At 52.1% G+C, this 115343-nt stretch carries 106 protein-coding genes, 4 tRNA genes and 3 pseudogenes (1 of these 113 running past the window's edge); 63 read left to right on the top strand and 50 right to left on the bottom strand.

All coding sequences use genetic code 11. The features are described from left to right. The 4 genes in view from HF685_RS02175 to HF685_RS02160 are tightly spaced (at most 11 nt apart) and all read right to left on the bottom strand, a layout consistent with a single transcriptional unit that may run on beyond the window. Positions 1-429 carry the start of an FAD-dependent oxidoreductase gene (locus HF685_RS02175; protein ID WP_168818099.1) on the bottom strand. 834 nt of this gene lie to the left of the window's left edge, so 429 of the gene's 1263 nt are visible here — the first part of the coding sequence; its start codon is at positions 427-429; its stop codon lies off the left edge, out of view. Positions 430-440: 11 nt separating this feature from the next. Next, a complete protein-coding gene (locus HF685_RS02170) occupies positions 441-767 on the bottom strand; it encodes a hypothetical protein (protein ID WP_168818098.1) in 327 nt (108 codons plus the stop codon). Next, positions 734-2377 carry a serine hydrolase domain-containing protein gene (locus HF685_RS02165; protein ID WP_168818097.1) on the bottom strand — a complete coding sequence of 548 codons (1644 nt, stop codon included), beginning with the start codon at positions 2375-2377 and terminating at the stop codon, positions 734-736. Before HF685_RS02165 ends, HF685_RS02170 begins: the two co-directional genes overlap by 34 nt. Beyond that, the gene (locus tag HF685_RS02160) at positions 2265-3842 is read right to left on the bottom strand and encodes a M81 family metallopeptidase (RefSeq protein ID WP_211051304.1); all 1578 of its coding nucleotides are present in this window, start codon (positions 3840-3842) and stop codon (positions 2265-2267) included. The genes HF685_RS02165 and HF685_RS02160 overlap by 113 nt, the downstream gene beginning before the upstream one ends. A gap of 105 nt (positions 3843-3947) precedes the next feature. On the opposite strand from HF685_RS02160, the gene HF685_RS02155 reads away from it, so the two are divergent. Genes HF685_RS02155 through HF685_RS02145 form a run of 3 tightly spaced genes read left to right on the top strand, consistent with a single transcriptional unit; the run spans position 3948 to position 6295 of the window. After that, positions 3948-5264, top strand: a complete 1317-nt coding sequence (locus HF685_RS02155; RefSeq protein WP_168818096.1) for a spinster family MFS transporter — start codon at positions 3948-3950, stop codon at positions 5262-5264. Then, positions 5261-5602 (top strand): hypothetical protein, encoded by a 342-nt coding sequence (locus HF685_RS02150; protein ID WP_168818095.1) that lies wholly within the window; start codon positions 5261-5263, stop codon positions 5600-5602. Before HF685_RS02155 ends, HF685_RS02150 begins: the two co-directional genes overlap by 4 nt. 21 nt (positions 5603-5623) lie before the next feature. Then, positions 5624-6295: a TetR/AcrR family transcriptional regulator gene (locus HF685_RS02145; protein WP_211051302.1), complete on the top strand. Its 672-nt coding sequence runs from the start codon at positions 5624-5626 to the stop codon at positions 6293-6295. A gap of 51 nt (positions 6296-6346) precedes the next feature. Here the strand turns inward: HF685_RS02145 and HF685_RS02140 are convergent, their stop codons facing one another. Beyond that, positions 6347-8509 (bottom strand): TonB-dependent receptor, encoded by a 2163-nt coding sequence (locus tag HF685_RS02140; RefSeq protein WP_168818093.1) that lies wholly within the window; start codon positions 8507-8509, stop codon positions 6347-6349. 134 nt (positions 8510-8643) lie between these two features. Here HF685_RS02140 and HF685_RS02135 point away from each other — a divergent pair, with 134 nt between their 5' ends. Next, positions 8644-8901, top strand: a complete 258-nt coding sequence (locus HF685_RS02135) for a hypothetical protein (protein WP_168818092.1) — start codon at positions 8644-8646, stop codon at positions 8899-8901. Positions 8902-9228: 327 nt separating this feature from the next. Here the strand turns inward: HF685_RS02135 and HF685_RS02130 are convergent, their stop codons facing one another. The 5 genes from HF685_RS02130 to HF685_RS02110 form a co-directional block, all read right to left on the bottom strand. Next, the gene (locus HF685_RS02130) at positions 9229-10602 is read right to left on the bottom strand and encodes an APC family permease (RefSeq protein WP_168818091.1); all 1374 of its coding nucleotides are present in this window, start codon (positions 10600-10602) and stop codon (positions 9229-9231) included. Between the two features lie 126 nt (positions 10603-10728). Continuing rightward, on the bottom strand, positions 10729-11424 hold the full coding sequence (locus tag HF685_RS02125) for an aspartate/glutamate racemase family protein (RefSeq protein ID WP_211051298.1): 696 nt from the start codon (positions 11422-11424) through the stop codon (positions 10729-10731). Further along, positions 11424-11894, bottom strand: a complete 471-nt coding sequence (locus tag HF685_RS02120; protein WP_168818090.1) for a RidA family protein — start codon at positions 11892-11894, stop codon at positions 11424-11426. Before HF685_RS02120 ends, HF685_RS02125 begins: the two co-directional genes overlap by 1 nt. 120 nt (positions 11895-12014) lie before the next feature. Then, positions 12015-13100 (bottom strand): M14 family metallopeptidase, encoded by a 1086-nt coding sequence (locus tag HF685_RS02115; RefSeq protein WP_168818089.1) that lies wholly within the window; start codon positions 13098-13100, stop codon positions 12015-12017. Positions 13101-13196: 96 nt separating this feature from the next. Beyond that, positions 13197-14546 carry a CapA family protein gene (locus tag HF685_RS02110; protein WP_168818088.1) on the bottom strand — a complete coding sequence of 450 codons (1350 nt, stop codon included), beginning with the start codon at positions 14544-14546 and terminating at the stop codon, positions 13197-13199. 91 nt (positions 14547-14637) lie between these two features. On the opposite strand from HF685_RS02110, the gene HF685_RS02105 reads away from it, so the two are divergent. From HF685_RS02105 to mobF, 6 genes and pseudogenes are all read left to right on the top strand, one after another. Next, positions 14638-14820, top strand: coding sequence for a hypothetical protein (locus HF685_RS02105; protein ID WP_168818087.1), 183 nt, complete (start codon positions 14638-14640; stop codon positions 14818-14820). Between the two features lie 325 nt (positions 14821-15145). Further along, positions 15146-16846: an AMP-binding protein gene (locus HF685_RS02100; RefSeq protein ID WP_168818086.1), complete on the top strand. Its 1701-nt coding sequence runs from the start codon at positions 15146-15148 to the stop codon at positions 16844-16846. A 342-nt stretch (positions 16847-17188) separates the two neighbouring features. Further along, a pseudogene (locus tag HF685_RS02095) lies at positions 17189-17470 on the top strand (single-stranded DNA-binding protein); the annotation flags it as partial. Positions 17471-17967: 497 nt separating this feature from the next. Then, entirely contained in the window at positions 17968-18258 is a 291-nt protein-coding gene (locus HF685_RS02090) for a hypothetical protein (RefSeq protein ID WP_168818084.1), read from the top strand. Beyond that, on the top strand, positions 18248-18940 hold the full coding sequence (locus HF685_RS02085) for a hypothetical protein (protein WP_168818083.1): 693 nt from the start codon (positions 18248-18250) through the stop codon (positions 18938-18940). Before HF685_RS02090 ends, HF685_RS02085 begins: the two co-directional genes overlap by 11 nt. Beyond that, positions 18940-21819, top strand: coding sequence for a MobF family relaxase (gene mobF / locus HF685_RS02080; protein WP_168818082.1), 2880 nt, complete (start codon positions 18940-18942; stop codon positions 21817-21819). Before HF685_RS02085 ends, mobF begins: the two co-directional genes overlap by 1 nt. Before the next feature lie 41 nt (positions 21820-21860). Here mobF and HF685_RS02075 read toward each other — a convergent pair whose 3' ends face one another. Continuing rightward, on the bottom strand, positions 21861-23012 hold the full coding sequence (locus HF685_RS02075; RefSeq protein ID WP_168818081.1) for a tyrosine-type recombinase/integrase: 1152 nt from the start codon (positions 23010-23012) through the stop codon (positions 21861-21863). A gap of 153 nt (positions 23013-23165) precedes the next feature. After that, positions 23166-23255, bottom strand: a tRNA-Ser gene (locus HF685_RS02070). A gap of 219 nt (positions 23256-23474) precedes the next feature. On the opposite strand from HF685_RS02070, the gene HF685_RS02065 reads away from it, so the two are divergent. From HF685_RS02065 to HF685_RS02025, 9 genes are read left to right on the top strand one after another with little or no spacing between them, the layout of a single operon-like run. Beyond that, on the top strand, positions 23475-24506 hold the full coding sequence (locus tag HF685_RS02065) for a lytic murein transglycosylase (protein ID WP_168821123.1): 1032 nt from the start codon (positions 23475-23477) through the stop codon (positions 24504-24506). Further along, complete coding sequence (locus HF685_RS02060; protein ID WP_168818080.1) at positions 24490-25476, top strand: septal ring lytic transglycosylase RlpA family protein; 987 nt, start codon at positions 24490-24492, stop codon at positions 25474-25476. Before HF685_RS02065 ends, HF685_RS02060 begins: the two co-directional genes overlap by 17 nt. 37 nt (positions 25477-25513) lie before the next feature. Next, a complete protein-coding gene (locus HF685_RS02055; protein WP_168818079.1) occupies positions 25514-26656 on the top strand; it encodes a D-alanyl-D-alanine carboxypeptidase family protein in 1143 nt (380 codons plus the stop codon). Further along, entirely contained in the window at positions 26653-27282 is a 630-nt protein-coding gene (gene tmk / locus HF685_RS02050; protein WP_168818078.1) for a dTMP kinase, read from the top strand. Before HF685_RS02055 ends, tmk begins: the two co-directional genes overlap by 4 nt. A 4-nt stretch (positions 27283-27286) precedes the next feature. Beyond that, positions 27287-28303, top strand: coding sequence for an AAA family ATPase (locus tag HF685_RS02045; protein WP_168818077.1), 1017 nt, complete (start codon positions 27287-27289; stop codon positions 28301-28303). A gap of 49 nt (positions 28304-28352) precedes the next feature. Beyond that, complete coding sequence (gene metG, locus HF685_RS02040) at positions 28353-29927, top strand: methionine--tRNA ligase (RefSeq protein ID WP_168818076.1); 1575 nt, start codon at positions 28353-28355, stop codon at positions 29925-29927. Positions 29928-29930: 3 nt separating this feature from the next. Next, positions 29931-30707 carry a TatD family hydrolase gene (locus tag HF685_RS02035; protein ID WP_168818075.1) on the top strand — a complete coding sequence of 259 codons (777 nt, stop codon included), beginning with the start codon at positions 29931-29933 and terminating at the stop codon, positions 30705-30707. Then, complete coding sequence (locus HF685_RS02030) at positions 30704-31468, top strand: MBL fold metallo-hydrolase (protein WP_168818074.1); 765 nt, start codon at positions 30704-30706, stop codon at positions 31466-31468. The genes HF685_RS02035 and HF685_RS02030 overlap by 4 nt, the downstream gene beginning before the upstream one ends. Before the next feature lie 4 nt (positions 31469-31472). Then, positions 31473-32084, top strand: coding sequence for a retropepsin-like aspartic protease family protein (locus HF685_RS02025; RefSeq protein WP_168818073.1), 612 nt, complete (start codon positions 31473-31475; stop codon positions 32082-32084). A gap of 99 nt (positions 32085-32183) precedes the next feature. Here the strand turns inward: HF685_RS02025 and HF685_RS02020 are convergent, their stop codons facing one another. Beyond that, positions 32184-33032, bottom strand: a complete 849-nt coding sequence (locus HF685_RS02020; protein WP_246218706.1) for an XdhC family protein — start codon at positions 33030-33032, stop codon at positions 32184-32186. Positions 33033-33269: 237 nt separating this feature from the next. On the opposite strand from HF685_RS02020, the gene mazG reads away from it, so the two are divergent. Beyond that, positions 33270-34004, top strand: a complete 735-nt coding sequence (gene mazG, locus HF685_RS02015) for a nucleoside triphosphate pyrophosphohydrolase (RefSeq protein WP_246218705.1) — start codon at positions 33270-33272, stop codon at positions 34002-34004. Between the two features lie 27 nt (positions 34005-34031). Here the strand turns inward: mazG and hflX are convergent, their stop codons facing one another. The 7 genes from hflX to dusB form a co-directional block, all read right to left on the bottom strand. Beyond that, positions 34032-35333 (bottom strand): GTPase HflX, encoded by a 1302-nt coding sequence (hflX, locus tag HF685_RS02010; protein ID WP_168818070.1) that lies wholly within the window; start codon positions 35331-35333, stop codon positions 34032-34034. Further along, positions 35330-35821 (bottom strand): RNA chaperone Hfq, encoded by a 492-nt coding sequence (gene hfq, locus HF685_RS02005; RefSeq protein ID WP_246218704.1) that lies wholly within the window; start codon positions 35819-35821, stop codon positions 35330-35332. The genes hflX and hfq overlap by 4 nt, the downstream gene beginning before the upstream one ends. 133 nt (positions 35822-35954) lie before the next feature. Further along, positions 35955-37337 carry a nitrogen assimilation response regulator NtrX gene (gene ntrX / locus HF685_RS02000; RefSeq protein WP_168818068.1) on the bottom strand — a complete coding sequence of 461 codons (1383 nt, stop codon included), beginning with the start codon at positions 37335-37337 and terminating at the stop codon, positions 35955-35957. 12 nt (positions 37338-37349) lie between these two features. Beyond that, positions 37350-39650: a sensor histidine kinase gene (locus tag HF685_RS01995; protein ID WP_425500168.1), complete on the bottom strand. Its 2301-nt coding sequence runs from the start codon at positions 39648-39650 to the stop codon at positions 37350-37352. Positions 39651-39761: 111 nt separating this feature from the next. Beyond that, positions 39762-41174: a sigma-54-dependent transcriptional regulator gene (locus HF685_RS01990; protein WP_168818066.1), complete on the bottom strand. Its 1413-nt coding sequence runs from the start codon at positions 41172-41174 to the stop codon at positions 39762-39764. Position 41175: 1 nt separating this feature from the next. Further along, entirely contained in the window at positions 41176-42252 is a 1077-nt protein-coding gene (locus HF685_RS01985) for a two-component system sensor histidine kinase NtrB (protein ID WP_168818065.1), read from the bottom strand. Then, complete coding sequence (gene dusB, locus HF685_RS01980) at positions 42252-43247, bottom strand: tRNA dihydrouridine synthase DusB (RefSeq protein WP_168818064.1); 996 nt, start codon at positions 43245-43247, stop codon at positions 42252-42254. Before dusB ends, HF685_RS01985 begins: the two co-directional genes overlap by 1 nt. Before the next feature lie 91 nt (positions 43248-43338). Between dusB and HF685_RS01975 the strand changes: the two genes are divergently transcribed. The 3 genes from HF685_RS01975 to HF685_RS01965 are packed head-to-tail and all read left to right on the top strand — an operon-like array spanning position 43339 to position 45562. Further along, the gene (locus HF685_RS01975; RefSeq protein WP_168821121.1) at positions 43339-44508 is read left to right on the top strand and encodes a bifunctional 2-C-methyl-D-erythritol 4-phosphate cytidylyltransferase/2-C-methyl-D-erythritol 2,4-cyclodiphosphate synthase; all 1170 of its coding nucleotides are present in this window, start codon (positions 43339-43341) and stop codon (positions 44506-44508) included. Then, positions 44505-45029 (top strand): hypothetical protein, encoded by a 525-nt coding sequence (locus tag HF685_RS01970; protein ID WP_168818063.1) that lies wholly within the window; start codon positions 44505-44507, stop codon positions 45027-45029. Before HF685_RS01975 ends, HF685_RS01970 begins: the two co-directional genes overlap by 4 nt. Before the next feature lie 17 nt (positions 45030-45046). After that, positions 45047-45562 (top strand): CinA family protein, encoded by a 516-nt coding sequence (locus HF685_RS01965; protein ID WP_168818062.1) that lies wholly within the window; start codon positions 45047-45049, stop codon positions 45560-45562. Here HF685_RS01965 and HF685_RS01960 read toward each other — a convergent pair. Next, the gene (locus HF685_RS01960; RefSeq protein ID WP_168818061.1) at positions 45511-45996 is read right to left on the bottom strand and encodes a type II toxin-antitoxin system RatA family toxin; all 486 of its coding nucleotides are present in this window, start codon (positions 45994-45996) and stop codon (positions 45511-45513) included. The two genes, HF685_RS01965 and HF685_RS01960, sit on opposite strands and share 52 nt — an antisense overlap. Further along, positions 45983-46933, bottom strand: a complete 951-nt coding sequence (gene lipA, locus HF685_RS01955) for a lipoyl synthase (protein WP_246218703.1) — start codon at positions 46931-46933, stop codon at positions 45983-45985. The genes HF685_RS01960 and lipA overlap by 14 nt, the downstream gene beginning before the upstream one ends. 88 nt (positions 46934-47021) lie before the next feature. On the opposite strand from lipA, the gene HF685_RS01950 reads away from it, so the two are divergent. The 7 genes from HF685_RS01950 to putP all read left to right on the top strand — a co-directional run bounded on the left by HF685_RS01950 (position 47022) and on the right by putP (position 52086). Then, positions 47022-48011 (top strand): sodium-dependent bicarbonate transport family permease, encoded by a 990-nt coding sequence (locus HF685_RS01950; RefSeq protein ID WP_168818059.1) that lies wholly within the window; start codon positions 47022-47024, stop codon positions 48009-48011. Between the two features lie 77 nt (positions 48012-48088). After that, positions 48089-48325 (top strand): hypothetical protein, encoded by a 237-nt coding sequence (locus tag HF685_RS01945; protein WP_168818058.1) that lies wholly within the window; start codon positions 48089-48091, stop codon positions 48323-48325. Continuing rightward, a complete protein-coding gene (locus tag HF685_RS16685) occupies positions 48325-48594 on the top strand; it encodes a carbonic anhydrase (RefSeq protein ID WP_425500167.1) in 270 nt (89 codons plus the stop codon). The genes HF685_RS01945 and HF685_RS16685 overlap by 1 nt, the downstream gene beginning before the upstream one ends. After that, the gene (locus tag HF685_RS16680; protein ID WP_425500199.1) at positions 48579-48947 is read left to right on the top strand and encodes a carbonic anhydrase; all 369 of its coding nucleotides are present in this window, start codon (positions 48579-48581) and stop codon (positions 48945-48947) included. The genes HF685_RS16685 and HF685_RS16680 overlap by 16 nt, the downstream gene beginning before the upstream one ends. Further along, complete coding sequence (locus HF685_RS01935; protein WP_168818057.1) at positions 48944-49570, top strand: pyridoxamine 5'-phosphate oxidase family protein; 627 nt, start codon at positions 48944-48946, stop codon at positions 49568-49570. Before HF685_RS16680 ends, HF685_RS01935 begins: the two co-directional genes overlap by 4 nt. Before the next feature lie 75 nt (positions 49571-49645). Beyond that, on the top strand, positions 49646-50404 hold the full coding sequence (locus HF685_RS01930; RefSeq protein WP_168818056.1) for an NYN domain-containing protein: 759 nt from the start codon (positions 49646-49648) through the stop codon (positions 50402-50404). A gap of 203 nt (positions 50405-50607) precedes the next feature. Next, on the top strand, positions 50608-52086 hold the full coding sequence (gene putP / locus HF685_RS01925; protein WP_168818055.1) for a sodium/proline symporter PutP: 1479 nt from the start codon (positions 50608-50610) through the stop codon (positions 52084-52086). 36 nt (positions 52087-52122) lie between these two features. On the opposite strand, the gene HF685_RS01920 is transcribed toward putP, so the two are convergent. Genes HF685_RS01920 through ettA form a run of 3 tightly spaced genes read right to left on the bottom strand, consistent with a single transcriptional unit; the run spans position 52123 to position 55366 of the window. After that, positions 52123-52590, bottom strand: coding sequence for a hypothetical protein (locus HF685_RS01920; protein ID WP_168818054.1), 468 nt, complete (start codon positions 52588-52590; stop codon positions 52123-52125). After that, entirely contained in the window at positions 52587-53645 is a 1059-nt protein-coding gene (locus HF685_RS01915; protein WP_168818053.1) for a DUF262 domain-containing protein, read from the bottom strand. The genes HF685_RS01920 and HF685_RS01915 overlap by 4 nt, the downstream gene beginning before the upstream one ends. A gap of 41 nt (positions 53646-53686) precedes the next feature. Beyond that, complete coding sequence (ettA, locus tag HF685_RS01910) at positions 53687-55366, bottom strand: energy-dependent translational throttle protein EttA (protein WP_168818052.1); 1680 nt, start codon at positions 55364-55366, stop codon at positions 53687-53689. Positions 55367-55479: 113 nt separating this feature from the next. Between ettA and HF685_RS01905 the strand changes: the two genes are divergently transcribed. From HF685_RS01905 to HF685_RS01890, 4 genes are all read left to right on the top strand, one after another. Next, complete coding sequence (locus HF685_RS01905; protein ID WP_168818051.1) at positions 55480-56865, top strand: M28 family peptidase; 1386 nt, start codon at positions 55480-55482, stop codon at positions 56863-56865. Position 56866: 1 nt separating this feature from the next. After that, a complete protein-coding gene (locus HF685_RS01900) occupies positions 56867-57130 on the top strand; it encodes a hypothetical protein (protein ID WP_168818050.1) in 264 nt (87 codons plus the stop codon). Beyond that, complete coding sequence (locus tag HF685_RS01895; RefSeq protein ID WP_246218702.1) at positions 57127-58035, top strand: oxidoreductase; 909 nt, start codon at positions 57127-57129, stop codon at positions 58033-58035. Before HF685_RS01900 ends, HF685_RS01895 begins: the two co-directional genes overlap by 4 nt. Before the next feature lie 124 nt (positions 58036-58159). Continuing rightward, positions 58160-58459, top strand: coding sequence for a hypothetical protein (locus HF685_RS01890; RefSeq protein WP_168818049.1), 300 nt, complete (start codon positions 58160-58162; stop codon positions 58457-58459). An 86-nt stretch (positions 58460-58545) separates the two neighbouring features. Here HF685_RS01890 and HF685_RS01885 read toward each other — a convergent pair. From HF685_RS01885 to HF685_RS01870, 4 genes are all read right to left on the bottom strand, one after another. Continuing rightward, positions 58546-58622: transfer RNA gene (locus HF685_RS01885), tRNA-Pro, on the bottom strand. 139 nt (positions 58623-58761) lie between these two features. Then, positions 58762-58838, bottom strand: a tRNA-Ile gene (locus HF685_RS01880). Positions 58839-58961: 123 nt separating this feature from the next. Next, positions 58962-59960, bottom strand: a complete 999-nt coding sequence (locus tag HF685_RS01875; RefSeq protein WP_168818048.1) for a polysaccharide deacetylase family protein — start codon at positions 59958-59960, stop codon at positions 58962-58964. A gap of 58 nt (positions 59961-60018) precedes the next feature. Further along, positions 60019-61746, bottom strand: coding sequence for a sensor histidine kinase (locus HF685_RS01870; protein WP_168818047.1), 1728 nt, complete (start codon positions 61744-61746; stop codon positions 60019-60021). A gap of 208 nt (positions 61747-61954) precedes the next feature. On the opposite strand from HF685_RS01870, the gene HF685_RS01865 reads away from it, so the two are divergent. Further along, on the top strand, positions 61955-62431 hold the full coding sequence (locus HF685_RS01865) for an Lrp/AsnC family transcriptional regulator (protein WP_168821116.1): 477 nt from the start codon (positions 61955-61957) through the stop codon (positions 62429-62431). Positions 62432-62485: 54 nt separating this feature from the next. Here the strand turns inward: HF685_RS01865 and HF685_RS01860 are convergent, their stop codons facing one another. After that, positions 62486-63787, bottom strand: a complete 1302-nt coding sequence (locus tag HF685_RS01860) for a hypothetical protein (RefSeq protein WP_168818046.1) — start codon at positions 63785-63787, stop codon at positions 62486-62488. Positions 63788-63981: 194 nt separating this feature from the next. Between HF685_RS01860 and yaaA the strand changes: the two genes are divergently transcribed. The 4 genes from yaaA (at position 63982) to HF685_RS01840 (ending at position 69156) form a co-directional block, all read left to right on the top strand. Next, complete coding sequence (yaaA, locus tag HF685_RS01855) at positions 63982-64740, top strand: peroxide stress protein YaaA (RefSeq protein WP_168818045.1); 759 nt, start codon at positions 63982-63984, stop codon at positions 64738-64740. Continuing rightward, positions 64737-65477 (top strand): SDR family NAD(P)-dependent oxidoreductase, encoded by a 741-nt coding sequence (locus tag HF685_RS01850; protein ID WP_168818044.1) that lies wholly within the window; start codon positions 64737-64739, stop codon positions 65475-65477. Before yaaA ends, HF685_RS01850 begins: the two co-directional genes overlap by 4 nt. A 144-nt stretch (positions 65478-65621) precedes the next feature. Then, positions 65622-68324: a DNA gyrase subunit A gene (gene gyrA / locus HF685_RS01845; RefSeq protein WP_425500198.1), complete on the top strand. Its 2703-nt coding sequence runs from the start codon at positions 65622-65624 to the stop codon at positions 68322-68324. Continuing rightward, positions 68311-69156 (top strand): TauD/TfdA dioxygenase family protein, encoded by an 846-nt coding sequence (locus HF685_RS01840; protein WP_168818042.1) that lies wholly within the window; start codon positions 68311-68313, stop codon positions 69154-69156. Before gyrA ends, HF685_RS01840 begins: the two co-directional genes overlap by 14 nt. Positions 69157-69160: 4 nt before the next feature. Here the strand turns inward: HF685_RS01840 and HF685_RS01835 are convergent, their stop codons facing one another. After that, entirely contained in the window at positions 69161-69841 is a 681-nt protein-coding gene (locus tag HF685_RS01835; RefSeq protein WP_168818041.1) for a lysoplasmalogenase family protein, read from the bottom strand. Between the two features lie 73 nt (positions 69842-69914). Here HF685_RS01835 and trmFO point away from each other — a divergent pair, with 73 nt between their 5' ends. After that, positions 69915-71267: a methylenetetrahydrofolate--tRNA-(uracil(54)-C(5))-methyltransferase (FADH(2)-oxidizing) TrmFO gene (trmFO, locus tag HF685_RS01830; protein WP_168818040.1), complete on the top strand. Its 1353-nt coding sequence runs from the start codon at positions 69915-69917 to the stop codon at positions 71265-71267. On the opposite strand, the gene HF685_RS01825 is transcribed toward trmFO, so the two are convergent. Then, positions 71264-71731 carry an EF-hand domain-containing protein gene (locus HF685_RS01825; RefSeq protein ID WP_168818039.1) on the bottom strand — a complete coding sequence of 156 codons (468 nt, stop codon included), beginning with the start codon at positions 71729-71731 and terminating at the stop codon, positions 71264-71266. The genes trmFO and HF685_RS01825 overlap by 4 nt on opposite strands. A gap of 32 nt (positions 71732-71763) precedes the next feature. Beyond that, a complete protein-coding gene (locus HF685_RS01820; RefSeq protein WP_168818038.1) occupies positions 71764-72435 on the bottom strand; it encodes a hypothetical protein in 672 nt (223 codons plus the stop codon). 156 nt (positions 72436-72591) lie between these two features. Here HF685_RS01820 and HF685_RS01815 point away from each other — a divergent pair, with 156 nt between their 5' ends. Genes HF685_RS01815 through HF685_RS01805 form a run of 3 tightly spaced genes read left to right on the top strand, consistent with a single transcriptional unit; the run spans position 72592 to position 75874 of the window. Next, positions 72592-74547 (top strand): pilus assembly protein, encoded by a 1956-nt coding sequence (locus tag HF685_RS01815; RefSeq protein WP_168818037.1) that lies wholly within the window; start codon positions 72592-72594, stop codon positions 74545-74547. Beyond that, positions 74544-75149, top strand: coding sequence for a TadE/TadG family type IV pilus assembly protein (locus HF685_RS01810; RefSeq protein ID WP_168818036.1), 606 nt, complete (start codon positions 74544-74546; stop codon positions 75147-75149). The genes HF685_RS01815 and HF685_RS01810 overlap by 4 nt, the downstream gene beginning before the upstream one ends. 2 nt (positions 75150-75151) lie before the next feature. After that, entirely contained in the window at positions 75152-75874 is a 723-nt protein-coding gene (locus HF685_RS01805; RefSeq protein WP_246218701.1) for a TadE/TadG family type IV pilus assembly protein, read from the top strand. A 40-nt stretch (positions 75875-75914) separates the two neighbouring features. Here the strand turns inward: HF685_RS01805 and HF685_RS01800 are convergent, their stop codons facing one another. The 4 genes and pseudogenes from HF685_RS01800 to eno form a co-directional block, all read right to left on the bottom strand. Further along, a complete protein-coding gene (locus HF685_RS01800) occupies positions 75915-77312 on the bottom strand; it encodes a pyruvate dehydrogenase complex E1 component subunit beta (RefSeq protein WP_168818035.1) in 1398 nt (465 codons plus the stop codon). After that, positions 77312-78448 carry a pyruvate dehydrogenase (acetyl-transferring) E1 component subunit alpha gene (gene pdhA, locus HF685_RS01795; RefSeq protein ID WP_425500197.1) on the bottom strand — a complete coding sequence of 379 codons (1137 nt, stop codon included), beginning with the start codon at positions 78446-78448 and terminating at the stop codon, positions 77312-77314. The genes HF685_RS01800 and pdhA overlap by 1 nt, the downstream gene beginning before the upstream one ends. Before the next feature lie 160 nt (positions 78449-78608). Continuing rightward, the gene (locus HF685_RS01790) at positions 78609-78920 is read right to left on the bottom strand and encodes an FtsB family cell division protein (protein ID WP_168818034.1); all 312 of its coding nucleotides are present in this window, start codon (positions 78918-78920) and stop codon (positions 78609-78611) included. A gap of 91 nt (positions 78921-79011) precedes the next feature. Beyond that, positions 79012-80285, bottom strand: a pseudogene (gene eno / locus HF685_RS01785) (phosphopyruvate hydratase). A 195-nt stretch (positions 80286-80480) separates the two neighbouring features. Here eno and HF685_RS01780 point away from each other — a divergent pair. From HF685_RS01780 to HF685_RS01760, 5 genes are read left to right on the top strand one after another with little or no spacing between them, the layout of a single operon-like run. Further along, positions 80481-81008, top strand: coding sequence for a hypothetical protein (locus HF685_RS01780; RefSeq protein WP_168818033.1), 528 nt, complete (start codon positions 80481-80483; stop codon positions 81006-81008). Positions 81009-81046: 38 nt separating this feature from the next. Next, complete coding sequence (locus HF685_RS01775) at positions 81047-81496, top strand: phage holin family protein (protein ID WP_168818032.1); 450 nt, start codon at positions 81047-81049, stop codon at positions 81494-81496. 26 nt (positions 81497-81522) lie between these two features. Then, positions 81523-81846 carry a hypothetical protein gene (locus HF685_RS01770; RefSeq protein WP_168818031.1) on the top strand — a complete coding sequence of 108 codons (324 nt, stop codon included), beginning with the start codon at positions 81523-81525 and terminating at the stop codon, positions 81844-81846. Between the two features lie 22 nt (positions 81847-81868). Further along, positions 81869-82459: a hypothetical protein gene (locus HF685_RS01765; protein WP_168818030.1), complete on the top strand. Its 591-nt coding sequence runs from the start codon at positions 81869-81871 to the stop codon at positions 82457-82459. A gap of 12 nt (positions 82460-82471) precedes the next feature. Next, positions 82472-82708 carry a DUF4170 domain-containing protein gene (locus HF685_RS01760; protein WP_168818029.1) on the top strand — a complete coding sequence of 79 codons (237 nt, stop codon included), beginning with the start codon at positions 82472-82474 and terminating at the stop codon, positions 82706-82708. Between the two features lie 26 nt (positions 82709-82734). Here the strand turns inward: HF685_RS01760 and HF685_RS01755 are convergent, their stop codons facing one another. The 3 genes and pseudogenes from HF685_RS01755 to carB all read right to left on the bottom strand — a co-directional run bounded on the left by HF685_RS01755 (position 82735) and on the right by carB (position 87312). Beyond that, a complete protein-coding gene (locus tag HF685_RS01755) occupies positions 82735-83376 on the bottom strand; it encodes a rhomboid family intramembrane serine protease (RefSeq protein WP_168818028.1) in 642 nt (213 codons plus the stop codon). 5 nt (positions 83377-83381) lie between these two features. Beyond that, a complete protein-coding gene (greA, locus tag HF685_RS01750; protein WP_168818027.1) occupies positions 83382-83855 on the bottom strand; it encodes a transcription elongation factor GreA in 474 nt (157 codons plus the stop codon). Between the two features lie 123 nt (positions 83856-83978). Beyond that, positions 83979-87312, bottom strand: a pseudogene (carB, locus tag HF685_RS01745) (carbamoyl-phosphate synthase large subunit). A 34-nt stretch (positions 87313-87346) separates the two neighbouring features. Between carB and HF685_RS01740 the strand changes: the two are divergent. Beyond that, complete coding sequence (locus tag HF685_RS01740) at positions 87347-87784, top strand: hypothetical protein (RefSeq protein ID WP_168818026.1); 438 nt, start codon at positions 87347-87349, stop codon at positions 87782-87784. Here HF685_RS01740 and HF685_RS01735 read toward each other — a convergent pair whose 3' ends face one another. Further along, a complete protein-coding gene (locus tag HF685_RS01735) occupies positions 87785-88159 on the bottom strand; it encodes a ribonuclease E inhibitor RraB (RefSeq protein ID WP_168818025.1) in 375 nt (124 codons plus the stop codon). After that, on the bottom strand, positions 88156-89355 hold the full coding sequence (carA, locus tag HF685_RS01730) for a glutamine-hydrolyzing carbamoyl-phosphate synthase small subunit (RefSeq protein WP_168821110.1): 1200 nt from the start codon (positions 89353-89355) through the stop codon (positions 88156-88158). Before carA ends, HF685_RS01735 begins: the two co-directional genes overlap by 4 nt. A 133-nt stretch (positions 89356-89488) precedes the next feature. On the opposite strand from carA, the gene HF685_RS01725 reads away from it, so the two are divergent. From HF685_RS01725 to HF685_RS01700, 6 genes are all read left to right on the top strand, one after another. Then, a complete protein-coding gene (locus HF685_RS01725) occupies positions 89489-89941 on the top strand; it encodes a GatB/YqeY domain-containing protein (protein WP_168818024.1) in 453 nt (150 codons plus the stop codon). A gap of 10 nt (positions 89942-89951) precedes the next feature. Continuing rightward, positions 89952-91832, top strand: a complete 1881-nt coding sequence (dnaG, locus tag HF685_RS01720; RefSeq protein ID WP_168818023.1) for a DNA primase — start codon at positions 89952-89954, stop codon at positions 91830-91832. A gap of 31 nt (positions 91833-91863) precedes the next feature. After that, the gene (rpoD, locus tag HF685_RS01715; protein WP_168818022.1) at positions 91864-93885 is read left to right on the top strand and encodes an RNA polymerase sigma factor RpoD; all 2022 of its coding nucleotides are present in this window, start codon (positions 91864-91866) and stop codon (positions 93883-93885) included. 231 nt (positions 93886-94116) lie between these two features. Further along, positions 94117-94740 carry a DUF6975 family protein gene (locus tag HF685_RS01710; protein WP_168818021.1) on the top strand — a complete coding sequence of 208 codons (624 nt, stop codon included), beginning with the start codon at positions 94117-94119 and terminating at the stop codon, positions 94738-94740. Between the two features lie 104 nt (positions 94741-94844). Next, entirely contained in the window at positions 94845-95690 is an 846-nt protein-coding gene (locus HF685_RS01705; RefSeq protein WP_168818020.1) for an AAA family ATPase, read from the top strand. Positions 95691-95702: 12 nt separating this feature from the next. Beyond that, positions 95703-96884, top strand: a complete 1182-nt coding sequence (locus HF685_RS01700) for a vWA domain-containing protein (RefSeq protein WP_168818019.1) — start codon at positions 95703-95705, stop codon at positions 96882-96884. Positions 96885-96891: 7 nt separating this feature from the next. Here the strand turns inward: HF685_RS01700 and HF685_RS01695 are convergent, their stop codons facing one another. The 3 genes from HF685_RS01695 to HF685_RS01685 all read right to left on the bottom strand — a co-directional run bounded on the left by HF685_RS01695 (position 96892) and on the right by HF685_RS01685 (position 99049). After that, positions 96892-97194, bottom strand: coding sequence for a hypothetical protein (locus HF685_RS01695; RefSeq protein WP_168818018.1), 303 nt, complete (start codon positions 97192-97194; stop codon positions 96892-96894). An 80-nt stretch (positions 97195-97274) separates the two neighbouring features. After that, entirely contained in the window at positions 97275-98471 is a 1197-nt protein-coding gene (locus HF685_RS01690) for an exo-beta-N-acetylmuramidase NamZ family protein (protein ID WP_168818017.1), read from the bottom strand. Beyond that, positions 98468-99049, bottom strand: coding sequence for a DOMON-like domain-containing protein (locus HF685_RS01685; protein ID WP_168818016.1), 582 nt, complete (start codon positions 99047-99049; stop codon positions 98468-98470). The genes HF685_RS01690 and HF685_RS01685 overlap by 4 nt, the downstream gene beginning before the upstream one ends. A gap of 132 nt (positions 99050-99181) precedes the next feature. Between HF685_RS01685 and tyrS the strand changes: the two genes are divergently transcribed. Both tyrS and HF685_RS01675 read left to right on the top strand, forming a co-directional pair. Next, on the top strand, positions 99182-100414 hold the full coding sequence (tyrS, locus tag HF685_RS01680) for a tyrosine--tRNA ligase (protein WP_168818015.1): 1233 nt from the start codon (positions 99182-99184) through the stop codon (positions 100412-100414). An 89-nt stretch (positions 100415-100503) separates the two neighbouring features. Next, complete coding sequence (locus HF685_RS01675) at positions 100504-100824, top strand: PilZ domain-containing protein (RefSeq protein ID WP_168818014.1); 321 nt, start codon at positions 100504-100506, stop codon at positions 100822-100824. 8 nt (positions 100825-100832) lie between these two features. Here the strand turns inward: HF685_RS01675 and recG are convergent, their stop codons facing one another. Then, positions 100833-102887, bottom strand: coding sequence for an ATP-dependent DNA helicase RecG (gene recG, locus HF685_RS01670; protein WP_168818013.1), 2055 nt, complete (start codon positions 102885-102887; stop codon positions 100833-100835). Between the two features lie 78 nt (positions 102888-102965). Between recG and HF685_RS01665 the strand changes: the two genes are divergently transcribed. After that, positions 102966-103232, top strand: a complete 267-nt coding sequence (locus tag HF685_RS01665) for an FAD assembly factor SdhE (RefSeq protein ID WP_168818012.1) — start codon at positions 102966-102968, stop codon at positions 103230-103232. A gap of 32 nt (positions 103233-103264) precedes the next feature. Beyond that, on the top strand, positions 103265-106735 hold the full coding sequence (gene mfd / locus HF685_RS01660) for a transcription-repair coupling factor (RefSeq protein ID WP_168818011.1): 3471 nt from the start codon (positions 103265-103267) through the stop codon (positions 106733-106735). A 9-nt stretch (positions 106736-106744) separates the two neighbouring features. Here mfd and HF685_RS01655 read toward each other — a convergent pair whose 3' ends face one another. Continuing rightward, positions 106745-108730 (bottom strand): putative bifunctional diguanylate cyclase/phosphodiesterase, encoded by a 1986-nt coding sequence (locus HF685_RS01655; RefSeq protein WP_168818010.1) that lies wholly within the window; start codon positions 108728-108730, stop codon positions 106745-106747. Positions 108731-108911: 181 nt separating this feature from the next. On the opposite strand from HF685_RS01655, the gene HF685_RS16595 reads away from it, so the two are divergent. The 4 genes from HF685_RS16595 (at position 108912) to HF685_RS01640 (ending at position 110816) form a co-directional block, all read left to right on the top strand. Further along, positions 108912-109133, top strand: coding sequence for a radical SAM protein (locus tag HF685_RS16595; RefSeq protein WP_343040101.1), 222 nt, complete (start codon positions 108912-108914; stop codon positions 109131-109133). Next, positions 109130-109897 (top strand): GTP 3',8-cyclase MoaA, encoded by a 768-nt coding sequence (locus HF685_RS01650; protein WP_343040070.1) that lies wholly within the window; start codon positions 109130-109132, stop codon positions 109895-109897. The genes HF685_RS16595 and HF685_RS01650 overlap by 4 nt, the downstream gene beginning before the upstream one ends. Continuing rightward, positions 109894-110667 (top strand): NAD kinase, encoded by a 774-nt coding sequence (locus HF685_RS01645; RefSeq protein WP_168818009.1) that lies wholly within the window; start codon positions 109894-109896, stop codon positions 110665-110667. The genes HF685_RS01650 and HF685_RS01645 overlap by 4 nt, the downstream gene beginning before the upstream one ends. Positions 110668-110741: 74 nt before the next feature. Then, positions 110742-110816: transfer RNA gene (locus tag HF685_RS01640), tRNA-Asn, on the top strand. A gap of 56 nt (positions 110817-110872) precedes the next feature. Here HF685_RS01640 and HF685_RS01635 read toward each other — a convergent pair. The 3 genes from HF685_RS01635 to HF685_RS01625 form a co-directional block, all read right to left on the bottom strand. Next, the gene (locus HF685_RS01635) at positions 110873-111745 is read right to left on the bottom strand and encodes a cupin-like domain-containing protein (RefSeq protein ID WP_168818008.1); all 873 of its coding nucleotides are present in this window, start codon (positions 111743-111745) and stop codon (positions 110873-110875) included. Then, the gene (locus tag HF685_RS01630; protein WP_168818007.1) at positions 111738-112838 is read right to left on the bottom strand and encodes a GNAT family N-acetyltransferase; all 1101 of its coding nucleotides are present in this window, start codon (positions 112836-112838) and stop codon (positions 111738-111740) included. Before HF685_RS01630 ends, HF685_RS01635 begins: the two co-directional genes overlap by 8 nt. Before the next feature lie 215 nt (positions 112839-113053). Then, a complete protein-coding gene (locus HF685_RS01625) occupies positions 113054-115171 on the bottom strand; it encodes a sodium-translocating pyrophosphatase (protein ID WP_168818006.1) in 2118 nt (705 codons plus the stop codon). Positions 115172-115343: the final 172 nt, after the last annotated feature.

Genomic DNA, 115343 nt, shown 5'->3' with positions numbered 1-115343 from the left:
TATCTTTAGCGTGCCAGCGTCGGATTGGTCATATTGTAGACCCAATCGCGCGGTCAGCTCGCGGGTTCGTTCAACTGACGCGGCGCACAGCCGGTAATTGGCCAGTGTCGTTGCTTGGTGCTGGGCGCGTCCTGAGGCGGCAAGGAAGCGCAGCCCCCAGCCAGCCAGCGCTGGCACTTGCGAGAGATGCAGCTTCATCGAGGATTTCGGATCGAACAGCGATGCCATCAAATGGCCTGCCACCCCCGGCCCGTTCCACGGATCGGGCATCGAAGGCGTCAACATCCCGCCATTAGCAAAGCTGGCCCCGCGGCCAAGCTCTTCCTCGGCCTCGAACAGGGTAGCTTCGTGGCCGCGCGAAACCAGCTCGTACAGAGTGGAAATCCCGACCAAACCGCCGCCGATGATATTGAAATGGCGCTTTGTCATGCCGGCACAGCTCACAACGAGAGCGTGATTAGGTTCCATTGCCACAGCTGCGCAATGAGCAAGACGTCAGCCACGAGAACCAAGATCAGCCAGATCATCGCGCCCTTGGGCAGCGATCGGGCAATGGCGGCCCGTGCGGCGATGGCGGCAGTGGCCAGCACCAGCGCCAGCCAGATATATTGCATCCCAAGCGCGACCCACAGCCCCGACCCGGGCCAGTCAAAGGCCAATGCCTCTCCCAGCAAGCCAATCTGTAAGACCGCCGCTACGAGCGCAGCGGCAAAGGCCAGCCCGGCCACAGCTTTCACAGTGGTAAGCTGCGCGAGAGGTGCCGACACGCCCTGTGCTTCCTTGCCCGCCAGCCTGCGCGGTCGAACCCAGACAAGATGCCACAGAGCCAGCAAAGCCACAGCAGCCAGCACCAGTCCAAAGGCCCGAGCGTCTGCCACCAGCCAATCCGGTCAAACCCGTAATGTCCGTAAGCGGCAGACATTCGCAGGGCGCGCCCGTCAGGCCCGTAGGTGAATTGCACTATGGAGCCCGTCTCCGGGTCATGGAATGTCCCCGGCGCGACACGGCGATAGACGCCGCTTTCCGCGCCGCCCTGAATGTTGAGCGTCCCGCCTGGCTGGCCCACGACTTTGCGTGCGCCCATCAAGGGGCCGAGGAATTTCGACAGACGTGAATAGTTGGTCCGGTCGATAAGGTAGTTGCCTTCATGCTTCTCAAGTTCAGCAGGTGTCAGTCCGGTGGCAGCGCTCCAGCCCGGAATGGGCTTTGCCTGCGGGATCATTCCCTCGACCAGGCTTGTGGCCAGTTTGCGCGGCGCATCATGATCGTCAGCACCATTGACGCTAACGAAGACGCCGATCTGGCGATCCGGAACCATTACCATGGCGCTGAAATGGGTGTAGGCAGACCCGCCATGCTCGAACGTGGGAAAGCCCTTAATCCAGCCGGTGCGAAAGCCCCAGGCATAGCCTGGGGCGGTCGGATTGTCCGGATAGGGCCGCTGCTGCATCCGCTCTATGGTCGAACGCTGGAGCAATTCAGTGCCGCGCAAGATTCCGAGCATGTATCGGGCCATGTCGCTGGCGGTGGCGGAAGCCGAGCCGGCCGGGGCCGCATGCCAAATGTGGGTGAAGGGTTGCGGCTCGAAAGCGCCATTGCGGTAGAAATAGCCGGTCGAAATCCGGCTCGCTAGTTGCGGATCGAGGGTCGGGAAACCGCGCGGCATGTCTTGCTCGCGAAAACTCGTCGCGCGCATGTCCAGCGGGCCGAAAATGTGTTTTTCGATGTAGGCGTGAAACGGCTCACCCGAGACGTTTTCCACGATCAGCCCGGCAAGCGTCGCACCGTAATTTGAGTATACTGTCTTCTTACCCGGCATGCGTACCAGTTCGGGCATGGTTTGGTCGAGCCATTGCCGCAACCCGATTATCCCGCTTGTACCATGGTTGAACAGGATGCCGGCGGCGCGATCTTCGAAGCCTGAGCGGTGGGTAAACAGATCACGCACCAGAATCTTCCGCCCGCCGAAAGTGGGCAGGTTGAGGTCTTTGAGATAGGTTTGTGCTGGCGCGTCCGGATCAACACGGCCTTGCTCGACCAATTGCATCAGTGCGACAAAGGTCAGCGTCTTGCTGACCGATCCGATCCTGAACAGAGTTTGTTCTGGGTCAACCCGCGCGCCGCGCTCAATGTCTTCAAATCCGTAGCCGCGCTGCAGGATCACTTTGCCGCAATAGACAACCGACAGGGTCGCGCCGGGAATATGCGCGGCTTGCCGCATGGTTTCGATCCGGGCGTCCGCCTCGATCCGCAAAGCGGCAGCGTCAATGTCGGGCCCGGGGCAATTCTGGGTCTGCGACGGTGTCTGGGGCCACACCGGGCTCGCCAGCGACATTGCCAGCAGCGCAAGCAGGCCGCAAAAAGTCCGCCAGATCATTCCGCAGCGATCGAGAACGGGTCGACGTCGGCCAATGGCCAAACAGCCCGCGTGAGACGGGTATAGGGGATTTGCGCAACATCGAACGGCATCCCCCAGGCGTGCTGACATAGTGTACAGATGTGCCCAGCGGAGCCCATGCCTCGAAGAAGTGCTGGGTCGATTTGACGATCAAAAACTTCATTGCGGACAGATCGATGCCCAGTTCCAGGAACGGAGCTGGTTCGAACACCTGTGTCCGGATGGTGTTGACGAACAGATGAACGCCGTCGGCTTCCAGCCAGACCAGCGTGCCCAGAACCATCGAGCTCTCACCCAGGGCGTGCGACATATCCTTGCCGATGGCGCGGACTGTGACGATTAAATCAATTGGATCACCTGAGCTGGGGCCAATTTTGCCGCCGAGCCGGACGGGCAGGGTGGCCCCAACGCCAGCATCTTCGATGATCTGGACAAGGATCGGGTCCCAATAGATGCCCAATACGACATCGCGGATTTTCCGGCGCAGGATTTCGGCAAGGATGAAGGTGGAATCGCCTGGTGAGCCGCCACCTGGATTGTCCGCCACGTCAGCCAGTACATATGGCCCGTCCGACATGTCGCCAAGGCTGTCGAGCGTCTCTTCGATACCCGGGCGGCCAATCCTGAAGTTCTCCCGCAGATCCCATATCTCGCGGCCGAATTCTTCCGCCAGCCTTTGCGCCTGATCTGCATTGCCGTCGCACACTGCCAGCATCTTGGTGCCGACCTCGGGGGAATCTCCCCATGGGAAGCCATGTACCAGTGATAGCGACAGGACGCCGTCTTTGCCTTCCGCTGCGAACATCCGGTCCACGAAGGAGCGCATCGGCTCAATCGGCGTCAGATACATTCCGATCATGCGGCAATCGAATACCCGCATCACAGGTTTGGTTGCGCCATTGTGGGCTTCCATCGCCAGCTTGTACAAATCACGCCCGCGCTCAGCGATATCGGTGTGCGGGTATTCCTTGTAGAAGACCATGACATCCGTGGCCCCGAGCATCTCGTCGGTAAGGTGGCAATGAGGATCAAACTCCGCACCGATCATCACATCCGGCCCGGCGATTGCGCGTAGCCGACCAATCAGATCCCCTTCGCAATCAAGGGTTTTCTCGGCGATCATAGCGCCGTGCATTTGCAACAGGATGATATCGACATCGCCTGCGGCGCGCAGATCGTCGCAAATCCGCCCGCTCAGCGTGTCGTAAACATCCTGAACCGTGGGCCCAGCCGGTTGGGCCATGGCCGACACGCTTTCGAAAACCTCGTGCCCTTCGGCTTCAGCGAGGCGGCGCCATTCATGGAGGACAACGTTAAATGCGACAGGGGGGTGCTGTGTCGCGTCGCCATAATAAAGGCCAGGTTCCTCGTAGCCGAACCATCCGGTGGGCACCGGTGAAAAACTGTTCGTCTCAGTGGCCAGACAGGCGATGAAGATTTTCACGGTTCGATTCCCCTCCGATTAACTATACAATGATATAATTTATCTGGCGTGGCAAGCGGTAATGGGTTAGGCCGCTTGTAGAACGCAGCAGCGAGAGGGGATTAGATGAACAGCATCGAGACGGAGAAGCCCCCTCGCGCAATGCCGCTGATCGGCAACCGTTGGTACACGCTGATGCTGCTTGCACTGGTGTACTTGATGAGCAGTCTTGACCGCTTTCTGCTCGGCATTGTGCTGCCATATATCAAGGCGGAAATGGTGCTCAGCGACACGCTGCTGGGGTTGCTTTCGGGTGCGGCCTTTGCCATTTTCTACGCGACGCTGGGATTGCCGATCGCCCGCCTTGCTGACCGCTACAGCCGCAAACTGATCATCACCGTTTCGCTCGCGATCTTCAGCGTGATGACAGTGCTCTGCGGCTTTGCGTCCAGCTTCGCGATGCTGTTCGCAGCGCGCATCGGTGTTGGGATTGGGGAAGCGGGTACCGGCCCGGCCTCATTTTCGATTATTTCGGATCGCTTCGAGCAGGAACGCCGCTCCACAGCGATGGGTATCCTGTCGCTTGGCGGCAATTTCGGACTTTTGCTTGGCTTTGTTGCTGGCGGATATATTGCCGCGCACTGGGGCTGGCGCTCCGCGTTTCTCCTTGCAGGCCTGCCTGGCATGCTGCTGGCGCTCCTTATCCATTTTACCATGAAGGAGCCCCGCCGCGGGGCGGTGGATGGTCAAGCCGCCGCGAAGCCCGTACAGCAAGCCTCTATCCCGCAGGCGATCCGAATTCTGATGGCGGTGCCAAGTTATCGTCACCTGGTTAGCGGCATGGCATTGCTGCTGTTCGGGGCAACAGGAATGCTCGCCTGGATCCCATCGTTGGTAGACCGCTCGTTCGGTCTGAGCCCTGACAAATCGGGATTGCCGATTGCGCTGATAATCATCAGCGCCGGGATTACCGGAACCTTGCTTATCGGCGGTATGCTGGCTGACCGGTTGAGCAAGAGAGATCCGCGCTGGTTGCCCGGCATCGCTGCGATCGGGGCGCTGGTCATGTCCGCTGGAGCAATTGGTGTAGCACTGGCGCCAACCATTGGATGGCTGTGGGTTGTCTTTTCACTCGTGGCTGTCGGCTCGACAACGTATGTGGCGCCCTCTCTGGCCCTTAGCCAATCTCTGTCTCCCGTCGAGTTGCGCGCGACCAGCGGCGCTTTGGCGCTCATGATTGCCAATCTGTTTGGCCTTGGTCTTGGCGCGCCGGTAATCGGTATGCTCAGCGATTTTCTGGAGCCTGAGCTCGGCAAGGGGAGCCTCGCGGCTTCAATGTTGCTGATACCGATCCTGGGTGTCTGGGCCGCATTTCATTTTGCCCGCTGCGCGGCGTTTCTGCCGCATTCGGGTCCTTCACCAAAAGAGACTCTCACTGCATGACTTCACTACGATCTATCACCGCCGAAACCGTCCGCACCGATCTGACCCAGATGGCTTGCATTCCGATGGTACGCGACGCCGCGATTTCGCTGAGTGCCGGCATGACCCGTCAGGCGTCGCGCCAGATCATTGATCTTGGCGACGGCAACGCGGTCGGCTCCAGCCACGCCGGATCAGCCGAGATCGACTCCCAGCTTATTCCGGCCTCGCTCTTCATTCCTGACCACCGGAAAGGCGTAATCGCGCAAGGTTCCGAATTTCTCGACACGGTCAGCGAAGACACAACCGGACCTGAAATGTGCGTTTGTTTGTTGCCTAGCCTTTACCGCGCTAGTTAAACATGCTTGTAAGTCTGTAAGATGAGATCAAATTCCAAGTCAGTGACGCAAGAGCCCCGCCGTGGCCGCCCGCCCGCCTCCGAACAGGTGGACCGGCGCGATGCCTTGTTGAAATCAGCGATAAAACTGTTCGCCGAAAGGGGCTTCTCGGCCGTTGATCTGAGAGAGATATCCAAGGACGCCGGTGTCACGGTCGGACTGATCCGGCACTATTTTGACAATAAGGAAGGCCTGATCGACGAGGCGATCGCGAATGTGATTGATCAGTTGCAGGCGGTATTTGGGCAGGTCACGGCAGATATTGATGCTTCAAGCGGGTACGAGTTTATTGATCTCTTGTCGCAGCGGCATGATGCTCTCTTGTATCAACGATATGAGTTGCTTCAGTTTCTAAAGCACTTAGCTGTTGAGATGACTGACAAGTCGGGCCCGATATTCAAGTCCTATTACAAACACTTGAACTCGGAAGTCCTAGAGTTGCAACGCCGCTGGGGCTTGCCCTCAAAGATAGATCCGTCGTGGCTCACCTTCACGCTGATGTTCATTCAGTTGGGGCCGATATTTCTCACTGAGCAGATGAAGGCCATTATGGGCTTCGACAAGGACGACAAAGCTATCATGACGACCCGGACAGTAACGAGCACTGAAATACTCAAACACGGCATCGTCGTAGAGAAAAAAAGCGAGAGCTAGACGAGTCCGCAAGATTGGCGGGCAGCTCTTTCAAGCTACCCGCCCCGCAATTTACTTCCCGAATTCGACCTTGACCGTAACGCCGTAGGTTTGCGGGCTATTGTACGAAGCTTTTGATGCGCCGAGGAACGTTCGACGGTTGTAGATCTGCGTCGTGACATCGAACGCGTTGCGCATCCAGCCAAAGACCGAGACGTTTCCGAAATCAAGGCCTGCGCGCAGATTGACCTGTTCCAGCGAGCTATTCAGGTTGATTGGCAGATTGTTCGGGTTGGAGAAGAAGGAGCTACGATAATTGTAGTCGCCCTGGATCATCAAATTTGCGAAGCCCAGATCGAAATCAGTGGCGATGCCAAGATTGAGGTTGTGCTTTGGCGCTTCTGCTGGGCGATTGCCGTCAAAATCAACACCTGGCCCGCCACCGTTCTTGAAGCTGTCGAACTTGGTATCGTTGTAGCCATAATTAAAGAAAAGATTGAGCCACTTGACTGGTTGAACATCGGCTTCAACCTCAAAACCTTTGCTCGTGACCTTGCCTGCATTCGTCACATTAATTGCTGATCCTCCATTTGACAGCTGGGTAAAGGCAAACACCTGGAAGTCGCTGTGCTTGGACAGATAGGCGGAAAGGTTAAGCCGCAGGCGGCGGTCAAAAAGTAGCGACTTGAGGCCGACTTCGAATGCATCGACGCTTTCGTCGTCAAATCCGATGTCAGGTACGGAGGGCACAAAATCAGTGTTCCAGCCGCCGCTCTTGTAGGCACGTGCGTATCGCACATAGGTCATAACATCGTCGGTCACGTCATAGTTCAGGCTCACCGTGGGCGAGAAATCGCTGGATGAGCGTTTGTCTTTGAGCGCGCCATTGGTGAACAACCCCGACGTGTCGGTGATCTTGTAATCAACCGACTTGTCTTCCTTGTTGAAACGTGCGCCTGCAGTCAGTTCAAGCCGGTCGGTTATGTCGAAATTCGTGTGGGCGAAAATCGCGTAGCTTTGAGATTTTACCGTGCCAAATTGATTCACCGAGACAAAAACCGGCGGTGCCAAAGGATTAATCGCTGGCGCAAAAGCCGTTGCTGTCCCGCCTCCCTGAATGTCTTGCGTCAGATAGTACAGGCCGACCACATAATCGAACCGCCCGCTATCGTCGGACGCATAGCGGATTTCCTGCGAAAAATGGCTCGTATCTTCGAAGGCCGGCTTGGTAAATGCGAAAGCGAACGGAGTGTTATCCTCGTCGTTTCCTTCGACAAAATAGCTGCTTGTGCGAAACGCCGTGATCGAGGTCAGCGTGCCGCCGTTTCCGAATTCATGATCGACCTGCGCAGAAAGCCCGTCAACACCGATTTTGTAATTCTGCAACTCGTCGATTGCAAATTCGCGCGGATTGGGCGCGCGGGGGTCAATTATGAGTTCGCCGGTGACAGCACCACGGCTTTTGAATTGCGCAGTATCCGCCGTGATATAGAGCGACGTATCACCTTGCTCGATCAGCAATTGACCGCGCAATCCGTAGTCGTCACGGTTATCATAATCCAGGCCATTGAAGAGGTTCTGCACGAAGCCATCGCGCTTATGAATCATGCCTGAAACGCGCATCGCGACATTGTCTGATGCAGCGACATTCAGCATGCCCTTGAGGCGACGATTGTCATAGTTGCCGTATTCTGCTTCGACATATCCGCTGGTACCGAATTCCGGCTTCGCAGTGATGATGTTGATCGCACCAGCCACCGTGTTCTTGCCAAACAGCGTTCCCTGCGGCCCGCGCAGGACTTCGATCGAGGCCACATCGAGCACAGCCTGGTTCGATGCGGCCGAGCGGCCGACCCAGACGCCATCAACATAGACGCCGATTCGGTTGTCGAATCCGGCATTGCGTGACTGGTCCGAGATGCCGCGAATGCCGAAGGTCTTGCGCGAAGGGTCCTGACCAGCAACGACCAGTGATGGGGTCGAAAATTGCAAGGATTCGATGTTATTGACCTGCAGCCGTTCCAGATCCTCGCCGGTGGTGACAGAGACGGCGAGCGGGACGTCCTGGACGTTCTGTTCGCGTTTTTGTGCGGTCACGACGATGACATTGAGACCCGATTCTGCGGCCTCTTCTGTCTCTTGGGCTGAGGCTGTCTGACCGATCATTGCGGCTGCAACCAGCGGAATTACCGACGTAAATCTCAGCAAAGTGTGCTTGCGTTGTCCAATATGCATTTCAAAATCCTCCCGCTAGATATTCCAATTAAATATACTGTGGTATAATTTATCGGATAAGGCAAGCGATTTTGATTGGCGTGCTGGTTTAACCTCGGAAGGAATCGGCCGTCACAGGAGCCCGGTGCAGGAGATTGGCGGAATTCCTGCATTCGCTGGAGGCGTTGGCGAGCAAGGCGGAGTTCGGACGCTTCCGGCCGCATCGGGTCAAGGGCCTCTGCTATAACGATGACGCCAAGGTCGAGCTTGTTTTTGCCCATCAGAAAAACCGCTATGACCCTTGCATCCACACCGCCGGCATTGCCATTGCACAGGCAAAACTCACGCTGCCTATCTTTGCCTACAACTTCGACCGCCTGATCTTCCATGAGCGGTGTGCAGCCGCGGGATAGGTGCGCCTGAAATCCGCAAAAGAGACTTAAAAGACCACAGATATCAAGGAAAAACAGCCATTAATTCCGGCCTGAACGTCACTGCGCGCGTGTCAGGCAGTGATGCGACCGTTCAATTCGTTAAAACCATGGTTGTTGTGGGTTTCAAATTTGCGTGGTTGCTCCTTCGCGCCCAGCTTGCGTAACCCGGAACAACCGTCAAGGCAGGCATCAGATTTCCTTAAACCCGTCTGTGGCCAAGGGGCAGGAGAATAATCCATCACATCGGCCAGAAAGCTGGTGAGGCCGAAGTGCCGACTGGACAGACCTGCTGCGGCCCGAGATCTGTCACCTGTCACTGAGAGGCATATTTTGTTCCTGAGACTGTGCAATAGTTTCTTCGATATATCCCATCACCGAGTTCTCCATGTCGATACCGCGCCCTTTCAGGTAATTCTTACGCAGCAAATAATAGGTAGTTCCAAACAGTAAAAACAAACCGAATAACACGGAAGATTTTGGATTACTTTGTAGGCCAATGACGATAAAAAGACTTGAGAAAACGATAAGACCCACGGCGAAAAATACTCGCCAGAAGGAGCTGAGTCTAAATTCCAAATTTGATAATCTGCGGGGCATTATCTTCGGTAAGCGGAGTGTCGCTATTCCGAGCAAAATCTGACTAAGCATGAGGACTACTACAACAAGCGTTGCGTATTCAGATATTTGGGCTCCCATCAATACAGAAATAACTGAAGTCACTGTCAGCAGAGCCACCGCGTAAGAAGGCTCGCCGTGCTTCTTTGAGAGTGTTGACAATATTTCAGGAAAAATCCGCACCCGGGATAATACATAAACATCCCGGGAATAAGCCAGTAGCAATCCGTTTATTGTGGTGGCGGCGGCAGCCAGAACAGCGCAGGGAATTATATCTTTGGCCCAGTCCGGAAAGATTTTCCCCGCGACGGTAGCAACCGGCGCATCAATATTGGCGAGCAGCTGCCAGGGAATGCTACCAACGATTGTCAGCGACACGGCCGAATAGCACAGCCAGACTAACAGGAAACTGATCAGCAATCCCAGCGGGATTGTCCGGGAAGGGTTTTTGATTTCCCCGCCGATATCGATAATCATTAAAAATCCGGCATAGGAAAAAAAGGCCGGAACCGCTGCCATCAAAACTGGTCCGAAACCATTCGGGGTAAAGGGAACAAGAAGATCGGTATCAATCTGAGCTATACCCACAACAGAAAAAACCAGAACCGAAGTCACAAAAGTAATTACCATCAATGTCTGTGCTTTGACGGAAGCGACAGCGCCAAAAAGGTTTATGCCGCCAAAAAACAGAACGATCATCACTGCAACCAGTGTCTTGTTCCTTCCGGGCAAAAGAACTTCCAAATATTCGGCGAAACCATGAGCCACGAACGCAACTCCCATCGACGCGCCGGCAATAATTGCCCAGATCATCAGAAAACCTAAAAAAGGTGAGGTCATTTTTGTCGAATAAACAAAACTGGCGCCGCTAACTGGAACGATTCCGCTTACGAAGGCGCCAATAATGCAGGAGAATGCGACTAAGATTGAAGCTAAAGCATATGAGATAATAACGCCGGGACCGGCGGTTGCTGCCAGTTCCCCTGGAAGAATGAAAATTCCTGCACCGACAACAAAGCCAACCAGAGTAGCCACCACCCCCCACAACCCGATTGTCCGTTGCATATTTCAATTCCTATTCAGGTGCCGATTGCTTCGCGTGTGAAGTCTCAATCAAGGATATTTAAGTGACTGACAAATCCAGAGGTGAGGGCATCTCACATCCAAGTGAGAGCCCCGTCGACGATAGGTCTAGTCAGACAGCGCCATGTCAAGTGCGGCCAGCGCCAACAAACGGGTTGAATCGAGCGTGGGTAATGATGAGTTATCGTCATTGATAATCAGGGGAATTTCGGTGCAACCCAGCACTGCCGCCTGACACCCCTCGTGTTTGTACCTGTCGATTACCTGCTGGTAGTAAGCTATTGATTGCGGCACAAATTTCCCGGAGAGCAGTTCTTCCCAAACAATGCGATCCAGTTCGGCAACCTCCTCATCCGTGGGTGTCACACACTCTATACCCACTGCTGACATGGCGCGCTGGTAGATCGTCCCGCGCATGGTAAAGCGGGTTCCCAGTACAAGAACCTTGGCATAGTTGTGCTGCTTCGCGACGTCGGCAACGACATCACAGATATGTAGGTACGGCAAGGGAATTCGGTCCCTCACCAGATCCACGCCATGATGTATTGTATTGTCCGGGCACAGCGCGAAATCGGCACCAATGCTCTTCAATTTCTCCACTGATTCGATGAGTTTTTTGCCTCCCTCCTCCCAATCAACACGTCCTCCCGCCAAATATTGCATATAGTCCTGCAAATTAAAGGTGTGCAGGGTCACTTCTGGGTGCACAAATCCCCCCAATCTAATCCGACCCTCTTCGACAATTGTCCGATAGCACAAGGCGGCACCCTCTGCAGAACAGCCAACCAAGCCAATGTGTTTCATTATAGAGGCTCCCCGATCTCAAAAATGCATTCGATTTCAACTGGTATATTGCCTGGCAGTGCGTTGGTGCCGACGGCACTTCGTGCAGCGACACCTTTCTCTTCGCCAAAAATCTCAGCAAACAGCTCACTACAGCCGTTTATGACTGCCGGATGTTGTGTAAAATCGCTGGTGCAGTTTACGAAGCCCAACAACTTAACAACCTGATTGATCCGGTCGAGAGAGCCCAAGTGCGATTTTAAGGTGGCGAGGATTGCAAGTCCGGTTTGACGGGCGGCATCATAGCCGTCCTCTTGTGATAGGTCATCGCCCACACGCCCGATAAAAAATGAGCCATCAGATTTTTGCGGGCCATGACCGGATAAAAAGGCCAGATTTCCCCGGATTAAAATCGGTTTGTAGACCCCAAATGGAGGCGGAACAGGAGGCAGTTCAAGTTTAAGTTCCTGCAGTTTCTGCTCGGCTGACATACGATTTGCTCCTCATACAGTTTATATTCTGTGGACTATTTATAGTGATTTCTGGCCGATTGCCTGATGCGGTCGTTCTTTGTTGCAGTGTCTGCGCCATGTTTGTGGTTGCGTGGGTCACTACAGCCCGCCAGCGAGCCCGCGCGCGGCCTGATGACTGGCCTCGATGGCCTGCTCAACCAACTGCTGTTTCCATTCGTCGGTATCAACATAAAAGGCCGCCAGCACCTGTTGCTTGATGGCATCCGCCTTCACCGGGTCCGGGTCGGTCTGACGGATCAGCCATTGATCGGCACGCAATGCATCCAAGACCTCGGGCATCGGCACGGTACCAAATTCAAGCACCATAGCGGTGACTTCAGCACCGGGAATTTCTTCATCAAGCGCGCCACACAGGTAACCGGAAACTTTGGCCGACGACGAACTCCCGTCAGCCACCGAGGTGACGTTCCCCCACCAGGCCTTTACCCGGGCATGGGCGCGGTCATCTTGAGGCGCAACAATGCGTTCGCCATGCCCGCAAGGGCCCAGGCCGGTGTGCAAATCGATGATCGCCGCTTGGGTACAGCCGGCCGCATGGGTGCGCAGCACATGGCGGAATGTCTGGTTGCTCCAGGTCGGTTGATTGCCGCAAAAGAACAAGCCATCCGGATGACTGCGCTGCCCGCCAGTGACCGCTTGGATCAGTGCCGCCATATCGTTTGCGGCGATCCAGGTCGCCATCTGCTCGTCTGCCTGTGCATCGGGCCAATTGGCTGGTACGATAAAGTCAGCGATTTCGGGGTATCGAAACCCTTCATTGGTTATCGACGAATCCGAGAAATCAAGAAAATTCCGATTGAGATCGACATTCTCGTGAGTCCAGCGGTGGTACCAGGAAAAGCCCCAGGGATTGACGCCGTGTACATAAAGTATCGACACGCCGGACGCCGTTGCAAGCGCGTGAAATTCAGGATCATCCATCAGCGCGAGTTGGATGCCCGAACCACTAAAACCCTCTAACCCGTGAGTGCCGCTAGTAATTATTAGCATGTGTTGCGACCCGGCCGGACCAAGACGCGCGACATCCATAGCCAGTTCCTCGCCTTCGCGTCCGCGCAGCGGATGTAGGTGACTTTCCACTGACAGCTGCGCTTTCGTCGCTTGGTCCAGAAAACGCTGCCGTTGCAGTGCGTAGTTCGAAGAAAAGTAGCTTGTGGTGTTCATGTGATCTCCATGGAGGTTGGTCGGTCTTGGGATTCTGTTTGGCGGGCTACCATGAGCTTTTACATTCATGTTTCTAGCAGGGTACATTGATAAGAGTTAATTCATCACCTGCATTTTCTCTAAACCATCTTCTAAGTATTGATCACCGAAGACTACTTTGGCAGTTTCGTTAATTTCACCAACATACTTACGCGTGCCTTCATCTAATTCGAGCCGATTGAGCCTACCTAAAGGAATTAATAATCCCCTGGTCGTGCCCTCCCTTTGCTCAACGAAGACAGTTGGTGTTGCAGCGAGTTCGGTAATTAATGCTTTTCCGTCTACTTGCCTCGCAACCGTGAAGTTTGCGATGTAACTTAACGCAGTATGTGCAGATCCGCCAGGAGGTGTTAAGTTACCTAAGCTATAGAATACGGGAACTTTTTTAGAGTCGGCGGTGGTCAGTAATTCAAAAGGTTGGATGACATGGGGATGATGGCCAATAATAACATCTGCTCCTGCATCAGCAAAGGCCTGAGCCCATTCACGTTGCGCGGGTTGAGGGAACAATTCATGTTCCAACCCCCAGTGCAGTGCGACAAAGACTAATTCACATTCAGCCTTTGCCTGCTTTATCTGTGAAATAATTTTTGAGATATCCGGGTTATCTCCGGTATGGAAATCGGTCAGATCGACCAACCATTCTTTTCCTGTCGGGAATTTTTTGCCATTAACACCAAAAGTATGGTTGATAAAACCAACTTTCACATCACCAATATTTCTAGTAAAGATCTGTTTGCTCGACTCTTCTGATTCATAAGCGCCAATAAAGCCAATACCGTCTTCCTTTAATGCATCAAAAGTTAATTGAATACCATCTCCTCCACAATCAAGAATGTGGTTATTGGCTAATTCAACGATATCGTATTGCCTATCTTGGTGAGAAACTAGTGTTCTATACTCCGATCTTGTTATATTGATTTTTGGGGTCTCATCCAAATTCTTAAAGGACAGGTTTTCAATTTCCCGATCAGTAATAGTTGATTCCAAGTTAGCAAATTTAAAATCTGCACCAAATATGTGGTTATCAACTTCGCTATACAAAAAGTCTTTTGAATCATTGATGTGCTTAGCCATCATCAAGTCACCGGAAGTACTGACTCTGTAAGCAGCCTTGACATCTACCCCTTCATTTACTTTTAAATATGTTTTTTCGAATGGCTTGAAAGTTTTCTCTAATTCTGAACCTTCAAATGGCTTATTTATAGCCTTCGCTGCCTTGAAAAGCGAATATGCTAGGAAATTTATATCTTTGACATTAAATTTAATATCAACTGCATATTCCCACTCTTTATTGATAACAGCTTCATCAATTCGTGAATAAATTGCTTTTTGCACATCTGCTGGCAAATGGTCAGCAATATGATAAAAATCTCTTGGCAAATCCACGGGAAAAATATTCTTCATCTTGCTAATCCTGTCCACCCATCCGGATGACGGATTGAATCTTTCGCACAATTGAGAGGAGCGGCGGCTCTGAAAACGCCGTGCATTGCGGATGAGAATGGAACCCCCGGGGCTCGTTGAAGCCGACAGGAACCGGGACCCGGCGCGGATCGTCGTGATTGCAGGTTCGACCCAAGGCGAACGGTTCACGGGCTGGCCAACAATGGGCAGCACGATCAGCGTAAATGCCAATGCTCTCTGGGATCGGACCAACCGACAGCGAATGTTGACGTGACATTTGAGCTCTCCTTTCAGCGACAGCGGGCACCGCAAAGGCGCGTGCTGCCAGTTGCCCCGCCAGTCGGCCATGGCCGCTCTCCAGTTTTGACTTTAAATATACCGTAGTATAATTTAAGGGGTGGGGCAAGCGATTTTGATCGGAGCGACAGACCATCGAACATCGGCGCTTGCAACATCGCAAGCTGGCCGCCTAACATCAACATATAAACGAGGCCCGCGCTCCGCTAAACTACGCTCCGATCCGCGCAATATGTTTTAACGACGGACAACAGGCAAAAGGTGCGATCAAGGAACTCATCACAAAGGTAGGGAAATAGACCATGCTGAAAGACGCGCAACTAGCGCACGCGGTGGGCCCAAGATCGCCCGAACTTCTGGGTTTGACGATCCCGCAGGCGCTGGGCGCAGCGGTAAAAAAATGGAGCGATTACGAATCTGTCGTTTCTGTTCATCAAGGCATTCGTTGGACTTACGCGGAGCTTGCCAAGAAGGCCGAAGCTCTGGCGGCTGGACTATTGAAGATTGGCATTGAAAAGGGCGATCGGGTTGGCATCTGGGCTCCCAACATTGCCCAATGGACGCTTACCCAATTTGCCACCGCAAAAATCGGTGCCATTCTGGTCAATGTGAACCCGGCTTACCGTTTGTCGGAACTGGAATTCGCTCTGCACAACGTCGGGATCAAGGCTGTCGTCTGCCCGGCATCTTACAAGACCAGCATGTATGCAGAGATGATGGAAACGCTGGCTCCGGAAATCGTATCTGGAAATGCAGACACTGATTTGGACTGCGCAAAACTGCCCGATCTAAAGCGCGTTATTCTGATAGATGAGACGCCGAGGGCTGGATGGAATTCCATCGCTGGGCTGATGGAGTGCTCCACTGCAGAATTGGTGCATCGGGTTAACAAGATTGAAGCTGCTCTGAGCGCTGATGAGCCGATCAATATTCAATTTACGTCCGGTACAACAGGTCTTCCCAAAGGCGCAACACTGACCCATCGCAACATCCTCAACAATGGCTATTTCGTCGGGTTGAATATCGGCTTGGTAGCAGGCGATCGCCTTTGCATTCCCGTGCCGCTCTATCATTGCTTTGGCATGGTTATGGGAAATCTCGCCTGCCTCGTCCACGGTGCCGCGATGGTTTATCCCGCCGAGACATTCGATCCCGGCGCAACATTGGCGGCGATCGAAAAGGAAAAATGCACCGGGCTCTATGGCGTCCCGACCATGTTCATCGCTCAGCTTGCCCATCCTGACATTAAGGCTGTCGATCTCAGTTCGCTGCGCACCGGCTGTATGGCGGGCTCACCATGCCCTGTCGAGGTGATGAAGCAAGTGGTCGAAACCATGAATATGGTCGATGTGACCATCGCCTATGGTATGACCGAAACCTCGCCTGTCAGCTTTCAATCAACTCCGGACGATCCGATTTCTTTGAGGGTCGCGACCATTGGCCGTGTACTTCCTCATTTGGAATGCAAGATCGTTGACGAAGCAGGCGCAACCGTTCCGCCGGGGACGCCGGGTGAGCTGTGCACCAGAGGATATTCGGTCATGCTCGGCTATTGGGGAGATGAAGACAAAACAGCTGCCGTACTCGATGAAGATGGCTGGATGCACACAGGTGACTTGGCCACCATTGACGCCGCCGGCTACGGAAACATTGTTGGCCGGATCAAGGATATGATCATCCGCGGCGGAGAGAATATCTATCCGTTGGAGATCGAGGAGTTCTTCTTCACCCATCCGGACATCGAAGACGCGACAGTTTTTGGCGTTCCGGATGAAAAATATGGTGAGGAAGTTTGCCTCTGGGTCCGAATTCGCGAGGGTGCGACGATACCCCCGGACGAGATAAGTGAATTCTGCAAGGGTCAAATCGCGCATTACAAAATCCCGCGCTATATCGAGATCGTCGATGAGTTTCCAATGACTGTGACGGGCAAAATCCGTAAAGTGGAAATGCGCGGGATCATGTCCAGGAAATTGGGATTGGTCGCTTCCGAGACTGCATAAGTTAGCGATAGCTCGCTTGCACTTACCGAGAAAAACCAGCCCGATCACACAGGAACCGCCGAGCACAGCAAATAGCGGTAGCTCACATGTACACCCGGCGCTCAAAACTCAATGTAAGCGGAAAACAGGGTATTCTAGTCAAATAATGCTATGAAGTGAATGTCTCACCAGTCACCCGATGTTACACATGCGGGGTTTTCTTCATTGTCATTCGGTGCAGTCCAGACCCCAACCGGACCTTTCGGGGCTTAGTCGAAGCCTGTCCTGAGCGCCTGCCTTGCAGGCAGTCGAAGGGGGATGGTCCCTTGGACTAACCAAATAGCTTCGAAAGGTACTTCAATTATGAAAAACACAGTCACACTCGTCGGCTTCGTAGAAAACGATCCAGAAGTTCGCGAAACAAAATCAGATGCAACCATTACAAACATCTCACTCGCTACAACGCGGTCTTACAAGGACAGTGAAGGCGAACGCCAGCAAGATACCGAGTGGCACCGGATTACCTGCTTCAACGGCATTGGAAAATGCGTTTCCGAACATGTCACCAAAGGAGCCATGATAATGGTTACAGGACGTATCCATTATACCAAGTGGACAGACGATGAAAACGTTACCCGCTATGGCTGAGAGATCACCGCCGAGCAGGTTGATTTTCTCTCCAAAGCGAAAGCAAAATCCACCGACTAATCGCAATCAACATTACGATATCTCAAGGCCCGGTAGCGTTCGCTGCCGGGCCTTTTTTTCTGTTAGGCCTATTGGGCAATACTGACGAGTGTCTGGTCTGCCCGACCAGATACAGGTTTTCTTTCGATCATTAGCTTCAAATATATCGTTGAGAGTACGAGCCTGTGAACTGGTTCTAACGCCATGCATCGGGAACGGGAGAGCACACCTTACCCGTGGAACGGTCGGTTTCCGGAAGTTAAATCATTGATATTCAATAAAATATTTCGAATCACTCCTTTGCGGCTTTTATGACCATTGGTCAGCATGGTCACCATTGGTGATCATTGATGGCAAGGGTTTGAATAACCTAGCAAATATCCACTTTCCTACAGCCTCATGTTCTTTGTATGTTCTGCTTTCGAGGGGATGAGAATATACGGAGATTATCTTTCATGCCCCAACGCTATCACCTTGCCTGTTATGTCAGCGAGGATATTTTTGAACAATTCCAAGCCCACGCTAAATCCCGGCATATGACCGTGACCGGATTGCTGCGTAAACTTGTTACATCGGAACTGGATGGCGCGACCTTGCTTCCGCCTGCCGAAACCGAACGCAATCTGCTTTTCATCGCCCGCGCGCTCGATGGATTGCTCGAAGCTCATCCCGACAAGACATTACGCAACCGGATTGTGGCAGCGTGGAATGAGGAAATATCCGAGGGCTTTTCTCATGAGCTATGATCCCTGGGAAGTAAATTCCCGGCAGGGCCGGTTCTCCCAATATCTTCCGGACTTTCTCCAGAAGAAAGTTAGTCAGTGGGCAGTGTTGATGCTCGTTGCAGCTTGCATCAACTGGCAATTGTCCGAGCGAATGAGTGAGCAGCAATATTATTTTGTGCTGCTATATCTGAGGGCACATATATCGATGTTTATCGGGCTTGATCCGGTTGGAAATATCAGCGTAAGTTCCCCCGACGGCAGCGTCGATGTTACGCGCCTGGGGATCACAGAACATCATTATTTTACCGGTTCATGGGCGCGATTTTGTGACGCCATTTTGAGCGGCATTGGCATGGCATTTTTCTATACTGCCTTAGCCGTGACGCTATCGTTAGCGAACAAATATATTGAGAAATCGGCACAAAAACGACAACAGGCGCTCGATGAAATTGATCGCCAAGTCGCACTTGAGAAAGAACGAGAACGATTGCGTTGGGAAAAGCCAAAACCAGCCCCCACGCCGCCGATTGAAACTCTTGAAACGGATGTCACAAACGAATTTGCATCGCCGCAAGTAGAGTTGCTTACCGAACTGCTTGACGAACCTGAAGACGAAGATTCGAGCCCGGAACCGCCGCCCGAAGAACCACCCATTGCCAAACCGCTTCGCTTGCCGGGCCGCATCTACCGGGACGATGATTAGTGCTTTCCGTAGCATCGGTTCGATCAGCTGGCGGCGCTGCAAATTATTTTGCAGCGGATAATTATTACACCAAGGATCAGGCTTCTGGAGAATGGTTTGGCAAGGGCGCTGAAGAGCTCGGTTTGACCGGCAAAATAGATGCCGCGCAGTTTGAAGCATTGCTCAAAGGTGAGCTTCCGGATGGCGGCCGGGTGGGCCGGGAAGGCATTCACAGGGCCGGGATTGATTTGGCCTTTTCGATGCCCAAAAGCTGGTCGCTGATTGCGCTGGTTGGCGGTGATAAACGGATTGTTGAAGCCTACACCGAGTCGGTCAAATCGACCCTTGCCTGGGCAGAGCAGAACGCGGCGCAGGCGCGTATCCAGATAGACGGGCATGAGAAACTGGTTCCCACTGGCAATCTCGCCATCGGCCTGTTCGAGCATGACACAAGCCGAGCACAGGAACCCCAGGCCCATGTTCATGCGGTTGTCGCCAATGTCACCCAGATGCCCGATGGCGAATGGCGGGCGCTACGCAATGACAAGCTGTGGTCCTTGAACACCTTGTTCAACAGCATGACGATGGCCGCGTTCCGCGAGAAGATCGAAAAACTTGGTTATGAGGTCGGTGATCGGTCCAAACATGGCAATTTTGAAGCGGCGGGTTTTACCCGCAATGCGATCATGGCATTTAGCACGCGCCGCCAGCAGATATTGGAAAAAGTGAGTCAGCTCAGTTCGCGTTCGCCAGAAGCTTTTCAGGCGGCAACCTTGATGACGCGCGAGGACAAAGCGCCGGTTGAGGATCGCGCTGCACTGTATGAAAGCTGGAAAGAAACAGCGAGAGAGGTTGGCCTCGATTTGCCCGGAGTATTAGATGCGGCCAAACAACGCGCAGAGCATGAACCGGGATTGGCGGAGCGCTGGCATAAAAGCCTGAAAGGGGTTGTTGGGTATGCCCGTGATCTTGCAAATAGTTTTGCTGAAAGCCTTGGATTGAGATTATCCGATCCGTATCTACCTAAGTCGTTTCCGGACAAATCACCGTCCCAGATCGCCGCCGCTTGTGCGGTGGCGTCGGCGATCCGCCACCTGGAGCAGCGAGAGGCAGGCTTTGCGCGAACGGATGTATTGAAAGCCGCGCTGGATACCGGACTGCCCACGACCATTGGGCAGGTGGAACAAGCTGTTCAACGGCAGGTGCAAAACAAGGATCTCGTGGTCGGCCACGATCGTGCCTCCACGATGATGACTACGAAGGGGGCTATTAAGATTGAGCAGCGCATATTGGACGGTGTTGACCTTGGTAGATCAGCAACCAATCCGATCCTGAATGCTGATATCACAGCTGAGCACCTCCAAACTCTTGCCAGTGACAAATCCGGTATTAAACTCAATCCAGGCCAGGAAAGCGCAGGCCGGTTGCTGTTGGGATCATCTGACCGCACCATTGTTATTCAGGGTGTTGCGGGCGCGGGCAAATCGACATTGCTGGAACCGGCGGCAAGATTGCTGGAACAGGATGGTCGGCAGGTCATTGGTCTGGCGGTCCAGAACACGCTGGTGCAGATGCTGAAGCGTGATCTCCATATCGAAGCGCAGACTGTTTATCGCTTCCTGAAAGAATATGCGCCGGTGACAGAAGATACGGCCAGCCCCAAAGTTATTGAAGAAGCCAAGGCCACGTTAAAAGACAGCGTCATTCTGGTGGACGAGGCATCCATGCTCCCCAATCATGATCAGCTTAAATTGATTGAGATTGCCAACAAGATTGAGATTGATCGCCTGGTCTTTGTTGGCGATAAAAAGCAGCTTGGCGCGGTCGATGCTGGCAAGCCGTTCGATCTTGTCCAGAAATCGGGCATCTCCACCGCCCATATGGACGAGAATATCCGTGCACGGACGGATATGGTCCGAGCAGCAGCCAATGCGGCACAGCGCGGCGAGGTTGATAAAGCTATGAAAGCGCTGGGCGGAAATATTGTAGAAACCGACAAAGGCGCTGCTGTTGCCGGGGCCGAACAATGGCTATCGCTGCCCAAGGAAGAACGGGACCGCACTGCGATCTTCGCGTCAGGGCGGCGATTACGGGATGGCGTGAATCTGGAAGTGCAGAAGGGATTGTTGGCAGATGGCCGTCTTGGGAAAAGCAGCGTTACATTGAGCGCGCTGGACCGGATCAATTTGACCGACGAGCAATTGCGCTATTCACATGAGTATAAGCCGGGGCATGTGGTGGAATTTGTCAAAAGCATCCGAACCCAGAAACTACCACGTGGTTTACATACAGTAACTCGTACTGACTGGAGAGACCGGGTCATATTGCGCGGGGATGACGGAAGGGAGCGGAAGTTCAAGCCTGCGTCCGTCCAGAACAAGGGTGATAACCGGATTGCGCTTTATGAACCAAAAGAGAAGATGATCCACGAGAATGACAAGATACGCTGGACGGCCAATGATCACGAGCGCGGATTGCTCAATGCGGATCGCGCCATTGTTACCGGAATTACCAAGACAGGCGTCGAGGTTGAAACTTCCACCGGAACACGCCTGACCTTGCCGCATGGCGATCCGATGTTGAAGCGGATTGATCTGGCCTACGCTCTTAACGCCCATATGGCGCAGGGTCTGACCGCAGACAAAGCCATTGTGGTTATGGAAGCGCAGGATACGAAACTGCTCACCCAGCAGAACTTTTTAGTGTCAATTACGCGGGTGCGGGATACTTTGACGCTCGTTGTTGATCAAAAAGATCGTGTAACGCATAAGCTGTCCCTGGAAACAGGCGAGAAAACGTCTGCGCTTGAGGTTGCAGGAAACGATACCGCCAAAGCAGAAAAACGCCGCGAACCTGAAATAGAGATCAGCAAGTCTATCGATTTTGGAATGAGTCTATAGAAAGCCGATATGCCGCAGTGGACTCCGGTATCAGACTACCATCAGGCCGTTCCCAAACAAAATTGCTCCCAATCGCGCATCAGATCACGCCTCTTTTCAAGGTAATTAGTACGGCGATATGCTGCTTCAACCTTGTTAGTCACCGCATGAGCGAGCGCCGCCTCCGCAACCTCTCCGGGATAGCTGGTCTGTTCTGCTGCCCAGTCGCGGAACGAGGACCGGAAGCCGTGAACTGTATAAGGTAGATCAGCCACACGTAGCACCTTTAGTAGCGTCATGTCCGACAATGGTCGCTTCACATTTTTGCCCGGAAAGATCAGATTGCTGACCGGTGCGAAATAGGGCTGCACACGCTGCAAAACATCCAATGTGCTATCGGTCAGCGGGATGGCATGCGTCTTGCCCATTTTCATTCGCTGTGCAGGAATTGTCCACAGTCGATTGCCGAGATCAATTTCATCCATCTTTGCTCCGCGTACTTCACCGGAACGGGTTGCCGTGAGGATCAGAAACTCCAGCGCGAGGCGGCTAACATTTTCTTTGGAACGCAGATGACTGATAAAAGCAGGCACCTCCGCATAGGGCATTGCCGCGAAATGACCGTCCTTTTTTGGTTGCTTGGGAAGACCGCGACTGATGGAGCGCAACGGCGCTTCCGAAGTACGAAAACCATTGGCGTAGGACCAGTCCAAAACCACCCCAATTCGCTGTTTGACCCTTCGTGCTGTTTCCGGTTTTTCGAGCCAGATCGGCGACAGCACATCGCAAATGACCGGGCCTTCAATATCATTGACCAAACGGTTTCCAATCTTGGGAAACACATATCTTTCCAGCGTCCTGATCCACTGCTTTTGATGCTTGCCGTTCTTCCAGCCTTTGCGATGTTCCTTATGGACGAGGATCGCCGCATCCTTGAATGTAGGAATGACCCGCTTTGCCTTTTGGCGCTCGGCGACAGGATCAAGACCGTTTTGAATGTCTTTTCGAACCTGATGTACGGCATCGCGCGCTTCGGCAAGCGTCACCAGAGATATCGAACCAAGTCCAATGTCCCTTCTTCTTCCGTTAATCTGTGTGCGTATCAACCAATAGCCCTTGCCGGGAGCCGTAAGATTGAGAATCAGGCCATCTCCGTCGCCATAGCGTCCAGGCTCTTTCAAGTTGCGGATTTTCATTACCGTTAGCTTCGTCATTCCATACCATCCATTCTACTCCCACACTTGCTCCCACACTTGGTGTGGGATTGTGGGGAACATTATAAGAACATCTGAAAATCACGCAAGTCAAAAAACCAAGTAATTACATTGCTTTAAAAGACAATGCGGGACTTTCAGGGATGATATAGCTGGCGGACAGGGTGGGATTCGAACCCACGGAGAGCTTGCACCCTCGCCGGTTTTCAAGACCGGTTCATTCGACCACTCTGACACCTGTCCGCATAGCCGAACGCGTCCTAGCGTCCTCTTTTTAAAAGCGCAAAGTTTTTCCGCCGAAGTTAGGGTTTGATCGATATTTTTCGGCTATCCTCCGCAATCTGCCTACCACTTGTAACCTTATCAGGTGAGCGGTTGTTCTCCTGCGATAATTGGAGATTCCCCTTGGAGTCAGTTTGTGCGACAACGATTTTTCAGAAGGGAAATTTGTCCATGCGTTTTATGACAGCAATTGCTTGTAGTGCTATTGCATTTTTTGCCGTGCCCTCCGCTTCCGATCACGGAAGCGCGATTGCGCAATCCAGTTCTGGCTTTCAGGGCTATCTTCAGGAGGTTCGTCAAAAATCTTTACAGCAGGGGGTGAGTGCACGAACGCTCGACCGTATACTTCCAAGTCTGACTTATAATCCGCGCGTGATCCAGCTTGATCAATCCCAGCCTGGCGGTGCGCCCAATTCAGCAATCCCGCCATTTGCGCCTTATCAGCGCCGGCATATTACGACAGAACGCATTCAAAACGGAAAAAAAGCCTATCAGCGGCTGCTAACGAAGCTGGTTGATGTTGAGCGCGAAACAGGTGTGCCGGGCCACATCATCATGGCGATTTACGGCAAGGAAACGAATTACGGCAGCTATACCGGCGATTTCGATATCCCGCGATCACTGGCGACACTGGCTTACGAAGGTCGGCGACGGGCGTTGTTTGAGGGAGAACTGTTGGCGGCGCTGAAGATGATTGACAATGGCGTATCCGAGTCAGCCATGACGGGAAGTTGGGCAGGGGCAATGGGGAAACCGCAATTTTTGCCCTCTGTCTATATCAAGCTGGCCAAGGATGGCAGCGGCGACGGTTATGCAGACATTTGGAATAATGAATATGATGCAGTAGCATCGATAGCCAATTATTTTGTCAATGCCGGATGGCGGCGCGGCGAAACATGGGGCGTTGCGGTTCGCGTGCCATCATCTCTTGATCGCGACGCAATCAGGAATAAAACCAAGGCGACCCGCTGTCCGCGTGTTCATGAGCGCCATAGTCAATGGAAAACAATGGCCGAATGGAGAGCGCTGGGCGTTGTACCCGCAACAGGGAGACAACTTGGCGACAGTAGCCTTGCAACATTGCTTGAACCGGATGGGCAGGGGAATACAGCCTATCTCTTGACGAGCAATTACAGGGCAATACTGGATTATAATTGCTCAAATTTTTACGGGTTAGCAGTGGGGTTATTGGCCGATGAAATACGCAGTTAAACTATTATCGGCAGGCTCAGCATCTCTGTTGCTTGCCAGTTGTGGCACTGTTGACGGTGTGAATGATAATGTCGACACTCGCCGTCCACCGGCACAAACATATGGGACGGTGGCTGACTTTCCACAGAAAATCGGAGAGCCTTATCAAGTCGCCGGTACAACCTACACGCCGCAGGATGTAAGCAGCTATGATGAAGTCGGTTATGCGAGCTGGTATGGTCAGGAGTTGTCGGGTAATTCCACAGCCAATGGTGAAGCGTTTAATCCGGAAGGCATTACGGCCGCTCATAAAACCTTGCCTCTTCCAACTTATGTTGAGGTCACCGCTCTGGATACTGGTCGCACCATATTGGTCAGGGTGAATGATCGCGGACCGTTTGCCAATGATCGCATACTTGATTTGTCACATGGTGCCGCCAAGCAGCTTGGTATCGATCAGCAAGGCGTTGCCGGCATTCGTGTTCGCAAGGTTAATCCTAATGAACAGGAACGCGAGGTTTTGCGGGCAGGTGGCGCTGCATCAGAACGGATTGCAACGCCGGATTCGTTGCTGTCGATATTGCGTAATAATCTCGCAAAATTACCAAGGCCCGCAGCGGCTGTCCGCCAAGCCTCTGCGCCTGTAGCCTCGCCACCACCGCGCCAGCCAGCCTCTGGCAACAGGCAAGGCCGTTTTATAGTGGAGGGCGCCGGTGTCGGTCGCCCCGCTATTGCTGAAAACAGCGTCGGTAACAATTATGTTGGCGCCGGCCCCGGTACTTATGTTGTACAAGTTGCAGCGTTTAGCGACAAAAGCCGGGCCAATGCCATGGCCAAAAAAATTGGCGCCAGAGTGATGCCGGATGGGACCCGCAAAATATGGCGCGTGCGCTATGGGCCTTATGATAGCACGAAAGAAGCAGAAGCAGGACTCGCACAAGCAAAGGGTCGCGGCTATAGCGGCGCTCAAATCTTGCGCGGCGACCAATAGCCGACAGCTACAACACTTTCAGGAAACCGGGACTTTAATGAACAAAATCAAATGGATCGCTCTGCCAATTGCGGCAATGTCTACCGCGCTGATCGCTGCACCCAAATATGAAACCGAAGCTCCGATTGCCTATATCAAGGATTTGTCATCCGGCGCGGTTCTGTTTGAGAAAAATGCAGACAGAAAAATCCCGCCTGCCTCCATGGCAAAAATGATGACTGTCTATGTTGCGTTTGATCTGATCGATAAAGGCAAGCTCAAACTGGATGACAAGTTTCGCGTAGACGAAGAAACTTGGAAGAAATGGAATAATCAGGGATCGACGATGTTCCTGCCGGTCGGTGATATGGTCAGTGTCCGCGATTTGCTCCACGGGATCGTCACGCTTTCGGGAAATGACGCTTGCGTGGTGCTGGCAGAAGGCATCGCAGGAACCGAGGACGCGTTTGTTGGTCTGATGAACAAGCGCGCCAATGACCTCGGCATGACCAATAGCCGATTTGGCAACAGCAATGGATGGCCTGATGAGGGTCGAACAGTTGTCACCGCCCGGGACTTAGGGACTTTGGGTTCTGAAACCTACAATAAATTTCCCAAGCTTTATCGTGAATTTTACGGACAGAAAGAATTCACCTGGAATGGCATCACGCAGCCCAACCGTAACCCTCTTATTGGCAAGGTTGCAGGATCTGATGGCCTAAAAACGGGGCATACGGAAGAAGCAGGCTACGGATTTGCCGGATCCGCAGAACAGAAAGGGCGGCGGCTTGTTTCAGTTTTGGCCGGCCTCGACAGCTATGGCGGCCGGATCACGGAGAGCGTCAAATTCATGAACTGGGGTTTCAATGCATGGGAACCCAAAGCGCTTTTCAAAAAGGGCACGAAAATTCAAACCGCTGATGTACAACTTGGCGATAGTTCGACGGTTTCGCTAGTTGCGCCAAAGGATTTATTTGTCACTTTGCCTAAAGGGTCTGAGGCGAAAATCACGACCAAGGTTCGTTATAACGGCCCCATAAAGGCACCCTTTGCAAAGGGCCAGGAGATAGCGCAGTTGGTCGTAACCACATCGGAAACAGGTGAGCAGATTGTTCCACTTGTTGCCGGTGAAGCAGTGGGGACGGCGGGTTTTTTTGATCGCGTCTGGGCCGGTTTCAAATCGATACTTGGTATGGCGTGACGAACGGACGGTTCATAAGTCTGGAAGGCGGCGAAGGCACCGGCAAATCTACACAGGCCAAAGCTCTAGGAGCTGCGTTGGAGGCTAGAGGGCTAACGGCCCATCTCACCCGCGAACCGGGCGGTACACCGGGAGCGGAGACAATCCGTCAGCTATTGCTCTCTGGCCATGATGATAAATGGAATATGCGCACCGAGGCAATGCTGTTTGCTGCGGCTCGAGCCGAACATTGCGCCACCTTGATCAAGCCCGCGATTGCGCGCGGAGACTGGGTTATTTGCGACCGGTTTATTGACAGCAGCCGTGCTTACCAAACAGTGAGCGGCGTTCTTGGCGATGATGATATCATGAAAATCCATCAAGTGGGCAGCGACGGGTTTATGCCGGACAGAACTTTTATTCTGGATTTACCAGAGGATATCGCAGCCCGGCGTGCCAATGCTCGAGACCGCGGCGATAGCGACCGGATTGGCGGACGCGACAGCGGTTATCACAGTGCGGTCATGGCGAATTTTCGGCGATATGCGACGGAGGAGCCTACTAGAGTGAAACTGATTGACGCTTCTGCTGCTCCAGACGCCATCACTAGTGCGTTACTCGATAATCTAGCAGATCTCTTGAGTTGACTGCATGACGTCATTTCTCGGTCACGAAAAGCAACAGCGGATTTTCCGCCAGGCCTTTGACAAATCTACGCTGCATCACGCCTGGATACTCGCTGGCGACCAAGGCTTGGGGAAAGCTGGGTTTGCGGAACAGGCAGCGAAATTTTTGCTCGACGCCAACCATGATCCCGATCATTTTTCAAAGCAGGTTGATAACCAGACCAGCCACTTGATGGCAGCAGGGTCACATCCTGATTTCCGGATTTTGAAACGCGGTCCGAAAGGTGACAAGGAAGAGAAAAAAGCGCGCGATCACGGTTTGGATTCTCTTGAAGAACAAGAGCTTGCCAGAAACATTAAAATTGCTCAAGTTCGATTGTTGCAGCCGCTTTTTAACAGTCAGCCATCGATCTCGAGCTACCGGGTTGTCGTTATTGATGCGATTGATGATCTGGAGCGGAGCGGCGCAAACGCTTTGCTCAAAAACCTCGAAGAACCGCCGAAAAATACCATTTTCCTTTTGGTGAGCCACACACCCGAGAGATTGTTGCCAACCATCCGGTCGCGCTGCCAGGTTTTGCGCTTTGATCCACTTGATGATGAGCAGATGCAGCAACTATTGCGAGAAAAAGCGCCGAAACTTGACGAGGTTGAAATTGCTGCGCTGGTCGCTGCGGGCGAGGGATCGCCGGGGCGGGCTCTGCGATTTGTCGATGCAGGACTTGCAGAGCTGGATGATATTGCAAAAGCCATCATGCGATCGGGTGACAATAATAACGCCTTGAAAACTGATCTTGCGCGTAAATTATCCCTGAAAGCCGCAACGCCACGCTATCAGGCCTTCATTGAGCGTGTACCAAATCTTATGGCACAGCATATCAAATCTTCCGATCAGTCAGATAAAATCCGCCAGATAGACTGTTGGCGAGAGGCCAGTGATTTGGCAGCCATGGCGGTTCCCAAAGCGCTGGATAGCCAGTCCGTGGTTTTCAGACTTTCCAGTCTGATGGGCTCTCTTGCTCAAAGCGACAGGCGCGCATAAAGAGACGTTGCGCCTATTTGCAGGTTCCATCCAATCAAAATGAGTCTTCATGACCAAACCTTATTACATCACCACGGCCATCAGCTATCCTAACGGACCACCGCATATCGGGCATGCCTATGAAGTGATTGCAACCGACGCCATAGCTCGCTTCCACAGGTTGATGGGCCGCGATGTCCGGTTTCAAACCGGTACGGACGAGCATGGTCTCAAAATGGCCCAGGCAGCGGAGAAACGAGGTATCGCCCCTCAACAACTGGCGGACGAAATGTCGATTCAATTTATAGGGATGTGCGATAAACTTAATATTTCACATGATCGTTTCATTCGAACCACCGAAGCTGATCACCATGCCGCGAGCCAAGCTATTTGGCAGGCAATGGAAACCAATGGTGATCTCTATCTCGACAAATATGAAGGTTGGTATTCAGTTCGTGACGAAGCCTATTATGATGAAAGTGAGCTGATCGAGGCAGAAGGTAAGGGCGGATCAAAAGAAAGACTCTCTCCCCAAGGCACCCCGGTGGAATGGACTGTGGAGGAGAGTTGGTTTTTCCGATTGTCCAAATATCAGGAACCGCTCCTGAAAATTTTCCGCGAAACGCCAGAGTTTTTGCAGCCGGAAAGTCGCCGGAACGAGATGATTAAATTTGTTGAAGGCGGACTGCGGGATTTATCGATGTCCCGTACCAGCTTTGACTGGGGCGTGAAAGTTCCCGGCAGTGACAAACATGTCATGTACGTCTGGATTGATGCCTTAACCAACTATCTGACAGGCCTGGGTTATCCTGAGCAAACCGATCTTTATCCCAAGTTTTGGAGTAAAGGGGGCGATATAGTCCATGTTATCGGTAAGGATATCGTGCGCTTCCACACTGTTTATTGGCCTGCTTTTCTGATGAGCGCGAAACTGCCGTTGCCGAAACATGTTTACGGTCATGGTTTCGTCTTGAACCGGGGCGTCAAAATGTCAAAGTCGGTTGGCAATGTGGTTGATCCGATCAATTTAGCGGAAACATTTGGCGTTGATCAATTGCGATATTTCCTTCTGTCGGATGTCGTTTTCGGCAAGGATGGAACCTATTCACCGGAAATGATTGTTACCAAGACCAACGCTGACTTAGCCAATAATTTTGGTAATCTGGCGCAGCGCAGCCTCTCCATGATCGCCAAGAATTGTGATGGAAAAATTCCTGCGCCCGGAACAAAAACCGACGCTGATGAACAGCTTATCACCGATCTTCAAGCAGCGTTCGAGGAAATCCAGCAGCTGATGCAGGATAGCAACGTACCCATTCATGCAGCCATTGACCTGATCCGCGAACGTCTGAGCGCGACCAACCAATATTTTGCCGATTCCGCCCCATGGGCTTTGCGCAAAACCGATCCGGAGCGTGCAGATACAGTGTTATATTACACAGCTGAAGCCATCCGTCGGCTTGCGATCATGTTGCAATGGGTTATTCCGGAAAGTTGCGCGAAAATGCTGGATATGCTTTCGCAGCAGCGCGACAATCGCGGTTTTGCTCATTTTGATACTAATATTCAGGTAGGCCTGGATATTCCTGCGCCAACGGCGGTTTTCCCGCGGCTAGAAGTTCCTGCTTCAGAAGGTGAGGGGTAGCACATGCTGGTCGATAGTCATTGTCACCTCAACTATGCCGGTCTGGTCGAAGAACAAGATGCAGTCCTCGATCGCGCCCGTAATAGCGGCGTTACCGCGATGCTCAACATTTCCACGCGCGAACGCGAATGGCGGGATATTGTGGCGACCGCAGAACGAGAAAGTGACGTCTGGGCCAGCATCGGCATTCATCCGCATGAAGCAGACGCGCATCCAGATATTGATCTGTCCAAACTGATTGACGAAGCTGAGCACGAAAGGGTGGTTGCTATCGGCGAGACCGGGCTGGATTACTATTATGATAGAAGTGATCGCGACCGGCAGCGGCAGAGCTTCCGGACGCATATTCACGCCGCGCGTGAAACCGGCCTACCTATCATAGTCCACACACGCGATGCCGAAGATGACACGGCTGGAATAATGGCGGAAGAGATGGAGCAGGGCGCCTATACCGGCGTGATCCATTGTTTCACTGCGAGTGAAGGTTTCGCCCATAAGGCGCTCGATCTTGGGCTTTTTATTTCGATCTCAGGTATCGTGACATTCAAAAATGCCAAGGATTTGCAAACCACAGCAGCAAAACTGCCATCAGACAAGCTCCTGGTGGAAACCGATGCACCATTTCTGGCTCCCGTGCCGCATCGCGGCAAAACGGGGGAGCCTGCTTTCGTCGCCGACACCGCCCGTTTTCTTGCGGAATTACGCGGCGAAACCTACGATGATCTTTGCCAGACTACAGCTCAGAATTTCTACAAGCTGTTCAGCAAAGCGTACCCGTGAAGTTCACAATATTAGGATGCGGAACATCATCAGGCGTTCCCCGCATTGGCAATGATTGGGGCGATTGTGACCCTGAAGAACCAAAGAACCGGCGGACTCGTGTATCGATTCTCGTCGAAAGCCCGACAACCCGCATATTGGTGGACACGTCGCCGGACATGCGCGCGCAGTTTCTAGCCAATGCAATAGACTATGTGGACGCAGTAATCTGGACGCATGATCACGCAGATCATTGTCATGGTATTGATGATCTGCGTCAGGTTTTCCATGCAAAGCGTGAACCCATTCCCAGTTACGCGCGACCATTTGCTCTTAAGAGCCTGAAAAATCGATTTTCCTATGCATTTGCGGGCCACGAATATTATCCATCGATTTGTGACGGCCGCGAACTCGGGGATGTCCAAAAAATTGGAGACATCACCGTCAAAACCGTCGATCAACCCCACGGTGGAATAACGTCAGCGGGCCTCCGCTTTGAACACGCCGATTGCTCAATTTGCTATGCAACGGATTTCGGCGAAGCAACCGACGAGATGCGAAAATTGTACGCACAATGCGATGTGTTCATTGTTGATGCTCTGCGGGAAAAACCACATCCCACGCATGCGCATCTGGATATGACGATAGATCTCATCGATCAGGTAAAGCCTGCGTTCAGTCTGCTTACCCATATGGATAAGTCGATGGATTATCGGCAACTTCGGGCGCGATTGCCAAACCATATTGCACCAGCATATGATGGTTATACTCTAGAGCTTTAGTTTTATGACAGAAGACCAAAACCTTAATCTTATTTGGGCCGCTGGAGCACTTATTCTGGTCGCGAGCGCCTTATTTTCGCGACGTATTGGTCTGGGCGAAATCGTTCGTACAGCGCTCAGCTGGGTCGCCATCTTTGCTATCGTACTGGTTGTTTTCTCGTATCAAAATGAAATTCTGGCAGTATGGAATCGTGTGACCGGCGATCTGACTGGAGCGAATGAGCAGCAGATTGTTGGCAGTACCTTGAAGATTCGTCGATCTGCGGATGGACATTATTGGGCAAATGCCGAAGTAAATGGGCACGCCATCCGTTTCCTGATCGATAGCGGCGCTACCACGACGGCAATGACCTTGAAAACTGCGCAGTCATCAAACGTGGAAATTGATGGTGGCGGTTTTCCAACTTATCTGACCACAGCTAATGGCACGGTAGAGGCCCAGCGCGCGACAATTGAAGAACTCAAAGTCGGTCCAATGATTGCAAAAGATTTGCCGATTGTAGTGGCGGAAGAATTTGGCGAATCCAATGTGATCGGCATGAATTTTCTATCACAAATGAAAAGCTGGCGCGTCGAAGGGGATGAGATGATTTTGGAACCACCTGTGGTAGAGTGATATATAATTTAACATAATATATATTATCAATCTTATTCATCTCGAAACGCGACATGCAAATCGACCGTAATTTGAGGCCCCTGCTCTCAATATCCAAGATCACAACTTTCTAAAATCTTGGGAAACATATGTCCTCAAGACTTCAGCAATTGTAGACACCGCTAACGTATCCGGATCTCTTGAGGAATGGAAAAGACCAATAGGTGCATTTATGGTTTGAAGTTGTTCCGGTTCAACGCCAAACTCTGCAAGAGTTTTTAACCGGTTAGCATGAGCTTTTTTTCCGCCCATTGCTCCGATATAAAAATGCGGTTGTCCGAGCGCCCTCACCATCAATGCCGCTTCCCAATCATGGTCATGAAACATGAAAATAAACGCGGTCCACGAGTCTCCATGAACATGCTCAATATCTTGCGGTGTTTTCAATGTTCTCGAAGGAATATTTTTGGTTTTGATCAGGTCTGAGAGATCAGGGTCGCTAGTTATCACTTCAACGTCCATGTCCATTGTTTTAGCCAGTTGGGCGAGGCTCAACACTCCAGCTCCATGTCCGATAATAACAAGTCTCGGCGATGGCCAATGGCCAACACAGATGTGCCTATTTTCAATTTTCGTTTCAGTCGGTTGCCAATATGGCAAAAGTCTAGGCAGTTGTTTGTCCAGCGGAAGCGAGAGAGATAATGGCGCGCGCTTCGACAATTGCTCTACAATTTTACCACAAAATTCAATGTCATCCAACGGATTAAAAAGAACATCGAGACCGCCACCACACGGCAGCTTTATGTCGAGATAGGACGAACCGGAACCAAAGCGTACGATCCGAGGACACAGCGCTGCAAGCACGTCCTGAGCTTCGGCAACCACTGCATTCTCAATGCATCCGCCAGATAGTGATCCGATAAATTCTCCATCTTCACAAATCCCCATATGGGCGCCAGGATCACGCATCGAGGAGCCATCGACCGCCGCTACGGTTACCAATACGCACCGTTTTTCCTGCCTCAATTTGTCCAGCAAAAACCGGAATATGCGCCGATTATCCATAGGTCTTTTTTAGACGGTGTTGTCTCAGATAGCCATAACGATATATGTCATATTATATTGTGCTTGCCACCATGACGCCAGATAGCCATCAATTGCCTTCGCGGAATACTCAAGCCAAATTGACGCAATATGGAGCCTGTATTGATAGACCCTCTTCTCAAAATAATGGATCAATTGCGCGATCCGGAAATGGGATGCGATTGGGACAAGGTGCAAACCTTTGAAACAATCGCGCCCTACACCATCGAAGAAGCCTATGAGGTCGCTGACGCAATCAAACGTGGCGATTTGGATGCCTTAAAGGATGAGCTCGGCGATCTTCTTCTGCAAGTCGTGTTTCATAGTAAAATTGCCTCTGATGGTGGGCATTTTTCCTTTGAAAATGTCGTAGCCGGGATATGCGAGAAGATGGAGAGGCGACATCCCCATATTTTTGGAGAAGATAAGAATAGCCCGGGCTGGGAAGCACTCAAAGCCGATGAACGAGCAAATTCCGGTGCGACAAGCGCTCTGGATGGTGTTGCAGTAGCTCTTCCGGCATTATTGCGCGCGCAAAAAATCCAGAAAAGAGCCGCTCGCGTTGGATTTGACTGGCCCGATATTGGACCGGTAAAAGCAAAGCTACTGGAAGAACTGCACGAAGTCGAGTCTGCGGAGACACAAGAGCAGATTCATGAGGAAATTGGCGACCTGCTCTTTTCGACGGTCAACCTGGCGCGCCACTATGGCGTCGATTCTGAACAGGCTTTGGCTGATGCTACTCGGAAATTTACAACGCGTTTCCAGAACGTGGAAAAAAAGGCGAAAGACCCGCTTGAGACAATGCCGCTGGACGAGATGGAAACCTTATGGCAGTCGGTGAAATCAGAAGAATAGCTAAAGCGCATCATCCAGTATCAGATTCTAGAGCGCGTTATAGCGGCCCCAATTGCGTTTGGACATTTTTACATCCATTATCAAAGCGTTAGCTTGTTGATCAGTCTGCAATATTTTACCATTCTCGTGCAACCAGGCAATCCGTTTGCCATCGCCCGCAGGAACAGAAATCTTCGCGATATCGTGGTTCCGGGATAGATTGCTGGATATCATATCGACGAGCTTATCAAGCCCCTCGCCTTTTATCGCTGAAATAAGTACAACATTTTCCGGAACATGATCTGGGAGTTGCGGGCTTTCAGGATCATCACCGTCGATCAAATCGACTTTGTTCCATGCCTCAATAAGGAGAGGCCCTGCCCCATCAACTTCTACCAACTCCACTCCCAAATCCGCCAATATCTGCTTGACATCATGGGACTGCGCATCGCTAGCCGCATGGGAAATATCGCGCACATGCACAATGATATCTGCGGCCGTGACTTCTTCCAATGTTGCCCGAAAAGCCGCCACTAGCTGGGTCGGCAGGTCAGACACAAAGCCGACGGTATCCGAGATAATCGCCTTGTCATATCCAGGTAAGGGAAATTCCCGCATCGTCGGGTCAAGCGTCGCGAACAGCAGGTCTTCGGCCATCACATCCGCGCCCGTCAAACGGTTGAATAAGGTTGATTTCCCGGCATTGGTATATCCCACCAGAGCCACAACAGGCCAAGGCGCTTTTTGTCTGCGAGACCGATGTAATGACCGCGTCTTTTGTAAATGAGACAAGTCCCGACGCAATTTTGCCATTCTGTCACGGATCATCCGCCGATCCGACTCTATCTGCGTTTCCCCTGGGCCGCCTAGAAAACCGAAACCGCCGCGCTGGCGCTCAAGGTGGGTCCAGCTGCGCACCAACCGGCCTGCCTGATAGTCAAGATGTGCGAGTTCAACTTGAAGTCGGCCTTCTGCCGTCGTTGCCCTTGCTCCAAATATCTCCAGGATCAACCCCGTTCGGTCAATCACTTTAACATTGAGAAATTCTTCAAGATTTCGCTGCTGGATCGCACTCAAACTGCCATCAACAACCAATATATTGGCGCCTTCCTGTGCCAAAATAGTTTTGATCTGATCAACCTGCCCGGAACCAAATAATGTCCCGGCCTTTGGTGCCCGGACAGAAAAATTGCGTGCAGAAGTTGTTTTGAGACCGATTGCCAAAGCAAGCCCGACAGCCTCTTCAAGGCGATATTCCAGAGCATTCTCACCCAGTGAATCCAAATTGGGATGGGCAATGACGGCTAAGTCTCGAGAACCATCCAGCTCGTCTTTTTCAAATGGGATCAATGCGCGCTGTCTTCGGTATTATAGTCGGCAAGATTGAGAGGCCCGCCTGGCTGGACTGTGGAGATAGCATGTTTGTAAACAAGTTGCGTCATTCCGTCGCGTTCTAGCAAGATACAGAATAAATCATAAGCAGCGACTTCGCCCTGCAGCATAACGCCATTGACCAAAAACATAGTCACGGAATCACTGCTATCGCGCACTGCCGTCAAAAACACTTCCTGCAAAACGCCGTTTCTCGGCTTTGCGTTATCCATCAATTCGACGAACGGTTGCATATCCAGGCTCTCGGACGGCATAATCGTCGAGATTGCGTGCTTGTAGACAAGCTGGGACTGGCCGTCGCGGCGAAGTAATACTGAAAAATTATCAAACCAAGTGACAATTCCCTGCAACTTTACGCCTTTCACCAAAAACATGGTAACCGGTGTCTTCGATTTCCTAAGAGAGTTTAAGAACAAATCTTGCAAATTATTTGATTTATCGGTCAATTTTTTGACTCCATGTTTTTTGGCGGCATCTGCCACATTATATTTATTGCATGACGATAATGATAACCTGGGGGATCGTCAAAAAACAATATATGCAAGCTCGGTGTCAGCTACAACCGCAATTAACAGACGATCACTCAGAATCCTGCTTTTTCTTCGCAGCCAATCCAAGCATTTTCAATTTTCTGTGCAGCGCTGATCGCTCCATACCGATGAAATTGGCTGTCTTGGAGATATTCCCGGAAAAACGCCTGATCTGTACTTTCAGATATTCCCGCTCGAAACTCTCGCGTGCCTCTCTAAGCGGCGAGCCCATCAACGATGCTACGCCTTGATCAAGGTCATCGTCCTGCCCCAATATTTCCGGTGGCAGCATGTCAATTTCGATTTTTGTAAAATTATCCTTTGGTGCTAATATAATCGTACGTTCGATCACATTGCGCAATTGCCGGACATTCCCTGGCCAATCGCAGGCTTGCAAAGCCGCCATCGCTTCCGTTGATATTTCGGGTGCTTGCAATCGTTGGTCGGCGGCAAAACGGGCGGAATAATGCTCCACCAATGTCGGAATATCCTCGCGCCGATGGTGCAACGGTGGCAGTTCAACCGGCACAACGTTAAGCCGGTAAAACAGATCTTCGCGAAATCTTTTTTCCTGAATTTCTTCCTCGAGATTACGCGATGTTGCCGAGACCACCCGCACATCAACCTTGACTCGCTGGCTTCCTCCCAAGCGGACAAAACTTTGCTCTGTTAGTACCCGCAGGATTTTTCCTTGGGTATCCAGCGGCATATCGGCCACCTCATCAATGAACAATGTGCCGCCATGGGCTTCCTCCAAGAGTCCGACTTTATCGACTTTTCCGGCTTTCTCGGTGCCAAACAATTCCTCTTCAACACTTTCTGGCGAAAGTCGTGCGGCGCTGATGGTCACAAAAGGTGCATTGGATCTCGCGCTCCAATTGTGCATCAATCGCGCTGCGACCTCTTTACCTACACCTGCAGGCCCGGAAATCAATAATCTGCTGCCAGTTCCAGCCACACGTTTCAACGTCGCCCTCACATTGTTTATCGCGGCCGAATTTCCGGATAATTCCTCAGAATATCCTACGCGGGCTTTCAGGACCTCATTCTCGCGGCGCAGTCGCTGCGTTTCCGTAGCCTTGGCCACGAGGTGCAGAAGGTGCTCCGCTTCAAACGGTTTTTCGATAAAATCCACAGCACCTTGGGAAATCGCAGCAACGGCCGTGTCGATATTTCCATGCCCGGAAATGACGATGATCGGCAAGCGAGGATCGGTTTGCTTCATTTCAGTGAGCAATTCTAATCCGTCCAACCGAGAATTACGAAGCCATACATCCAGCAGCACCAGTGACGGTTTGCGTTCATTTACCGCCGCAAGGGCTGAATCGCTATCGGCAGCCGTGCGCGTTTCATAGCCCTCGTCTTCCAGCACACCTGCGATCAGCTCACGAATGTCTGGTTCATCGTCGACAATCAAAATATCTAATGCCATTACTCTCGACCTCTATTTACGTACTTTTTTGGCAGTTTGTTTGCGGATTGCCCCAAATGAGCGAACGTTTTCATCGTGAATTGCAGGTGCTGCGCTATTCTGCCCAAGTCTTTCCAGTTTCATTGGATCAAATATTATTTCCACGCGGGTGCCGGCCGTAGGAGCATCTGAAAATGAAATATCTCCAAAATGCTCTTCAACAATTTTTTTGACGATAGCCAAGCCGAGGCCGGTGCCCTTTTCCCGCGTAGTCATATAGGGCTCAATTATACGCTCTCGATCAGCCGGCAGGCCAGCTCCATTATCATCCAAAATGATCGATAGCTTGCCGTCGTTGGCATCTACATTGATCAATATCTGTCCGTCAGCCAAATTGAAATCTTGATCATTTTCGGACCTTTGCTCAATTGCTTCAACAGCATTTTTTAGAATGTTGGTCAAAGCCTGACCCAATTGGCGACGATCACATACCAACGGAACTTCTTGTTGCTCGGCTTCAAAGGTGAATGCAATTTTTGGATGAGCGACATCCTGCAGAAACACTGCCTGTTTTACGATATCAACCAAATTGTCCATCCGGAATACCGGCTTCGGCATGCGAGCAAAGGACGAGAATTCATCAACAATATTTCGCAAATCGCCAACTTGACGAACGATGGTTCCGGTTAGCTGCGTGAAAATCTCCTCGCCCTCGCCTATGTTCTTTCCAAACCGGCGTTGCAGTCTTTCCGCCGCCAACTGAATTGGGGTGAGCGGGTTCTTGATTTCATGTGCAATCCGGCGGGCAACGTCAGACCACGCCGCACGGCGCTGATCGAGCAGGCGCTGCGTTATATCTTCAAAAGTTATAACGTGCCCCGAGTTTTCGGCGACTATTTTTACCTCAAGCGTTCGAATTTCTGTCCCCGAGGTAAATTCAATGATGGTGTTTTCAATATCATCTGCGATCAAGTCGGAAAATTCCGGTGCAATCTCGGATATCTGGCGATCAAGCAGATTGTCGCCCTCTTTTGCCAAAAGCGCCTGCGCGCGAGAATTTATAAGCCGTATTTCGCCGTCAATATTCAGGCTGATAATGCCTGCTGTGACCGATTCCAGTACTGTTTCGATAAAGGCACGGCGGCTTCCCAACTGCTCGTTAGCGGTCAACAACGCCGTCGTTTGTGTTTCCAGGCGCTCCGTCATCCTGTTGAATGCCCGGCCCAGAGTACCAATTTCGTCTCGTTCCATTGGCGTAGGAACTCGCGTGGCAAGATCACCTTCTGTCACCCGTTTTGCCGCATGAACCAGTTCGCCAACCGGGCGTACCATGCGATCAGCAACGACCAGCGCAATCCAGAGCGCCAAACCGACGATCAATAGCGATATAACGAACAGCGCAATATTAAACTGCAATTGCAAACTGCGTGATCGGGAAAATAGATCGTCATAATCTTGCAGCACTTCCTGCGCCCGCTCCCACTGGCTCAATGCCAGCATATTGGAATCTCGCGCTGCGTAGAGGAAAATATCGCCGTTCAAATCCAACGCGGTAACGGCCTCGATTTTATTCGACTTTGCGGTCACCACGTAGCTTTCACCAGCTTTCAGCTGATTTATCACGGCGTCGGTAATTTTGGTCCTTTGATCACGACTATCGGGTTCTACGGCCGCCGCTGTTCGAGCCACGCCGTCTTTGCCATATTCGACGATCGCAGATTCATTCAGCTTTCGCGTCAAGACCTGAAAAACATAAGCTTCGGCGAAATCCGGACTCGCAATGTTTGTTTCCTTGAGCAAATTGCGCAGATCACCGGCCATGGTTATCGTTTCTTCGCCAACGTCGCGTTGATTCTGACTATAATATCCTCGCGCCAGATCATTGGCATTTTCAAGCATTCCGCGCGCGCGATCAGAGAACCAGAATTCGACGCCATATTGGAACAGGAGCGATGCAAATATAACAACAAGCAGCATTGGTACGCTGGCGAGCAGCGAGAAAAGTGCAACCAGTCGAACATGTAACCGTCCACTGCTACCAATAGCCGATTTCGCCGCCCTACCCTTGGCAATGCGGCGACCGAATAACACCAGAAGTAAAATTGCCGGGATAAGGTTCGCGACGAGAAGCGCGGCCGTCAAGGGAGGCGAAATAAGGTCTGTGCGGTCTGATTGACCATTCAAGAAAACATAGCTGCCCACTAGCAAGCCCGCAAACAACAGCAGCACTGCCCACTCCAGGCGTCTTATTGTGTTATCATTTTCGGATAACAATGAAAGGCGACGCATCCAGGCCGGCGCTCGCTTTTCTACAGGATGATGCCGCAATTCCATTGTGTGCTTATTACAACAGGCGCGTGGTAAAAACAGCACTATTTGGTATATATGTCACGCTTTGCCTGAACCCGGCAACTGTCTACCGCTCAAACTGGCATTCTTCCATTGTTAGAGCCTTGTGGGATCAATCTCATATTCGTTGAGTTTTTTCCGCAATGTGTTGCGATTTATGCCCAGCATTTTTGCTGCTTTTATCTGATTTCCATTTGCGATCGATAAAACTTCCTCGAGTAACGGACGTTCAAAATGCTCCAGAGCCCTGACATATACAGAATGATCTTCGCCGTCAGCGTTGACGAGTTCGACAACTATCGAACGAACCAGATTTGAAAACTGGCTCTGTGCGAGTTGCTCTTGCTCTTCATTTTTCTCAACATTTAGAATCTGGGAAATATATGCTTGCGAAAGATAGTCGTCCCGCGCTGTTACCACGAGACGATAGACTATATTTTTCAATTCGCGGACATTCCCGCGCCAAGGATGTCGCTCCAACGCCTTCATGCCTGCATCATCAATCTGTTTACGCGGCAACCCTTCCTCTACCGCCTGGTTTAGAAAATGATTGGTCAGGGCCGGTATATCGCTCGCGCGTTCGCGCAACGGAGGCAAGTCAATCGGTACTACGTTTATTCTATAGTAGAGGTCTTCCCGGAATTTGCCCGCCTCAATGAGAGCCGGCATGTCCTGGTTTGTCGCGGCGATAATCCGCACATCGAGCCGAACGAGTTTACTTCCTCCAACCCGGTTGATCTCGCCCGATTGCAATGCGCGCAATAAGCGGGTTTGCGCATGCATCGGCATATCGCCAATTTCATCCAGAAAGAGCGTTCCGCCCTGCGCTTGTTCAAATTTACCAACGGCGCTGTTTACAGCTCCCGTAAAGGCCCCTTTCTCATGGCCAAATAACTCGGCTTCGATAAGATCGGCGGGAATGGCTGCCATGTTAACGGCAACAAACGGCCCGGATTTCCGGTGACCTAGATTATGAATAGCTTCAGCGACAAGTTCCTTACCCGTCCCGGACTCACCCAGAACAAGCACGGATAAATCGTTACGCAACAATCGCGCAATCATCCGGTAAACATCCTGCATGGCCGCACTTCTTCCAACCAAAGGCAGGCTTTCATCTTCTATCGATATGGCAGTGTTTGCATTTTTCCGCGGACGCACAGCCTGTCGTACACCGTCCACCAGTTCATCAAGATCAAATGGTTTTGGAAAATACTCAAATGCACCGGTTTCGGATGCTCGGATCGCGGTATTCAGCGTATTTTGGGCCGATATAATGATGATCGGGAGATCAGGGTCTTGCGCCCTGACTGTATCCAGAGTCTTGATGCCATCGTCCTCACCAAGTCCGACGTCGGTGATGAGCAGATCATATTTGCCGCGAGACATCATAACGTCGCGATCCAATATGGTTTTGCAGCTATCGACCGTCATACCCTCCGCCTTCAAGGCCGTTGCGATAATGTGACTTACCGATACATCGTCTTCGACCAACAAGATTCTATTGGCCATTTTACTGTCCTTTTTCCGCTACCGGGAGGAAGAGCATGAACTGCGTATGTCCGGTCAACGCGTCGCGCTCATGCCTGATACGACCATTCATATCCCCGATTAGTTTTCTGACCAAAGCGAGACCAAGCCCCTGCCCTTCATTCTTGGTAGTCACAAATGGTGAGAATATTTCGGACTCGATTTCGGGATCCACACCCGGTCCATTGTCTTTCACGATAAGCTCCACCGGTAGCTTAATCGCTTGATCACTACCCTTTGTTTGCAATGCGGCGCCGAAACTATATCGCGTCATCACTTCGATATGCGGATCATCCATACCTCTGGTTGCCTCCACCGCATTCGACAAAAGATTTATCAATATTTGCATCATGGCGTCACGATCAATGAGGACGTCAGGCAGTGAAGGGTCAAACCATTCCCTGATTTTGATCGCCCCGTTCTGCGCGGTTTCAATGGATTTTCGCGCTTCATCCACGAGACTGTGGATGTTGACCGGTTCGATCTGCGCTGGCTGGTTGGTAGATAGGCTCTGCATCCTGTCAAGCAAGGTTGTGATCCGCTTGACCTCGGCCTGGATCATGTCTGCCAGCGGTTTTTGATCCTCCGAGAGACCGCGATTCAACAGTTGCGCTGCGCCCTTAATAGCTGCCAGAGGATTTTTTATCTCATGCCCCAGTATATCGGGCGCACGAATCGAAAATTGATGGGGTTGATCCTCACGCTCACCAATGGCTGCGCCATCAACAGGCAGTGGCGCGATGGAAACAAGTCGCCAATCTTCATTTGATGTGATTGCGTGGATCTCGAAATTCACCATTGCTGAATGTGTGTCACGAATGGTTATTGGTACATTTCGTGCTGCAAGATTTGCGTCACAATCTTCCAAAGCGTTTGTCAAACGCTCATCGACAAAAGAAATAAAGTCACCAATTTTTCTACCTACAAGACGTTTTGAGCTGGTTTGCAAGAAATTCTCCGCGACTGGGTTCACCTGGCCAATGTGATGATCTTCATCAATCAGCAGCAATGCATCCGGCAGGCTTGCAAATATCTGTTCGGCGCTCGGCAGCTCAGACATCAGGCTGCTGCTTTGTTCAGCCAAAGCCCGTAAAAATCTTCCAGCATTTGCAGCACTTTGGCCGCATCAATTTCCTTGTTTGCCATATTGCGAAACTCGGCAGAACCGGGCAGTCCCTTAGTATACCAACCGATATGCTTCCGCGCGACTTTCACGCCAACATCCTCGCCATATAGTTTCAACATTTCTCGATAATGTTCATCCAGCACGGCATATTGGGTGGCCAAATCTGGATCAGCCAATTTTTCGCGCTTGGCAAACCAGTGCATGACCTGCCCCAGGAACCAGGGTTTGCCGTAAGCGCCGCGCCCGATCATCAGTCCGTCCGCACCGCTTTCCTGCAAGGCCTGCTCGCAATCTTCAAGCGTACAAATATCGCCATTGACGATGACCGGCACGGACACGGCTTCCTTTACGTTACGAACAAAGGTCCAGTCGGCGCTGCCCTTGTACATCTGACAACGCGTGCGGCCGTGAACGGTGATCATCTTGGCGCCCAAATCCTCGGCAATATGCGCCAGTTCCGGAGCGTTAAGACTGTTATGATCCCAACCCATTCTCATTTTTACCGTCACCGGCACATTGACGGCTTCAACAGTGGCTTTGATCAGAGCCGCTGCTAATGGCAAATCCCTCATCAGAGCTGAACCAGCATCGCCATTGACGACCTTTTTAACCGGGCAGCCCATATTAATATCAATGATATGCGCGCCGCGATCTTCGTTGAGTTTTGCCGCTTCAGCCATCGCTTCCGGCGAACAGCCTGCCAGCTGCATGGAGACCGGCTCTTCAATCGGATCCCAGGCACATTTTTGTAGCGACTGGCGCGTTTCCCGGATCATTGCCTGACTGGCAATCATCTCGGTCACATTGAGACCAGAGCCGAAACGGCGCACCAATTTTCGGAAGGGGAGATCAGTCACACCGGTCATCGGTGCCAACAGCACCGGGCTTTCGATTTCGAGATTACCGATAGAGATGGGATTGAGATTCATGGTTCTGCCTAATATTTAGGCAGCCAATAGCTTCGCATTTGCTGCGATGCAAGAATTGCTTCGTACCGAGCGTGCGAGTAGATCACTGGCGATGTCCGATTCTTCTAACTCCGCCAATGCAACCCATGCGGTCGTTCTCGCCGCGGGGTCGGGCAGCCGTTCAGGATTAAGCCGCCCCAAACAATTTGAGCGTGTCCGTGGCAAACCTATTGTGCGCCACAGCGTAGACAGCTTTCTCTCCCATGCAGGTATCGATAAACTGTGGGTGGTGATTGGAGCTGGTCAGGAAGAATTGGCAAATGAGGCGCTCTCTGGTTGCTCAGCCTATTACCTAGTCATCGGAGGCGACACGCGTCAGCAAAGCGTCAGAAATACGCTTAACGCGATAGCGCAATCCGGCGGCGCGCAATCGATATTGATTCACGATGCTGCACGACCATTTTTATCCCGCAATATAATCGACTCGCTATTGGCCGTGTTGAAAACTGAAGCGGGAGCCATGCCTGTCTTGCCTGCTGTTGATACCATGATATCCACTGACGGTCAGCGGTTAGGGCAAACGCTGGATCGCGAAAAACTGCGCCGCGTACAAACTCCGCAAGCGTTTGATTTCGAAAAATTATTGGCAGCACATGATATCTGGCCTGAAGATATAACCGCGACTGATGACGCCCAGATATTTCAGGCAGCCGGCCATGATATTCACCTCATTGAAGGCGATGAGAACCTGGCAAAATACACCTTTCCCTCTGACTTTGAAAGGACGCCTATGCAAACACAAATCCGGACCGGCATGGGCTTTGATGTACATCAACTGGTGGCCGGCGAAGAGCTGTGGCTCGGCGGGATGAAGATTGATCACGTCAAAGGCCTTTCTGGCCATAGCGATGCCGATGTACTGCTCCACGCGCTAACCGACGCTTTGCTGGGCGCGATTGGCGCAGGTGACATTGGCGACCATTTTCCGCCCACCGATGCCAAATGGCAAGGAGCAGCATCAGAACAATTTGTTAAATATGCAACGGAGTTAATCGCGGGGAAAGGCGGCACCATCAATAACGTCGATATGACATTAATTTGCGAAGCACCCAAAATAAAACCGCATCGGGAAGCGATCCGGGCAAATATTGCTACGGTGTTGGATATTGCGCTTGATCAAGTCAGCGTAAAAGCGACCACCACAGAGCGTCTTGGCTTTGCCGGGCGCGAAGAAGGAATTGCCGCTCAGGCCATCGCCACTATTTCTTTGGAGAAAATATGATGTTTCATAAAATTGCTCTTGGCGGAGCATTGGTCGGTTTGATCTCCGCTACGACGGCGCAGGCAACAACTGTCCAGAAATGCCTCACCGTGCCACAAGCGGAAGGCCTGGTTACCTATTTGTTACCAACTGCAGTAGAAGCCACCCGCACGAAATGTGCCACAACTTTACCGGCGACAGCGGCGTTGTTGAAACCAAATTCCGAGCAGCTTGCAAAGTATAAAGCGGCGGCGCAGACCGCTTGGCCGAAAGCAAAAGCGGCTGTTGGCGTTCTGGCTGGAGACCAGTTGCCGCGCGGTATCAGCGATGATTTTTTGAGACCGATGGCCGATGCGATGTTCACACAAATGATCGGATCGGAGATCAAGCCAAAGGATTGTGCTATCATTGACAAGATATACTCCTCGCTCGAGCCCATGCCATCGGCCAATCTTGCCACCCTTGCTATCGCAATCGTCCAGGAATCGATCAAGGAAGACAAAGCGCAAAAAATACCGATTTGCAAAACGTTGCCCAAATAGTCTAACGGCGCTCACTTATGGATCATCTATTACCGCCAGAACTTGTTGCGCTTGCCGAGCGCGTTATCGTTGAAAACCGAAAATTGGGCCTTAGGGTTGCAGTAGCGGAGAGTTGCACGGGCGGCATTGTCGCTGCGGCGCTCACAGAGATCGCCGGTAGCAGCGATGTTTTTGACTGCGGGTTCAACACCTATTCCAATGAAGCAAAGCAGAAAATGCTGAATGTCAGCGATGACCTTCTGGAAACCTTTGGTGCTGTGTCCATCGCCGTCGCCTGGGAAATGGCAACGGGCGCATTGGAAAAATCCGGTTGCGATGTTGCTGTGGCGATCACTGGTGTCGCGGGGCCGGGAGGTGGAACCGAGAAGAAACCCGTGGGTACTGTCGTTTTTGCAAAAGCAGAAAAAGGAAAAGACCCGGAAGATGTGGCAGCGGACCGCAAGAACTTCGGTGCCGATAAAACGCGCGCGGAAATTCGTCTTCAGGCGGCGCTGGTGGCGCTTGAGTTGTTGCTTCCCGTAGCGCCAGAATAGCCGGGGCCATAGATTACATGCGCACGCTGTTCAAAAGCGCTGGTCATCTTGTGCAGCGCTTTTGAAAACATCTGCCCGGCCAGTTTTTCAAACATCCGGTTCTTGAACGCAAATTCAACGTAGAAATCAACATAGCATCCGCCTGTTTCACGGGGCCGAAAACGCCATTCATTGTGCAGCTGCCGCAGCGGTCCATCCAGATAATCGACATCAATGGCATGAGAGGGCGTCTTGATCACCCGCGAGGTAAATTGTTCGCGCAACCCTTTAAAACCAACCAGCATATCAGCAAGCATTTCGGTTTCGTCATCCGATTTAATCCGCGTTCCTACCACCCACGGCAAAAACTCCTGATAACGCCCGACATCGGCAACCAGCGCATACATCTGGGTCGCGCTAAACGGTAGCTCCCGCGTTTCCCTATGCGCTGGCACTTTGACCCGCTCTGGCTAGTTTTTCCTCGCGCGCCTGCTGCATTTTGGCAAAGTCATCACCGGCGTGATAGCTGGATCGTGTCAACGGGCTGGATGCGACCAGCAAAAAACCTTTGGCGCGCGCGATTGAAGCGTAAGCATCAAACGCCTGCGGTTTCACAAATTCGCTCACCTTCACGTGCTTGGTGGTTGGCTGCAAATATTGACCCATCGTCAGGAAATCGACATCGGCGCTGCGCATATCGTCCATCACCTGATGGACCTCCAGGCGCGCTTCGCTCAATCCCAGCATGATCCCCGACTTGGTGAAAATGCTCGGATCTTGCCGCTTCACACTTTCCAGCAAGCGCAACGAGGCATAATAGCGCGCGCCCGGACGGATGGTGGGATAGAGCCGCGGAACAGTCTCGAGATTGTGATTATAAACATCGGGTCGCGCCGCTACAATTGCCTCGACCGCAGCATCCGCCTTGTTACGGAAATCCGGTGTTAAAATCTCGATCGTCGTTTGTGGAGTGGTCCGGCGCAACGCCTCGATAACCTTCACAAATTGGCTAGCACCGCCATCGGCAAGATCATCACGGTCAACAGATGTTACCACGATATGCTCAAGCCCAAGCTTGGCCGCTGCGTCAGCCGTATGCTGAGGCTCGTTGAGATCAACAGCCATTGGCATGCCTGTTTTCACATTGCAAAAAGCACAGGCCCGCGTGCAAACATCGCCCAAAATCATCACTGTCGCATGCTTTTTCGTCCAGCATTCCCCGATATTCGGGCAAGCCGCCTCTTCGCAAACGGTGTTAAGTTTATGCTCCCGCATCAGCTTACGCGTTTCATCAAAAGCCCTGCCCATCGGCGCTTTGACACGGATCCAGTCGGGCTTGCGGAGCCTCGGCGATTCACCCGAGGGTGATGCGATCTTGGTAATTTCGTTCATTTCTATTAGATAGCGATGCATATGCCGCTTGCCAACCGCGATAACGCTACCTAATTCCCCGGTTGATAATGACAGGAACTGGGGAGCAATGAGCGGTATGATTATTGAGACTCTCACCTCGCCCGTCATTCTGTTCTTCATCCTGGGGTTTTTCGCGGCCTGTATCCGATCAGACCTGACCATTCCGGAGCCGTTTGCCAAGGCTATGTCCATCTATCTGATGGCGGCAATCGGCCTGAAAGGCGGCGTTGAGGTCGCTTCAACTGGATTCACTTCAGAACTAGCGTCCGCAGCAATTGCCGGTATTTTACTGGGCTTTACCCTGCCAATTTTAGCATTTTTTCTGCTTCGCTCAGTTGGCAAATTGGGAGCTATCGATTCCGGCGCTGTTGCGGCCCACTACGGCTCGGTCAGCGTTGTAACCTTCGTAACTGCGGTCGAACTGCTTACCAAACAGGATATGGAACCGGACGGCTTCATGGTTGGTGTGATGGCGTTGATGGAAACACCTGCTATCATAACTGGCCTGCTGCTCGCCCGAGCCTATTCGAAACGGCCTGGACTCGCGGAAGTTGCCAGCACCAACAAAGATAGCGGCTATGGGTTGCTTCATGAGGTTTTGACCAACGGTTCTGTTGTCCTTTTGATGGGCGCTTTTGCTATTGGCATGGTCGCCGGCGAAGCCCGATTTGAGCCGATCAAGCCGCTGTTCGCTATTGGCTTTAACGGTGTACTCTGCCTCTTCCTACTCGATATGGGCCTGCTTGCAGCCCGTCGTCTTCTGCAATCCAAGAAAATCACCATTCCGCTCGCTTTACTTGCCATCTTGATGCCAATTATAAACGGGACGATTGGTGTTGCCGTTGGAACATTGATTGGCCTTGAACCGGGTTCTGCTGCCATTCTGGGCGTATTATGCGCGAGCGCATCCTATATCGCCGTACCTGCCGCCATGCGTCTCGCCATGCCACAGGCCGATCCCGGTATTTACTTATCCATGTCGCTTGGTATCACCTTTCCGTTCAACATCATATTTGGCATCTCGCTGTTCGCGGCTATTGCCAACTTTCTGGGGTAGATCATGGTTAAAACGGTACAGCGCAAGCGCATTGAAATATTGGTCGACACCCCCTGATTCCGCGCGTTATCAGGCTGGTGAAAGAAGTTGATATTTCCGGTTGGAGCATCATCAAGATCGCTTCCGGAGGAGGCCGTGACGGTCGCTGGGATCACGACGAAGTCACCGGCGCAGCGGCAAAATCGATTGTCCTGATGATTGCCAATCAGGAAAAGGCTGATGAATTAGCAGACAAAGTGGCTCCCTTGCTTGATAGCCACGGTTTGTTCATTACCATTGGCAACGTAGAAGTCGTTCGCGGAGACCGTTTCTAATGCCTGAATTTAACGCACTGCTGGAGGGCTATCACCGGTTCAAGGAGTATAGCTACCCCCGGCAGAAGGCGCGCTACGATGAACTGGCGGACGGCCAAAACCCACCTGTGATGGTCATTTCCTGTTGCGATAGCCGGGTTGATCCCGCAACGATTTTTGATACTGGACCCGGCCAGATGTTTGCCTTGCGCAATGTCGCCAATCTGGTTCCGCCCTATGAACAAGGGGCGGACTCCACGGGGCGTCGGCAGCGATTGAATTTGGTGTAACCGGCCTTCACGTCAAACATATCGTCGTTCTTGGTCATGGTCAGTGCGGCGGGATAAAGGCGGCGCTGGAAGGGGACGATTTGGGAGAACCGGGACTCAGTTTCATTGACGAATGGATGACTATTGTTCGCGAAGCGCGAGATCGGGTTGTCCATGACGCTCCTGATGATCCGCAGCGCGAGTTGGAGCTTGAATCGGTAAAGGTCAGCCTTAAAAATCTCCGAAGCTTTCCCTTCATTTCCCGCCGTGAGCAAGCCGGTGAGTTGAAGCTACACGGCGCCTGGTATGCGATTGGTGAAGCCAAGCTTTTCACTCTCGACGAAAGTACCGGAAATTTCTCGGCTGTTGAATGACTTTCTCCCAAGAAGAATTTTATTTCAATAATTTAGACCTTTCCCTTGAGAAATCGTGGGAACTTTTGACCAGCGGCAAAAAAGACCGCCATTCGCCACTGCATACATTGGCCGTCGGCACGGTGACGGCGGACGGCACGCCTAGCCAGCGGATCATGGTTTTGCGCGATGTGGATCGTGAAACACGCATGCTTCGTTTCAACACCGATGCGCGCGTATCCAAAGTGGCCGATCTGGATAACGGCGGGGCAATTTCGATATTGGGCTATCATCCGGACGCGAAAGTTCAGCTCCGATTATCCGGCACAGCGCGGATAGAGCGCGAAGGCGCAATCGCAGAGGAAGCGTGGGAGCAAGCTTCTCCCTACGGAAAACGATGCTATCTCGCCGATCCTCCACCGGGATCTCCGGTGGACGCACCAACTTCGGGCCTTGATCCGGCGATTGAGGGGCAGAAGCCCGACGCCAAGCAAACCGCCCCTGCCCGCATCAATTTTGCCGTCTTGCTGGCTGAAATAAATCGCATAGAATGGCTCTATCTCGCCCACACCGGCCATCGCCGTGCGTTATTTTTCTGGAATGAAAAAACGGATCAGTGGGATTCGGGCTGGCTCGTCCCATAAGTTTTAGCCATTTTTGCCATCAGGATCGCGCTTTTTCCACTTGAACGCCTGCTTCTTGCGGTTCATCACTTCTCGATGAAAAACAACAACGACAATATCGCACTATTGATCGACTCCGACAATGCCAGCCATAACGGCATAGACCCCGTGCTTACGGCTCTGGCAGAACTCGGCACCGTCAATATCCGCCGCGCCTATGGCAACTGGCGCAAGCAATCGCTCAAAGGCTGGGTCGATATTTTGCACAAATATGGCATTGAGCCGCAGCAGCAGTTTGACCTGACCAAGGGCAAAAATGCCACCGATATGAAAATGACCATTGATGCGATGGACCTGCTGTTTCGGGGCAATGTCACTGGCTTCGGGATCATGTCGAGCGACAGTGATTTCATGCCGCTGGCGATGCGTATCCGGCAGGAAGGTCTGCCCGTCTATGGCTTTGGCAGCGCCAAAACGCCTGAGGGGTTCCGGCAAGCGTGCAGCCGGTTTATTGATGTTGATGCGCTGATCAAGGCGGACGAGCGCGACCGCGCACCCGCTCCGAAGAGTGACGTCAAGGCGGCAACATCCGAATCTTCCGGCGAAAGCAGCGCGGCCACCGGCAGTGTCGGCGAAGAGCTGCTGAAACTGCTGATAGACGCATATATGGCCAGCAAACGCGATGCTGAAGGCTATGCGAGTTTGAGCGAAGTCGGCAAGATTGCGGGCAATCGTTCGAGCTTTGATGTACGGAGCTACGGCTTTTCACGGCTTTCTGATATGTTCGAGGCTGTTCCAAACTTTCAGACAAAACGTGATGATAATGGGCAATTATTTGTAAAACGGTTGCGGTGAACTCAACACAAACAAAACCGTCATTGCGAGGAGCCGAAGGCGACGCGGTACTCCAGGGCGGCGAGTCAGGCTCTGGATTGCTTCGCTACGCTCGCAATGACGATTTTTTTGATTTGGTATAATAATCACCGGTCACGACCCCCGCCACGAGGGCGAAGTCTCTCAACGCGTGACACAAATGCCAAACCCACTATAAACGCTTCATGCAAACCGGAACCTTGATCTCGCTCGCGCTCTATTTTGTCCTGATGCTTGCCATCGGCCTTTATGCCTGGCGGAAATCCACCGATAGCAGCGAGGGATATCTACTCGGCGACCGAAGCCTGCATCCGGCGGTGGCAGCGCTGTCTGCGGGTGCTTCGGACATGTCGGGATGGCTGCTACTCGGCCTGCCGGGAGCGCTGTATGCGGCCGGACTGGTCGAAGCGTGGATTGGCATCGGGCTTTTCGTTGGCGCGCTGGCTAACTGGATTATCGTTGCCCCTCGCCTCCGCGAACAGACGGAAAAGCTGGGCAACGCCCTCACCATCCCTGAATTTCTCGCCAATCGGTTTCCGGACAAGGCACTGGCGCTGCGCCTCACATCGGCGGTGATTATCGTGGTTTTCTTTGCAGTTTATACCGCAGCGGGGCTGGTTGGTGGCGGGAAGCTGTTTGAGAGCAGCTTTGCCGGGCTGTTCGGCGATACCGGTATGAGCGATTATATGCTCGGTATCTGGATTACGGCGGGCGTAGTGCTGGCCTATACGATGATTGGCGGGTTTCTGGCGGTTAGCCTGACGGATTTTGTGCAGGGCTGCATCATGGTGGTGGCGCTGGTGCTGATGCCACTGGTCGTTCTGATGGATGATGACGGCGCGGGCGCAGTCACCGCGACGCTCAACGCAATCGATCCCAGTTTTCTCAGCTTGACGGCGGGATTGAGCTTTGTTGGCTTCCTCTCTGCGGTTGCGTGGGGCCTCGGTTATTTCGGGCAACCGCATATTATCGTGCGCTTTATGGCGGTGCGGTCGGTTGCGGATGTGCCAAAGGCGCGAAATATCGGGATGAGCTGGATGGGTGTGGCGCTGCTCGGCGCGATCGGCGTCGGCATCGCGGGCCGTGCCTATGTCGAGCAAAACGGGATTATTCTTGATGACCCCGAAACCATCTTCATCCTGCTCGCCAACACATTGTTCCACCCGCTGATCACCGGGTTTCTGCTGGCCGCGCTACTCGCTGCGATCATGAGTACGATCAGCTCGCAGTTGCTGGTTAGTAGCAGCTCGCTAACCGAAGATTTCTACCGGCTATTCCTGCGCAAACAGGCCAGCGAGCGGGAAACGGTCAATTCCGGGCGGGTGTTTGTCGCACTGGTCGCGGTCGCCGCGATCATCATTGCCCGCGATCCGGACAGTCAGGTGCTCGGGCTGGTAAGCAACGCCTGGGCCGGATTTGGCGCGGCGTTTGGGCCGTTGATTTTGCTATCGCTGACTTGGAAGCGGATGACCGGCGCGGGCGCTGTGGTGGGGCTGGTGACCGGCGCGGTTGTGGTGATCGCATGGATCGCGCTGGGCTGGAATGCCGAGTTTATGGGCGGTCCGGGTGTTTACGAGATTATTCCGGGGTTCTTGGCGGCGTTGGGGGCGATTGTTGGGGTTAGTCTTAAGGGCTGGAAGCAAATAAATGCGTCACCGAAGTGATATTAACATTGGTTGTAAATTTTTTGCGACTTAAGCTTATTCAGAAATTTTTTCTTCAACAAAAGTTAGTATTTTCTCGGTCGCATTTAAAACCTCCAAAAACTCTTCTAAAGTCATGGAAGCTCCCTCCCCGTGAGAAACGCTATGTCGGTTCGCGATTGCACCCGAGTATTTTTGATGTTCAGCCTGGCTGAATTCGTCACCAATAATATCCCCATCCCCGCAATCAAACTTTTTCAAAAGGTCATTTAGTTCCCCTTTTTTTATTCGATTCAACATTCCTTCGTTTGTCGAATATATAAATTTCGCTACTTTTCTATCGTCGATTTGATTGAGACGATGTTCTACCAACTTTTTAATTTTCTGTTCAGTTTCCGAATAGAAGACAACCAAAAGATGTTGAGTGAAATACGATTCTATGTTTCGGTTTTGTTCAGCTTGCACTGCCAGAAAACCGGTGATTTCTTCGGTGACAAACCGGGTCCGGTCAAGAGAGATGCTCAACCCAACAACACCTCTTGCGCTTTCTGTAATCGAACAGAAACAACCGATTCATCACTGGTATTGTAAGTAATTGATTCCTGGTAATCATCATCCTCTAATAGATTTTGAAATCGCTCGGCAAAATCATCTGGCTGTTCAAATTTTAAAAGAGTTGAAAATACTGAGTCAAGCGCGCCGTAATTCAAGCGCCCCCTTAGATGGAACGGTTTTTCACCGAGTGCTTCTAGTATTTGATCGCAAGTCTGAGTAAAATTATCTACCATACCCTCAATTTCATCTTGCTTGTTGCGCATTTCCTCGGCGTACTGATTCAAGAATCCCTTCATTGGTTTTTCATATTCTTCGCCAGTTTCTGAAAGTGCAAGGCATCGGAGAACTAGTTCAACATCTCTCAATCGTTTGTCCAACATTGGTTTACCAATAATTTTCCGCCAAGAATCTACCTCATTTATTTGCTTCAATCCTTCGATAAATGGACCGTAAGAAACGCACTGTCGGACCTCCATTGGATTCAAATTTACACCACCAGTGTTTAGTCGTTCGAACACATGATAAATACTAGTATCATCTAAAGGGTTTATTTGTTGAATAATTGTTGCCCGCAACACCGACCCTGTTAATCTGAATTGATCATCTTCACTTAATTCGCTGAAAGTTTTATTTTCATATCTCGGGTCAACGTTTTTTAAACGAAAAACTTTTTCGTCAAAAGTTCCGCGAATGTAACGGATTACAGATTTGATCCTTTGCTGCCCATCGATAATTAAATACGAAGAGCTATTTTTCCGTTTGTATAAAAATGTCCCAGGAACGGGTAGTCCAAGCAAAAAACTCTCGACTAACTTACTTGCTTTGACCCGATCCCAAACGTACATTCGTTGGAATGGGGGGACTTCGAGTTGCTCTTTGTCATCATACTCGACATAACCGCCAAGGGTTATGTCGGCTGGAAAGTTCATTATCTCATATTCTAAAGAGGGTTCAGCTTCATCTTCAGGCGAATCTTCAGTTTTCTCTATTTCCCAGTCATCGCTAGCAACTTCTTCTTCTGCCATTAATCACGCTCCATTGTATTAGCATATGATATACTTAACCATCACCTAGTCAATTTCTTATAAGCAACCCGCGTTGGTCGATCCGCTGCATCGCCCAAACGCCGGCGTTTATCCTCTTCGTAAGCCTCGAAGTTACCTTCAAACCATTCAACATGGCTGTCGCCTTCAAACGCCAAAATATGCGTCGCGAGCCGATCAAGGAAGAAGCGGTCATGCGAGATGACCACGGCGCAACCGGCGAAGCTTTCCAGTGCGTCTTCGAGCGCGCGGAGGGTTTCGACATCCAGATCATTGGTCGGCTCATCGAGCAGCAGCACGTTGCCGCCTTCTTTGAGCATTTTCGCGAGATGGACGCGGTTGCGTTCACCGCCGGATAGCTGGCCAACTTTCTTCTGTTGATCGACGCCCTTGAAGTTGAACGCGCCGACATAGGCCCGCGTCTGCACTTCATTCTTGCCGAAAGTGAAAAAGTCATGCCCGCCGGAAATTTCTTCCCAAATGTTTTTGGACGCATCAAGCGTATCGCGGCTTTGATCGACATAGCCGAGCTTCACCGTTTCGCCGAGTTCGAGCGAGCCGCTGTCCGGCGTTTCCTGACCGGTTATGATACGGAACAAAGTCGTCTTACCCGCGCCGTTGGCCCCGATAATCCCGACAATCCCGCCCGGTGGCAGGGAAAATTCCAGATCTTCAAACAGCAATTTATCGCCATAAGCCTTGGTCAGGCCTTTGGCCTCAATCACCTTGGAGCCGAGACGTTCCGGTGTCTGAATCAAAATCTGCGCCTTGCCCATCTGGCGGGTTTCCTGCGCCGCGACCAGATCGTCGAACGACTTGATACGCGCCTTGGACTTGGTTTGCCGCGCCTTCGGGCTCTGCCGCATCCATTCCAGTTCGTGTTCAATCGCTTTTTGACGACTTTTGTCTTCACGCTCCTCCTGCGCCATGCGTTTGGCTTTCGCGTCGAGCCAGCTGGAATAATTGCCCTCAAACGGGATGCCCTTGCCGCGGTCGATTTCGAGTACCCAATTCACCACATTGTCGAGGAAATAGCGGTCATGGGTGACGAGAATGACGTTGCCGGCATATTCAATCAGATGCTTCTCCAGCCACGCGACGCTTTCGGCATCGAGGTGGTTGGTTGGCTCATCGAGCATCAGGATTTCGGGCTTGTCGAGCAGCAATCGGCAGAGCGCGACGCGGCGGCGTTCCCCGCCCGACAGGTCTACCACACCGGCATCACCGGGAGGACAACGCAAAGCTTCCATCGCAATTTCCAGCTGGTTATCGAGCGTCCAGCCATCCACGGCATCGATCTTTTCCTGCAGCGTACCCATTTCTTCCATCAACGCGTCAAAATCGGCATCTTCCGGCGGATCACCCATGATGGTCGAAATCTCGTTAAAGCGCTCGACCAGATCGGCGACTTCGCGGACGCCGTCCATGACGTTTTCCTTGACCGTTTTGGTCTCGTCCAGCTCAGGCTCCTGCGCGAGATAGCCGACACGGATATTCTCCCCTGCCCATGCCTCGCCCTGAAACTCGTCGTCCTGCCCCGCCATGATTTTCATCAGCGTAGACTTACCCGCGCCATTCTTACCAATGATCGCGATTTTTGTACCCGGCAGAAACTGCAGGTGGATATTATCGAGCACCGGTTTCGGCGCTCCGGGGAAGGTCTTGGTCAGACCCTTCATGACATAGCTATATTGGACGGCCATCTGGCGGATTTCCTTGCTTCAAATGTGGTAAGATTTGCGCATCGCCTAGCGAAAGTGCGCCGGACTCGCAAGAGAGCATTGGCAAATGCAATAAGGCGGGTTAGGCAGTCGCCATGAGAAAAACATCCCTGGTACTCGCCGGAGCCTCAGCGCTTCTCTTTTCCACTACCGCATTGGCAGGTTCGCATGGCGTGAAAGCCATGCAGGCAAAAGCCCTTGATGACACGATTGCCTACGAAATTACCGAAGGCCTGACCACGGAAGTCGGACCACGGCAGGCGGGCACAGAACAGGAAGCGCGGGCGCGGGTCTGGTCGGTGAAAAAACTGAAGGCGCTCGGCTTTCAGAATGTCCGCAACGAACCGTTTATGATGGATACCTGGGTCCGCGGCGAGGAAACGGCATTTGTCACCGCGCCTTATCCGCAGGAATTGAAGGTTACCGCCCTTGGTAATAGCGCCAGCACGGGCGAGGCAGGCATCGAGGCTGAAGTCGCCTATTTCGATTCTCTTGCCGCGATGCAGGCGGTTCCTGATGGCAGCCTGAAGGGCAAAATCGCGTTTGTAACGCACGATATGGCCCGTACGCAGGATGGCTCGGGCTATGGCGCGTTCGGCCCGGTTCGCTGGATTGGTGGCGGAGTCGCGGCGAAGAAGGGCGCGGTGGCCTATGTCATCAAGTCCATCGGCACCGACTACCACCGCAACCCGCATACGGGCGGCGCGGGTTTCCTTGATCAAACCCCGATCCCCGCAGGTGCATTGTCATTGCCGGATGCCGATAATCTGGAGCGCATGGTGAAGCTTGGCGAGGAATCCAAGACACTGGTGAAGCTGAAACTCAAACTGACACCGAAAAATATTGGCCAGCAAGAATCAGGCAATGTGATCGCGGAAGTGACCGGGCGTAATCCATCCCTGCCGATGATATTGGTAGCCTGCCATCTTGATAGCTGGGATCTGGCAACCGGCGCTTTTGATGATGGCGCGGGCTGCGGGATCGTGACCGCCGCTGCCAAGCAGATCATGGACCACGGCCAACCCTTGCGTACCATTCGCATTCTCTGGGCCGGCGCGGAAGAAGTCGGGATATGGGGCGGCAAGGCTTATGGAGAAGCGCGCAAGGGCGACAAGCATGGCCTGGCGATGGAGTCCGATTTCGGCGCGGATAATGTCTGGCGCGTGAAATTCAATCTACCGGCAGGTGCCAAAGCATTGGAAGATGAAATCGCGGCGGCGCTATTGCCTTTGGGTATCGGTCGCAGCACCGACAAAGCCGGCGGCGGCGCTGACATTCGCGACATTATTGCAAATAGTAATCTGGCGGTGATTGATCTCAACCAGGATGGCACCCGCTATTTTGATTTGCACCACACGCCAGATGACACGCTCGACAAGATTGATCCCAAGCAAATGCAGCAAAACGTCGCGGCCTGGACAACGGTGTTGTCTATCGTCGCGAACAGCGATGTCGATCTCTCCATGCCGATGAAAGAATAATATGATGAAATTCGCTGCCGCCCTTCCCCTGTCCCTGTTCTTCGTCTCTGCTTGCTCAGAAACACCGATAGAAGAGCACGGAGGGGAAGCGGCCGCTGAAATGGAGCAGCAAATAGAGGCGGAGGCAAAAACGCTCGAACAAGCGGCTGATGAAGCTGTAGAGATTCTTGATGCGGAAATTGAAGCCGAGCTTGAGGATGAGGGCGTAGGCAAGCCTGCTGAGCCTGTTGCTGCACCCGCTGAAGAAAGTGCAACTGGTCAATGATCAAAGATTTCACCGATAAAAATATATCAATGCAAACCGGGCGCACATTCTTGGTGACCGGCGCCAATACCGGTCTTGGGTTTGAAACGGCGAAGGTTCTGGCGGCCAAAGGCGGACGTGTTTTGCTGGGTTGCCGCTCCAGGGACCGCGCAGAGGCGGCGATGGACGAAATATTGGTAGAAACACCCGATGCCGATCTCGCCTTCGTCCCGCTCGACCAAGCAAACCTGACCAGCGTGAAAGAGGCGGCAGAGATTGTTAAACAAGAACTCCGTCTGGATGTTCTGATCAACAACGCCGGTATCATGGGTCCGCCACGCACCCTCACGGAGGATGGCTTTGAATCGCAATTTGGCGTCAATCATCTGGGTACATTTGCCTTAACCAGCCTGCTTTTGCCAAAGCTGGAAAAAACGAAGAAATCACGCGTGGTGATAACCAGCAGCCTTGCTCACAAAGCAGGCCGTATCAATTTCAATGATGTGCACGCAGACAATGGCTATATTGCCTTTCAGCGCTATGCGATGAGCAAATTTGCGAACATCCTGCACGCCACCGAACTGGATAGGCGTCTTCGGTCCAAGAACTCCCATATTCGGGCAATATGCTGCCATCCCGGAGTAGCAAGCACCGAACTCGCCCGTCATTTGCCCAAAGTTGCCCAGATGTTCATGCCGGTTGCCAGCCTGTTTCTCAATACGCCAGCAAAGGGCGCTTGGCCGACGCTTGCAGCGGCTGTTGGCAAAGGCGCTGTCGGTGGTGGCTATTACGGACCAAGCGGTTTTGGCGAATGGATGGGGACGGCATCGGACGCTGTTCGCTCACGACAATCGCAAAATCCCAAACTGGCGGAGAAGCTTTGGGACTTGTCGATTGAATTGACAGGCGTTGATCCCGGAATTTGATGCTGGAGCATGCTTAAAATCGGTTAATCAATGCTCGCTATCTCCAATTAGCATTGGTGTTCTAGTGTAGTCATATCGAAACACTTATATACCGCCCATTTCCGCGGATATATTCGATGGAGAGATGACTATGATATACGGGGATAATCTACAAATCGACGCCCATGTGAAGCAATGCAACTCGACGAATATCATCTGTTTGGTAACAACCATTTCAGATACGATAATCAAAATTGATTGCGCAGCGCAGCTCAACCCTGACATGCCGATAACGTTGAAAATTCCGGGCCTGAGCCTGATAACCGCAAACTTGCTCTGGAAGAAAAACGACGAATATGGATGCCAGATTGACTATACCTTCCATCCAGCGGTCATCAAAGACATGGTACGAAGGCTGGATCGCAAACGGCTTGTTGCCGTCTGACAAGCCGGATAGCCTGAGAGGCAGCTAAAAGTTTTCAATTTTCGAGAATATTATGGCAGTCCGATTAACAAAGGCTTGCCATAAAATGGTCGGGGAGACAGGATTCGAACCTGCGACCCCCTGGTCCCAAACCAGGTGCGCTACCAGCCTGCGCCACTCCCCGACGCGCGCTTCCCCTAAGCTGTGGCTTTTGGAAAAGCAAAAGGTTTTTATCAATTTTCGCTCGCCTACGCATAAAGGCGCATACGAGAGAAGTTTGCTGAAACCTCGACCGGCTAGCCAGTCGAAGTTTCAGCGAAATTTGGTGGGCCCGGAGGGATTCGAACCCCCGACCTAGCCGTTATGAGCGGCCAGCTCTAACCAACTGAGCTACAGGCCCCATAAAACTGCGATTTTCATATGACAATCGCACCTCAAGGTTCGCTCCGATAGCGGAGGCTAAAGGCGTTTGGCAAGCATAGTTCGTAATTTTTTCTTGGCCGCCCCACCAGCAGAGAGCATATTATTTGGCGAACGATGATTGGATCAATTCATCCATGCTTATTGGCCCAACGCCGCGATCATCAAGATGCCCGATAATCTCGCGCCACCAATCGTAGAATCCATTCAGATCTTCCTCCGTTTGGACATAAGGCGTGTGGCCCGGGGACAATGATGGAGAGTGAAACGAGAATACCAGCAGTTTCAAATCGTCATCGAGCGCAACATCAATGGCCTCTTTTGCTTCTCTGGCGGATATGCCCTCGGGCGTCAGCGGAATACGTTCCAGCATTTTCGTTCGGGAAAATATGGCGTTTGCCATTTCGGATTTGTTCATCAAGCTGGACGCAAATTGGGGCTGCTTTCTGAGAATACCCGAGAATACAGTCGTCAAGGGAATCTCTATAAGGGTTTGATTATCATCAAGCCAAAACGGTTCCGAACCGAGATGCTGAAAGTCAGGACCACCCTCTTCACTATAGTCAAACCGGGAACGGACGCTGCTGTCTACGGCAAAACCGAGCTTGGTCAGAATGGCTACAGTATTAGGCCCCACGCCATATCGACCGGCCCGGTAAATGGTCGAAACGACTCCAGTCTTTTCTGCAATAGCATCCCGCAATCGAGTGATCTTCTCTTCTTCCAGTTCTTTGGGAAGGTTCCCCGTAAAGCTATTATAAACACTGGTTTCCTCATCAAACGGAGGATTGACCCAAGGGTGAAGGTGCACGCCAATCGTGGCACTGCCATCCGCCGCAACATTTTGAAGAAATGATACCGCCTCATCATTTCGAATGATCGAATAATCAACAAAATAGACCGGCTTGATGCCATATTTTCTGACAAATTCCTGGTAGCGTTCCAGCATGGGAACAGTAACTGTCGTATGACCGCTTCGCTCAAAGGGCCCATCCCAGTCAAATTCTTCTTCCGTATCAACCGTGATCAAAAATTTGCGACCAAAATCTTCGGGAAAATGGTGATGCTTCAAGCCGGACGGCCGTTTCAATTTTGAAAACATTGCCTGCCCCACTGCTCAACCTTGCCTCAAATGCTTGCGCTTAGGCGTGAACTTATCCTCAGTCGCGTTCCGTTTCGCGAACGACTAATTCGCTAGTCGCAGCTGCCGGTAGGGTCAAGCCTATCCTGTCTTCCGTGATCGTAAGAGAACCCGAAGCCGATCGGGCCAGATTGCGGACAAGGCGCAAGGAAAAGCCCAATCCCAGAAGTGGTGCATCGCTGGCATCTCCATCTATTCCCTGCGACGGATCAAGCAATTGCTCTTCCGAGATGCCTTTGATGCGAGAAGGCCGCGAGAGGCTGAAATAATTAACCGGCTGCGGCCCAATGCGGGTTCTCAACTCTGCCACCAGTTCTTCTTCGATATCACAAGCGATGATAGCCGCTGAAAGCAATCGCGCAAATATGCGTTCAACCGATTCCCCATCCAGTGCAAAAGATCGAACGGGCTCTGCTTTCCTGATGTGAAGGTCAACGGCTTTGCTCTGCGTCAAGCTTTGGAGACGCTGCGACAGCCGGTCAAATAACCAATCGGGATCGGTGAAGCCGGGTATCGCTTCCATCTGGCCTGCGTCGACCTTTGCCGCGACATCGAGATCTTCAAAGCCTGAAAGCAACCGCCTGGCTTCATCCATTATGCTGCGCGACAAAGTACGATATTCAAATGACGCGGGTCCGAATAATTGCTGCTCGATAATTTCGCTAAACCCGATAATCGCATTGAGCGGTGTGCGCAGTTCATGAATGAGCTGCTGCAACTGCTCGCGGCGCTGGACATCCAGGCCTGACTGACCGGCATCTTCAGCAGCATTGGGTCTGCGCATAATCCCGCGATAGCCCTTGAAACGCCCGGTTTCTTCAACAAAATACGGGATTGCGGTCATTCGCCAGTCGCCAGCAACAACGGCTGCCCCACAAAGCCGCATGCGAGCATTTTCAAGCGGCATGCGCTGACGAAAAGCGGCCGCGCCATAAGCATCCGGCCCTGGCCCATCGTCAAATGTGGGTTCGGCTATCGAAACCCCGACAACGGATCCCTTCGGAGGGCCTTCAATCCAGATAATTGTGCCGCGATCATCGGTTTCAAAGTTTATGCGGTCAATATTCTCGACAAAATAGCTGCGATGTTCCTTGTCGCCGTCGCCCAAAGGCAGTTGCGGCGTTTCACCAGCACGATTGCGTTGATAGTCCGCAATTCTCTCGACCAGTGCGCTGATTTGCGATGTTTCCTGCTGCTCAATGCTTCCGGACAAGACGTTGTCATCGATTCCGATGTCGGACTCAATTGAGTCCGTGGTTGACTGCCCGGTATCGGAATTGCCCGTCTGGACTTGAGGCTCCGGAGCTGATTGCGGCTCAGTTTGAGTCAAGCCTACGTCGATACCAAGCATTTCCTTGGTTCTCGGACCCAAATCTGATCGCTGCGACAGCGAGAAACGTCCGCGCTCGGGCAACTGGGGAATCAAATCGACCCATTCCTCATCAGGCAAGTCTGCAGCGGTGATGGCCGCATCACTAATGGGATCATTATCCGCGCAAAGGTATACCAGTAAAGGGGCTGATCGCAAACGACCGGCCAATGCGTTCACCGCCGAAACACGGTCACCTTCGTTCACGCGCTCATGCAAATCGCGAAGCCTTGTCAGACCGGCCTGAACGTCTTCATTGACCAATATTCCCGGCTTTTGAGCCATAATATCAATCACTTGACGCCATTGTACCGCCGCCGCCAAACCTTCGGGTAACTCCCCTTTCAATACAGTGTTGAGGCGGTCATCAAAGCGCAAGATTTTTTCCGGATTTAGGGTTCTGAGAACTATTAACGTTTTGATAACCGCAAACCGGCTCACCCGAAAGCCGGTAAAGTACCGCGTCACAATGTGGGACAACCTCTCGGCAAATGCCTCGCTATTACGTCGTTATTGCCAAGCCATTGCTTGGCGCGCTTATTAAATTATAAGAGGCATCTGATTCGTGAACGGATATTACTATATTATGGCCGAAACAAACCTTGATGAGATCGATCTGGAAATACTCAGGCGGCTGCAAAGTGACGGTCGTGTGACCAATGTAGAGCTGGCTCAAAGCGTTGGCCTGACGGCTCCGCCTTGTCTGCGCAGGATGCGCGCGCTGGAAGACCAAGGTGTTATCACCGCTTACCATGCATCTGTTGATCCATCAAAAATGGGTTATACGATCACCGTGTTCGCGATGGTTAGCCTCAAAAGCCAGGCGGAATCGGATCTCCAGAGTTTTGAAGAACATGTGCAAAGTCTCCCTGAAGTCAGGGAATGTTACATGTTGAACGGCGAGATTGATTTTATGCTGAAGGTTGTCGCGAAGGATTTGCAACAGTTCCAGACTTTCCTGACCAGCAAGCTGACCGCCGCGCCCAATGTCGCGAGCATAAAAACCTCGTTGACTATCCGGTCAGCGAAAAATTTGCCCGGTGTGCCGATTGGGGGAAGCTGAACCTGCATTAAAAAGGGCGCATAAAGCGCCCTTTTCATATCGATCTAAAAGCTATTAACTTTGGGTTGGTGTGGCTTCTGCTACAGCAGGCGCGCCGCCAAGAGCCTGTTGATCAATCCACAATGCCCAGAAATTAGCAATATTCTTGCGATTGCCAGTCACTGAAGCGAAAGCGTCTTTCGCTCCACTCCAGTCGCTTTGGCCAACATGGGCTAAACCCAACCCCATTTGCGCACGCGCCGTTTCGATGCCACCTTTGCTAATCGCCAACCGATACATTTCGGCAGCTTTCTTAAAGTCTGAATACCCCAAAAATGCATCACCAGTTGCTAGCGCAATTTTTCCGTTGCCCGAGCTTTTTGCATCGCGTTCGGACGCTCCAAGGGAAGCTCGATCAGAACTTAAAGTGGCGCGAGCTTGAGCCAGCGTCTCTTTCACGTAGGCGCTGGAACTCGGAACATCGCCATTGGCCAGGCCTTCTTCGAGCACCGACACGACTTCGCCGGGGAGGCGGCGTGGGCCAGCAGCATCCGCATATTCAAAATAGTCGCGTTCACTAGCCATAGCGTCCGCTTTGCGCATCAGCCGCATCAGTTCCAAGTTTTCCTGGTCAGTTAATTTTGGTGTCGCCGAATCGCGGAAAACTGAAAGAGCCGCGCGCCAGTTTTCACCGGTTGGATAAGCTTCCACCAGCTTATAGGTCCACTCCGCTGAAGCGCCCGGAATTTTGCTGTTCATCGCAATACCAGCGCCGCGCCGATACCAATCCTGGTCGGCTTTCGCTCCCCCTGCTTTTTCCGCGTCAATCGCACGGCTGAGAGCGGTAAGCCCTTGCTGAAACTTATTTTGCTTGAAATATGCTTCAGCGATCAGTGCACCGATGTTATTCTGCCGATAGCCTAAATCGTAAGCGACTTGAAATTTCTGTTGGGCTTCAGCGAAGCGCCCAGCAGAGTAGGCGAAATTCCCGGCAAAGAAATTAAACGAAGGTGCCTGCTCTGCAGATGTCTTGCCGCTAGCCAGCGAGGCGGTAATTCCCTTTTCCTGTAATGTAGTATCTTTGAGCTTTGCTCCCAGCTGGATTGCAAGCTGTCCGGCAATAAACTGGTCGTCACCTGTGAGCGGTTGAGCGAGCAAAGCTTCGATCAGCGGTTTGGCCGGCGTAGCGTCTTCTGCGGCCATAGCTGTCTGAATGGCGGCAACCTGTGGCCTGATTTCTTTGCTAATTTCTATTTTGGGCGCTTTTTCCTCTTTTTTCTTTTTCGCTGCCTGCGCCTCTTGCGGCATCGCTGTTACGGCCAAGGTTCCTGCGGTAGCCAAAGCGACAGCCAAGGAAAGATGGGATAGAAAACGCATATAATTTCTCCAGATAAAAACTTTGTTTCGTGAGGAAGACGCTTCCCCGAGAATATGGTTGCACCATAGAATGACTTGGCTTTAATACCAAGTTTCATGAGCTTTTATAGGCTAAATCCGCTGAATAGAGGTTGAACGGATAGCTCTGTGCGTCGCAGAACTAAGGGCATAAACGTATATTGAGGTAAAATTTTGTGATTGCAGTAATTTCCCCCGCCAAGTCGCTCGATTTCAAGAGTGATGTTCCAACCAACAGAATATCAAAGAATCGCTTTCCCGAGGAGAGCGCCCGGTTGGCCGGAGCGATAAAAAATCTGACCAAGAAGAAACTCAAGGCAATCATGCCAGTATCGGACAATCTTATTGCTCTTAATAAGGGGCGCTATGACCAGTTTTTCGATCAACCGGAACGCGCAGCGGTCTTTGCCTACAATGGAGATGTCTACTCCGGATTTGAAGCCAAAAGCCTGAGCGACGATGCCATCAACTTTGCGCAAGACCATTTGCGGATATTGTCCGGCTTGTACGGATTGCTTCGCCCTCTCGATCCAATCCGTCCGCACCGGCTGGAAATGGGTACAAAATGGGCACCGCGTTATAAAAAACTGACCGATTTCTGGAAGGACAAAATTGCGCGCGAGTTGGCAAGCGATCTAGATTGTTCCAATGAACGCGTGATCGTCAATCTTGCCAGCAATGAATATTGGGCCGCGGTTAAGCCGCATATTGACAAACTGAACGCGCGGATAATCGAAGTGGATTTTCGCAAGGAGAGCCCCGAAGGCCCCAAGTTTATCAGTTTTGAAGCCAAACGCGCCCGCGGCATGATGGCCCGTTACATCTGCGAAAACCATCTGACCGATCCTGAAGAGCTCAAAGGTTTTGATAGTGATGGCTATCAGCTTGCACATGAAACCAGCACTGAAGACAGCCTGCGTTTCATTCGCTCATGAGCGGCAAAACAGCTGTCATTGTCGGGGCTAATGGCGGAATCGGTTCAGCAATGGTTGCAGCCCTGTTGAAAGAGGGCAATTTTGAACGGGTCATTGGGTTGTCGCGCAGAACCGATAGTCCGGTACCGCTTGATCTGACCTCAGAAGATAGCATTGCAGAGGCCGCGCATTGGCTGAAAAACCAGGGAATTGCGCCCCATCTGGTTTTCGTAGCCACAGGCCTCCTTCATGGTTCCGAAATCGGCCCCGAAAAATCCATGCGGGAGCTCAACGCAGACTGGCTTATAGAAAACTACCAGATCAATGCCATCGGCCCTGCCCTGGTTGCAAAGCACTTCCTGCCGCTAATGCCCAAAGATGTTCTCATTACCTTCGCAGCCATATCGGCGCGAGTCGGGAGCATATCTGACAACCGGCTGGGCGGATGGTATGGTTACCGGGCGGCAAAGGCAGCGCTCAATATGATGATCCGCAACCTCTCCATTGAGTGGGCGCGCAGGAACAAGCGATCGATCATCGTTGCGCTGCATCCTGGAACCGTTGATACAAAGCTCAGCAAACCGTTTCAAACCAATGTTCCGGCAGGAAAATTGTTCGATTCGGAACGCGCCGCATTGCAGTTGCTTGATGTCCTTGATGAGCTGAAGCCCGTGGATAGCGGGAAGATATTCGCGTGGGACGGGACCGAAATAACCCGTGATAAATACCCGCTTATTTACGCATCATATTTAATGTAAAAACGGCCTGAAACGCTGGCCTTTATGAGCCGCTTCGCCTAGAAGAATCAGCATCAAAAGAACCAACAAAAAGGCCCGTTTGTGAACGAACAAACCACTGCACCTATCCCATCTGGCATTGAACCGATTGATATCGTCGATGAGATGAAAACCAGCTACATGGACTATGCCATGTCGGTGATTGTCAGCCGCGCATTACCCGATGTGCGCGATGGCCTGAAACCGGTTCACCGGCGGATTTTATTTGCTTCCCAGGAAGGCGGAATGGTCGCAGGGCGCCCTTATCGCAAATGCGCCAAAATCGTCGGCGATGTGATGGGCAATTATCACCCGCATGGCGACAGCGCAATTTATATGGCTCTGGCCCGGATGACGCAGGATTGGTCGATGCGCGTACCGTTGATTGATGGGCAGGGCAATTTTGGCTCGATGGACCCCGACATGCCCGCTTCCATGCGGTATACCGAAGCGCGATTAAACAAAGTCGCGAACTATCTGCTCAATGATCTGGACAAGGATACGGTGGACTTCGTCCCCAATTATGATGGCAGCCGAGAAGAGCCGCACGTCCTCCCTGCGCGCTTTCCCAATCTGCTGGTTAACGGCGCTGGCGGGATCGCGGTCGGAATGGCGACGAATATTCCGCCGCATAATCTCGGTGAAGTGATTAACGCATGCCTTGCCTATATCGAGCAACCGGGCATCACGATTGACGAACTGATCGAGATAATCCCTGGACCTGATTTCCCTACTGCCCCGCTGATATTGGGCCAATCCGGCGCGAAATCAGCTTATAAGGAAGGCCGTGGATCAATTATGATGCGCGCGCGTCATGTCATTGAGGAAGGACGTGGTGACAAACGCTCGATTGTTTTGACCTCGATCCCGTTTCAGGTTGGCAAATCCGGCTTGGTTGAAAAGATCGCGGAAGCGGCGAAAGACAAGCGGATTGAAGGCGTATCGGACATTCGTGACGAATCTAGCCGTGCCGGCGTGCGCGTGGTGATTGAATTGCGCCGCGATGCGACGCCAGATGTTGTGCTCAATCAACTGTGGCGCTTCACCCCTGCCCAATCCAGCTTCCCGGCCAATATGCTCGCTATTCGCGGCGGCCGTCCGGAAGTGCTCAACCTGCGAGATATTATTGAATCCTTCGTGACATTCCGCGAAGAGGTCATTACGCGAAGGACCAAATTTGAACTGAACAAAGCGCGCGAACGGGCGCATATCTTGCTCGGTCTTGTGGTCGCCGTTACCAATATGGATGAAGTGGTCCGCATCATTCGCGGATCTGCAACACCAACCGAAGCGCGTGAATCCCTGCTTGCCCGCGAGTGGCCGATCGCCGAGATCGCGCAATATATACGGCTGGTCGAAGCGACAGAGGTCGAGGTTGAAGGCGACACGTATAAGCTTTCCGCTGTTCAAGTGAAGGCAATCCTGGACTTGCGTTTGCAAAAACTGACGGCGCTTGGCCGTGAAGAAATTGGTGATGAATTAAAAGAGCTTGCTGTCGCTATTGAAGAATATCTCGCAATATTGGCTGATCGTGTAAAACTCTATGCCGTCATGCGCGAAGAGCTTGAGGAAGTGCGCGATCTGTTCGCGACGCCGCGTGTCTCCGAGATCACCGCTGCCTGGGATGGTCTGGAAGACGAAGACCTGATGGAACGATCCGAAATGGTCGTGACGGTAACCCACGGCGGTTATATCAAACGCACACCGCTCGATACGTTCCGGGCGCAGCGTCGCGGTGGCAAAGGCCGTGCGGGCATGGCAACCAAGGACGAAGACGCGATTACCGAACTATTTGTGACATCTACCCACACGCCGGTGCTGTTTTTCTCCAATCACGGCAAGGTTTACCGCCTGAAAGTATGGAAATTGCCAGAAGGTGGACCGCAAACCAAGGGCCGCCCGATGGTCAATTTGCTGCCGCTGGCCGAGGGTGAAACGATTTCCACTGTGCTGCCATTGCCTGAAGACGAGGCGGAATGGGGCAATCTCCACGTCATGTTCGCCACTGCCAAGGGCGGAGTGCGGCGAAACAGCATGGATAGCTTTACCAATGTACCGTCGAACGGCAAATTTGCGATGAAGTTCGATGAGGACAGTGATGACCGGCTGATTGGCGTGAAACTGCTATCCGAAGGCGATGACGTGCTGCTGGCAACCCGTAATGGCAAGGCGATCCGCTTTGCCGGTGACGCGGTGCGTTCCTTCCAGAGCCGCACATCGACCGGAGTACGCGGAATTGCGCTGAAAGATGATGACGAAGTAATCTCGCTTTCGGTTCTGTCAGGATTTGAAGCATCTACCGAGCAACGGGATCAGTATCTCAAAGCTGCGCCGTGGAAAGACAATGACAACGAACCGGAGCTTTCCGCCGAGCGCATGGCCGAATTCAGCGAAAGCGAGGAATTTGTCCTCACGGTTTGCGCCAACGGCTACGGCAAGCGGTCCAGCGCCTTCGAATATCGTCAGTCCGGGCGCGGCGGCCAGGGCATATTGAATATCGACAATATCAAGCGCAACGGCACCGTGGTGGCGAGCTTCCGCGCTACAGACGACGAGCAAGTAATGCTGGTGACCGATCAAGCCAAGCTCATTCGCATGAAAGTCGCCGATATGCGGGTAATTGGCCGCAATAGCTCTGGCGTGAAACTATTCGATGTTTCCGATGGTGAAACGGTGGTTGGTGCCGCAAAAATTGATGAGGAAGAAGAGCCGGAAAACGAAGCCGAAGAGGCTGTGACCGACGAATTGGTTGATCAGGGAATCTCAGGCGGTGAAGGCGATGCCGTGGTGAATCCGACAGAAGAACGCACCCAAGATGACATCGATTAAAGTTACCCCGTCCGGCCAGGCATGCGGCGCTTCCGTTACGGGTGTTGATCTGACGCAACCGCTGGATGCACCGCAAGTCGCCGACATCCGAACTGCCTGGCTTGAACATCATGTGCTGTCGTTCCCCGATCAGGCAATGACGGACGATGATCTGGAGCGGTTCACTCAATATTTCGGTGACTTCGGCCATGATCCGTTTTTTGATCCCATCGAGGGACGCGCCCATATCGCGGCAATCCAGCGCAATGCCGATGAGAAATCGCCTTTGTTTGCGGAGAACTGGCATAGCGACTGGAGCTTTCAGGCCCATCCCCCTGCCGGCACCTGTCTGATGGGCATCACCATTCCACCGGTTGGCGGGGATACATTATTCGCCAATCAACACGCTGCGCTTGACGCCATGCCGCCAGAGATGCGCGCAAAATATCAAGGCCTTACCGCGATCCACAGCGCACAGCTCGCCTATGCGCCCGACGGTGCCTATGGCGACAAGGACGAAGGCCGCAGCATGGCAATACGCCCCAACGAATCAGCGCGGAAAACCCAGTTTCATCCTTTGATTCGCGCCCATCCCGAGACGGGGAGGCTGGGGATTTTTAGCTGCATGGGTTATATTATCGGCTTTGAAGGCATGGCGCAGGAAGACGCCCTGCCCTTGCTGCAACAATTATACGCATGGCAAAGCCGCGAAGAATTTATCTACCGCCACAAGTGGCAGCCTAACATGCTGATAATGTGGGATAACCGGTCGGTGTTGCACTGCGCAACTGGCGGCTATGAGGGCCATGACCGGCTGCTGCACCGCACCACCATTGCCGCGTACCAGGTTTGACAGCTCAGGCGGGAACCGGATCAGCGCTCTCCGCAGCCATTTCGTGCCGAAGCGTTTGCACCACACCGGTGGCAATGAGGAATTGCCCGATATAATATAGCGGCCAAATCAGAAGGTCTGGCACCATGCTGGTCTCAAGTGGCCCCATGCGCGAAATAATCAGCAGATCGGAAACGACGAACATCACCGCGCCGACACCAACGCGGTAACGCGGAAAACGGCTGGTCCAGGCCATTGCTGCCATCGCTGCGGCAAACACGCAATAGGCGGCTCCGGCGAGGGCCATTGAGCGGTCATCCGGCATGGCAAACGCGATGAGCGCGGATATCGGGACCAGCAATATCGCAAATAGCTTTTGGCTGAACGCCAGCTTGTGCCTGCGATACCGCGCATAAAAGATGATCGCCACGATATGGCCGACGATAAAGACAGCCGCGCCAAAAATCTGGTCAAATTCGATCACCATATCGCCAAGCGCGCCCAGAGCCATGATGATCCCCAGCATTTTTCCGTCAATCCGGTGCAGGCGCGCAAATGCATAGACAGCGAGGAAACCAACGGCTGCCCCTTTCCAGAGCATTAGATAGGTGCCGGGAATCTGTGCGTCGCTCACAAAATAATAGCTGATTCCGAACAACAAGCTGAGCATCAAGTAAGGCCGGGAATCGATAATCGCGCTTTTCATATAAGCCGCTTATCATGCACCGATCAAAACGACCAGATTGACTTTCAGCTTCTTGGGCAACAGATAGGTCGCCATGACAGATGTACATATTATTGGCGGCGGACTCGCTGGATCGGAAGCGGCGTGGCAATTGGCGGAAGCAGGCGTGAAAGTGCGCCTTTCGGAAATGCGCGGATCCGGTGAGATGACACCCGCCCACCAGACCGATGGATTGGCGGAACTGGTCTGCTCCAACAGTTTTCGATCGGACGATGCCGAGAAAAACGCTGTTGGTCTGCTGCATCAGGAGATGCGCGATCTTAATTCGCTGATTATCGGTCAAGGCGACAAACACCGGTTGCCAGCAGGCTCGGCATTGGCCGTGGACCGCGATCATTTTTCGGAAGGCGTCACAAAAGTGCTTTGCGAGCACCCAAATGTCGACATTGTCCGCGAGCGCGTTGATAAACTGCCGGAAAGCGGATTGACCATCGTCGCCACCGGCCCCCTCACCGCAATGGCTTTGGCGGAAAGCATTGGCGCTGCCACCGGCGAAGATTCCCTCGCCTTTTTCGATGCGATTGCGCCGATCGTTTATAAAGACAGCATCAACATGAACATCGCATGGATGCAATCGCGCTGGGATAAAATCGGCCCGGAAGGCGACGGCAAGGACTATATCAACTGCCCGATGGACAAGGCACGATATGAAGCCTTCATCCAAGGACTTCTCGAGGGTGAGAAAACCGACTTCAAGGAATGGGAGAAAAACACCCCCTATTTCGAGGGCTGTATGCCGATTGAAGTCATGGCGTCACGCGGGTCTGAAACATTGCGATTCGGCCCGATGAAACCGGTCGGCCTGACTAACGCCCATACCGGCGAGAGTGCCTATGCGGTAGTGCAACTACGGCAGGATAACGCGCTGGGCACACTCTGGAACATGGTCGGTTTCCAGACCAAGCTGAAATATGGCGCGCAGGCGGATTTGCTCAAAACCATTCCAGGCCTGGAAAACGCCGAATTTGCGCGGATGGGCGGCTTGCACCGCAACACATTTATCAACGCACCCAAGCTACTCGACAAGCAGATGCGGCTCAAGAAAGCGCCACATATCCGCTTTGCCGGGCAGATTACCGGTTGTGAAGGCTATGTCGAAAGCGCAGCGGTGGGCCTGATGGTGGGCCGGATGGTGGCAGCGGAGATTAAAGGCGAGACTTTCACCTATCCGCCGCAAACGACGGCTTTCGGTGCATTGCTGTCACATATTACCGGCGGCGCAGATGCACGCGACTATCAGCCGATGAATGTCAATTTCGGCCTGTTCCCGCCGTTTGAACAGCGCGTGAAGAAAAAGGAACGCAAAGAGGCATATACCGCTCGCGCCCGCGCCGATTTTGTTGAGTGGCATCGACCGTTATCGGCCAAGGGCATGCAACTCGCTTAGCATTTGCAGCGTGGCGCGGTCCGCTTTGGCCGTGTCGTGCGGAATTCTGTCCGGGTTAACTGCCCATTGCGGTCCTTGTCCGCGCTCGCAAATTTTTTGCTCGTCGCCGCGGCCCACTCCTCAAAAGTCAGCAGGTTGTTACCGTCCTTATCAAGCTTTTTAAAGGCCTTGGTGCGGCTGCTCATCAATTCCAGGCGCGTGATTAACTCGTCGCGATCGCGGTCGTAGCGGTTGAAGCGCTTTTCTTCACGAGATGATTGATAGGCTTTTGGCGGGGTTGGCGGCGCAGGCCCAATAGCGGTCTCGGCATCGTCGGCAACAGGCAGGCCTTCCGGGTCGGTCTGCTCGGGCGGTGGCGGCGCATCCGGCAAGACAACTTCCTGACTCTGGGCACCGATCCAGAAAAACAATCCTGCCGCCATGATGAGCAGCATCCCCGAAGCGCCAGCGATGAATCGTTTCATGCCGCTGCCGTTCCTTTCTGTTCAAAACGTTCCTACAGGCCGGTTAATCCGTGCCAGACAATCTTTCTTGCCACTGCGGGCGTCAGCAAGTCTGGTGTCAGTTCCCCATTTTCTACATCGCGCGCCACCAATTTGCACAAAATAGAATAGGGCCGTCCGTTTCTGTCAAATGACCAGTCTTGCCCGCTCGCCAGATGCTTTGCCGATTTCTCGAAGGCGAGACCCCGCATTTCCGGATCAGAGCAATGACGGGCAAAGTCCCACAGGGCCCAGCTCATTGATAGTTCCCGCTGCGCGGATGTTAGTTTCTCGGCGTCCTCCCCGCAAAAACCGAAGAAACCAGCCCCGCGGTCAGTCGCATATTGTTCAAACTGGCGATCATCCCAGGGGAAATCTTCCAGCAACATTTCCCACCCCTCAAGAAGCTGCATAAGGGGACGCAAGTCGGTTCCCTGCGCCTGCAGCATATTTATCTGCTCGACCAACGGCTCGCCAACAGGCCGCTTTTCCGGTGGCATGGTTAAAATATCCCGCCACCAGGTTAACTTTATCTGCCCAATAAGTATTTCACTTGTCGCGCGGATGATATCTGCAAATCTCGAGTCAATCGCAAAAAGCACCGCAAACCGGTCTTTATCTTTCGGTTTTGCATAAGCTAGAACCAAGCGATGCAACGGATCAAGCTGTAAAAACGCGTCACTCATGGTCACGCCGTTGCCAGTTTTCCGTGCGAAATCAAGGTAAAGATTGCTTTAACCCTGTGTGTTTGGCTGCCGCTAACCCTTTTTCCCGTATCTGGGAGGCTGAATTGGAAATTACGCGCAGTATATTGCTGTGCATGGCAATGGGGGCTCAAGCACATGCTTGGCAATAAAAAGACAAAACGGTTCAAATCGATTTTGCGTGATTTGCGCACCGACAACACGGGCAACATCTATTTCATGGCAGCCCTCGCGCTATTTCCGATTGCCGGATTTATTGGCGGCGGCGTGGATATGGGCCGTGCTTACATGGCCAAAGCCCGTTTGCAGCAAGCCTGCGACGCGGGTGCTCTGGCCGGTCGCCGTTCCATGTCGGGCATTGCAATGTCCAATGATGACAAGATCGAGGCACGCAAGTTTTTTGATTTCAACTTCCCTGAAGGCACGTTTGGCACCAATAACTTTGCACCTGTTAACGGGCAGGCAAACCCGAGGTTTGTCGATGGGCCCAAACTGGCTGACGGCACCCCTTCCAAAACGGTTTATGGATATGCAGAGACAACCGTAAATACATCTATCATGCGTATATTCGGTTTTCAGACTATGCAGCTCAAGGTAGATTGCACCAGCCGTCTGGATATCGGCAACGTCGATGTTGTGATGTCGCTTGACGTTACCGGGTCGATGAGCGGATCGCGAATTCAGGGTCTGAAAGACGCGGTTAAACAATTTTATGATATTTTAGGTCCCGGCGGTGCAGCGCAAGGCAGCCAAATCCGCTATGGTTTTGTACCCTATAATGCTCTCGTTAATCCCGGAAAACTTCTATATGATGCCAATCCAGCATGGATTGTTGGTGGCACGGGCACGGCTCAGGAAGATGAATGGAATTACCAGACACGCAAAGCAATCTGGTTGCTTAATCCTCCGGTCGTTACTTACGAAGATATAAGAATCGAAGATGCCACTGGCGATCCGCGTGATGGTTGCGAGGATTTGTTCAGTGAAAACAAGCCGGTTCCCGGTGCCTGGAATCCGTCAGGTCCTGTCAACGGCCAGGGCAACAAAATAACAGTGAGCGGAAATTATTACAAGTTCACCTACAATCAGTACAAACGCAAAAACAAGAATAACATAACCTGCACGCGCAAAGTTGAGAAATACGCTGGTGGACCGCCGGCGACATCAAGTGATTGGCAGCCCGGAGCCGTATTCGATCATTGGGAATATGATGAATATGCGCATAACGTATCGGCCTATGTAGCTTCAATCAAGACCGGCGTCGCAGCACAAAGGCCTACGTTGAATAACAACCCCAGTAGCAATACGGACGGTCCAAAGGACAAGTGGGACGGCTGCATCGAAGAACGCGATACTTATCAGGACATTATTTCGACAACCAACGCTATTCCGGTAAATGCCTACGATCTTGATCTTGATCTGGTGCCTTACAACAAGGCCACAAGATGGCGGCCATATTGGGAAGGTGTGGAATACAAGCGCAACGGATCAACTGTGAGTTCTTCCGATTGCCCTGCTCCGGCGCGTATTCTCGCAGCCTATCCGCAATATGACGGGGTTGGTTACAATTCACCCACCGACAACAGTACTCCGGTGCAGATCACCAGCAATCTCAAATCCTACATCAATGGGCTGACGGCACAAGGCTACACCAACCATACCATCGGCATGCTCTGGGCCGGCCGTCTGATATCCAAAGAGGGACTGTTTAGTGCGGTGAACTCCAAATCGAAAAATGGTTTTAACATTAGCCGCCACATTCTGTTTATGACGGATGGCGACCTCAATGTGAACCCCGATCGATACAATGTTTACGGATATAATCAGCTAGATGGCCGGTTAGGTCCAACCAGTATCGGCAAAACCGAATATGAGGCGCGCCAAGCGCAACGCTTCCAGCTAGCCTGCAACGCGGCCAAAGCCAAGGGAATAACGGTGTGGGCAGTGCAGTTCGGTGTGAGCAATCCAACAAAGAATATGGAAGATTGCGCCACCAGCAAAGATCATGCTTCTGCTGCCAGCAGCAACGCAGATCTGGTCAAAGCTTTTGGCGATATAGCGAAAACCATTGGTGGATTGAGGTTGTCAAAATGATGAAATTGAAAGCTCTCAAAACCCGTCTGCTCGGTGATAGCACAGGCGCTACTCTGGTCGAATTTGGATTGGTCGCACCACCCTTTTTCTTGCTGCTTCTGGGCATCATGGACCTCGGTTACCGTGGCTATGTGGACACGATGTCCAAGTCAATTCTCCATCAAGTTGCGCGAGGCGCTTCTACTGGTGAAATGACGAAAGCCTATATCGAAAAAGAGATTAAAAATGGCCTGACGCCACTTGGTCTCAAAGCCGATCAAATCACGGTCGAAACGAAGAGCTATTTCGATTTTACCAATATCGGAAAACCGGAAAAACTGACGACCGATAAAAATAGCAATGGCGTGGTCGATCCGGGTGATTGCTACATCGACAATAATAACAACGACGTGTTCGATACCGATTACGGTATTGAAGGTACCGGTGGGCCGGATGATATTGTGAGTTACGAAATTACGATCGTGAGGCCGCGACTATTTCCATTGGCATCCATGATCGGTCTGGAAAACACCATGACCATCACAAACAGCACGGCAGTTCGAAATCAGCCTTATGGCGATCAGGTAGATCTCATTGAAACCTGCATATCGGATCTGGATTAAAAATGGATATTGTGAATATGGAAAATACGTCAAAATCCCGTTTTGCAAAAATCACCGACCGATTCCGCAACGCTTCGATCATCAAAAATACCAGCGGTCTGGCATTGATAGAATTTGCCTATACCGCTCCGATCATGCTCGGGATTGGCTTGACGGGAATGGAAACGGCCAATCTTGCGGTGGCTCATTTGCAGATTAGCCAAATTGCAATGCTGGTTGCCGACAACGCCTCGCGCGCCCGGGAATCGATTGATGAAGCGGATATACGTGAAATTTTCACCGGTGCTGACCTGACCGGTGACGCGATCGATTTTTCACCCAATGCACGGATCATTCTCTCGAGTGTAGAAGCTAACGGCTACACCGACTCCCGAAAAGGCCAATGGATCAGATGGCAGCGTTGCTATGGCGGCAACACCAAATTTTCATCTTCCTATGGCAATGAGGGTGATGGACGATACAACTCATCGCTAGCGGCCGGTATTGGACCGACGGGCAAGAAAATTTCCGCCACAGGATCGACGGGCGTCAATTTTGCAGAGGTCGTTTACGACTATAAACCGCTCATCTCTGGGAAAATTTTCGGAAAGAAAGTCATCCGCTATGAAAGCGCTTTCGTCGCTCGTGAGCGCGATGATCACGAATTGAAGAACGGCAGTCTCATTCCAAACAACCAGAAATGGACCTGCGACAAATATAGGACAATTGATAACCCGCCCAGCTAGTTAATTCGGCACTATTGCCGAGAGAGACACCATTTGCAGCTCAGCGATAACAGACTTTCTTTGCTGCCTCGATAATCCGCCCACTGTCTATCAATGCCGCTTTTTCCAGATTCGCGGCATAGGGCATAGGTACGTCTTCGTTTGTGACGCGCATTACGGGAGCGTCCAAATCGTCAAAGCCTTGCTCCATACAAAGCGCTACGATTTCACTAGCAATTGAGCACGTCGGCCAGCCTTCTTCAGCGACAATCATCCGGTTGGTTTTCGCCAAGCTATTGAGCACGGTTTCCGTATCAAGCGGTCGCAGGGTACGCAGATCAATAACTTCCGCCTCGATCCCCTCACCTGCCAGCACATCTGCAGCCTCAAGCGCAAGCCCGACACTTATCGAGTAGCTTACGATCGTGACATCGCTGCCCTCGCGCATGATCCGCGCCTTGCCGATCGGCAATGTGTGATCTTCCAAATCAGGAATTTCAAAAGAGCGGCCATAAAGTAGCTCATTTTCGAGAAAAACTACTGGGTCCGTCGTCTGGATCGCCGCCTTGAGCAGGCCTTTTGCGTCAGCCGCATCATAGGGTGCGATCACGATCAGACCAGGGACCGCCGCATACCAGGGTCCATAATTCTGGCTGTGTTGTGCACCAACGCGGGACGCCGCGCCATTGGGGCCCCGGAACACAATCGGGCAACGCATCTGGCCGCCCGACATATAATTGGTCTTGGCAGCCGAGTTAATTATCTGGTCAATTGCCTGCATCGCGAAGTTGAACGTCATAAACTCGACGATCGGTTTCAAACCGCCCATAGCCGCGCCAGCGCCAACGCCAGCAAAACCGTGCTCGGTAATCGGCGTGTCGATTACACGCTTGGGGCCAAATTCATCAAGTAATCCTTGGGTTACCTTATAAGCGCCCTGATATTCGGCGACTTCTTCACCCATCACAAAGACACTTTGGTCCTTGCGCATTTCTTCTGCCATTGCATCACGCAACGCTTCACGCACCGTGATGGAGACCATTGCGGTGCCCGATGGAATATCGGGATCCTCTGCGCGCGAAATCGGCGCGGCGGGCGCTTCTTTTGTTATTTCCGGACCAGCTTGATCGTCGGGCTTTTCTTTTGAGTCTTCTTCCGCTGCGGGAGCAGGCGCTGGCGCAGGGCTTTCATCAGCTTCACCGGCATCGGCATCTTCATCCTCGCTGGTCATCTCGGCGATCACCGTACCAACAAGAACGCCATCCGTGCCCTCGGCAATCAATATTTTTGAAATCACACCTTCGTCGATCGCTTCAAACTCCATCGTCGCCTTGTCGGTTTCGATCTCGGCAAGAATATCACCCGAGCTGACTTCATCGCCTTCTTTGACCAGCCATTTGGCCAAAGTGCCCTCTTCCATTGTCGGTGAAAGGGCGGGCATTTTCAATTGGATAGCCATTAATATTGCTCCACCAGCACGTCAGTATAAAGTTCGGATGCTTCCGGTTCGGGAGATTCTTCAGCGAAATCAGCCGCATCCATCACGGTTTTGCGTACGGCTTTATCCAGCGCTTTCAGCTCTTCTTCGGTTACGCCCTGCTTGAGCAGCATTGCTTTCAGCCGCTCAATCGGATCAGATTTTTCGCGCACTTCCTGCACTTCGTCACGGCTGCGATATTTCGCAGGATCGGACATGGAGTGACCACGATAGCGATATGTCTTCAGTTCCATCAGAACCGGTCCACCGCCACCGCGCACATCTTTGAGCGCCTCTTCTACCGCGCCGCGGACCGCGAGTACGTCCATGCCATCTACTTGCATTCCAGGGATACGGAAACTTTCACCGCGCCGATAAAGCTGGTCTTCTGAGGATGAACGGTTGACGCTGGTGCCCATCGCATATTGATTATTCTCAATCACAAATATCACCGGAAGCTGCCAAAGCTCGGCCATATTAAAGCTTTCGTAGACTTGCCCCTGATTCGATGCGCCATCACCGAAATATGCGAGGCAGACTCCGCCATCTTCTTTATATTTGTGAGCAAACGCCAGACCGGTGCCAAGTGAAACTTGCGCGCCGACAATGCCGTGGCCACCATAGAAACCATGCTCTACCGAGAACATGTGCATCGAACCGCCCTTCCCCTTGGAGATGCCAGAGGCGCGCCCGGTAAGCTCGGCCATCACAATTTTGGGATCAATACCGCAGGCGAGCATATGCCCATGATCGCGATAGCTCGTAATAACGCTATCCTTGCCCGGTTCAATTGCCGATTGCAGGCCGGTAACCACAGCCTCCTGGCCGATATATAAATGGCAAAAACCGCCGATTAGTCCCAGCCCGTAGAGCTGCCCGGCTTTTTCTTCAAAGCGGCGAATGAGAAGCATTTCCTCATAGAATTTCATCATTTCAGCTTTGCTGGCTTTGTAGATCGGGGTTTTGAGACCACCGGTTGTTTTGGCTGGCGCCGGTTTCACCGCCGATCTCTTTGCCGCAGGTGCCTTCTTGCCAGCAGCCGTTTTGGCCGCCGGTTTCTTGGCAGCGGTGGGTTTTTTAGCGGGCGCTTTGCGCTTGGCCGGAGCTGATTTTGCTATTGCAGTCTTAGGGGGTGCTTTCGCCACGCTGGCCAGTTCCTCTTTATTGGGTCACGGCACCATAGACAGATTGCTCGGATTTCCCAAGCCCTTAAGATCAGGATTTAATAAGAAATTGGGAAGCGTGGTCTTTGCTGGAACAGCAAGCCAATCCAGAATGCTATTTTAACGGAACGATGATTTCATCCGGATGAACCACGTTAACATTCTTGCGCAGCAGTTCGCCGATCAGGTCTGGGTCAGCGCCTCTAGGATCAAGCAAGTTTACACGATTGCGCAGAGCATCCCGCTCAACCTGCAACTGCGCCAGCTGCATCTGTCGCGATTCCAGCGTATTTTGGTAATCACCCCAAGCCAATATGCCGGTCGGGCCCAGCACTGCATAACCGGCAATAAGAAGCAGGGTAAGCAAAGCAGAACCCGGACCGATTGCCGATCTGACCAACCCTGCGATTTTTTCTTTTTGTGCCATAGATTAGCCTTGAATCAGAATATCGATTCGCTGGCAAGCGCGTTAACACTTTTTCTTTCTTCGCACTGGTTCAAGTGCCCTGATCTTGCTCTCAGGCGAAGATTGAGCGTCCGGCATAATGGGCAACCGAACCCAGCTCCTCCTCGATCCGGATCAGTTGGTTATATTTGGCGAGCCGGTCTGAACGCGCCAAGCTGCCGGTTTTAATCTGACCGCAGTTTGTCGCCACTGCCAAATCAGCAATAGTTGCATCTTCGGTTTCTCCCGAACGATGAGACATCACGGCGGTGTAAGAAGCATTATGCGCCATGCGCACCGCTTCCAGTGTTTCCGAAAGCGTGCCTATCTGGTTGACCTTCACCAGGAGCGAGTTGGCCAGTCCGTCTTTTATGCCTTGAGACAATCGAACCGGATTGGTCACAAAGAGATCATCACCAACCAGTTGCACTTTGTCACCAACGGCATCGGTGAGAAGTTTCCAGCCTTCAAAATCATCTTCCGACATGCCATCTTCAATCGACTTGATCGGATAGTCTTTGCACAACTCCGCAAGATAATCAGACATTTCAGCCGGCGTCAGCACTTTGCCTTCGCCAGAGATATGATAGCTGCCATCCCTGAAAAATTCGGTCGCGGCACAATCGAGCGCCAACACAACTTCATCACCAACTTTGAAACCCGCTTTTCAATCGACGCCATCACAAAATCGAGTGCGTCGCGAGTGGAGCCAAGGTTGGGCGCGAAGCCTCCTTCATCACCAACTGCCGTTGCCAATCCCTTTTCGGACAGACCGGCTTTGAGCGTATGAAAAATTTCTGAACCCCAGCGCACGGCTTCCGTCAAACTGTCGGCGCCAATCGGCATGACCATGAATTCCTGAAAGTCGATGGGATTATCGGCGTGTTCGCCGCCGTTGATAATATTCATCATCGGCACAGGGAGAACGCGGGCCGAGACACCGCCAACGTATCGGTAAAGCGGCAGACCGCGGGCATCCGCTGCCGCCTTGGCAACTGCCAGGCTCACGCCCAGCAAAGCATTGGCACCCAGGCGGCTTTTATTCTCGGTTCCATCAAGCGCGATCATCGCCGCATCAATTTCTTCCTGATCTTCGGCATCAGCCCCTGCCAGCGTATCGCGTATCTCGGTGTTGACGGCATCGACCGCCTTCAAAACACCCTTGCCAAGATATTTGGTTTTGTCGCCATCCCGCAGTTCGACGGCTTCATAGGCACCGGTCGACGCTCCTGATGGGACGGCTGCCCGGCCAAAGCTGCCATCTTCCAGCAACACGTCAACTTCCACAGTAGGATTTCCACGGCTATCCAGTATCTGACGTGCGTGAAGATCAAGGATGGCAGTCATTTAAAGATTCCTGTTCATTATTATGTTTTGGGGCTTAGTTATGTGTATTAAAGGAACGCTGCCTTTATCGCGATGATATCGGCATGGCAATGCCCACAACCGCGAGATTGCCATACAAAGCAACCTTTTGCCACTTGAATTGTATCAATTATATGCCACCTTAGAAATAAGGATTTATTGAGGAAGGAATATTGAATGACCACTCCACCAAAGAAGGCCGCAACACCGAAAAAAGCTCCGGCGAAAAAGCCGGTTGCTAAAAAATCGGTCGCTAAAAAACCAGCGGCAAAAAAAACCGCTACAACCAAAAAAACAACGGCAGCCAAGCCGTCAGCGCCGAATAAATTTGGTGCGACAAGAGCAGCGGCTGATAAATCTCTGGAATTCAGGGATCGCGCAGTCTCCAAGGCAAAGTCAGTTGCCAATGAAGGCAAAGCCAAAACCGGCGACGCTATTGGCAACCTTAGCAAAATGATCGAAAACAGCGCCCGGACGATTGACGAAAACGCTGGTGAGAAATATGGCGACTATGCACGCTCCGCAGCAGATGCCGTGGCATCATTTGCTGAAAAGCTAAATTCCAAAGATGTCGATGATATCATGGAAGATGCACGCGGCTTTGTGAAGAAAAGCCCTGCTGTTGCTGTGGGCGCTGCGGCGGCCATCGGTTTTGTTGTGGCCCGGCTGATCAAATCGGGAATGGACAAGGACGACGAGGCCTAAATGAGCCTTACCGTCTGTAACGACATAAGGGCATCCCGTTGACATCAGATAAGCAACCCGATGCAAAGACGCCGGTTAATGACGATATCGTAAATCGCCGTGGAGACTCCGATCTCCTCGGCGATCGTACGGCGGTGCCTGGCAATGAAGGCGAGACTTTGGAAAAGCCGCTTTCCGAGCAATTTGCAGAAATTATCGAAGACGCCAAAACACTCGCCGAAATCGAGATCGCCTACTATCGCGCGAAAGTGGAAGCCAATGTCGGTGCCACCAAAAAGATACTGGCCTATTTCGGTTTTGGGTTGGCGCTGATAACGGCAGGTTTAACGGCGCTGATCTTTGGACTATTGTTGACCTTGACGCCTTATATAGGCGCCGGAGCGGCAACCGCTGTTGTTGCCGGCAGCTCTTTACTTGTTGGTGGCGCTTTCATTGTTAACTCCATCCGGCGTGCTAAAGGCCTGCCTATCGATTCCGAAAAGCTATGACCAAAAATCAGGATAATCGAGAAAGAATGAAAAACTTGTCCGAACATCGGGCAAATGAACGGTCGCGAATTTTGCGCAATGCCCGATTTTTGCGTGACAGCTTGAAGCCAAGCAATCTGCTTGATAGGGCAACACAAAATACCCGGAAAAACGCTTCGGAAGTGGGTTACAAGATTGCCGCAACAGCACAGGAAAACAAGGCTATTTTAGCAGCTGTCGGCGGCACTTTGGTCGCCGCGTTGCTCTACCAACCACTGAGGTTCCTGATATCGCGCCGAAAAGACGCCGTGGATGACACCAGTGCTTCTGTCGATGAAGAAGACACTGAAGAGGTGACCACAGAAGATTAAATATGAGTTTGAGGAACATGCGATGAGCAAATTATCTGAAAATATTGACCGCGTACGCAATGCGTCGCGCGAAAAGCTGGACGCTTCTCGCGAACGTCTTGCAGGCGCGAAAGACGTTGCAATCGAGTTAGCGAGTGAAAGCAGCGTAGTCGCGCGCGAAAAAATGTCCGAGAGCAAGGCCCGTGCAGCGGAACTGTTGGGTCAAGGCAAAGACATTGCAACTGAACGGGCAGCTGCTGCATCTGCTGCAACGAGACAGGTCGCAACCAAGGCGGCAGAAAAATCGAGCCAAACGGTTGAAAAAAACCCGTTCATGGTTGTCGCGGGTGGCCTTGCAATGGGGCTGATAGCGGCCGTTTTGCTGCCCAGAACCAAAGTCGAATCGAAATATGTCGGAGCAGCAGGCCGGAAAATCAACGATACGGCCAAAAAAGCGGTCGAAGCAGCCAAGGAAGCGGGACACGAACAGATCGCCAGTCTTGGTTTGAATTCCGACAGCATGCGCGATCAGTTTAAAGATTTGATTGGCAAATTATTTGAGACTGCTAAGAGCGCCGCCTTGGCCGCGCAGGACGTAGTCAAAGATGATGTCAAATCGGACAAAGACAAATAAACGGGAAACGCGATGAGCGAACAACGCAGTAAAATTCATCTGGTCATGGGCGGACGGGTCAAAGATCCCCGTGGGATAGAATTTGAAAATCTCAAGGAAATTGATCTCGTTGGCGTTTATCCCAATTTCGAAGAAGCAGAGGAAGCATGGCGGGACAAAGCCCAGCGCACGGTTGATGATGCTGAAATGAAATATGTTGTGGTGCATTTGCACAAGCTTCTGGAACCCGATCTGCCCGAAGAAGACTAAGTCCACCGAAAATTAAGCAACTTTGTCTACGCGCTGCGAAAGCGCCATTCGAGCAATGGGCGTGTCATGAGCAGACCCGTTACAAAGCCGCCAATATGCGCATAAATGGCAATAGCTGTAAGGCTGCCCTGCGTCGCGATACCGATCATCAGTTGGATGCCGATCCACGCTAGTGACAACCAGACAATCCGCACGATATGGCCGGGGATCGGTCCGACCGGCTTGACCTGATTGCGCGCAAACAACAGGGCATAAGCGCCCAATATCGCTGAAATGGCCCCGCTCGCGCCAACAATCGGTATTGTCGAGCTGCCATTGAACAGAAATTCTGCCAATGCCGCGCCATAGGCTCCGGCAAAATATAGAAACGCCATCAAGCCCGGTCCCAAAGCCTGTTCAACAAAGCGACCGCAAAACAACAGCATCACCATATTGAAGCCGATATGCATCAGCCCGCTATGCAAAAAGGCAGACGATATCGGCGTCAGCCATGCCGGCACCAGTCCGCCCATTGCTTCCAGCTCCGGAAAACCCGCGCCCAATCGGATCGGAAACATACCGCCGCGAATAATGGCGTCCTGCTCCAGACCGGAAATCCAGAGCCCCAGAAAGATCAGCACATTGATGAAGATCAGTCCGTTGGTTAGTTTCCCGCCAGGAAGAGCCATGCGCCTTAAATAAACTCGATTTTTTCGAGCAGATAATATTTGTCGCCAGACGGGACGGTGACTTCAATCTCGTCACCGACGCTACGCCCAATCATCGCGCGGCCAATCGGGCTGTTATAGCTGATTTTTCCCGCTTTCGCGTCTGCTTCTGCCTGGCCAACAAGCTGGTATTTTACGGGTTTGTCGTTTTCATCCAGCAATGTCAGCGTTGCGCCGAACACCGCTTTGTCGCCTGACAGCGTCTTGGGATCAATCACCTGCGCGCGGCTCAACTTGTCTTCAATATCGGCCAGCGTCGCCTCAACCTGGCCCTGACGTTCCTTGGCCGCATGATATTCCGCATTTTCCGACAAATCACCATGCGCGCGCGCTTCTTCAATCGCATCAACGATTAATGGACGTTCTATTTTCAGTGCCTTGAGTTCAGCCTCGAGCTTGTCGTGGCCTTCCTGCAGCATTGGTACTTTTTCTACAGCCATTTTTGGCCTTTCTTCAATAGTCCACCGCTGATTTCAGCCAATATCGACGACGCGGTGTCAAAAACAGTTTTCCGGCGCTCTTGCCTAAGCAACGCGCCCGCAGGGTGACAAAATGTCGGGAGTTTAAGTCTGCGAACCCTTATAATAAGACTGTAGCGAGCGAACTTCAAGCGTTTCGTCGCGCATCGCCTCAATCGCCTGCATAACAGCGTTGCTCGCCGTGGCAGTGGTGTAAATCGGGATTTTCCCGACCAGCGCAGCCGCCCGGATGGATTTGGAATCCTTCAGCGATTGCCAACCCTCGGTGGTGTTGAAGATCATGGCAATTTCGCCATCTTTGATCCGGTCAACAATATGCGGACGGCCCTCGGCGACCTTATTGACCTTCTCGACCGCGATACCCTTACCCGCCAGATAAGCGGCTGTCCCGCCGGTTGCGATAATCTTGAAGCCCAGTTTTTCGGCAATCCGCGCGGCGGGTTCGATCACCTTCTTGTCGGTTTCCTTAACCGATACAAACAGCGTTCCGCCCTTGGGGAGGATAGTATTTGCGCCCATTTGCGACTTGCCAAAGGCAATCGGGAAGGTCTTGTCGATCCCCATAACTTCGCCGGTGGACTTCATTTCCGGCGATAACACCGGATCAATACCTGGAAAACGATTGAACGGGAAGACTGCTTCTTTCACAGCAATATAATCGATATTTCTATCAATCGCTGGCAAGTCTTTAAGCTTTTCCCCAGCCATCACGCGGGCTGCGATTTTGGCGATTGGAACGCCTATCGCCTTGGCGACAAACGGCACTGTCCGGCTGGCGCGCGGGTTGACCTCGATCAGATAAACCTCGCCGTCCTTCACCGCAAACTGGATGTTCATCAAACCGCGCACCTTCAGCCCGAAAGCAAGCGCCTCTGCCTGTCGCTCCATTTCCGCGATGATGTCGTCAGACAAGCTGTGAGGAGGGATGGTGCAGGCACTATCGCCCGAATGGACTCCCGCTTCTTCAATATGCTGGAGCACGCCGCAAACGACCACTTCATCGCCGTCACAGATCGCATCCACGTCCACTTCAATCGCATCGCGCAGATATTGGTCGACCAGAACCGGTTGATCGCCGGAAACCTGCACCGCAGTGTTGATATAATCTTCGAGCTGCGCCGGACCGTCGACAATTTCCATCGCCCGCCCACCGAGCACGAAGCTGGGCCGGATCAGCACCGGATAGCCGATACGTTCCGCGATTTTGACCGCTTCTTCCTCGGTCCGGGCCATGCCGTTTTCCGGCTGTTTCAGCTTGAGCTTGTTGACCAGCTTGGCAAAGCGTTCGCGGTCTTCGGCCAGGTCGATGGCATCGGGTGTGGTGCCGAGAATTGGAATGCCCGCATCTTCCAGCGCTGCCGCCAGTGATAGCGGTGTTTGCCCGCCAAATTGGACGATCACCCCGGCCAGCGTGCCCTTGCTCTGCTCGACGTGCAAAATTTCCAGCACGTCTTCGGCGGTCAGCGGCTCAAAATAAAGTCGATCAGAGGTATCATAGTCGGTCGAAACCGTCTCCGGATTACAGTTGACCATGATCGTTTCGTAACCCGCATCCGCCAGCGCGTAACAAGCATGGCAGCAGCAATAATCAAACTCGATGCCCTGACCAATGCGGTTGGGTCCCCGCCGAGAATCACCACCTTCTTGGCGTCAGACGGCATGGCTTCACACTCGGGAGCCCCGAAAATCGGCGCTTCATAGGTGGAATACATATAGGGTGTCTTGGCTTCGAATTCTGCCGCGCAAGTATCGATCCGCTTGAACACGGGCCGCACGCCCAGCTTGTGCCGCAGCGCCCGCACTTCCTTTTCGGTCGTGGCCCCCGCCATTGCGTGCAATGCATCGTGGATCAGGCCATGCCCTTCGGCTAACGCCCGCCCTGCCCCGCCGGCAACATGAACTGCGTCCACCGCGAGATTGGCAAGACGCTTGTCGGAAAAGCCCATGGATTTGAGTTTGCGCAATGCTTGGGGCCATTGGGCAATCCATTGTCGAGAATATCCTGCTCGGCATCGATAATCTCGCGGATACGAGCCAGAAACCACGGATCAAATCCCGCAATCTGGTGAATGTCCTGATCCGAAAAGCCTTCACGCATCGCCTGCGCGGCAACCAATAGCCGGTCCGGAGTGGCGCGGGCGAGAGCCGCATTGATTTCTTCACGCGGCGCCCCGATCAAATGCTGTACGCGGTTAAAACCGTCCAGTCCGGTTTCCAGACCGCGCAGGGCTTTTTGCATCGATTCGTGGAAATTCCGGCCAATAGCCATCACTTCGCCAACCGACTTCATCGCGGTGGAGAGCAACGGCTCCGCGCCCTTGAACTTCTCAAACGCAAAGCGCGGAATTTTGGTGACGACATAATCAATTGTCGGCTCGAAAGACGCCGGTGTTGCGCCGGTAATATCATTGTCAATCTCGTCGAGCGTATAGCCCACCGCCAGCTTCGCCGCGACACTGGCAATCGGGAAGCCGGTTGCCTTCGACGCCAGCGCACTACTGCGTGATACACGCGGGTTCATTTCGATAACAACAAGCCGCCCATCCTTCGGATTAACTGCGAACTGTACGTTCGAACCGCCTGTTTCAACTCCGATTTCGCGAAGCACCGCGATGCTGGCATTGCGCATGATCTGATATTCCTTGTCGGTCAGCGTCAGCGCGGGGGCAACAGTAATGCTGTCGCCGGTATGCACGCCCATCGGATCGACATTTTCGATGGAACAAATGATGATGCAATTGTCGTTTTTGTCGCGGACAACCTCCATCTCATATTCTTTCCAGCCAATGATGGACTCTTCGATCAGCACTTCATTGGTCGGCGAGGCATCCAGCCCGGTGCCGACAATATGTACAAACTCTTCCTTGTTATAGGCAACGCCGCCGCCTGCCCCGCCCATGGTGAAGCTGGGCCGCATGATCGCAGGAAGGCCGATTTCCTCCAGTGCCTTCATGGCGTCATCCATGTTGTGTGCAATGGCGGAGCGCGGGCTTTCGAGACCGATTTTGGTCATCGCCGCCTTGAATTTCTCGCGATCCTCCGCCTTGTCAATCGCCTCGGCATCCGCGCCTATCATCTGCACATTGTACTTTTTGAGCACACCCATTTTATTGAGCGTCAGCGCGGTGTTCAGCGCGGTTTGCCCGCCCATGGTCGGCAGGATCGCGTCGGGACGTTCCTTCTCGATAATCTTGGCGACAATTTCCGGCGTAATCGGTTCGATATAGGTCGCGTCCGCCATTTCCGGATCGGTCATGATCGTCGCGGGGTTGGAGTTGACCAGAATGATCCGGTAGCCCTCCTCCTTCAGCGCCTTGCAAGCCTGCGTGCCGGAGTAATCGAATTCGCAGGCCTGTCCGATAATGATCGGGCCTGCGCCGATGATGAGGATGGATTTTATTTCAGTTCTTTTGGGCATTTATCTTATTGTGCTTCCCATTTAGAGTTGCCGAATGACCGAACAGCAAAAGAGTAATTTCGACCAAATGCTTTTAGCGGGAATTTGGCATTCAGCTGCGAAAAAGTTAATTGGGCCAAATGCCGAAACTGGAACTTATGCAGACCTTCCAGGATACTATTGCATTGCTCATTGTTTTGAACTTTGCCTGAAATATGCTGCTTTGAAAAAAGAAGTCGATCCAAAACATCTGAAAAAATTCGATGTGAGGCATTCTCTGATCGGCTTGTCGGAATTGGTTGAGAGTTTAGGCTGGGAAATAAGCTCAAAAACAAAAAATGTCTTGGGCGCTCTAAATGCAAACCATCGAGAACACGGAATAAGATATTCTGCTTTGAAGCCTGAAAGCTCAACCACAATAGTACCTTGGTCTCATCTGGACGCTGCGTTTGCAGAGCTGTCAACCTTGACCCACCCATCTCGATTACCTTAATCACGCCGGATTCTCGTCAGAAATCGGACCATTCTCGTTACAGGCAAAGCAGCCCCAGCCATCGTGGTCGATGTCATATTCGCTTTCGATCTCAAGGCTTTTGCGGGTCAGTTCGTGGATGGTTTCGCGCCGCGTGTCCAACCGCGTTTGCAGTTCGATTTCCCATTGACCTTCTTCTTTCGCGACGACCGCCGAGTGAAAGCCCCATTTCGCGGCGTCATTTTTCAGCTTGTTGAGATCAGCAACGGCGCCGACATACTGCACATTAATCTCGCGCACAACATGACTCAAATCGCCGCCTGCCGCCATATTCTGCAGGATTTCATCATCCACCTCCCATTCCTCGGCCAGATGCGCAGGATCAATCTGGCTCATGACGCCAGACCGCTAACAAATTTCTCAAACAGATAGAAACTATCCTGTGGGCCGGGACTGGCTTCGGGGTGATATTGTACGCCGAAGGCGCGTTTGCCGGTGATGCTGATGCCGCAATTGCTGCCGTCAAACAGGCTTTTGTGGGTTTCGACCACGGTGTCGGGGAGCGTATCACTGTCCACCGCAAAGCCGTGGTTCATGGACGTAATCTCGACCAGATTTTCCGTCTCGCCCCAATCGCCGCCAACCCGCTGCACCGGATGATTGGCACCGCGATGGCCCTGATGCATTTTGACCGTCTTTGCGCCTGCCGCCAGCGCCAGCATCTGATGGCCCAGGCAAATCCCGAACAGCGGCACATCCGCCTCGAGCAGCTGTTTGATCACCCCAACCGCATATTCGCCCGTTGCCGCCGGGTCACCGGGGCCATTGGAGAGAAATACGCCCGCCGGTTCCAGCGCCATGATATCGTCAAACGAGGTTTTGGCAGGAACAACAGTGACTTTTGCGCCAGCCTTCACAAGATTTCTGAAGATATTGCGCTTGGCGCCAAAGTCCAAAGCCACCACATGGGGACGCTCCTTGGCCCCAACTTTGACAAACTTTGGATCAGGCTCATAGCCATGACCCAAGCGCCAGATACCGCTATCCCAAATCTTCGTCTGATGCCCGGTAACGGTAATCGCCAGATCCATGCCCTCAAGACCCGCCCATTCCCGCGCCTTGGCGAGCAGTTCATCAATATCAAACTGGCCATCGGGATCATGCGCAATCACCGCATTGGGCGCACCCGCCTCGCGAATACGCCGCGTCAAAGCGCGGGTATCGACGCCGCTAAGGCCAATCCGCCCCTGCTCCGCCATCCACTGATCAAACGGCTTCTGATCGCGGAAACTGGACGGTGCGGTCACATCTTCGCGGACGATACAGCCCAGAGCATGCGGCTCATCCGCCTCGACATCCTCCTCGTTAGTCCCCACATTCCCAATGTGCGGGAAGGTAAAAGTCACGATCTGCCCGGCATAGCTCGGGTCGGTCATCACCTCCTGATAGCCGGTCATCGCGGTGTTGAAGCAGACTTCACCGACCGCCGAGCCGGTTGCGCCAAAGCCCCGGCCCCAGATTATCGTGCCATCGGCCAACACCAATATCCCGGTTGCGCCCTTTGGTGCGGCGGGGATGCTGGCGTTGGTCATCATCTGGGACTTTCTGTGCTCGGATTAAGGCAAATTTCGCCGTGACTAGGGCTAGTTTTTTGGAGTCTCAATCTATGAAAAAAAATATCTTCCCGCTACAGTGGTACCTTATTCCAAAAAAGATAGGGACGCCATGATTCGCGACAATGTGAAAGCGGAACAAATTGCTGCTATGAAGGCGGGCGACAAAGACCGCACAGCCGCCACGCGCGCCATTCTTGCGAAGATTAAAGACAAGGATATCGAGCTGCGGACGAAGGACAGCACGCTGGATGATGATGTCGTGGTCACCGATGTGCTGCAAAAAATGGCCAAGCAACGCCGCGAATCGATAGAGATGTTCGAAAGCGGCGGACGTACCGAATTGTCTGCCGGTGAAAAAATGGAATTGGCGGTGATCGAGGAATTCCTCCCTGCGCAATTGAGCGAGGCGGATACGGCGGCACTGATTGACGGTATCAAGGCAGAACTCGGCGCGGACGGCATGAAAGATATGGGCCGGGTGATGGGCGAACTAAAAGCCCGGCACGGAAGCGAGATTGACATGAGCAAGGCCAGTGGGCTGGTGAAGACTGCGCTAAGCTGATCGGACGCCCATGACCCTCACCCCGCAATGGCTTGAAGAACTGCGATCGCGCACGACGCTCTCGACGCTGATTGGCAGGACAGTTAAGGTCACCAAGTCGGGTCGTGAGTTTAAGGCTTGCTGCCCGTTCCATAACGAAAAAACTCCCAGCTTCACGATCAACGATGAGAAGGGATTCTACCATTGCTTTGGCTGTGGCGCTCATGGCGACGCCATCCGCTGGATGACTGACCAGCGCGGGCTGGGCTTTATGGATGCAGTAAAAGACCTCGCATCTGAAGCGCAGATGAAAGTCCCTGCCCCTGATCCGCAGGCCGCCAAACGTCAGGAAACGCGTGCCACATTGCATGACGTCATGGCGGCAGCGCAGGATTGGTTCGTAGCGCAGTTCAACGGGATTGAGGGCGCTCATGCGCGGGAATACCTGAAAAACCGCAGTATATCAGAGAAAACCATTCGCGACTTCGGCTTTGGCTTTGCGCCGGATTCGCGCGGGCGGTTGAAGGACGCGTTGTCCGTGCATGGCGTGGATCAGTTGGTCGAAGCAGGCCTGTTGATCAAGGTCGATGATAAAGAAGCTTATGACCGCTTCCGCGGACGCCTGATGATCCCGATCCGAGATCCTCGAGGTCGCGTGATTGCTTTTGGCGGCCGGATTTTGGGCGATGGTGAGCCGAAATATCTCAACTCTCCCGACACGCCGTTATTTGATAAGGGCCGCACGCTTTACAATCTCGACAAAGCCTCGCCAGCTTCGCGCCAAACGGGACGTATATTGGTTGTCGAAGGCTATATGGATGTGATTGCCTTGGCGCAGGCTGGTTTTGAGGATGTCGTTGCGCCGCTGGGCACTGCGCTCACCGAACATCAGATTGAACGCATCTGGAAAATGGTCGAAGCGCCTATCCTTTGCTTTGATGGCGACAATGCAGGCCAAAAAGCGGCGATGCGCGCCGCACTGCGCGCGCTGCCGATATTGAAGCCATCCCATAGCTTGAAATTCATTTCTCTGCCTGCCGGACAAGACCCCGACGATCTTATTCGTTCAGACGGAGCGCAAGCATTTGCAGCGCTCATCAACAAGCCGCAAATGCTGTCCGAGAAAATCTGGCAAGTCGAATATGACGCTGAACCGCTCGACACGCCAGAGGCCAAGGCAGGCCTAAAGAAGCGCGTCTCTGATCATGTGCGAGATATTGCCGATCAGGACATCGCCCAGCATTACCGACACGACTTTCAGGAGCGCTATGAGCAGGCCTTTTTTGCCCGGCGCGAGAATAATCAACCCAATAGGCCATATCGACCTTCGAAAGGAGGATTCAAATCCAGATATGTGTCATTCACGCCAAAGGATGAAACAAAGTCTGTTCTGGTCGACGGTTATGATCTGCGCATCGCCAAAGGAATTTTGGGTGGTCTGATCCGCCATCCATCCCGGATTTCCAAGCATTTTGAAGAACTCATGATCCTTAAACTCGCTGATTCGCAGTTGCAAGCGCTCCTCACCGAGTTAACCAAATGCGCAATGGGCAAAGAAACGCTTGATATGCAGGGCCTTCTTACCATATTGGAACAAACAGATTGTTATAATGTCGCAAAAGGGCTGTTACGGGCCGATGCGCTGAATTTCACTTTCAACCGCAAGCTGCCAGATGATGCCCCGTCAGACGAGATTTCGATCTTGGCGAAGCGGGCCCATCAGGATTTGGCAGAAGCGATTAAAGTGGTGACGGCGCGACCCGGACTGGAAGCGGCTCTGGCAGAGGCAACGCGGCGGGTGCAGGATGATCTCACGGATGAGAGTTTTGCCGAGCAGCAGCGTCTTCGCCAGGCGAAACAGGAATTTCACGAGCGATTGGTGGAACTCACCCAGATCGATGACGTTGTTTAGATAAGTTGTTATAAAGTTAGGGCTCAAAGACTTGGCAAGCAAAGCAAAAAAAGTGACCAAAGCGGAAGACGAACCGCTGATTGATTTGAACGACAGCGCGATTAAAAAGCTGATCACCAAGGGCAAAAAGCGTGGTTATCTAACGATTGATGAGCTGAATGCGGCCCTGCCCCAAGACCAGAACGAGCAGATCGAAGACATTATGTCCCAGATTTCCGAAATGGGCGTCAAAGTCGTGGAAAATGACGAAGAAGCTGCCGAAGAAATGCGCGGCGATGAAGTTGCGGCGATTGATGGTAAAGGCAAAGATAAAAAGCCGGCAGCAGCAGCGCCAAAAGCAGCAGCGGGAGACCGTACGGACGATCCGGTGCGCATGTATTTGCGCGAAATGGGTGCTGTTGAATTGCTCAGCCGTGAGGGCGAAATTGCGATTGCCAAACGTATTGAAGCTGGCCGTGACACTATGATCTGGGGGCTATGCGAAAGCCCTACCACGTTTAATGCGATTATTGAATGGTCGACCGCGCTCAACGACGGCGAGATGCAGTTGCGCGAAATCGTCGATCTCGATGCGATGCTATCGAAAGATCCCGCCCCTGAAAATCTTGAAGAAGATGATGATGACGATGGCGAGATCAGCGAAAAAACTGCTGGGCCCTCTTACAAAGACGATGATGAAGTTGAAGACGAAGTAGAAGAGGAAGATGTCGATTCCGAAGAGGATGATGACGAAGCTGCTGCAAAAAAGCGCCGTGCCAAGCGGGCTGAAGAAGAGGAAGAGGATAACACCCTTTCGCTGGCGCAAATGGAAGAAGCGCTAAAACCGGATGCTCTTGAAAAATTTGCGAACATCACGTCGGTGTTCAAGAAATTTTCCAAACTGCAAGAAACGCGGCTTGAAAGCCTCGCTGCGGGTGATGATTTCCCTGCGACACAAGAGAAAAAATATCATAGTTTGCGCGAAGAGCTCACCGCTCTGGTTGAAAGTGTTCAATTTCACGCGAATAAAATCGAGTTTCTAGTGGACCAGCTTTACTCGTTTAACCGCCGTTTGACGGCGCTTGGCGGTCAAATGTTACGGTTGGCGGAACGTCACAAAGTTCCGCGCCGCGCTTTTCTGGAAAGCTATGTTGGCAACGAACTGGACGATGCCTGGCTCGCTAGCATGGTCAAAACCGATAAAAAATGGGAAGCTTTTGCAACCAAAGAAGCGGATGCGGTTGAACGCATCCGTGCCGAAATTTCCGATATCGCCAATGCTACCGGTACATCGCTTAACGAGTTCCGGCGCATTGTTAACATGGTCCAAAAGGGCGAGCGCGAAGCGCGGATTGCCAAGAAAGAAATGGTTGAGGCCAACCTGCGTCTCGTTATTTCCATTGCCAAAAAATACACGAATCGCGGACTGCAGTTCCTTGATCTTATTCAAGAAGGCAATATCGGCTTGATGAAGGCGGTCGATAAATTCGAATATCGCCGTGGTTACAAGTTCAGCACCTACGCGACCTGGTGGATACGGCAGGCGATCACCCGTTCGATTGCTGATCAGGCGCGAACCATCCGTATTCCGGTGCATATGATTGAGACAATCAACAAACTGGTCCGCACATCGCGCCAGTTCCTGCACGAGCAAGGCCGCGAGCCGACGCCGGAAGAAATGGCCGAACGCCTATCCATGCCGCTGGAAAAAGTGCGCAAGGTGATGAAAATCGCCAAAGAGCCGATTTCCCTGGAAACACCGATTGGCGATGAGGAAGATTCGCATCTTGGTGATTTCATCGAGGACAAGAACGCGATTATCCCTGTGGACGCCGCCATTCAGGCAAACCTTAAGGAAACCGTGACCCGCGTATTGGCGTCGCTCACACCACGCGAAGAGCGTGTGCTGCGTATGCGTTTTGGCATCGGTATGAACACCGACCACACGTTGGAAGAAGTTGGCCAGCAATTCAGCGTGACGCGAGAGCGTATCAGGCAGATTGAGGCGAAAGCGTTGCGCAAGCTGAAGCACCCAAGCCGCAGCCGCAAAATGCGGAGCTTCCTGGATCAATAGGGTGTGAAGTCTGTGAACTATGTAAACTTCCAATAGCCAATAGGGTGTGAAGCCTGTAAACTTTGCATTGGCTGAGAAACATGGTTTGCATATCCCTAACGGACAATAAACTAGGTCTTTAGGTTTCTGCATTACACCAGAGTTTGAAACGACCCCAATGGTGGTCGAATACTCTAATGTGATGTGAGCGCTATGCCGGAAACCAGTTTAAAACCGTCCGTCCAGCCTAATTTGGTCGACTATGTGGCCGAACACGGCAGTGCGTCGGTCCGTTATTTTCAGGAAATTGCCAGCGGCGTTGAAAGCCTGTCAGGGCCGGAAACTGCAGATATCGCGCATTTTTTGTGCGTTTTGCACGGTCGTCACCCGGGAGTGGTTGATCATGCCGCGACCAAGACAGCCGATGAAGCTGCACGCACCTGGCTGGTTGAGGCCATTGAAGGTTTCACCGCCGAGCGTGCCTTTCTGACCAAATTGACTGTTGTGGCAGGCCCTATTTCAGGCGTTGGCGTAGACGATCAAAGCAATGCTGCGGTTATGGCCCAGCGCAAAGCATTGGATATGCTCTCGCAATCTGATCGCAATGGCTGTGCGATCGGGGCCTCTTTTGCTCTGGTACTAGACTGGTTTGCCATTCGCGGAATCCTGGAGAAAATGGCGATTCGCCTCGGCTTTGAATCCCGCGCTGCAATATTGCCAAGTCCAGAAGCGACCGAATCGCTCAATACCATTCTTTCTGGCAACAAGCCGATCGAACGGGCTATAAACTTCGGCGCAGATCAGGTTCTCACCCAACACCGCGGTCTCTGGCAGCTGATGGAAGCCCGCAGAAACGCACGCAGCCTGGCAGAGTAATTTCCTGCCGCGATTTTCAGTCTTAACTAAATGATTAACTTGCCTGTAACAGGCGCTTTCCCTATCGATAACGCATTGACGTTTACGGTAAGGGAATATGACACATGCGTTTTGAAGGCACCAAGGACTATGTAGCAACCGATGATTTGAAGGTTGCGGTCAACGCTGCCGCTACATTGAGACGCCCTCTCCTCGTCAAAGGTGAACCTGGCACCGGAAAAACTGTTCTGGCTTACGAAATTGCCAAGGCGTTAGACATGCCGATGATTGAGTGGAACGTAAAATCTACCACCAAAGCGCACCAGGGCCTGTATGAATATGATGCTGTCGCCCGTCTGCGTGACGGACAACTCGGCGATGAGCGTGTTCACGATATTTCCAACTATATCCGCAAGGGCAAGCTCTGGGAGGCCTTTACGTCTCCTGATCTGCCCGTGCTGTTGATCGACGAGATCGACAAGGCGGATATCGAGTTTCCAAACGACTTGCTGCAGGAACTCGACCGGATGGAGTTTCATGTTTACGAGACCAAGGAAACGATCAAAGCGGCGGAACGGCCGATTGTGATCATCACCTCGAACAACGAAAAAGAACTGCCAGACGCCTTCCTGCGCCGCTGTTTCTTTCATTATATCAAGTTCCCTGATCGGGAAACGATGCAGGAAATCATCAACGTCCACTTCCCTGATATACAAGGAATTTTGGTTAAAAAGGCGATGGATATTTTTTACGATGTCCGCGATGTGCCGGGCCTCAAAAAGAAACCCAGCACCAGCGAATTGCTCGATTGGCTGAAATTGCTGCTCAGCGAAGATATGCCGCTTGAAGCATTGCAATCGAAAGACCCGACTAAAGCCATCCCACCACTACACGGTGCGTTGCTCAAAAATGAGCAAGACGTTATGCTTTTTGAACGGCTGGCATTTATGGCCAAAAGGGAAGCGCGCTAAGCGGAGCGTAATATGTTCTTTAACTTCATGGACGAACTCAGAGCCGCAGGCATAACGGCTTCGCTCAAGGAACATCTGGTGCTGCTGGAGGCGCTGGATAAAGACGTGATTCGCCGTACCCCGGAGGATTTCTATTTTCTCTCCCGTGCAACGTTTGTGAAGGATGAAGGCCTGCTTGATCGCTTTGATCAGGTATTTTCGAAGGTCTTTAAAGGCATAGAAACCACTTATGGTATGCAGGAACAGGAAATACCGCTCGACTGGCTGAAGGCGGTGGCTGAAAAATATCTCTCTGAAGAAGAGATGGAAGAGGTTAAAAAACTCGGCAGCTGGGATGAGATTATGGAGACGCTGAAAGAGCGTCTCGCCGAGCAGGAAAAGCGCCACGAAGGCGGGAGCAAGTGGATCGGCACAGGCGGCACCTCTCCCTACGGAAATTCAGGTTATAATCCCGAAGGCGTGCGCATTGGCGGCGAAGGTGGTCAGAAAAAGGCTATAAAAGTCTGGGACAAAAGAGAATTCCAGAACCTGGATCATACTAAGCAGCTCGGCACGCGAAATATCAAGGTTGCAATGCGACGCCTGCGCAAATTTGCCCGCGAAGGTGCAGCAGATGAGCTGGATATTAATCGCACAATTGATGGCACCGCGAAACAGGGATGGCTTGATATTCACATGCGGCCCGAGCGGCATAACGCAGTTAAACTTTTGCTGTTTCTCGATGTCGGCGGCTCGATGGATCCGTTTATCAAACTATGCGAAGAATTATTTAGTGCCGCCAATAGTGAGTTCAAAAACCTGGAGTTCTTCTATTTCCACAACTGTCTTTATGAAGGCGTGTGGAAGGACAATCGCCGCCGCTTTTCCGAGCGGACAAACACTTGGGATATCCTCCACAAGTACGGACATGACTATAAAGTCATATTCGTTGGCGATGCATCAATGAGCCCTTATGAAATCACCCATCCTGGTGGATCGGTGGAACATTTCAACGAGGAAGCCGGGGTGACCTGGCTGAACCGGATGACCAATACCTATCCTGCGACAGCGTGGCTCAATCCTGTACCCGAGAAACAATGGGGCTATTCACAAAGCGTTAGAATTGTGCGCGAACTGCTCAACGATCGGATGTATCCGCTGACGTTGGAAGGCTTGGGCGATGCGATGAAAGAACTGACCCGGAAACAGGGCTAAGCTCGTCCTAGGCCTCGACGGCCAAAAGGGTGGTGCCTTCATATTTCTCTGCCGCAGGTTCGAAAATGTCGGACATTTCAAAATGGAAGTCTTCAACCCGAACATTCTGCAGGCCGGATAATTTAAACGTCGCAAGTTTGGTTTCGCGCGGCGGTTGACCTTCTTTTTCGACGGGTACAGCGTCGACATAAAGTTCGTCATGACGTGTGTAAACGATATGCGGAGCTAGCTTGAATGCTGTGCGATTATAGGTCGCCACGACGCATTTTTTTAGCGCAACGCCTTCAAAAAATTCTTTGCTCGGTAACATATTGCGAAAATATCACAATTGTCAGCATTTGCAAGCTTTATGTTGCAGTGCAGCATTCCACATGAATTACTCGAAAAAGATCAATAGATCAGGTATTCGGCGAGCATCTGCCCCCACATCCGTTCGTCCGGCGCGGTAAAGGCTTCCAGATCATTGGCTATAGTAGATGGGCTATCAATCCATTCCCTGAGCTGCGGACCGCCGTTGATGACATCAATCGCGAGTTTGCCTTCTTCGTATTCATAGGCAAAATCGCGCCAAAGTTCATATCCGAAATAGAGCTTACGGATCGCTTTGAATGCCAAAGCTTGCAGGCGCCAAGGACGAAAGTCTGCATGATTATATCGCGGCCCCTCGGTATGGATCTGGATGCCATTGCACAGCATGCCTTTATGCTTATGAAATGTCGGTTCAAACCAGCATTCTCTCAATGTCACGCCTTTGAGCCATTGCGGTGCGCGTTTGTGCATTTCTGCAATCACAGCCCGAGCGTCGATATCGGGAGCGCCAAACAACTCAAGCGGCCTTGTAGTCCCTCGCCCTTCCGATAGTGTGGTTCCCTCCAGCATGACCGTGCCGGCATAGGCGCGCGCCATCATAACGTTCGGCGCATTGGGGCTAGGATTTATCCAGACACGATCCGTCGGCCAACCTGACCCTGGGCCTTCAGGCTGCCAGCCTTGCATTTCAATGACCTTATATTGCACATCAAGATCGAAATAATGGATGAACCAACGTCCCATTTCGCCAAGCGTCAGACCGTGACGCATCGGCATGGGCGCAGCACCAACGAAGCTTTCCCAGCCTTCTTCCAGCATATTGCCTTCGATTGGCCTTCCCACCGGATTCGGTCGATCCAGCACCCAAACCGCTTTTCCATGCTCGGCTGCGGCTTCCAGCACATAACGAAGAGTCGTTATGAAGGTATAAATCCGGCAGCCCAGATCTTGAAGATCAATGAGGAGAACATCAAATGTCCCCATCGATTGGCCGGTAGGTCGGCGGACTTCGCCGTAAAGACTGAAAACCGGAATACCGTGAACGGGATCAGTATAATCTTCCGTTTCGACCATATTGTCCTGTTTGTCACCGCGCAGACCATGTTGCGGGCCAAATGCGGCGGTCAGATTAATTCCGCCGCAGGCAGCTAATGCATCTAGCGAGTGTTCCAAATCCCTCGTAACCGAGGCTGGATGAGCTAGTAAAGCAACGCGCTTGCCTTCGAGAGGCTTGCGCAAGGCAGGATCTTCAAGAAGTCGGTCTATTCCAAATTTCATAAGGCTTTTGATGCCTTCAGATCAGCCGAAAAGCAATCCCGATGGTGAAATTCCGGTACTCCTGCTGGGTGGGCCACAGCCCAGAATGATTTTGGGCCATCAACCTCTTCTATCACAACAGAAAAACTTGCTTTCAAGTCCTGGTTATCAAAACGCTCGGGCAGGAGCAAAGTCGTTTCCAGCGCAAGATGGGTTTCGCTGGCATCACAATAGATTTCCGGCACTCCCGGCACTTCCATATTGGCCATATCTTTGCGAAACGCGCTGAATTGATAAGCTGCCCATTGCGACGAAGGAGAGAAATTATACTCGCCATAGGCTTCATCACCTGGAATGCGCACAAATAACTCGCAACAGGTTGTTTGCCAAAGATTGTCACGGCGTTCGCCATTCGCTGGATCGGGTGTGCTAATTGCATTCAGCTCCCCATCGATATGATAACGGAGCCATAATTGTCCTGATTCGGTCCATTCCTGACTGACGGTTATTGCCTCAATGCGATCAGCAGGATGATCGGGATGACAGAACAACGACCAGCTATTTTCAGAATATGCCTTGGGATCAATTTCCGAGTTCAATGTCTGTTCCTTTTTATGAAGTCGTTTCAAATCAGCATGTCGTTAGATATCCACTAGCCTGATCGTCAACGATTGGGAAAGTGCTGATTAACGCGATTGCACCTTTTGGCCGCCAAAGGTAACAGCTTCACCATGACACACTATCAATCTGATCTCCTGCGCGTCCTCAATGATCGCGGCTATATTCACCAGTTAACCGATGCCGACGGGCTTGATGCGCTTGCCTGCAAGGTGATCGTACCGGGTTACATCGGTTTTGATGCGACCGCACCGTCACTACACGTCGGCAGCCTTGTTCAGATCATGATGTTGCGGCGCATGCAGCAAACCGGCCACAAACCGATCGTAGTGATGGGCGGCGGCACCACAAAAGTCGGCGATCCATCTGGTAAGGATGAAAGCCGCAAAATGCTAAGCGCAGCAGATATTGATGCCAACATCGACAGCATCAAGCGGATATTCGAGCAGTTCCTTACTTTTGGCGATGGGCCAACCGACGCGATCATGGTCAATAATGCAGACTGGCTAGACGCCCTGAATTATGTCGACATGCTGCGCAATATAGGACCGCATTTCACGATTAACCGGATGCTCACATTCGAATCTGTTAAAATACGTCTCGACCGCGAGCAGCCCCTGACCTTTCTCGAATTTAATTACATGATCTTGCAAGCCTATGATTTTCTTGAGTTATCCCGACGGAATGACTGCCGTTTGCAATTAGGCGGTTCGGACCAATGGGGCAATATCATCAACGGAATAGAGCTCACGCGAAGGATTGATAGCCAACAACTGTTTGGACTCACAACACCGCTGATCGCTACCGCAGATGGTAGCAAAATGGGCAAAACGGCAAATGGCGCCGTCTGGCTCAACGCCGATCAGCTTTCGCCATATGACTATTGGCAATTCTGGCGGAATACGCAGGATGCAGACGTTGGCCGTTTCTTGCGTCTTTTTACCGACATTGATCTAGACGAAATCCAGCGTCTGGAAGCATTGGAGGGCTCCGAGATAAACCTTGCCAAGAAAACACTGGCCGATGCCGCAACGACTATGGCGCACGGCGAGAAAGCTGCGCAACACGCCGCTCAGACGGCTGAAAATCTATTTGAGCAAGGTCAAGCGGGCGGTGATTTGCCGGTTTTTGAGGTGTCGTATGATCAAATTTCGATTCTTGATGCGCTTGTCGGCATTGGTTTTTGTGCGTCCAAAGGCGAAGCGAAACGGTTGGTGTCAGGCGGCGGCGCAAGGCTTGACGGCGAAGTTGTGAGCGATATGGGTACAATGATTTCTGCCACTGATGCCGATGTCAAAATCTCTGCTGGAAAGAAGAAGCACGGGCTAATCCGCAAGGTCGGCTAGCCACATTTCTTACCTAATTTTTACCAGTTTACCTTTTGTTTGGGAAACTGCCCTAGAGTTGCAATTGAATAACTTGTGGGACCTATGTTTTGACCAGCGCAATAAATCATGCAACGCCCGACCCGCGCAGAGCGACGCGCTTTCCGGTGGATTTCGATACGATTTGTGAAACCCGCAAAGATGGCGAGTTCGCTGGCAAGATTACAAATATTTCAGCTCATGGTTGCCAGTTGGTCCACGAAGTACCGCTGGAAAAAGGCGATCGCGTAGTTGTGCGTTTGCCGATTGCAGGGCGAATTGAAGCATTCTTAGTCTGGAGTCACAATGGCCGTTCTGGATTTGAATTTGAACGGGTCATTCGCGAAGCCGATTTCGCGGTGATGGTCGACAAGATCGTTACTGTCGAATAAAATCGAAATTAGCCGCTACGCAGCAGGCTAACACCCCAATCTTTCTCAAACAGATAAAGCGCAACTCGCGCTGCCTGCCCCCGTTCACTTTCGAGTCCACCATCCCGGTCGAGAAGAAGCCGCGCATCATCGGTAGCCGGCGCAATAAACTCGGTAACTTGTTCAGACGATGCAATGCGAAAGCCAGCTTCTCCAGATTGTCGCGTACCCAGCAATTCGCCTGCTCCACGCAATCTCAGATCTTCCTCTGCAATGCGGAAGCCATCGTTGGTTTCACGGAGCAATGTCAGTCGTGCCCGGGCCGTTTCGCTCAGAGTATCCCCACGCAGCAGTAGACAGTTTGATTTTACGCTTCCCCGGCCAACCCGGCCACGAAGCTGATGCAATTGCGCCAAGCCGAAGCGGTCCGCCGCTTCGATAATCATCAAGCTCGCATTGGGAACATCAACGCCGACCTCAATAACTGTCGTGGCAACCAGTATCTTGATTTCATCACGCTGAAACCTTTCCATAACCGCGTCTTTTTCCGGCCCTTTCATCCGGCCATGCACCAGCCCGACATCATCGCCGAAACGGGAGCACAAGGTGGACGCGCGGTCTTCGGCTGCGGCCAGGTCGCTCTTTTCACTCTCTTCAACCAAGGGACAGACCCAATAGGCTTGCCCGCCGCTCGCAACATGACGCGCCAATCCGTCGACAACTTCCGCAATGCGACCGTCAGAAATCACGCGTGTTTCGATTTCCTGGCGGCCTGGTGGCAGTTCATCAATCTTGGAAACATCCATTTCACCAAATTGGCTGAGTGTCAGCGTACGCGGAATCGGTGTCGCCGTCATCGCCAGCAAATGCGGTATACGCTCTGCCTTTTGGGTCAGCATAAGCCGCTGGGAAACACCGAATTTATGCTGCTCATCGATAACTGCAAGCGCCAGCCGCTTATATTGTACCTTCTCTTGGAAGATAGCATGCGTACCGACGAGAATATCAATCGAGCCATCAGCCAGGCCCATCAACGTAGACTCGCGCACCCTGCCCTTCTCACGCCCGGTCAAAATTGCAAGACTGACGGGCAATCCGGTCAGCAGTTTCTGCAAACCTTCAAAATGTTGACGCGCCAAAATTTCTGTAGGAGCCAGTAACGCTCCCTGATATCCGGCTTCGACGGCATTGAGCAGTGCCATCAAAGCGATTAATGTTTTACCCGATCCGACATCTCCCTGCAGCAACCGCAGCATAGGAGAGGATTGCGCAAGATCACCATCAATCTCTGAAATGCAGCGCTTCTGCGCGCCGGTCAGCTCAAACGGTAAATCAAGCTTGTCTCTAAGATGACCGTCACCTTCAATGGGAGTTCCAGTTTTCCGCCGATTGCTGGCGCGCACCAGCATGAAAGCGAGTTGATTGGCGAAGACCTCGTCATAAGCCAGTCTATCCGCTGCATCGATTCCCTCTTGGCGGTGCAAAGACACGACACTGTCGTGCCAGCTTTTCCAGTTCTTGGACGCCAGCAGACTGGGCTCGATCCATTCGGGAAGTTCCGGGGCAAGTGCCACCGCCTGCTCAATGAGCTGACTCATGCGTTTGTTGCCTAGCCCATCCGACAATGGATAAATCGGTTCGACCAGTGCAATTTCGTCTTTCTCTATTGGTTCTAATACTTCGGGGTGCAGTATTTGCAGTTCGTCACCATATCGTTCAAGCTTGCCCGAAATCACCTTGGGTTCGCCGAGCGGTAACAATTTCTTGGGCCAGCCTGAATTTCGGCCGAAAAAGGTCAGGCTGATATAGTTACCGGGTCCGTCTGTTGCATAGACTCTAAATGGACTGCGCGGGCCACCACTACGATAATCTACCGGCGTGATTTCAGCGACAATATTGAGTCCGACATCTGCTTCATCCAGTTCGACAACCCGCTTTCGGCGCATCCAGTAGCTGGGTGCATGGTATTGCAAATCCTTGACCCGCGTCAGTCGCAACTTCTCAAGCGGCTTGGCTAGCGCTTTGCCAACGCCTTTCAGGGATTGGGTTTCACCAAATAATGGATTGAGTATCTCGGGCCGCATGTCTATCGGCCTTTATACCCACGTGGGGCCAATATGCCAGCCACGTTAATCGCTACGAACAAGAACAGGTGCACGACAATGGATCGCGAAAAAACGCTCAAACGCCTTCAGTTCCGTTCCTGGCATCGGGGCACCAGAGAAGCTGACGCCATTATCGGAGGTTTCTTCGACAAATATGGCGCGACTTGGACGGACGAGGAGATCATATGGTTTGAGAATTTGCTCGAACATGATGATGTCGACGTGATGGCATGGGCTATAGGGACACAGCCCATTCCCGATCAATTGCAAGGGCCGCAAATGGAGTGCATGAAGCAACTCGATTTCGTCGATCCCTATAAATGAATCTAAATCAGAAATTGAAATATCAGTCATAAGTGTCTTATTTAGATAAATTATTATCGTCGAGAGATGGAAAAACTCTGGCTGGCATTGCCGCTGGCTATCGCCCCTATTGCTTGGCTGATATCGCGGTTCAATCGGGTAAACGCACCGTATATATCGCCACAGATGATGCCGCAATGAGCGCCATTGCGGAAGTTGCGCACTATTTTCAGCCAGGTCTGGAGATCATCGAGTTTCCAGCATGGGACTGCCTGCCTTATGACCGCGCTTCACCGGCTCTTCATACAACGTCAGACCGATTGGCTGCTCTCGCCAAACTGGCTCAATCGCCAAACCAATCCCAATTGGTGGTCACAACTGTAAATGCCGTGACGCAGCGGGTGTTAGAACCGTCACGAGTTAAAGAGATGGTCACTCGCCTCGCCCCGGGAACAATAATCAAGCAAGAAAAGCTGGTTTCATTTCTCTACGCAAACGGCTTTGTCCGCGTTGATACGGTGGCTGACAGCGGCGAATTTGCAGCACGGGGCGGTTTGATAGACCTCTTCCCGCCCGGGGCCAAAACGCCGCTACGGATCGACCTGTTTGGTGACGAAATCGAAACGTTGCGGAAATTTGATCCGAATGATCAACGGACAATAGGTAATATCGATGGCTTCGAGCTATTACCGGTATCGGAATTTTTGCTCGATGAAGCGAGCATAACCCGCTTCCGGATACGATATCGGGATCTGTTTGGCGCCGTTTCAACCAGTGATCCGCTTTACCAGTCAATTTCCGAAGGGCGGCGCCTGGCTGGAATGGAGCATTGGCTACCTCTGATCGAAGAGCGGCTTGTGACACTTTTTGATTATCTTGACGATAATACGATCATCCTTCGTGATGCCGCCGCGTCGTCAGCGGCGGAGGCACAGTTTTTATCAGTTGCTGATTATTACAAAAACCGACTGGAGGCTGATAAGGCCAATATTTCCAGTTATCGACCGCTAGATCCCAAAAGCCTCTATCTGGATTCGTCGGAATGGATCGAACAGCAGAATGAAGCACCAATCCACGTCATCAGCGAATTTGACGAACCGGAATCCTATTCTGTTATACCCTTGTCCGTCTCTTCTCCACGCGATTTCTCTCCGGAAAGGGCGCGGAACGAGAATATCTATAAAGCGCTCGCGACCCATCTCAATTCGCTTTCCAAATCTGGAACAACGGCCATTGTTGCGAGTTACAGCAAAGGCTCGCGCGCGCGGCTTTATGACCTACTGACAGACCATGACGTCAAGACGGCAGTACTCTGTGATGACTGGAAATCCTGCCTCGCAGCCGAAAGTTCTGTAGCGCTTACGGTGTTGCCTCTCTCTTCCGGCTTTCGAACCGATGACATCGCGTTGCTTACCGAGCAGGATATTTTCGGTGATCGATTGGTGCGCAAATCCAGGCGCCGCAAGAGCAGTGACGCGTTTATTGAAGAACTATCTGCGCTGAACCAGGGCGATCTGGTGGTTCATCTGGAGCACGGCATAGGCCTTTATGAGGGCATTGTTTCAATCCCAGTGGGTGAAAGTCCACATGATTGCGTCCACCTGAAATATGCTGGCGGCGATAAGCTTTATGTTCCGGTTGAGAATATTGACGTTCTCAGCCGCTATGGAGATGGTGGAGACAGCGTTGTTCTCGACCGGCTCGGTGGTGAAGGCTGGCAGCGGCGCAAATCCAAGCTCAAAGAGCGCATCCGGGCAATTGCGCATGAACTGCTCAAAACCGCCGCCGCTCGCGCTTTGCAACCAGCGACTTCAGCGCGTGTTGAACCCCAGGAAATGGCCGGTTTTGTTGATCGTTTCCCGTATCAGGAAACCGACGACCAGCAACAAGCAATAGAAGAAGTGCTTGGCGATATGGCATCCGGCAAGGCGATGGACAGACTGGTTTGTGGGGATGTCGGTTTTGGTAAGACGGAAGTCGCGATGCGCGCGGCTTTTGCAGCAGCAATGGCGGGAATGCAGGTCGCCATTATCGCGCCAACCACCCTGCTTGCTCGGCAACATTTCAGCAATTTTGAAGAACGCTTCCGACCTTTTCCCTTAAAAATTGGTCGTTTATCGCGGCTCGTTCCACAAGCCGAGGCGAAAAAAACGCGTGAAGGGCTGACAACTGGTGATGTTGATATTGTGATCGGCACGCACGCACTAATTTCAAAATCAATTGAATTTCAGCGCCTTGGTTTGATTATTATCGATGAGGAGCAACGCTTCGGTGTCACCCACAAAGAGCGCCTGAAGGCCATGAAATCCGATGTACATGTTTTGACGCTTACCGCCACACCGATTCCCCGCACTTTGCAGATGGCGATGACAGGTCTGCGTGAACTGTCAGTCATTCAAACGCCTCCAGTCGATCGGCTGGCGGTGCGCACCTATGTCATGCCTTGGGATCCGGTGCCGTTGCAAGAGGCCTTGATGCGCGAGCACTATCGCGGCGGACAGTCTTTCATTGTTGTACCTCGCATCGCCGATTTACCAGACATTGAGGAGTTTCTCAAAAACTACGCTCCTGAGATCACCTATGTCGTGGCGCATGGCCAGATGCCGCCGACAACAGTGGAAGAGCGCATGTCCGCATTTTACGATCGCAAATATGATGTCCTGCTTGCGACAACCATTGTCGAAAGCGGACTGGACATTCCAAGCGCCAATACCCTCATCATTCACCGTGCGGATCGCTTTGGTCTTGCGCAACTGTATCAATTGCGCGGACGAGTCGGGCGATCCAAGACCCGTGCTTACGCCTATATGGTAACACCGAAAGATCGGATCATCACCGAAAAGGCAGAAAAGCGCCTGAAAATTCTCGGCGACCTGGATAATCTCGGTGCAGGTTTTGAACTAGCCAGCCATGATCTAGATATTCGCGGCGCTGGCAATTTGCTTGGCGATGAGCAATCCGGCCATATCCGAGAGGTTGGGTTTGAACTTTATCAATCCATGCTGGAAGACGCGATATTAGAAGCCAAAGCCAAGGGTGCCGGGCTGGAAGCTGATACCGATGGCTTCTCACCGCAGATCACCGTTGATGCGCCGATCATGATTCCGGAAAACTATGTTCCTGACCTGTCACTGCGTATGGGCCTTTATCGCCGAATGAACAGTCTCAAGACTAATCAGGAAATCCAATCATTCGCTGCCGAAATGATAGATCGCTTCGGTGATCTGCCAATACAGACCGACAATCTTCTTAAACTTATGCAGATCAAAATGAATTGCGTGCAGGCGCATATCAGCAAGATCGAAATGGGACCACGCGGCGCTTTGGTTAGCTTCCACAAAGATAAGTTTCCCAATGTGCTTGGGCTTTTGGCCTATGTAGAACGGTTGAAAGGTACGGCCAAAATCCGTCCTGACAACAAGCTATTCATCGAGCGGAAATGGCGTGATCCGAAATCTCGGCTCCATGGCTTGACCCAGCTTTCCACCGGATTATCCAAATTGGCGCAACAAAACGCTAGTTAAATGCTGATCTCAATTGCTGCGGAGTGCAAAAATCTCGAACTCTTCTGGCAAGAGCGCCCCCGACCTTAAAAACCCCTGAAAAAATTCGCAGCCTTGTTCCGCCAAGGTTTCAAGTTGAACTTGCGATTCAACCCCTTCTGCAACAACCGCCAAATCAAGATTTTGCGCCATATCAATGATCGAACGCACAACAATCTGATCCTTCTTTGATCCACTTATATCACCGGTAAGACCGCTATCGATCTTCAGGTAATCGAGGGGCAAATCCTTCAGATAGGATAAACTGCTATATCCGGTACCAAAATCATCAATAGCAATACGAATGCCCCGCTCGCGTAGCTGATGCAGACGCTCAACCGAGGCGGCCATATCACTGATAAGGCCGCTTTCGGTAATTTCTATCGTAAGATACCCCGGATCAAAACCAGTATCTTTCAGCCTATCGTCCAGTTTCTGGACAAATAGTTGCTCAGCTAAATCTCCGGCAGTGACATTGATCGAGAGACGAAGAAATGAAAGGCTATCCGGCCAGTTAGCACCTGCGACCAGCGCAATTTTGTGGATATGCTGAGATAATATTCCCAGTAACCCGGCTCTCTCGGCAACGGAAAAAAGAGTAGAGGCTCCCAATAAACCGAACTTTGGGTGATCCCAACGCGCGAGCGCTTCCGCCCCGACCAATTGACCTGTCCTAACCTTAAACTGAGGCTGCAGGACGACTGTAATTTCTGTGTTTTCAATGGCTTCAGCCAGTTCCGATTCTAAGCGCTGCTCGAGCAGAATATCAGCGCTCGATCCGCTACTGATTTTGATCAACCCCGATCCCGAGGCCATTGCTTCGGCAAGAGTCAGGCTGACACGACGAATGACAAGCGCTTCATCAGATGCAGCTTTTTCTATAGATATTCCAGCGCGCGGGACCAACTGAATGTTCCTACCATCAATTTTTGCAGGATCAAAAATCGTAGCAAGCAAATGGCGTGCAAATTCTTTGAACCTGTCATCTGATTGATCCAGCGTAGCCGCCATCAAGAAATTATGACCATCGATACGGGCGACCAGACATTCGTCTTTCGAATGATTTCCGGTTTCCAACAAGAGCCTTTGTCCGATGATGCGAAGAACCTGATCGCCAACCGGACGACCAAAGGCAGCGTTGATGGTCTGAAAGTTCTTGAGTCCGAAAGCAATTAGACCCAACGACCGTTTTTCAGTGAGGCGGTCTTTAATCCACGCCCGTGCTGCAGAGCCTTTTCGAAGACCCGAAAGCAAGTCACGATCCGTCCAGTCATCAACATTTTTTTCCGATGCGACTTCCTCGATTCGTCCATAAAATGTGTCGCCTGATGCATGGAGATGGTGGATCACGTTTTTACCATTCAGAATATGTGGGACCGCAGCTTGCGAGGAGCCATCCCTAATGCGCCCCATTGCACCACGTACGCGCTGGCGTTCATCAGCCTCCAGTTGACGGTAAATGCCGGTAATTGGGTACATATCGAAATCAACGGTTTTCAATCGTTCTCGCAACGGTTCACTGACCCATCGCTGAGAGAAGTCCCTGCGTGAACACGACCATTTTTCCTTGGAATGATCTAATAAGTTATCAAAAGCCTGCATCGCTGAGGGCCCACCGTGAATGTTTTCCACATAACGGTACGCAAAGCGTATTGCCTGCATCAGATCAGCGCGCGGGCTCTCATAGTCCAGAAAATGGGTTGCGCCGGCATCATAAGCCTTTTCCCCGATGTCGCTCTCACTAGCTTTGCCGGCCAATGCCAAAATCGCTATCCCGCCATCTTGTGAGAGCTGCGATAGTTCGGAAATTGCCGCAATACCGGCTTTTTCATCCTGCCGAACGTCAACGACGGCGACTAAAGCGTTAGAGGACAAAAAGCGCGCCCGGAGATTTTCCCCGCGTCGTGCAGAACTTACTTGCCAACCAAAACCCGCAATTTCAGCCGCCAAAGGGTCGCGGTCATGGAAAGACAGCAAAAACAGCTTTTGCGGCGCTTTATTGTCAATAGCAGAGGTGACGGGATTGTTAACTTTTGCGCTCCTTAAAAATGGCCGATTTTCCTATTCTTTTCCATAGCCAGCAAACGTTTATAGGCCGTTGCCTGCAAGCAAACAAAAAGCTAAGATTTTCATTGCCCTGTTAATTCGAGAATTAAACATGCAAGATGGATTTGGTCGGAAAATTGATTATCTGCGGATATCGGTAACGGACCGCTGCAATTTCCGTTGCCGATATTGCATGTCTGAAAACATGACATTCATGCCAAAAAATGAACTTCTTACACTTGAGGAAATTACTCTTATAGCAGAGCGATTCATTGGCCATGGTATAAAAAAATTCGACTCACTGGCGGCGAACCGCTTGTTAGACGAGATATGAAAGATGTTATTCAACGTCTTGGAAGAAAAGTCCGATCGGGAGAACTGGAAGAATTAACGCTGACCACTAATGGATCGTTACTGTCTGAATATGCTGACCACCTGGCTGCCCACCATGTGCGCCGTATCAATGTCAGTATCGACACACTAGATCCCGCCAAGTTCTTGGAAATAACCCGCGGTGCAGATATCGCCATTGTTCTTGAGGGTATTGAGGCCGCAAAACGCGTCGGCATTAATGTAAAGATCAACATGGTCGCGATGCGCGGGTTCAATCAGGATGATTTGCTACCTATGGCAGAATATTGCGCCGATAGCGGTCATGACTTAACGATCATCGAGACTATGCCTCTCGGCGATGTCGGTGCTGACCGAAGCATCAGCCATATTTCGGCGGAAGAATTTATCAAACCACTGACGACTTCCTTTGACGCAACCACGATCTCCTACAAAAGTGCCGGACCCGCGCGATATCTCTCTTTCGAGACATTGGGCCTACGCCTGGGCCTGATAACTCCTCTTAGCAATAATTTCTGCGATGGTTGCAATCGCTTGCGTCTGACTACGGACGGTAAAATATTCATGTGCCTCGGCCACAATGCTCATGTTGATTTGCGCGCAGCTGTTCGCAAAGACGGGATCACTGCCGTTGACCAATTGCTTCAACAAGCTCTAAAGCTCAAACCGCAGCGTCATGATTTCAATGCGCAGCTAAACGGGTCCGCAGAGATATTGGAGCGTCATATGAACGTCACTGGCGGATGAGTAATAAAAAATGGGCACTCGTTGTGTCCCCTACCCCGCAGGCACAGGAAGCGGGCGAAGAACTTAGATCGACTTACGATTGGGTTTCACTGGAAAATGCTGACCGGGCAGTGGTGCTAGGCGGCGACGGCTTCATGCTCCAGACCCTTCACCAGATGTTGAACCGCCGTCAAATCATGCCCGTATACGGGATGAACTTGGGTACAGTCGGTTTTTTGATGAACAATTGGCACCTCGAAGACATTGGCGAGCGCTTAGCAAATGCAAGAGCGTTCAAAATCAGGCCGCTGAAAATGGATGTCGAAACGGTTTCTGGTGCTACTTTTTCGCTACCAGCAATTAACGAGGTCTCTTTGTTGCGCGAAACCCGCCAAACCGCGAAGCTGGAAATCGAAATTAACGGACGGGTGATGATGGAGGAACTGGTTTGCGATGGCGTAATCATTGCCACCCCCGCCGGCTCGACAGCTTATAACCTGTCTGCCAATGGCCCAATATTGCCGCTGACCTGCCATTTGCTGGCTCTGACACCAATCAGCCCGTTTCGACCACGCCGCTGGAAAGGCGCGATATTGCCCGACAAAATGAAAATTTCTATCCGCGTTCTAAACCCGGAAAAACGGCCAGTAAGTGCGGTTGGCGATCAGCGGGAAGTCCGAGATGTGAGTTGCGTAAAGGTTGCGGTTGATCGCGGTCAAGCCCTGACAATGCTGTTTGATCCCGAGCATGCTTTGGATGACCGGATTGCCATGGAACAATTTGTCGTTTGATGGCTTGCAGCATGCGGATGACGTTGTTATAGGCGCGCTTCACGACGATAGTCTCGACGCTAAATCGAGCCTGTTCCCCGATAGCTCAGCGGTAGAGCGTTCGACTGTTAATCGAAATGTCGTAGGTTCGAATCCTACTCGGGGAGCCATTATTTTCTGGATTTTTTGTGATCGCGAATATCCTCTTCGCAACCAGCGAACTGATTCAATTCAGCAGTGATCGCGCTAACTTGGTTACGCCTGCTTTGCGCAGTGCCCGGAAAGCCAAGGATTTTCCGGCATTACTGGCGGGCCAGCGTCCCGGGGTTGTGGGTGAGATTCCGACTTTCCTGATCAGCGCGTTCAAGGCGCGCGCGTCGGATTCAGCGACACTCCATTCCGAACGCCATGTGACAGAGAGAGAGATTGCGACTTCGGATCCGTTCTTAACCCAATGCGGCATTTTAACCGGGACATAGAGGGCATCTCCTGGCGATAGAGACATGGGATTTCCAAGAGCCGATACCTCATCGCGCCATTCGAGATTGCGATGATGCTCACCATAGGCAAAGGCTTCATGGTTCTGCGGGGCGACTATATTCTCATCATCAGCGGGGAACAGCGTCAGGACTTTGTTCCCGCGGATTTGCAGCAAAATATTGTGCTCCGGATCAAAATGAAACGGGGTCACAGCGCCCGGAGACGAGACGAAGATAAAGCCTTCCAGCTTGTTCATGGCACCCGTTTTGCCTCGCACGGCAGGCTCAATTGCGGCGAGCGTTTCTATCAGCAAGTCATGATATTCCGGTACATTCTCAATGAACTTGAGCGCCATCCAGGAACCGGACTCCTCGATCGAGCGAATAGTCTCCGCAACATCGAGCGCTGGTGTCGGCACGTCTTCTGGTGCGATGCCGATGGGCAGATCGCCCTGATTATGTTCGACATGGTCCGACCGCAGCCGCGTTGCCAGATCAACCAGTGCCGGTAACTGTAGCAAAGGATGATCGCACAGGTCGTGCCGAAGTTTATTGGGCGTCTCGGGATAGGCTTGAGAAAAGCTCGATACGGTCTCGGGAGTGAATGCAATTTTATTCATTGTCGTGGTTCCGTTTACGGCGAAGGAAAGCGCCCAGTTGATCCACACTGCGGCACAGGTAATAGGCTGATCTGCGGATCGGGCCTTTGAGAGAAATGGTTATATGATCAATCGTCTGGCGCTCGCCCCAAATACTATTGATCATCGGATGGTCCGGTTTGGCGCAGCTATCAGCCCGGGAAATATCTGGATCACCCAACACCAGGGCGATGGTTTCCAGTTCGATCAAAACGCCGGGAGAAAACCGCGCCAGACTCTCATCATAGGTTATTTTGTACGACCAGACTGCTGGAGGTGACCGCAGGTTAACCAGCATCGCTATCGGACGGTCGTCCAGCATCAAACGCAGAAAATCGACGCGTCCCAGGGCATGAGCCTCAGACATTATCTGCCGAAAAAACTTGGAGGATGCTTCGGCCGCGCCCAAGGCTGTGCCGCCTTCACCTTTCCAGCCAGCAGCCTCAAGCTCGAGATACTGGTCACACCATTCCGCGACCGGCTGGTCCAATGCTAGGCGTTCAAACCGGACAGCGCCTAGTTCTGACAATCGCTTGGCTTGACGCCTATATTCCTTGCGTTTTTTGGATCGAACCGTTTTCGCGATATAAGCTTCGGAATCAGCATCGCTGTTCAGGGTCGCCCGGTCATATGTCTGTGCGACATGCAGCGCGCGTCCGGAGGCCTTGGCTGCCATATCCAATCCCCGCCGAACCGGACCATTGGCATAAATCAATCGCAAGGTCAGCATATTGTCTGCCCATTTGCTGTGATCGAGAAAATCAAGCAGAGCAGCCCAGAACCCCTCTTCGCACCCCTCGCGGATCAGAGGACCGCCACAATAGCATTGGAGATGCACCCAATTTGATGTGTTTGCGACAGGTAGACGACCATATTGGGCGCTGGACACGAGAGGCAAGATACCAGCTAGGCAGCCAGTTTCGTCACGCACCATCGCCAAACGGACAGTTTCACCGCTACGAAAATGACGCAGGGCAGCGCGGAAAAACCAATATTCGGAATAGGAATTGGGTTCACTGGCCACGTCCGCAAGTGCTTCCCACTCCACTGCCAGCTCGTCTTCAACACGCGTCACAATCGGCGCCTCAGCTGTGTAAGCACCTTGCTTGAACGCTGAATGGGAGTGTCTGTAGAACATTCGCGAGCGATAGCGGAAAATCTCTAATATACGTTTAACCAAGCCAGTTAGTTATGTACGTTTTCTGAGGCAGTTTTGATAACAACAGAAATCAAAAACCCCGCCAGAACTGCTTCCGGCGGGGTCTTTTTTAAGCCAATTGTTTTGCCGTTTTACGCCATTCCATGTGCTAAAGCTGCAAGAAGCAACAGAGCAACGATATTGGTGATTTTGATCATCGGGTTGACGGCTGGACCTGCAGTATCCTTGTATGGATCACCCACGGTATCGCCGGTCACGGCAGCATGGTGAGCGTCTGAGCCCTTGCCGCCGTGATTGCCGTCTTCGATGTATTTCTTGGCGTTATCCCAAGCACCGCCGCCTGCTGTCATCGACAAGGCAACGAACAGACCGGAGACGATCACGCCGAGAAGCAATGCACCAAGAGCGGCAAAGCCGTTTGCCTGACCCGCAACCGCAGTGATCACGAAATAGACCACGATAGGTGCGAGAACCGGCAGCAATGAAGGAATAATCATTTCCTTAATCGCAGCCTTTGTCACCAGATCAACCGTACGTGCATAGTTTGGACGAGACGTGCCATCCATAATGCCGGGGTCTTTCGCAAACTGATCGCGAACATCTACAACAACGTCACCCGCAGCACGGCCCACAGCGGTCATACCCATCGAACCGAAGAGATATGGCAACAAGGCTCCGAGGAGCAAGCCAACGATCACATAGGGATTTTCGAGGCTAAAGCTGACCTGCAAGTCCGGGAAGAACTCTCTGAGGTCGGCAGTGTAAGCGGAGAAAAGCACCAGTGCAGCCAGACCAGCAGAACCAATGGCATAGCCTTTGGTAACCGCTTTTGTGGTATTACCCACAGCATCAAGCGCATCGGTCTTGTTACGGACTGACTCATCAAGTCCCGCCATTTCAGCGATACCGCCTGCATTATCCGTAACCGGACCATAAGCATCGAGGGCCACAACCATGCCGGCCAGAGCCAACATGGCGGTTGCGGCAAAAGCAATGCCGATCAGACCAGCTAGTTGGAAAGCAACCACGATGCCGACTACGATCACAAGTGTTGGCAGAGCCGTTGCTTCCATGGATATAGCCAGACCTTGGATCACATTCGTGCCATGGCCGGTTTCCGATGATTTGGCGATCGAGCGCACCGGGCGATATTCCGTGCCGGTATAATATTCGGTAATCCAAATGATAAGCCCTGTAACAGCCAAGCCAACCATCATGCACCAGAATAAGGCCATGCCGGTAAATCCGCCAGTGCCGTCAAGCGACGCACCAATGGTGGCATTCATATCGCCAAGTGTTTGAAATGTTACGTAATAAATGGCTGGGATCGACAAGATAGCAGTCGTAATAAAGCCTTTATACAAAGCGCCCATGATGTTGTTGCTGCTTCCCAAACGGACCATATAAGTACCGATAATCGAAGTCAGAATACAGGCACCACCAACGATAAGCGGTAGCGACATAAGGTTGTTGAGCATCTCGTTACCGACCAGATCACCAAAGGTAAGTGCCAGCAGAACCATCGTCGCGCCTACGGTCACAACATAGGTTTCGAACAAGTCAGCCGCCATACCGGCACAATCACCAACATTATCGCCTACATTGTCGGCAATAGTCGCAGGGTTACGCGGATCATCCTCGGGGATACCCGCTTCAACCTTACCAACAAGGTCAGCGCCAACGTCTGCCGCTTTGGTAAAAATACCGCCGCCCAAACGTGCAAAAATCGAAATCAGCGATGCACCGAATGCCAGAGCAACCAGAGAATCGATTACTGTCCGGCTTTTCGGTTCAAAGCCCATTTGCGTGGTCAACACCCAATAGAAAATGGCGATAGCCAGCAGAGCAAGTCCTGCAACCAGCATACCGGTCACTGCACCCGCGCGAAACGCAGCGGTTAGGCCAGTTTGCAAGCTTTCGCTAGCGCCCTGCGCTGTGCGGACATTAGCGCGAACAGAAATGTTCATGCCGATATAGCCAGCAACACCGGATAGAATAGCGCCGAGCAAAAAGCCTACAGTTGAAATTGGTCCGAGAAACAGAAATACCAAGACTGCGACGACGACACCCACAATACCGATGGCGCGATATTGCCGGTTCAGATAGGCTTGCGCACCTTCTTGAATAGCCGCAGCAATGTCCTGCATTTTTTCATTACCAGCCGGCGCATTCAGCACCTGACGGCTGGTAATGAAGCCGTATAAAATAGCGACAAAGCCGCATAAAATTGAAATGGTAACAACAGTCATTACTGCCTTACTCCCCCTGCTTTTATTATGACAAACGCCCCGCAGACCGGAGCGCTAACGCGTGTGGCTATAGTGCGGGAAACGTTGACCGCGCAACCCCTGATTTAAGCACACGGTTGAACTTTCGCAGAGCCATTTGAATAAGATGGAAAAACTATTCGGATAGAAGCGG

The sequence above is a fragment of the Parasphingorhabdus halotolerans genome (genome assembly GCF_012516475.1).
GTDB lineage: Bacteria > Pseudomonadota > Alphaproteobacteria > Sphingomonadales > Sphingomonadaceae > Parasphingorhabdus > Parasphingorhabdus halotolerans.
This window is presented reverse-complemented; position numbering and strand designations above follow the sequence as displayed.

Excerpts from the sequence above, each read along its gene's own strand:
- gyrA (WP_425500198.1), top strand. The coding sequence starts at position 65,622 with ATGAAAACCAGCTACATGGACTATGCCATGTCGGTGATTGTCAGCCGC.
- HF685_RS01860 (WP_168818046.1), bottom strand. The coding sequence starts at position 63,787 with ATGCGTTTTCTATCCCATCTTTCCTTGGCTGTCGCTTTGGCTACCGCA.
- HF685_RS02060 (WP_168818080.1), top strand. The coding sequence starts at position 24,490 with ATGAAATACGCAGTTAAACTATTATCGGCAGGCTCAGCATCTCTGTTG.
- HF685_RS01665 (WP_168818012.1), top strand. The coding sequence starts at position 102,966 with ATGGATCGCGAAAAAACGCTCAAACGCCTTCAGTTCCGTTCCTGGCAT.
- HF685_RS02110 (WP_168818088.1), bottom strand. The coding sequence starts at position 14,546 with ATGAAGAATATTTTTCCCGTGGATTTGCCAAGAGATTTTTATCATATT.
- HF685_RS01735 (WP_168818025.1), bottom strand. The coding sequence starts at position 88,159 with ATGAGCCAGATTGATCCTGCGCATCTGGCCGAGGAATGGGAGGTGGAT.
- HF685_RS02085 (WP_168818083.1), top strand. The coding sequence starts at position 18,248 with ATGAGCTATGATCCCTGGGAAGTAAATTCCCGGCAGGGCCGGTTCTCC.
- HF685_RS02075 (WP_168818081.1), bottom strand. The coding sequence starts at position 23,012 with ATGACGAAGCTAACGGTAATGAAAATCCGCAACTTGAAAGAGCCTGGA.
- metG (WP_168818076.1), top strand. The coding sequence starts at position 28,353 with ATGACCAAACCTTATTACATCACCACGGCCATCAGCTATCCTAACGGA.
- HF685_RS01770 (WP_168818031.1), top strand. The coding sequence starts at position 81,523 with ATGAAAAACTTGTCCGAACATCGGGCAAATGAACGGTCGCGAATTTTG.
- HF685_RS02165 (WP_168818097.1), bottom strand. The coding sequence starts at position 2,377 with ATGATCTGGCGGACTTTTTGCGGCCTGCTTGCGCTGCTGGCAATGTCG.
- HF685_RS01810 (WP_168818036.1), top strand. The coding sequence starts at position 74,544 with ATGATGAAATTGAAAGCTCTCAAAACCCGTCTGCTCGGTGATAGCACA.
- HF685_RS01890 (WP_168818049.1), top strand. The coding sequence starts at position 58,160 with ATGACTATGATATACGGGGATAATCTACAAATCGACGCCCATGTGAAG.
- HF685_RS01970 (WP_168818063.1), top strand. The coding sequence starts at position 44,505 with ATGATGTTTCATAAAATTGCTCTTGGCGGAGCATTGGTCGGTTTGATC.
- HF685_RS02155 (WP_168818096.1), top strand. The coding sequence starts at position 3,948 with ATGAACAGCATCGAGACGGAGAAGCCCCCTCGCGCAATGCCGCTGATC.
- lipA (WP_246218703.1), bottom strand. The coding sequence starts at position 46,933 with ATGAACGAAATTACCAAGATCGCATCACCCTCGGGTGAATCGCCGAGG.
- HF685_RS01740 (WP_168818026.1), top strand. The coding sequence starts at position 87,347 with ATGACCGAACAGCAAAAGAGTAATTTCGACCAAATGCTTTTAGCGGGA.
- HF685_RS01725 (WP_168818024.1), top strand. The coding sequence starts at position 89,489 with ATGATTCGCGACAATGTGAAAGCGGAACAAATTGCTGCTATGAAGGCG.
- HF685_RS02025 (WP_168818073.1), top strand. The coding sequence starts at position 31,473 with ATGACAGAAGACCAAAACCTTAATCTTATTTGGGCCGCTGGAGCACTT.
- HF685_RS01930 (WP_168818056.1), top strand. The coding sequence starts at position 49,646 with ATGAAAAACAACAACGACAATATCGCACTATTGATCGACTCCGACAAT.
- ntrX (WP_168818068.1), bottom strand. The coding sequence starts at position 37,337 with ATGGCATTAGATATTTTGATTGTCGACGATGAACCAGACATTCGTGAG.
- dusB (WP_168818064.1), bottom strand. The coding sequence starts at position 43,247 with ATGAATCTCAATCCCATCTCTATCGGTAATCTCGAAATCGAAAGCCCG.
- HF685_RS01975 (WP_168821121.1), top strand. The coding sequence starts at position 43,339 with ATGTCCGATTCTTCTAACTCCGCCAATGCAACCCATGCGGTCGTTCTC.
- greA (WP_168818027.1), bottom strand. The coding sequence starts at position 83,855 with ATGGCTGTAGAAAAAGTACCAATGCTGCAGGAAGGCCACGACAAGCTC.
- HF685_RS01690 (WP_168818017.1), bottom strand. The coding sequence starts at position 98,471 with ATGAAATTTGGAATAGACCGACTTCTTGAAGATCCTGCCTTGCGCAAG.
- HF685_RS01915 (WP_168818053.1), bottom strand. The coding sequence starts at position 53,645 with ATGGCAGAAGAAGAAGTTGCTAGCGATGACTGGGAAATAGAGAAAACT.
- HF685_RS01995 (WP_425500168.1), bottom strand. The coding sequence starts at position 39,650 with ATGGAATTGCGGCATCATCCTGTAGAAAAGCGAGCGCCGGCCTGGATG.
- HF685_RS01645 (WP_168818009.1), top strand. The coding sequence starts at position 109,894 with ATGAGTAATAAAAAATGGGCACTCGTTGTGTCCCCTACCCCGCAGGCA.
- recG (WP_168818013.1), bottom strand. The coding sequence starts at position 102,887 with ATGCGGCCCGAGATACTCAATCCATTATTTGGTGAAACCCAATCCCTG.
- HF685_RS01700 (WP_168818019.1), top strand. The coding sequence starts at position 95,703 with ATGTTCTTTAACTTCATGGACGAACTCAGAGCCGCAGGCATAACGGCT.
- HF685_RS01875 (WP_168818048.1), bottom strand. The coding sequence starts at position 59,960 with ATGTTTTCAAAATTGAAACGGCCGTCCGGCTTGAAGCATCACCATTTT.
- HF685_RS02125 (WP_211051298.1), bottom strand. The coding sequence starts at position 11,424 with ATGAAACACATTGGCTTGGTTGGCTGTTCTGCAGAGGGTGCCGCCTTG.
- tyrS (WP_168818015.1), top strand. The coding sequence starts at position 99,182 with ATGACACACTATCAATCTGATCTCCTGCGCGTCCTCAATGATCGCGGC.
- HF685_RS02100 (WP_168818086.1), top strand. The coding sequence starts at position 15,146 with ATGCTGAAAGACGCGCAACTAGCGCACGCGGTGGGCCCAAGATCGCCC.
- HF685_RS01835 (WP_168818041.1), bottom strand. The coding sequence starts at position 69,841 with ATGAAAAGCGCGATTATCGATTCCCGGCCTTACTTGATGCTCAGCTTG.
- ettA (WP_168818052.1), bottom strand. The coding sequence starts at position 55,366 with ATGGCCGTCCAATATAGCTATGTCATGAAGGGTCTGACCAAGACCTTC.
- HF685_RS01755 (WP_168818028.1), bottom strand. The coding sequence starts at position 83,376 with ATGGCTCTTCCTGGCGGGAAACTAACCAACGGACTGATCTTCATCAAT.
- HF685_RS01650 (WP_343040070.1), top strand. The coding sequence starts at position 109,130 with ATGAAAGATGTTATTCAACGTCTTGGAAGAAAAGTCCGATCGGGAGAA.
- HF685_RS01985 (WP_168818065.1), bottom strand. The coding sequence starts at position 42,252 with ATGTCTGAGCTGCCGAGCGCCGAACAGATATTTGCAAGCCTGCCGGAT.
- HF685_RS16595 (WP_343040101.1), top strand. The coding sequence starts at position 108,912 with ATGCAAGATGGATTTGGTCGGAAAATTGATTATCTGCGGATATCGGTA.
- HF685_RS01625 (WP_168818006.1), bottom strand. The coding sequence starts at position 115,171 with ATGACTGTTGTTACCATTTCAATTTTATGCGGCTTTGTCGCTATTTTA.
- HF685_RS01820 (WP_168818038.1), bottom strand. The coding sequence starts at position 72,435 with ATGAGTGACGCGTTTTTACAGCTTGATCCGTTGCATCGCTTGGTTCTA.
- HF685_RS02055 (WP_168818079.1), top strand. The coding sequence starts at position 25,514 with ATGAACAAAATCAAATGGATCGCTCTGCCAATTGCGGCAATGTCTACC.
- HF685_RS01695 (WP_168818018.1), bottom strand. The coding sequence starts at position 97,194 with ATGTTACCGAGCAAAGAATTTTTTGAAGGCGTTGCGCTAAAAAAATGC.
- HF685_RS02150 (WP_168818095.1), top strand. The coding sequence starts at position 5,261 with ATGACTTCACTACGATCTATCACCGCCGAAACCGTCCGCACCGATCTG.
- HF685_RS02065 (WP_168821123.1), top strand. The coding sequence starts at position 23,475 with ATGACAGCAATTGCTTGTAGTGCTATTGCATTTTTTGCCGTGCCCTCC.
- HF685_RS01800 (WP_168818035.1), bottom strand. The coding sequence starts at position 77,312 with ATGGCTATCCAATTGAAAATGCCCGCCCTTTCACCGACAATGGAAGAG.
- HF685_RS01765 (WP_168818030.1), top strand. The coding sequence starts at position 81,869 with ATGAGCAAATTATCTGAAAATATTGACCGCGTACGCAATGCGTCGCGC.
- HF685_RS01635 (WP_168818008.1), bottom strand. The coding sequence starts at position 111,745 with ATGAATAAAATTGCATTCACTCCCGAGACCGTATCGAGCTTTTCTCAA.
- HF685_RS01760 (WP_168818029.1), top strand. The coding sequence starts at position 82,472 with ATGAGCGAACAACGCAGTAAAATTCATCTGGTCATGGGCGGACGGGTC.
- HF685_RS01815 (WP_168818037.1), top strand. The coding sequence starts at position 72,592 with ATGCTTGGCAATAAAAAGACAAAACGGTTCAAATCGATTTTGCGTGAT.
- HF685_RS01900 (WP_168818050.1), top strand. The coding sequence starts at position 56,867 with ATGATGAAATTCGCTGCCGCCCTTCCCCTGTCCCTGTTCTTCGTCTCT.
- putP (WP_168818055.1), top strand. The coding sequence starts at position 50,608 with ATGCAAACCGGAACCTTGATCTCGCTCGCGCTCTATTTTGTCCTGATG.
- HF685_RS01905 (WP_168818051.1), top strand. The coding sequence starts at position 55,480 with ATGAGAAAAACATCCCTGGTACTCGCCGGAGCCTCAGCGCTTCTCTTT.
- HF685_RS01990 (WP_168818066.1), bottom strand. The coding sequence starts at position 41,174 with ATGGCCAATAGAATCTTGTTGGTCGAAGACGATGTATCGGTAAGTCAC.
- HF685_RS02105 (WP_168818087.1), top strand. The coding sequence starts at position 14,638 with ATGAGAATGGAACCCCCGGGGCTCGTTGAAGCCGACAGGAACCGGGAC.
- HF685_RS02120 (WP_168818090.1), bottom strand. The coding sequence starts at position 11,894 with ATGTCAGCCGAGCAGAAACTGCAGGAACTTAAACTTGAACTGCCTCCT.
- trmFO (WP_168818040.1), top strand. The coding sequence starts at position 69,915 with ATGACAGATGTACATATTATTGGCGGCGGACTCGCTGGATCGGAAGCG.
- HF685_RS01840 (WP_168818042.1), top strand. The coding sequence starts at position 68,311 with ATGACATCGATTAAAGTTACCCCGTCCGGCCAGGCATGCGGCGCTTCC.
- HF685_RS01825 (WP_168818039.1), bottom strand. The coding sequence starts at position 71,731 with ATGAAACGATTCATCGCTGGCGCTTCGGGGATGCTGCTCATCATGGCG.
- HF685_RS01935 (WP_168818057.1), top strand. The coding sequence starts at position 48,944 with ATGACTTTCTCCCAAGAAGAATTTTATTTCAATAATTTAGACCTTTCC.
- HF685_RS02130 (WP_168818091.1), bottom strand. The coding sequence starts at position 10,602 with ATGCAACGGACAATCGGGTTGTGGGGGGTGGTGGCTACTCTGGTTGGC.
- HF685_RS02115 (WP_168818089.1), bottom strand. The coding sequence starts at position 13,100 with ATGAACACCACAAGCTACTTTTCTTCGAACTACGCACTGCAACGGCAG.
- HF685_RS02140 (WP_168818093.1), bottom strand. The coding sequence starts at position 8,509 with ATGCATATTGGACAACGCAAGCACACTTTGCTGAGATTTACGTCGGTA.
- HF685_RS02145 (WP_211051302.1), top strand. The coding sequence starts at position 5,624 with ATGAGATCAAATTCCAAGTCAGTGACGCAAGAGCCCCGCCGTGGCCGC.
- HF685_RS16685 (WP_425500167.1), top strand. The coding sequence starts at position 48,325 with ATGCCTGAATTTAACGCACTGCTGGAGGGCTATCACCGGTTCAAGGAG.
- HF685_RS01790 (WP_168818034.1), bottom strand. The coding sequence starts at position 78,920 with ATGGCACAAAAAGAAAAAATCGCAGGGTTGGTCAGATCGGCAATCGGT.
- HF685_RS01950 (WP_168818059.1), top strand. The coding sequence starts at position 47,022 with ATGAGCGGTATGATTATTGAGACTCTCACCTCGCCCGTCATTCTGTTC.
- HF685_RS02020 (WP_246218706.1), bottom strand. The coding sequence starts at position 33,032 with ATGCGTGATCCTGGCGCCCATATGGGGATTTGTGAAGATGGAGAATTT.
- HF685_RS02090 (WP_168818084.1), top strand. The coding sequence starts at position 17,968 with ATGCCCCAACGCTATCACCTTGCCTGTTATGTCAGCGAGGATATTTTT.
- HF685_RS01780 (WP_168818033.1), top strand. The coding sequence starts at position 80,481 with ATGACCACTCCACCAAAGAAGGCCGCAACACCGAAAAAAGCTCCGGCG.
- HF685_RS01965 (WP_168818062.1), top strand. The coding sequence starts at position 45,047 with ATGGATCATCTATTACCGCCAGAACTTGTTGCGCTTGCCGAGCGCGTT.
- HF685_RS01865 (WP_168821116.1), top strand. The coding sequence starts at position 61,955 with ATGGCCGAAACAAACCTTGATGAGATCGATCTGGAAATACTCAGGCGG.
- HF685_RS02035 (WP_168818075.1), top strand. The coding sequence starts at position 29,931 with ATGCTGGTCGATAGTCATTGTCACCTCAACTATGCCGGTCTGGTCGAA.
- carA (WP_168821110.1), bottom strand. The coding sequence starts at position 89,355 with ATGACCAACGCCAGCATCCCCGCCGCACCAAAGGGCGCAACCGGGATA.
- HF685_RS01850 (WP_168818044.1), top strand. The coding sequence starts at position 64,737 with ATGAGCGGCAAAACAGCTGTCATTGTCGGGGCTAATGGCGGAATCGGT.
- HF685_RS01705 (WP_168818020.1), top strand. The coding sequence starts at position 94,845 with ATGCGTTTTGAAGGCACCAAGGACTATGTAGCAACCGATGATTTGAAG.
- dnaG (WP_168818023.1), top strand. The coding sequence starts at position 89,952 with ATGACCCTCACCCCGCAATGGCTTGAAGAACTGCGATCGCGCACGACG.
- HF685_RS01805 (WP_246218701.1), top strand. The coding sequence starts at position 75,152 with ATGGATATTGTGAATATGGAAAATACGTCAAAATCCCGTTTTGCAAAA.
- HF685_RS02045 (WP_168818077.1), top strand. The coding sequence starts at position 27,287 with ATGACGTCATTTCTCGGTCACGAAAAGCAACAGCGGATTTTCCGCCAG.
- HF685_RS01895 (WP_246218702.1), top strand. The coding sequence starts at position 57,127 with ATGATCAAAGATTTCACCGATAAAAATATATCAATGCAAACCGGGCGC.